96 protein-coding genes and 7 pseudogenes are annotated in these 97,476 nt (G+C 70.3%); 43 read left to right on the top strand and 60 right to left on the bottom strand.

Features of this window, described 5'->3' with window-relative positions; genetic code table 11:
• Positions 1–215 (bottom strand): annotated as a pseudogene (locus ABZ939_RS30875) (glyoxalase); the annotation flags it as partial.
• 1,177 nt (positions 216–1,392) lie between these two features.
• Between ABZ939_RS30875 and ABZ939_RS30870 the strand changes: the two are divergent.
• Together ABZ939_RS30870 and ABZ939_RS30865 are read left to right on the top strand one after the other, a co-directional pair.
• Positions 1,393–1,773, top strand: a complete 381-nt coding sequence (locus ABZ939_RS30870) for a nuclear transport factor 2 family protein (protein ID WP_361862380.1) — start codon at positions 1,393–1,395, stop codon at positions 1,771–1,773.
• Between the two features lie 135 nt (positions 1,774–1,908).
• Positions 1,909–2,658 (top strand): transposase family protein, encoded by a 750-nt coding sequence (locus ABZ939_RS30865; RefSeq protein WP_361862377.1) that lies wholly within the window; start codon positions 1,909–1,911, stop codon positions 2,656–2,658.
• A gap of 66 nt (positions 2,659–2,724) precedes the next feature.
• Here ABZ939_RS30865 and ABZ939_RS30860 read toward each other — a convergent pair whose 3' ends face one another.
• Complete coding sequence (locus ABZ939_RS30860) at positions 2,725–3,264, bottom strand: SMI1/KNR4 family protein (RefSeq protein ID WP_361862396.1); 540 nt, start codon at positions 3,262–3,264, stop codon at positions 2,725–2,727.
• Positions 3,265–3,878: 614 nt separating this feature from the next.
• Positions 3,879–4,649, bottom strand: a complete 771-nt coding sequence (locus tag ABZ939_RS30855; RefSeq protein ID WP_361862375.1) for a transposase family protein — start codon at positions 4,647–4,649, stop codon at positions 3,879–3,881.
• Positions 4,650–4,978: 329 nt separating this feature from the next.
• On the opposite strand from ABZ939_RS30855, the gene ABZ939_RS30850 reads away from it, so the two are divergent.
• From ABZ939_RS30850 to ABZ939_RS30835, 4 genes and pseudogenes are all read left to right on the top strand, one after another.
• Positions 4,979–5,716 (top strand): dienelactone hydrolase family protein, encoded by a 738-nt coding sequence (locus ABZ939_RS30850; protein ID WP_361862372.1) that lies wholly within the window; start codon positions 4,979–4,981, stop codon positions 5,714–5,716.
• A 521-nt stretch (positions 5,717–6,237) separates the two neighbouring features.
• Positions 6,238–7,236 (top strand): annotated as a pseudogene (locus ABZ939_RS30845) (IS630 family transposase).
• A 185-nt stretch (positions 7,237–7,421) separates the two neighbouring features.
• A complete protein-coding gene (locus ABZ939_RS30840; RefSeq protein ID WP_361862369.1) occupies positions 7,422–8,102 on the top strand; it encodes a hypothetical protein in 681 nt (226 codons plus the stop codon).
• A 461-nt stretch (positions 8,103–8,563) separates the two neighbouring features.
• Positions 8,564–8,659, top strand: a pseudogene (locus tag ABZ939_RS30835) (Ku protein); the annotation flags it as partial.
• Between the two features lie 114 nt (positions 8,660–8,773).
• On the opposite strand, the gene ABZ939_RS30830 reads toward ABZ939_RS30835, so the two are convergent.
• The 3 genes from ABZ939_RS30830 to ABZ939_RS30820 form a co-directional block, all read right to left on the bottom strand.
• Entirely contained in the window at positions 8,774–9,493 is a 720-nt protein-coding gene (locus tag ABZ939_RS30830) for an SMI1/KNR4 family protein (RefSeq protein WP_361862366.1), read from the bottom strand.
• Between the two features lie 25 nt (positions 9,494–9,518).
• Complete coding sequence (locus ABZ939_RS30825; RefSeq protein ID WP_361862363.1) at positions 9,519–9,968, bottom strand: STAS domain-containing protein; 450 nt, start codon at positions 9,966–9,968, stop codon at positions 9,519–9,521.
• Between the two features lie 611 nt (positions 9,969–10,579).
• Positions 10,580–10,951 (bottom strand): hypothetical protein, encoded by a 372-nt coding sequence (locus ABZ939_RS30820; protein WP_361862360.1) that lies wholly within the window; start codon positions 10,949–10,951, stop codon positions 10,580–10,582.
• A 306-nt stretch (positions 10,952–11,257) separates the two neighbouring features.
• Between ABZ939_RS30820 and ABZ939_RS30815 the strand changes: the two genes are divergently transcribed.
• Positions 11,258–12,526, top strand: coding sequence for a hypothetical protein (locus ABZ939_RS30815; RefSeq protein WP_361862357.1), 1,269 nt, complete (start codon positions 11,258–11,260; stop codon positions 12,524–12,526).
• 264 nt (positions 12,527–12,790) lie between these two features.
• Here the strand turns inward: ABZ939_RS30815 and ABZ939_RS30810 are convergent, their stop codons facing one another.
• Complete coding sequence (locus ABZ939_RS30810) at positions 12,791–13,219, bottom strand: hypothetical protein (protein ID WP_361862354.1); 429 nt, start codon at positions 13,217–13,219, stop codon at positions 12,791–12,793.
• Positions 13,220–13,581: 362 nt separating this feature from the next.
• Here ABZ939_RS30810 and ABZ939_RS30805 point away from each other — a divergent pair, with 362 nt between their 5' ends.
• The gene (locus ABZ939_RS30805) at positions 13,582–14,634 is read left to right on the top strand and encodes a serine hydrolase domain-containing protein (protein WP_361862393.1); all 1,053 of its coding nucleotides are present in this window, start codon (positions 13,582–13,584) and stop codon (positions 14,632–14,634) included.
• 179 nt (positions 14,635–14,813) lie between these two features.
• On the opposite strand, the gene ABZ939_RS30800 is transcribed toward ABZ939_RS30805, so the two are convergent.
• The 8 genes from ABZ939_RS30800 to ABZ939_RS30765 all read right to left on the bottom strand — a co-directional run bounded on the left by ABZ939_RS30800 (position 14,814) and on the right by ABZ939_RS30765 (position 22,340).
• Positions 14,814–15,713 (bottom strand): TauD/TfdA family dioxygenase, encoded by a 900-nt coding sequence (locus ABZ939_RS30800; protein ID WP_361862351.1) that lies wholly within the window; start codon positions 15,711–15,713, stop codon positions 14,814–14,816.
• Positions 15,714–15,737: 24 nt separating this feature from the next.
• Positions 15,738–16,106, bottom strand: coding sequence for a ferredoxin family protein (locus ABZ939_RS30795; RefSeq protein ID WP_361862348.1), 369 nt, complete (start codon positions 16,104–16,106; stop codon positions 15,738–15,740).
• Positions 16,103–17,707: an FAD-binding protein gene (locus ABZ939_RS30790; protein WP_361862345.1), complete on the bottom strand. Its 1,605-nt coding sequence runs from the start codon at positions 17,705–17,707 to the stop codon at positions 16,103–16,105. Before ABZ939_RS30790 ends, ABZ939_RS30795 begins: the two co-directional genes overlap by 4 nt.
• The gene (locus tag ABZ939_RS30785; protein WP_361862342.1) at positions 17,704–19,059 is read right to left on the bottom strand and encodes an LLM class flavin-dependent oxidoreductase; all 1,356 of its coding nucleotides are present in this window, start codon (positions 19,057–19,059) and stop codon (positions 17,704–17,706) included. The genes ABZ939_RS30790 and ABZ939_RS30785 overlap by 4 nt, the downstream gene beginning before the upstream one ends.
• 61 nt (positions 19,060–19,120) lie before the next feature.
• A complete protein-coding gene (locus ABZ939_RS30780) occupies positions 19,121–20,056 on the bottom strand; it encodes an ABC transporter permease (RefSeq protein ID WP_361862339.1) in 936 nt (311 codons plus the stop codon).
• Complete coding sequence (locus ABZ939_RS30775; protein WP_361862336.1) at positions 20,053–20,904, bottom strand: ABC transporter ATP-binding protein; 852 nt, start codon at positions 20,902–20,904, stop codon at positions 20,053–20,055. Before ABZ939_RS30775 ends, ABZ939_RS30780 begins: the two co-directional genes overlap by 4 nt.
• 4 nt (positions 20,905–20,908) lie before the next feature.
• Positions 20,909–21,976 (bottom strand): ABC transporter substrate-binding protein, encoded by a 1,068-nt coding sequence (locus tag ABZ939_RS30770; protein ID WP_361862333.1) that lies wholly within the window; start codon positions 21,974–21,976, stop codon positions 20,909–20,911.
• Positions 21,977–22,256: 280 nt separating this feature from the next.
• On the bottom strand, positions 22,257–22,340 hold the full coding sequence (locus ABZ939_RS30765; protein WP_361862390.1) for a putative leader peptide: 84 nt from the start codon (positions 22,338–22,340) through the stop codon (positions 22,257–22,259).
• A 441-nt stretch (positions 22,341–22,781) separates the two neighbouring features.
• Here ABZ939_RS30765 and ABZ939_RS30760 point away from each other — a divergent pair, with 441 nt between their 5' ends.
• Entirely contained in the window at positions 22,782–23,555 is a 774-nt protein-coding gene (locus tag ABZ939_RS30760) for a polysaccharide deacetylase family protein (protein ID WP_361862331.1), read from the top strand.
• Between the two features lie 210 nt (positions 23,556–23,765).
• Here the strand turns inward: ABZ939_RS30760 and ABZ939_RS30755 are convergent, their stop codons facing one another.
• Entirely contained in the window at positions 23,766–24,005 is a 240-nt protein-coding gene (locus ABZ939_RS30755) for a hypothetical protein (protein WP_361862328.1), read from the bottom strand.
• 326 nt (positions 24,006–24,331) lie between these two features.
• Between ABZ939_RS30755 and ABZ939_RS30750 the strand changes: the two genes are divergently transcribed.
• Positions 24,332–24,670: a DUF6233 domain-containing protein gene (locus tag ABZ939_RS30750; protein WP_361862326.1), complete on the top strand. Its 339-nt coding sequence runs from the start codon at positions 24,332–24,334 to the stop codon at positions 24,668–24,670.
• A gap of 46 nt (positions 24,671–24,716) precedes the next feature.
• Here ABZ939_RS30750 and ABZ939_RS30745 read toward each other — a convergent pair whose 3' ends face one another.
• The 4 genes from ABZ939_RS30745 to ABZ939_RS30730 form a co-directional block, all read right to left on the bottom strand.
• Positions 24,717–25,115, bottom strand: a complete 399-nt coding sequence (locus tag ABZ939_RS30745) for a VOC family protein (protein ID WP_361862323.1) — start codon at positions 25,113–25,115, stop codon at positions 24,717–24,719.
• A gap of 270 nt (positions 25,116–25,385) precedes the next feature.
• Entirely contained in the window at positions 25,386–25,484 is a 99-nt protein-coding gene (locus ABZ939_RS30740) for a hypothetical protein (protein ID WP_361862320.1), read from the bottom strand.
• Between the two features lie 41 nt (positions 25,485–25,525).
• On the bottom strand, positions 25,526–25,861 hold the full coding sequence (locus ABZ939_RS30735; RefSeq protein ID WP_361862318.1) for a hypothetical protein: 336 nt from the start codon (positions 25,859–25,861) through the stop codon (positions 25,526–25,528).
• A 95-nt stretch (positions 25,862–25,956) separates the two neighbouring features.
• A complete protein-coding gene (locus tag ABZ939_RS30730; protein WP_361862315.1) occupies positions 25,957–26,088 on the bottom strand; it encodes a hypothetical protein in 132 nt (43 codons plus the stop codon).
• Between the two features lie 423 nt (positions 26,089–26,511).
• Here ABZ939_RS30730 and ABZ939_RS30725 point away from each other — a divergent pair, with 423 nt between their 5' ends.
• Both ABZ939_RS30725 and ABZ939_RS30720 read left to right on the top strand, forming a co-directional pair.
• On the top strand, positions 26,512–28,422 hold the full coding sequence (locus tag ABZ939_RS30725) for a S41 family peptidase (RefSeq protein WP_361862312.1): 1,911 nt from the start codon (positions 26,512–26,514) through the stop codon (positions 28,420–28,422).
• Between the two features lie 120 nt (positions 28,423–28,542).
• Positions 28,543–30,771 (top strand): FUSC family protein, encoded by a 2,229-nt coding sequence (locus ABZ939_RS30720; protein ID WP_361862309.1) that lies wholly within the window; start codon positions 28,543–28,545, stop codon positions 30,769–30,771.
• 240 nt (positions 30,772–31,011) lie between these two features.
• On the opposite strand, the gene ABZ939_RS30715 is transcribed toward ABZ939_RS30720, so the two are convergent.
• From ABZ939_RS30715 to ABZ939_RS30690, 6 genes are all read right to left on the bottom strand, one after another.
• Positions 31,012–32,526, bottom strand: coding sequence for a DHA2 family efflux MFS transporter permease subunit (locus ABZ939_RS30715; protein ID WP_361862306.1), 1,515 nt, complete (start codon positions 32,524–32,526; stop codon positions 31,012–31,014).
• 171 nt (positions 32,527–32,697) lie between these two features.
• Positions 32,698–33,405, bottom strand: a complete 708-nt coding sequence (locus tag ABZ939_RS30710; RefSeq protein ID WP_361862303.1) for an ABC transporter ATP-binding protein — start codon at positions 33,403–33,405, stop codon at positions 32,698–32,700.
• Positions 33,402–34,163, bottom strand: coding sequence for an ABC transporter ATP-binding protein (locus ABZ939_RS30705; RefSeq protein ID WP_361862300.1), 762 nt, complete (start codon positions 34,161–34,163; stop codon positions 33,402–33,404). Before ABZ939_RS30705 ends, ABZ939_RS30710 begins: the two co-directional genes overlap by 4 nt.
• Complete coding sequence (locus ABZ939_RS30700; RefSeq protein ID WP_361862297.1) at positions 34,160–35,137, bottom strand: branched-chain amino acid ABC transporter permease; 978 nt, start codon at positions 35,135–35,137, stop codon at positions 34,160–34,162. Before ABZ939_RS30700 ends, ABZ939_RS30705 begins: the two co-directional genes overlap by 4 nt.
• Positions 35,134–36,012 carry a branched-chain amino acid ABC transporter permease gene (locus ABZ939_RS30695; protein WP_361862294.1) on the bottom strand — a complete coding sequence of 293 codons (879 nt, stop codon included), beginning with the start codon at positions 36,010–36,012 and terminating at the stop codon, positions 35,134–35,136. Before ABZ939_RS30695 ends, ABZ939_RS30700 begins: the two co-directional genes overlap by 4 nt.
• 1 nt (position 36,013) lies before the next feature.
• A complete protein-coding gene (locus tag ABZ939_RS30690; RefSeq protein WP_361862291.1) occupies positions 36,014–37,072 on the bottom strand; it encodes an ABC transporter substrate-binding protein in 1,059 nt (352 codons plus the stop codon).
• A 409-nt stretch (positions 37,073–37,481) separates the two neighbouring features.
• Here ABZ939_RS30690 and ABZ939_RS30685 point away from each other — a divergent pair, with 409 nt between their 5' ends.
• Positions 37,482–39,110, top strand: a complete 1,629-nt coding sequence (locus tag ABZ939_RS30685; protein WP_361862289.1) for a carboxylesterase family protein — start codon at positions 37,482–37,484, stop codon at positions 39,108–39,110.
• A 28-nt stretch (positions 39,111–39,138) separates the two neighbouring features.
• Here ABZ939_RS30685 and ABZ939_RS30680 read toward each other — a convergent pair whose 3' ends face one another.
• The 3 genes from ABZ939_RS30680 to ABZ939_RS30670 all read right to left on the bottom strand — a co-directional run bounded on the left by ABZ939_RS30680 (position 39,139) and on the right by ABZ939_RS30670 (position 43,200).
• Positions 39,139–40,938, bottom strand: coding sequence for a SpoIIE family protein phosphatase (locus tag ABZ939_RS30680; protein ID WP_361862286.1), 1,800 nt, complete (start codon positions 40,936–40,938; stop codon positions 39,139–39,141).
• A gap of 427 nt (positions 40,939–41,365) precedes the next feature.
• Positions 41,366–42,100 carry a translation initiation factor IF-2 gene (locus ABZ939_RS30675; RefSeq protein ID WP_361862283.1) on the bottom strand — a complete coding sequence of 245 codons (735 nt, stop codon included), beginning with the start codon at positions 42,098–42,100 and terminating at the stop codon, positions 41,366–41,368.
• Between the two features lie 401 nt (positions 42,101–42,501).
• Entirely contained in the window at positions 42,502–43,200 is a 699-nt protein-coding gene (locus ABZ939_RS30670; protein WP_361862280.1) for a CPBP family intramembrane glutamic endopeptidase, read from the bottom strand.
• Between the two features lie 185 nt (positions 43,201–43,385).
• On the opposite strand from ABZ939_RS30670, the gene ABZ939_RS30665 reads away from it, so the two are divergent.
• From ABZ939_RS30665 to ABZ939_RS30655, 3 genes are all read left to right on the top strand, one after another.
• Positions 43,386–44,033: an RDD family protein gene (locus tag ABZ939_RS30665; RefSeq protein ID WP_361862277.1), complete on the top strand. Its 648-nt coding sequence runs from the start codon at positions 43,386–43,388 to the stop codon at positions 44,031–44,033.
• 313 nt (positions 44,034–44,346) lie between these two features.
• On the top strand, positions 44,347–44,745 hold the full coding sequence (locus tag ABZ939_RS30660) for a hypothetical protein (RefSeq protein WP_361862274.1): 399 nt from the start codon (positions 44,347–44,349) through the stop codon (positions 44,743–44,745).
• Positions 44,746–44,837: 92 nt separating this feature from the next.
• Complete coding sequence (locus tag ABZ939_RS30655) at positions 44,838–45,032, top strand: hypothetical protein (RefSeq protein WP_361862271.1); 195 nt, start codon at positions 44,838–44,840, stop codon at positions 45,030–45,032.
• A 9-nt stretch (positions 45,033–45,041) separates the two neighbouring features.
• On the opposite strand, the gene ABZ939_RS30650 is transcribed toward ABZ939_RS30655, so the two are convergent.
• Positions 45,042–45,170, bottom strand: coding sequence for a hypothetical protein (locus tag ABZ939_RS30650; protein ID WP_257548903.1), 129 nt, complete (start codon positions 45,168–45,170; stop codon positions 45,042–45,044).
• Between the two features lie 5 nt (positions 45,171–45,175).
• On the opposite strand from ABZ939_RS30650, the gene ABZ939_RS30645 reads away from it, so the two are divergent.
• Both ABZ939_RS30645 and ABZ939_RS30640 read left to right on the top strand, forming a co-directional pair.
• Positions 45,176–45,760 carry a DinB family protein gene (locus ABZ939_RS30645; protein WP_361862268.1) on the top strand — a complete coding sequence of 195 codons (585 nt, stop codon included), beginning with the start codon at positions 45,176–45,178 and terminating at the stop codon, positions 45,758–45,760.
• Entirely contained in the window at positions 45,760–46,005 is a 246-nt protein-coding gene (locus tag ABZ939_RS30640; protein ID WP_361862266.1) for a transposase, read from the top strand. The genes ABZ939_RS30645 and ABZ939_RS30640 overlap by 1 nt, the downstream gene beginning before the upstream one ends.
• Positions 46,006–46,113: 108 nt before the next feature.
• On the opposite strand, the pseudogene ABZ939_RS30635 reads toward ABZ939_RS30640, so the two are convergent.
• A pseudogene (locus tag ABZ939_RS30635) lies at positions 46,114–46,251 on the bottom strand (IS701 family transposase); the annotation flags it as partial.
• A 176-nt stretch (positions 46,252–46,427) separates the two neighbouring features.
• Between ABZ939_RS30635 and ABZ939_RS30630 the strand changes: the two are divergent.
• A complete protein-coding gene (locus ABZ939_RS30630; protein WP_361862263.1) occupies positions 46,428–46,862 on the top strand; it encodes a VOC family protein in 435 nt (144 codons plus the stop codon).
• Positions 46,863–46,889: 27 nt separating this feature from the next.
• On the opposite strand, the pseudogene ABZ939_RS30625 reads toward ABZ939_RS30630, so the two are convergent.
• A pseudogene (locus tag ABZ939_RS30625) lies at positions 46,890–47,229 on the bottom strand (IS5/IS1182 family transposase); the annotation flags it as partial.
• 90 nt (positions 47,230–47,319) lie between these two features.
• A complete protein-coding gene (locus tag ABZ939_RS30620; RefSeq protein ID WP_361862260.1) occupies positions 47,320–47,949 on the bottom strand; it encodes a TetR/AcrR family transcriptional regulator in 630 nt (209 codons plus the stop codon).
• A gap of 66 nt (positions 47,950–48,015) precedes the next feature.
• Between ABZ939_RS30620 and ABZ939_RS30615 the strand changes: the two genes are divergently transcribed.
• A complete protein-coding gene (locus tag ABZ939_RS30615) occupies positions 48,016–49,626 on the top strand; it encodes an FAD-binding oxidoreductase (protein WP_361862257.1) in 1,611 nt (536 codons plus the stop codon).
• A gap of 171 nt (positions 49,627–49,797) precedes the next feature.
• On the opposite strand, the gene ABZ939_RS30610 is transcribed toward ABZ939_RS30615, so the two are convergent.
• The 3 genes from ABZ939_RS30610 to ABZ939_RS30600 all read right to left on the bottom strand — a co-directional run bounded on the left by ABZ939_RS30610 (position 49,798) and on the right by ABZ939_RS30600 (position 53,334).
• Positions 49,798–50,391: an NAD(P)H-dependent oxidoreductase gene (locus ABZ939_RS30610; protein WP_361862254.1), complete on the bottom strand. Its 594-nt coding sequence runs from the start codon at positions 50,389–50,391 to the stop codon at positions 49,798–49,800.
• A 436-nt stretch (positions 50,392–50,827) separates the two neighbouring features.
• Positions 50,828–51,709 carry a diacylglycerol kinase family protein gene (locus tag ABZ939_RS30605; RefSeq protein ID WP_361862251.1) on the bottom strand — a complete coding sequence of 294 codons (882 nt, stop codon included), beginning with the start codon at positions 51,707–51,709 and terminating at the stop codon, positions 50,828–50,830.
• A gap of 29 nt (positions 51,710–51,738) precedes the next feature.
• The gene (locus ABZ939_RS30600; RefSeq protein ID WP_361862248.1) at positions 51,739–53,334 is read right to left on the bottom strand and encodes an FAD-binding oxidoreductase; all 1,596 of its coding nucleotides are present in this window, start codon (positions 53,332–53,334) and stop codon (positions 51,739–51,741) included.
• 167 nt (positions 53,335–53,501) lie between these two features.
• Here ABZ939_RS30600 and ABZ939_RS30595 point away from each other — a divergent pair, with 167 nt between their 5' ends.
• Complete coding sequence (locus ABZ939_RS30595) at positions 53,502–54,062, top strand: helix-turn-helix domain-containing protein (RefSeq protein WP_361862387.1); 561 nt, start codon at positions 53,502–53,504, stop codon at positions 54,060–54,062.
• Positions 54,059–55,696, top strand: coding sequence for a glycerol-3-phosphate dehydrogenase/oxidase (locus ABZ939_RS30590; RefSeq protein WP_361862245.1), 1,638 nt, complete (start codon positions 54,059–54,061; stop codon positions 55,694–55,696). The genes ABZ939_RS30595 and ABZ939_RS30590 overlap by 4 nt, the downstream gene beginning before the upstream one ends.
• Before the next feature lie 189 nt (positions 55,697–55,885).
• Here ABZ939_RS30590 and ABZ939_RS30585 read toward each other — a convergent pair whose 3' ends face one another.
• On the bottom strand, positions 55,886–56,548 hold the full coding sequence (locus ABZ939_RS30585; protein ID WP_361862242.1) for a lysophospholipid acyltransferase family protein: 663 nt from the start codon (positions 56,546–56,548) through the stop codon (positions 55,886–55,888).
• 331 nt (positions 56,549–56,879) lie between these two features.
• Between ABZ939_RS30585 and ABZ939_RS30580 the strand changes: the two genes are divergently transcribed.
• Positions 56,880–57,545, top strand: a complete 666-nt coding sequence (locus tag ABZ939_RS30580; protein ID WP_361862240.1) for a hypothetical protein — start codon at positions 56,880–56,882, stop codon at positions 57,543–57,545.
• Between the two features lie 516 nt (positions 57,546–58,061).
• On the opposite strand, the gene ABZ939_RS30575 is transcribed toward ABZ939_RS30580, so the two are convergent.
• From ABZ939_RS30575 to ABZ939_RS30565, 3 genes are all read right to left on the bottom strand, one after another.
• Positions 58,062–58,325, bottom strand: a complete 264-nt coding sequence (locus ABZ939_RS30575) for a hypothetical protein (RefSeq protein WP_361862237.1) — start codon at positions 58,323–58,325, stop codon at positions 58,062–58,064.
• A 543-nt stretch (positions 58,326–58,868) separates the two neighbouring features.
• A complete protein-coding gene (locus tag ABZ939_RS30570) occupies positions 58,869–59,405 on the bottom strand; it encodes a hypothetical protein (RefSeq protein WP_361862234.1) in 537 nt (178 codons plus the stop codon).
• Between the two features lie 213 nt (positions 59,406–59,618).
• Positions 59,619–60,029, bottom strand: coding sequence for a hypothetical protein (locus ABZ939_RS30565; protein WP_361862231.1), 411 nt, complete (start codon positions 60,027–60,029; stop codon positions 59,619–59,621).
• 213 nt (positions 60,030–60,242) lie between these two features.
• On the opposite strand from ABZ939_RS30565, the gene ABZ939_RS30560 reads away from it, so the two are divergent.
• Positions 60,243–61,496 carry an MFS transporter gene (locus ABZ939_RS30560; protein ID WP_361862228.1) on the top strand — a complete coding sequence of 418 codons (1,254 nt, stop codon included), beginning with the start codon at positions 60,243–60,245 and terminating at the stop codon, positions 61,494–61,496.
• 281 nt (positions 61,497–61,777) lie between these two features.
• Positions 61,778–62,431 (top strand): ATP-dependent endonuclease, encoded by a 654-nt coding sequence (locus ABZ939_RS30555; RefSeq protein WP_361862225.1) that lies wholly within the window; start codon positions 61,778–61,780, stop codon positions 62,429–62,431.
• A gap of 323 nt (positions 62,432–62,754) precedes the next feature.
• Here the strand turns inward: ABZ939_RS30555 and ABZ939_RS30550 are convergent, their stop codons facing one another.
• Positions 62,755–63,192, bottom strand: coding sequence for a cupin domain-containing protein (locus ABZ939_RS30550; RefSeq protein WP_361862222.1), 438 nt, complete (start codon positions 63,190–63,192; stop codon positions 62,755–62,757).
• A 415-nt stretch (positions 63,193–63,607) separates the two neighbouring features.
• Between ABZ939_RS30550 and ABZ939_RS30545 the strand changes: the two genes are divergently transcribed.
• Both ABZ939_RS30545 and ABZ939_RS30540 read left to right on the top strand, forming a co-directional pair.
• Positions 63,608–64,207, top strand: coding sequence for a dihydrofolate reductase family protein (locus tag ABZ939_RS30545; RefSeq protein ID WP_361862219.1), 600 nt, complete (start codon positions 63,608–63,610; stop codon positions 64,205–64,207).
• 198 nt (positions 64,208–64,405) lie between these two features.
• Positions 64,406–65,125, top strand: a complete 720-nt coding sequence (locus ABZ939_RS30540) for a DinB family protein (protein WP_361862216.1) — start codon at positions 64,406–64,408, stop codon at positions 65,123–65,125.
• Positions 65,126–65,201: 76 nt separating this feature from the next.
• On the opposite strand, the gene ABZ939_RS30535 is transcribed toward ABZ939_RS30540, so the two are convergent.
• Positions 65,202–66,332, bottom strand: a complete 1,131-nt coding sequence (locus tag ABZ939_RS30535; protein ID WP_361862213.1) for a serine hydrolase domain-containing protein — start codon at positions 66,330–66,332, stop codon at positions 65,202–65,204.
• A gap of 281 nt (positions 66,333–66,613) precedes the next feature.
• On the opposite strand from ABZ939_RS30535, the gene ABZ939_RS30530 reads away from it, so the two are divergent.
• Positions 66,614–66,766: a hypothetical protein gene (locus ABZ939_RS30530; RefSeq protein WP_361862211.1), complete on the top strand. Its 153-nt coding sequence runs from the start codon at positions 66,614–66,616 to the stop codon at positions 66,764–66,766.
• A 4-nt stretch (positions 66,767–66,770) separates the two neighbouring features.
• The gene (locus ABZ939_RS30525) at positions 66,771–67,544 is read left to right on the top strand and encodes a MerR family transcriptional regulator (protein WP_361862209.1); all 774 of its coding nucleotides are present in this window, start codon (positions 66,771–66,773) and stop codon (positions 67,542–67,544) included.
• Between the two features lie 126 nt (positions 67,545–67,670).
• Here ABZ939_RS30525 and ABZ939_RS30520 read toward each other — a convergent pair whose 3' ends face one another.
• On the bottom strand, positions 67,671–68,783 hold the full coding sequence (locus tag ABZ939_RS30520) for an ABC transporter substrate-binding protein (protein ID WP_361862206.1): 1,113 nt from the start codon (positions 68,781–68,783) through the stop codon (positions 67,671–67,673).
• Between the two features lie 230 nt (positions 68,784–69,013).
• Here ABZ939_RS30520 and ABZ939_RS30515 point away from each other — a divergent pair, with 230 nt between their 5' ends.
• Positions 69,014–69,409 carry a hypothetical protein gene (locus ABZ939_RS30515; RefSeq protein WP_361862203.1) on the top strand — a complete coding sequence of 132 codons (396 nt, stop codon included), beginning with the start codon at positions 69,014–69,016 and terminating at the stop codon, positions 69,407–69,409.
• Between the two features lie 141 nt (positions 69,410–69,550).
• Positions 69,551–69,690 (top strand): annotated as a pseudogene (locus ABZ939_RS30510) (IS5/IS1182 family transposase); the annotation flags it as partial.
• Positions 69,691–69,703: 13 nt separating this feature from the next.
• Here ABZ939_RS30510 and ABZ939_RS30505 read toward each other — a convergent pair.
• Positions 69,704–70,180, bottom strand: a complete 477-nt coding sequence (locus tag ABZ939_RS30505) for a hypothetical protein (RefSeq protein ID WP_361862200.1) — start codon at positions 70,178–70,180, stop codon at positions 69,704–69,706.
• Between the two features lie 63 nt (positions 70,181–70,243).
• Positions 70,244–75,046 (bottom strand): hypothetical protein, encoded by a 4,803-nt coding sequence (locus tag ABZ939_RS30500; protein ID WP_361862197.1) that lies wholly within the window; start codon positions 75,044–75,046, stop codon positions 70,244–70,246.
• A 177-nt stretch (positions 75,047–75,223) separates the two neighbouring features.
• Between ABZ939_RS30500 and ABZ939_RS30495 the strand changes: the two genes are divergently transcribed.
• Positions 75,224–76,036, top strand: coding sequence for an SDR family NAD(P)-dependent oxidoreductase (locus ABZ939_RS30495; RefSeq protein ID WP_361862195.1), 813 nt, complete (start codon positions 75,224–75,226; stop codon positions 76,034–76,036).
• Positions 76,037–76,102: 66 nt separating this feature from the next.
• Here the strand turns inward: ABZ939_RS30495 and ABZ939_RS30490 are convergent, their stop codons facing one another.
• From ABZ939_RS30490 to ABZ939_RS30475, 4 genes and pseudogenes are all read right to left on the bottom strand, one after another.
• On the bottom strand, positions 76,103–76,624 hold the full coding sequence (locus ABZ939_RS30490) for an HAD domain-containing protein (RefSeq protein ID WP_361862192.1): 522 nt from the start codon (positions 76,622–76,624) through the stop codon (positions 76,103–76,105).
• A gap of 30 nt (positions 76,625–76,654) precedes the next feature.
• Positions 76,655–77,308, bottom strand: a complete 654-nt coding sequence (locus tag ABZ939_RS30485) for a hypothetical protein (protein ID WP_361862189.1) — start codon at positions 77,306–77,308, stop codon at positions 76,655–76,657.
• A 51-nt stretch (positions 77,309–77,359) separates the two neighbouring features.
• Positions 77,360–77,729, bottom strand: a pseudogene (locus ABZ939_RS30480) (VOC family protein).
• Between the two features lie 82 nt (positions 77,730–77,811).
• A complete protein-coding gene (locus tag ABZ939_RS30475; RefSeq protein WP_361862187.1) occupies positions 77,812–78,714 on the bottom strand; it encodes an MBL fold metallo-hydrolase in 903 nt (300 codons plus the stop codon).
• A 100-nt stretch (positions 78,715–78,814) separates the two neighbouring features.
• On the opposite strand from ABZ939_RS30475, the gene ABZ939_RS30470 reads away from it, so the two are divergent.
• Positions 78,815–79,753 carry an AraC family transcriptional regulator gene (locus ABZ939_RS30470; protein WP_361862184.1) on the top strand — a complete coding sequence of 313 codons (939 nt, stop codon included), beginning with the start codon at positions 78,815–78,817 and terminating at the stop codon, positions 79,751–79,753.
• A gap of 68 nt (positions 79,754–79,821) precedes the next feature.
• On the opposite strand, the gene ABZ939_RS30465 is transcribed toward ABZ939_RS30470, so the two are convergent.
• Positions 79,822–80,166, bottom strand: coding sequence for a MerR family transcriptional regulator (locus ABZ939_RS30465; RefSeq protein WP_361862181.1), 345 nt, complete (start codon positions 80,164–80,166; stop codon positions 79,822–79,824).
• A gap of 191 nt (positions 80,167–80,357) precedes the next feature.
• Between ABZ939_RS30465 and ABZ939_RS30460 the strand changes: the two genes are divergently transcribed.
• Positions 80,358–80,990: an HAD family phosphatase gene (locus tag ABZ939_RS30460; RefSeq protein ID WP_361862177.1), complete on the top strand. Its 633-nt coding sequence runs from the start codon at positions 80,358–80,360 to the stop codon at positions 80,988–80,990.
• A gap of 113 nt (positions 80,991–81,103) precedes the next feature.
• On the opposite strand, the gene ABZ939_RS30455 is transcribed toward ABZ939_RS30460, so the two are convergent.
• From ABZ939_RS30455 to ABZ939_RS30440, 4 genes are all read right to left on the bottom strand, one after another.
• The gene (locus tag ABZ939_RS30455) at positions 81,104–81,973 is read right to left on the bottom strand and encodes an endo alpha-1,4 polygalactosaminidase (RefSeq protein ID WP_361862175.1); all 870 of its coding nucleotides are present in this window, start codon (positions 81,971–81,973) and stop codon (positions 81,104–81,106) included.
• Positions 81,974–82,177: 204 nt separating this feature from the next.
• Complete coding sequence (locus tag ABZ939_RS30450) at positions 82,178–82,624, bottom strand: SRPBCC family protein (protein ID WP_361862173.1); 447 nt, start codon at positions 82,622–82,624, stop codon at positions 82,178–82,180.
• 150 nt (positions 82,625–82,774) lie between these two features.
• Positions 82,775–83,206 carry a DUF5990 family protein gene (locus ABZ939_RS30445; protein WP_361862170.1) on the bottom strand — a complete coding sequence of 144 codons (432 nt, stop codon included), beginning with the start codon at positions 83,204–83,206 and terminating at the stop codon, positions 82,775–82,777.
• A 199-nt stretch (positions 83,207–83,405) separates the two neighbouring features.
• Complete coding sequence (locus ABZ939_RS30440; RefSeq protein ID WP_361862168.1) at positions 83,406–84,212, bottom strand: aminotransferase class IV family protein; 807 nt, start codon at positions 84,210–84,212, stop codon at positions 83,406–83,408.
• 137 nt (positions 84,213–84,349) lie between these two features.
• On the opposite strand from ABZ939_RS30440, the gene ABZ939_RS30435 reads away from it, so the two are divergent.
• The gene (locus ABZ939_RS30435; protein ID WP_361862165.1) at positions 84,350–84,901 is read left to right on the top strand and encodes a GNAT family protein; all 552 of its coding nucleotides are present in this window, start codon (positions 84,350–84,352) and stop codon (positions 84,899–84,901) included.
• A 171-nt stretch (positions 84,902–85,072) separates the two neighbouring features.
• Here ABZ939_RS30435 and ABZ939_RS30430 read toward each other — a convergent pair whose 3' ends face one another.
• Positions 85,073–85,657 (bottom strand): cysteine hydrolase family protein, encoded by a 585-nt coding sequence (locus tag ABZ939_RS30430; RefSeq protein WP_361862162.1) that lies wholly within the window; start codon positions 85,655–85,657, stop codon positions 85,073–85,075.
• Positions 85,658–86,533: 876 nt separating this feature from the next.
• Between ABZ939_RS30430 and ABZ939_RS30425 the strand changes: the two genes are divergently transcribed.
• Both ABZ939_RS30425 and ABZ939_RS30420 read left to right on the top strand, forming a co-directional pair.
• A complete protein-coding gene (locus tag ABZ939_RS30425; protein WP_361862384.1) occupies positions 86,534–88,303 on the top strand; it encodes an ATP-binding cassette domain-containing protein in 1,770 nt (589 codons plus the stop codon).
• Positions 88,304–88,453: 150 nt separating this feature from the next.
• Positions 88,454–89,788, top strand: coding sequence for a cytochrome P450 (locus ABZ939_RS30420; RefSeq protein WP_361862159.1), 1,335 nt, complete (start codon positions 88,454–88,456; stop codon positions 89,786–89,788).
• A gap of 173 nt (positions 89,789–89,961) precedes the next feature.
• Here ABZ939_RS30420 and ABZ939_RS30415 read toward each other — a convergent pair whose 3' ends face one another.
• The 3 genes from ABZ939_RS30415 to ABZ939_RS30405 all read right to left on the bottom strand — a co-directional run bounded on the left by ABZ939_RS30415 (position 89,962) and on the right by ABZ939_RS30405 (position 91,758).
• The gene (locus ABZ939_RS30415) at positions 89,962–90,606 is read right to left on the bottom strand and encodes a dihydrofolate reductase family protein (protein WP_361862156.1); all 645 of its coding nucleotides are present in this window, start codon (positions 90,604–90,606) and stop codon (positions 89,962–89,964) included.
• 163 nt (positions 90,607–90,769) lie between these two features.
• The gene (locus tag ABZ939_RS30410) at positions 90,770–91,414 is read right to left on the bottom strand and encodes a permease prefix domain 1-containing protein (RefSeq protein ID WP_361862382.1); all 645 of its coding nucleotides are present in this window, start codon (positions 91,412–91,414) and stop codon (positions 90,770–90,772) included.
• Positions 91,415–91,416: 2 nt separating this feature from the next.
• Positions 91,417–91,758: a helix-turn-helix transcriptional regulator gene (locus ABZ939_RS30405; protein WP_361862153.1), complete on the bottom strand. Its 342-nt coding sequence runs from the start codon at positions 91,756–91,758 to the stop codon at positions 91,417–91,419.
• Positions 91,759–91,840: 82 nt separating this feature from the next.
• Between ABZ939_RS30405 and ABZ939_RS30400 the strand changes: the two genes are divergently transcribed.
• The 4 genes from ABZ939_RS30400 (at position 91,841) to ABZ939_RS30385 (ending at position 94,160) form a co-directional block, all read left to right on the top strand.
• On the top strand, positions 91,841–92,329 hold the full coding sequence (locus ABZ939_RS30400) for a DUF2269 family protein (RefSeq protein WP_361862151.1): 489 nt from the start codon (positions 91,841–91,843) through the stop codon (positions 92,327–92,329).
• Positions 92,326–92,586 (top strand): DUF3817 domain-containing protein, encoded by a 261-nt coding sequence (locus ABZ939_RS30395; protein ID WP_361862148.1) that lies wholly within the window; start codon positions 92,326–92,328, stop codon positions 92,584–92,586. The genes ABZ939_RS30400 and ABZ939_RS30395 overlap by 4 nt, the downstream gene beginning before the upstream one ends.
• Before the next feature lie 175 nt (positions 92,587–92,761).
• Positions 92,762–93,268 (top strand): NUDIX hydrolase, encoded by a 507-nt coding sequence (locus ABZ939_RS30390; RefSeq protein ID WP_361862146.1) that lies wholly within the window; start codon positions 92,762–92,764, stop codon positions 93,266–93,268.
• Positions 93,269–93,368: 100 nt separating this feature from the next.
• Positions 93,369–94,160 carry an SGNH/GDSL hydrolase family protein gene (locus tag ABZ939_RS30385; protein ID WP_361862143.1) on the top strand — a complete coding sequence of 264 codons (792 nt, stop codon included), beginning with the start codon at positions 93,369–93,371 and terminating at the stop codon, positions 94,158–94,160.
• Between the two features lie 84 nt (positions 94,161–94,244).
• Here the strand turns inward: ABZ939_RS30385 and ABZ939_RS30380 are convergent, their stop codons facing one another.
• Positions 94,245–94,658 (bottom strand): DUF5997 family protein, encoded by a 414-nt coding sequence (locus tag ABZ939_RS30380; protein WP_361862140.1) that lies wholly within the window; start codon positions 94,656–94,658, stop codon positions 94,245–94,247.
• A 58-nt stretch (positions 94,659–94,716) separates the two neighbouring features.
• On the opposite strand from ABZ939_RS30380, the gene ABZ939_RS30375 reads away from it, so the two are divergent.
• Together ABZ939_RS30375 and ABZ939_RS30370 are read left to right on the top strand one after the other, a co-directional pair.
• Positions 94,717–95,553: a LysR family substrate-binding domain-containing protein gene (locus tag ABZ939_RS30375; protein ID WP_361862137.1), complete on the top strand. Its 837-nt coding sequence runs from the start codon at positions 94,717–94,719 to the stop codon at positions 95,551–95,553.
• Between the two features lie 104 nt (positions 95,554–95,657).
• Complete coding sequence (locus ABZ939_RS30370) at positions 95,658–96,674, top strand: MBL fold metallo-hydrolase (protein WP_361862134.1); 1,017 nt, start codon at positions 95,658–95,660, stop codon at positions 96,672–96,674.
• A 3-nt stretch (positions 96,675–96,677) separates the two neighbouring features.
• Here ABZ939_RS30370 and ABZ939_RS30365 read toward each other — a convergent pair whose 3' ends face one another.
• Positions 96,678–97,319 (bottom strand): methyltransferase domain-containing protein, encoded by a 642-nt coding sequence (locus tag ABZ939_RS30365; RefSeq protein WP_361862131.1) that lies wholly within the window; start codon positions 97,317–97,319, stop codon positions 96,678–96,680.
• Positions 97,320–97,476 lie beyond the last annotated feature (157 nt).

The following is a 97,476-nucleotide window of genomic DNA, read 5'->3' as shown; positions in this document are numbered from 1 at the left end:
AGGAAGCTGTCTACGGTGGCCGGCTGGGACACCGTGAGAGCCAGGGTGAAGCCGCGGAATCCGGTGGTGGGTGCCTCGGACGCCCGCAGGTGAATCAGCGACTCCACTCCGAAGGCGGTGTAGAAGCGGCGGGCGGCCTCGGGGTCGGCCACCTCGAGGGTGACGGACGCGAGGGACGTGTTGGATGCGGTGGAAGCGGTGATTGCCATGACCATCACGCTAGAGGCTGCTCGGCGACCGGGGCTTCTCGATTCCTGACCGGTCTTGAGACCTGCTTCGCCACGCACGCAGGCATCCCCCTCCACCTTGATCGCCGACCCCGCATCGCGGGCCGTACCCGCAGCATCGGCATGGCTGGCCGCCGCATCCGCTGTGCACCGCCAACTCCTCGCCCGCTGCCAGCCGTTCGACGGCGGCCGGGCCCTCCCCGCGGTCCGGACTTCGCAACAGCGTGTGTCGATGTCGCACAACGGCGGGATCGTGTTCGTCGGCGAGACGGGCTGCGGCGACGAACAGGCTCTTCGGGTGGCGGAGAGCGTGCCTGGCGTTCAGGCGGCTGCGTTGGACGCCGGCTAGGCGTACCCACCAGGTGCCCCAGTACGGGCCTCCTGTCCGTACTGGGACGCCGCGCCGGCCAGGCTCCAGCCTGCTGAAAGGATGGGTCAGCTGGTGCAGCCGGTGACGGGCTTGGTGCCGTCGAGCTGGTCGGGCTGGTTGCCGGTGACGGACGACGCGGCGGCGGTCGCTGGGCCCCTGTCGTAGACGCCACCGGTGCCGCCGACGCGCCCCGAGAAATTCCTCTGCCCCCTGTACCAGCGGAACGTCCGCTCACCGGCCGTGTCACATGGCGCCTTACTGACCTCTCTGGGCCGCGGATGCCGGTCCTCGCGTCGTGGTTGGCTGGGGGCCTGGTGGAGTGGACAGCAGTTCGGTGGCGCAGGCGGGCCACCGGCATGATCTGCGACTCCCGGCTGCAGCGCAGGCCGGCTTCGAGGACGGGCGAGAGCGTGCCGCCGACCGAGACGACGGCTGCGGGATAGAGGGCGTGGCCGGAGGCGGCCACCCGGTCGGTCAGCCACCGCGCGGCCCGGGCTGCCGCGCGGATGTCCGCGGTGCTGAGGATACGGAGCGCCGCCGTGATCGCCACGCCGGTGGCAGTGGCGTCGTCGGGCGCGCGATGGCTGTGGACGTCAATGCGCCGAGTGTCCGGGGGCGCGTTACGAACGCGAGGGCAGGGGGTTGGCCCGGTAGCGCTCCAGGCGTTCGAGGACTCCGACCGGAGCCACGATCGGCAGGTCGCCCGACCGAGCGCTACCCGTCCCCGGCAGGTGCCGACCACCAGCTCGACGTACTCACCGTGCCGTACCCGGCCGCCGGACCTACGGTGGCACCATGAGCGACCCGGAGAAGAACAAGGCCGCGGCCAAGGCGTTCTACGACCTGATGTTCAACCAGTGCCGCCCCACCGAGGCCATCGACCAGTACGTCGGCGATACCTACATCCAGCACAACCCGCACGTGGGCGACGGCAAGCAGGCGTTCATCGACTACTTCGAGCGCATGGCCGCCGAGTACCCAGGCAAGCGCGTCGAGTACAAGCGCGCCTTCGCCGAGGGTGACCACGTCGTACTGCATTGCCGCCAGGTCTGGCCCGACGAGGAGTATGCCGGCATCGACATCTTCCGCTTCGACGCAGGCGGCAAGATCGTCGAACACTGGGACGTCCTCCAGGTCGTCCCACCCACCTCCAAGAACGACAACACCATGTTCTGAGCGGGGCTCGGGACTCACTGATCTCTTTCAGAGTGGCCACTGATCGGGTGACGGGCCAGCGTCCCGCAACTCACGAGGCTCCCGTGCCGTTGAGAGAGATGCTCGACGTCTCAACTCAACAGCACAGGAGCCTCGTTGGTTCCCCGTCCTGCCGCACTCGACCTGCCTCATGCTCTGGTCGAGTGGGTATCGATGCTCATCGTCACCCGTGAGGGTGACCGACGCTGCAAGCTCCCGCCCCACCAGCGCGCCCTCGTCGGCCTGGTCTACCTGCGTCGGCACGACACGCTCACGCAGATCGCCGCCGGCTTCGGCATATCCGTCGGGACCGCCCACGCCTACGTCACGGCCGTCGTCGATCACCTGTCCCGCCGGGCACCCGGTCTGCTGCGGGTCCTGCGCGAGACGGATCCTGATCACGTCCTGCTCGACGGGACGCTCGCCGAGTACGACCGGGTCGGCGACAGCCGGGCCGACTTCTCCCAGAAGCACCGCCGTCACGGCGTGAACGGGCAAGTCGTAGCCGATCCCACCGGCAAGCTGCTGTGGATCTCACCCGCGCTGCCCGGCCGCACCCACGACCTGACCGCGGCCCGCGCCCACCGCATCATCCGGATCTGCGAACGCCAGGGCGTCCCCGTGCTCGCCGACCGCGCCTACATCGGCGCCGGCCCCTGGGTGACCACGCCCATCAGACGACTTCCCGGCCAGGACCTCACCACGACCCAACAGACAATCAACCGAGCCCTGTCAGCGGCACGAGCACCGGTCGAACGAAGCATCGCGCGACTCAAGTCCTGGCAGATCCTCCGCCGGGCCCGCTGCAGCCCCAACCGGATGACCGTCATCGCCGCAGCCATCCTCTCCCTGGAACGTCAACGCTGACGACGATCATTGCCGTTCCAGGGTGAGGGCGGCTTGGCAATGGCCGTCATCCAGTTGGAAACCGTCTCACGACCAGACAAGTCGACCTTCGGTGAACCGACAGACCGGGGAGCTTCCATCGGCGATCCTCGTCAGCTTCTCCGCCACGGAGTCGAAATATTGGGCCATCGACTCGTACTCGCCCGTAACCGTGATCTCACCCACGAACCAGCTGCCGACGCGCCCGTCCCGCACATCGATGAACTTTCCCCTCCAGCCGTCCTGGTCCGACAGAAACGGGATCCACTCGTTACGCCAGAACGGGTAGTCCGGCTGGTCCGGAGGGTCGAATCCACAGGACGTGGAGCGGTTCGCGTAGAGCCTCTCCATCGCCCGGATACCCAGAAAGAAGCTTCCCTCGTCGGGGAACCCGGCGAAGCCGCAGCATGCCACTTCGTCGTCGACGTCTCCCTCTGGCAGATCCAGATTGTTCTGCAACAGCCACGTCCGCAGGTCCCCATACAGGGAGATCCCCATCCGTTCCTCGGCTGCCGCGAGCATCTGCTCCGTAGCGGGCCCTGGCAGATCTGCGTGATCGGCCGGCGCGTGCTCCCGAAGAAGACTCATCACACGCGACCAACTCTCAGCCACACTCATCGCCTTCTGCCCTCTGCCCTCTGCCCTCTCTACAGGGATGTCTCCGTCCGACTACGCCACTGCGGAGGTTGGGAAGTATCGGCCGGAGAACCTTGCAGGGATGACACTTCGAGCGTGTGTTCCATCCCTCCCCACGATCATCTTCCGCCCCGAAGCGCAGGGTCTGCCCCTCAGCGAAGTGACCGCCCACAACCTTTCACAGACAACCCACTGTGCCCGGCGGGCCCAGCCGAGGAGCTTCCAGGACTCAAGCGAGGGCCGCGGCGTCACCTGGGGTGGCGAAGCTGAAAACGCTCACCGACTCGTGACGGCACGGCGTGGTCCGCTCGATTGCGAGCGATGTGCAGCGGCGCGACCAGGAGGTGAGCCGGCCGTGTGCTTCCGACCCATGGGGCAGAACCACCAAGACCTCCGCAGCCCGTCGCGCTCACGGAAGACGCAACGCCTTCTCAGGCGGCGCGGGAGCGGGAAGTCATCCGACCTGGAGCGGGCGCATCTCGTTCGGCCTGGTCACCGTGCTTATCTAAAGCGTGTTGCAGAAGGTTGTGTTCGAGCAGGTCGGAGTGGGTTTTCGGCGGGTCTGATCACGAGGCGAGCGCGAGGTTGTGCATGTGGGCGACGGCTTGGACTGCATGGTGGAGGCCGGTGCCGCGTTGCCTGCAGTCGCGGAGGATCTTGTAGTGCTTCATGCGGGCGAAGGCATGCTCGACGCGGGCCCTCACCCGCCGGTGCTCGGCGTTGTCCTCTTCCTCGCCGGACAACAGGTCCCGGCCGGGGCGTTTGCGGTGCGGGACGACGAGGCCGGTATTGATGTAGGCGCCGTCGCCCAGCACCGTGACTCCTTCGCAGTGCTGGGCGAGGCCGGAGTTCCGCCAGGCCTGGGCATCGGCCTTGTTGCCCGGGGCCGGCCGTGCCGCGGCAACCACGAGCCTGGTGTCGGCATCGATGATGACCTGCACGTTCGCCGAGAACCGGTAGTTGCGCGAGGACGCTCCGACCGTGCGGTCGCGCACCGGGATCAGGGTGCCGTCCACGATCCACAGCCGCTCGACCGCGTCGGCGGGCCGAGAGGCCGGCTCGATCGCGAGCAGCGGCCGCAGCCGCTGGATGACCCGGCAGACCGTCGCCGGCGAGACGCCGAACAACGGCGCGAGCTGCCGCATGGTGAGGTTGGTGCGGTAGTAGACAGCCACCAGCAGCACCCGGTCCTCCAGCGGCAGGCACCACGGCCGGCCGCCGCCCGGCCCATTCCCGCCCCGTTCCCGGACCACCTTCACCAGCTTCACGAACCGGTCCATCCGCAAGCCCGTGAACGTCTCCACCCACAACGGCTCGACCCTCAACACCCCACGCATACAAGGGAAATGCCCTGATCACGGCCTTCTGCAACACGCTTTAGATCTCGTCTCCGTCTGCGCAGGTCATGAGCCATCGACCGTTTGAGGGACGTGTGGTCAGGCACGTGAATGCAGCGGTCAACCGGAAGAGCCGCACTCTGATGAGAACAGCCAGAGCAAAGGGGCATTAGGGGGTGTGACCGAGATACGCGCCAGAGGGGCAACGGGATGATCTTGAAGCCCTGAGCGCCGGGGCCCTCGCCGTACTTCAGAGGGGCACCCGCGCTGTTCTGCCAGCGGCAGAACACCGGCCGGACCGGGCTCGACGATCACTACAGTCCAGTCTCATGACGAAGATTACGACGCGTACGGTCGAGTACCCGGCCGACGGTTTGACGATGATCGGGCACCTCGCGCTCCCGGCCGGTGTCGACCGCCGGCCCGCGGTGCTGCTCGGACCAGAGGGCATGGGGCTCAGCGACGTCGAGCGCCGCCGGGCCGATGCTCTCGCCGAGCTGGGATATGTAGCGCTGGCCTTCGACCTTCACGGCGGGCGCTATTTGGGTGACCCCGAGGAGATGCTGGCCCGTTGCCTACCGCTGCTCGCCGACCCCGACCGGATGCGAGGTATCGGCCACGCGGCGCTCGACGTGCTGCGCGCCGAGCCCCGGACCGACCCCGACCGGATCGCCGCCGTCGGCTACGGCACCGGAGGCGCCGTCGGGCTGGAACTGGGGCGCGGCGGCGTCAACCTGCGCGCGATCGGGACAGTCAACGCACTGACCACGGGTCGACCGGGCGAGGCAGCGCGCATTCGCTGCCCGGTGTGGGCCGGGGTCGGGTCGGAAGACCCGATCATGCCGCCCGCGCAACGAGACGCGTTTACCGCTGAGATGCAGGCTGCGGGCGTCGACTGGCGCCTCGCGGTCTATGGCGGAGCCTTGCACGCCTTCCACCACCCGCCGGTCGACCACCCCGTGGTCCCCGGCGTCGGCTACCACCCACAGCACGCACAGCGAGCCTGGCGCGACGTCGTCGACCTGCTCACCGAGTGCCTGCCCGTGACGGAGGTTCTGGGGGCATGACCCATGCAAACATGTTGGTGCCAGGCCTCGTCGGCGTCGCGCACTGCACAGCAGACTCGCATTCGGGCAGTGTGCGATCGCGGAGACGTATGCACAACTGTCGCAGTAAATAAAGGATTTACTGCGACGGAGCCCTGGCCGTGATCGTCGCGACCTGCGGCGGACCGTTCCGGCTTCCAGGGAGAGATGTACGCATTTACTGCGGCGTCACTCTGCTGACCACGCGTAAAGCCGCATCAAGATCTACTCATTGCCCCCTTGACGCGTATCTCGGCTGAACCCCACTAGCGCCTGCGGCTATGCAGACGATTGGGATGTGCGGTTCATGACCGCAGGGTCTCTCCTTGCGGATCGAAGCAGACGAGCCCGTGCTCCCGAGCCAAGGCCGCCGCGTATTCAGAGACTTCTTCGGCCCTGCTGTATTGATCAGAAACGGTTTGGGTTCTGGCTCGTTGGGGGGGGTGAGCCATCCGGTGGGGGACGCGCGGCGTCTGTCGCCGTCGGCGCAGGAGGCCCTGCGACTGCGGGCGGTGGCCGCTTGGTGGCGGGGCGGGACCGTGAGGACGTAGCGGCGGTCTTCGGGGTGTCGCTGAAGGCGGTCGACAGCTGGTGGGCGAAGTGGCAGGCCGGCGGCCGGGAGACGCTCGTCATGCAGCCGCGGGGCAAGCCGGTCGGGGTGCACCAGGTACTCGGGGAAGCAGAGCAGGCAGCCGTGCGGCAGGCGGTCCTCGATCACCGGCCCTGCGACGTGGGCCTGAGCGGGCAGTTGTGGACGCGGCGGCTGGTGGGCGAGCTGATCGCGAAGCTGTACCGGGTGCGGCTGACCGAGCCCGGGGTGGGCAAGTACCTGAGGCGGTGGGGGCTGTCCTTCCAGCGTCCGGACAAGCGGGCCGTGGAGCAGGAACCGCAGGCCGTGCGCCGCTGGCACGAGGAGACCTGGCCGGCGATCCGAGCGAAGACGAAGAAGGACGGCGGCGAGGTCCTGTTCGCCGACCAGGTCGGCATCCGCTCCGACCAGGTCACCGGCCGCACCTGGGGCGAGAAGGGCAGGACCCCCGTGGTGCGGCGGACTGGCAACCGGTTCTCGGTGAACGCGATGTCGGCGATCAGCACCAAGGCCGGATGCACTTCATGGTCTTCGCCGAGAGCTTCACCGCCGAGGTGATGTGCCGCTTCCTGGACCGGCTCGCCGTCCACTTCGACCGCAAAGTCCATCTCGTGGTCGACGGGCACTCCGCCCACCGCTCCAAGAAGGTCCGCGACTGGCTCGCTGCCCACCCCGACGACGTCGAGCTGCACTTCCTGCCCCCGTACTCGCCCGAGCTGAACCCTGACGAGCCGGAACGCCGACCTCAAGCACAGCCTGCCCAAGCAGCACCGGGCCCAGAACCAGGCCGAACTCGCCGCCGAGACCCGTCGCTTCTTCCGCAGACGCCAGCGTCAGCCACACATCATCCGCGGCTACCTCGGCGGCCCCCCACGTCCGCTACGTCCTCGACCAGAACCACACAAGTTTCTGATCAAGAAGGAACGTATGTTTGGTGGCACGTATGGCTCCGGCTCCCTGGGCGACAGCGCCGACCGGCTACGGGAGCTGCTCTGCGACAACCAGCAACAAACTCAAGGTGACCCTGGTGGCCGACAAGTCGTACAAGCCCGGCGGCTTCTGGATCAAGACCGCCTACCCCATATCAGGAGACATGCCATGCACGACCCGGAATCCCAGCACGAGTGGCTGGCCTTCGACTTCGGGGTGACGGGACTTTGCGGTTCCTACCACAATGATTGGCCGCTGGACGCCCCGGGGCCGGTTGAGCATGCCCTGGCGTACTGGGGCCCGGACGGCGATCCCACCGGCCTGGTCCTGGTCCTTGAGGATCTCGTACGGCTGAATCGCTCCCCTCTCACCCCTGCGGAACTGGACCTGCTGTGGGAAGCTCCGGGGGACCCGCTCGGTGGCTCTCCCACGTTCGGCGGAGCCCGACGGGCCTGGCTGGACCAACTGCTGGCAGCGCTCGCACCGCTCGCCCAGTCCCGGGGTGCTTCGGAATCGCTGTGGGCCGCCCCGACTGTGTGCATGCCCGACGGAACAGGACCGGCAGCAGTCGGACATCAACGCCTGACTACCGAGGTTCCCGACCTGACGAGTCTGCTGGACGGGGCGCGTGCCGCAAGGGAAGGCGAGTCGTTCGTGGCCACACGCGCGACCATTGAACGGTGTGCAAGGGAGGTCTGCCCGGAGCTGGCCTTCCGGTTCCTGCTGCATGCCCTCGTGCGGTTCGATTGCCCGGTATCCGCTGGGGTCTACAGTCGGCTCGAACGTGTCAGCACGGCCTTCGGGCACGGGCCGTACCTGGTCGAAGCCTACCGCCACCGCGTGGAGTGACACCCGCCCCATTCGCGGCCCTGGAGGGACGCGGCGGTCCGTCCAGGGGCCCTTTCGTATCCGCGCCTTCTGGACCGGTCGCAGTCCACGAGACAGTGTTCACCCCGAATGCGAGAGGGCGTGTGCCACCGCGCACTGAGGCCCAGCCGGGTCTGGCGCCCGAGGCTTCATCGATGACCGGCGGTGATGCCCAGGGACTATCTGCGGCATGGTCGGGATACCGCTCGACGAGGGCCTCGACGTAGGCGAGGACGCGTGTCGACGGCGGTACGACCACGTCTTTCGAGTCCAGGTAGCGGTCGAAGAGCTTGTCGAAGACCGAGCCTGCTTCGTCGTTTTCGCGCGGAGGCGCACCATCCCAAACCACCAGGTCATAGCTCACCGCCGACTGATGAATCCATCAGTCACACAGACGAAGGAGCCCTGACCTCACGTCCCTCACACCCGACAACCGCCTCTAGATAGCGGTACCGATCAAGCTGAAAGCGGCCTCCGAGAGCCACTCCGTCTCGTTCCGACAGATCAACGTCGAGGACGGCAGCCGGATCCGCTACCGGGTCTCATCGCGGTGCATCGGGCTTCAGCCCGATGGTGAAGCGTGAGCTGCATGGCCAGAAGACCTGGGGCAACGTGGGTAGCTCGGTCGAGCAGGGTCTTGGGGGTCGTCGGCGCTATGCGTTGAGCCAGTTGCCCGGGATCAGTTCACGAACACGGTCCAGGTCTTTTGCTGTACGCCCGCGGGCCAGAATGGCCGCGCCGGCGTCGTCACGCAGAAGGACGTCCTGCGCCAGGAACCACCGGGTCTCCTCGCCGATGGGGTACGTCGGGAACGGCAGACGCACGGAGTTCGTCTCCAGCAGCTCGATGCTTTCGTCATCCGGGTCGAGGAAGTCGCAGAGCTCTTCATCAGCCTGGAGGGACTCGGACAGAACGATTTCGACGAAGCAGAGGGAGAGACGATCCAGCCACTCCTCCCATCGCTCGGCGCTCTTGTCGGCAAGATCAAGCCGGATGAACACCGCAGGATCGTCCTCCTCGAGGTTGTCGAGGAGGAGGCCCCAGGACGCGACTCCCTGGTTCTCGTGCCGGAAGACCAGGGCCTCCTTGGCTTCATCCACGTACAGCTCGGCCGGGCTGAGCAGCACATCGTGATTGCTGGTGAGATCTTCCCGACGCCCGAACAGCAGATACGCCTCGCGCAACGCCGCCGGCAGGCGGAGACCCAGTCGCTCCTCGGCAGCGATCAGATCGTCCGCGGTCCACCCGTCACCGTTCTCCACAACGCCGCCGACCCAGTGGGCAGCGAAGTTCTGGATGAAGGTCCATGCCGCACTGCGGTGGCCTTCTACGCCCCTGCGGAGCGACTCAACAAGATCGAACCCCTGTGTCATGCCAGGACGATAGCCGCCCTGCTCGTCAGGCCTCTCCGCGCGGCTCACGGACGCCCGACGACCTATGGTCAGGCTGCTTCAGCGCGTAGTGCGGCACGATGTCGAACATGCGCAGGGTTCCGGTGAGCTCGAACAGACGACGGAGCTCGGTCGGCAGCGGACCCGCGATGGTCAGGCGGTTCTGTTGGAAGTGCGCGCCGATGAGGACGTGGAGGAACGAGGAGTCACCGAAAGTAACACCGGAGACGTCGATCACCGTCCGGCCGGCGGGAGTCTGCGGTACGGCGTGCAAGGCGAGCTGCAGGCATCCGACGGTCTCCAGGTCGAACTCGCCGCTGGCCCGCAGGACGTACTCCCACGAGCTGCTGGTGTGATCGAGGGTGACCTGGGCGGCACCGGTCGGGTCTGAAAACGTCTTGTGATCCGTGGTCGGGGGCGAGGAGTGCCTCCGCCGGTCGTGCAACCACGTAACCATGGCGCCCGCCCTTTCGTGACCCCGAATGATGAGGCGACGCTGCCGCCCCGTGGGCCCCACAGCAGGAGCTGCGTCGCGGCCGGTATGGATCGTGCTGCATGGTGGTGCCCAGGTCCTGATGCTACGCCGACCCGCCCACGCGGAACGATCAACCCAGGTCAGCCCGGGTAGGTCTCGGGATGGGCCTGCGTCTTCAGCGTCCAGAACTCACCCGCACAGCCCGTCGGCAGCGGCGGGAACCGGTGCCCCCTTCACATCGGTGCTCCAATGATGCTCGCTGCCATCGCATTCGTAGATCCCACTGTCTGGCACGATCTCGCCGGGATGCCATGCCGTTGGCTCGTCATGCGTTCACGTCTACGACGTCAGTCGCCGACCCGAGGATCGGGCCGGCCGATCTAATCGCGCCCGCAGGACGGGATCGGAGACCTCAGTGCCGTCGGACTGGTTCGAGCACCAGGTCCCACGACGCCGAAGCACCTGGCCCTCCGGACCTCGTCCGAGAGCGGTGCGAGGGTCGTGGCGCTCACGGTGGCGGCGGCCAGAAGACCTTCAGCCAAGCGCACATGTTCCGGCGAACGTGCGCGAGGCAGCGCCGAGAGTCAACGAGTTCAGGCTGGCGATTCGGCTCCGCTGACGACTGCGGCGGCGGTCAGCGCCACCAGGTTCTGGGTCCAGCAGTCTGACTGTTTGGTGGCGACATCGGCGCCGCAGGCTGCGCAGACGAGATTGGGCCCATCCTGGCCGTCGAGTCCGCAGCAGCCGTTGCGGCGCTCATGGTCCGGGTGCGGAGCCGTTCCCGGTACGTCGTCGGGATGCAGGATGAAGAGACTGGCGTCCTGGCTGATCGCGTAGGCGCCCTGGACCATCCGCGGAGGGGCGATCCGATGGCGGGACCGCTGGTCGGTGTTCCGCGAGGGGCGTGCTTCCTTGAGATCTCCGGTGAGTGGCTTCCGACAGTTCCCGCAGCTGAAGAGGGTCATCGGGACATTGTGCCGGTCAGCGGCGTTCGCCCAGGAGGGTGTCCCTGAGCCGGGTGGGGTCGATCAGACGACAAACCCGCCACCCACTACCGAGCCATGGTCACCCTCGCCTGCCTCCGACTCCGGGTCCCATGACGTTGCCGGTGCCGCCGAGCCGGTGCGGGCCACGGGGACGGACATCGTGGTGAGATCCCTTCTGTCGGGGCCCAGTTGAGTCGCACCGGAATCTCGTCGACGAGGCTGGGACATGTCCGGGACAGGCTGGGACGGGGTTGAACGAAGCGGACCGCCCTACGATCCCTCGCCATGGACACCACACGGAGAACGATCCTGCGCGGAATGGCAGCGGCCCCGGTCGCAGCGGCGGCGGGCGGGCTGGCCCTCCCCGGCGAGGCCGCGGCGGCGGAGCGGTACAGGCTCAAGAAGCGCGCCGCTCCCACGTGGGCGTCGGCCTACAGCTACCGGAGGGCCATCAACGGGCTGAGTTCCTTACTCGGGGGGCCGGTCTCCCTGGGCGAGGTCCTGACGAGGACGCCGGCCCTGAAGGCGGACCGGGTCACCCGGTGGCCGGAGGACCAGGACGACGGGACGAAGCCCCGCCCTGACAAGGAGCCGGAAGAGCTGCTGTACGCGTTCCGCTGGGCGAATGCCGACTTCGTCGACAAGAACTGGCGGCCGCAGGGCATCACCACCAACTACGACGCGAACGGCTCGGCCCCCGTCACGCTGCTGGTGTCCTGGTACGGCAGGCTCGCGGCCGAGAAGCAGGGCGCGCGGATCAGCGTCGTCAGCTGGAACGCCGCAGGCGACCCGACGTACCAGCACGTGCTGCTCGTGGAGCCGTACGGGCTCCGCTACGACGGCGGAGATCAGTACGACTTCCGCGAGTCGGACCTGCACGCGGGCGGCATCGCCTGGTACGGCAACAAGCTCTATGTCGCGGACAGCATGGTGGGGACGACCGGCTTACGGGTGTACGACCTGGACCGGATCTTCAAGGTCACCAAGGGGCCCGGGCTCGGCCGCCAGGCAGACGGTACGTTTCACGCGCACGAGTACGACTACGTCCTGCCCCAGTGCTACGCCTACGACGCCAGCGGCAGCGCGACACAAGAGTTCACGTTCTCGCAGGTCTCGCTGGACCGCACGAGGCGCCGGCCCGCGCTGCTGGTGAGCGAGTACCGGCCGCGCGGGAGCTGCCGGCTGGCGCGATGGGAACTCGGGAGCCAGAGCAGTGGCTACCTGAGCAGCGCGCGATCCTCCTGGCAAGCCGCCGCGAACGGAGAAGTCCGTGTGCAGGGCGCGGTCAGGGCGGCCGACGGAAGGTACTACTTCGCATCGAGCCACGGTACGAAGAAGCCGGGCCAACTGAGGTCGTGGCGGGAGGGGGCGGCCACGGGAAGGCGCGAGTCGTACCTCAACATCGGCTGTGAAGACCTCAGCTACAGCCGGATCAATGGCCGGGCGGCGCTGTGGACTCTTGGCGAATACGCGAACGATCACGAAAGCGACGACCCGAGCGACCTCGACCGCAGGGCGCCGTTCAGCCGCTATGTGTACGCCGTCAGGCCGTAGGCGATGCCGGCTCGTCCTGTCGCCCAGCCGAAGCCGCCGGTCTCAGGCTCGACAAGGGAACAGAAGTAGTCGGGACCTGACCCTCGAGGAGAGCGCACGCGAGTGGCGGACGAGTCCCGTGAGAGACGCCCCCTCCTTCGTCGGGGAGGAGGAGGCGCCGATCTTCGTCTTCCCGGGATCGGCGCATGCATTCCTGGCCGAGAGGCGGAAGACATGCTGGGGCGTCACAACAGACCGCCCCAACATTCATGGCGCCAGGGGAAATCAGGCGAGCGGATTGGCGCTTGAGTTCGGCCCCACGATGCAGTCGTTGAAGGTGCCGTCGTTGCATACGTACAGGGCGATGTACTTGATGTTGTAACCGTCGGACAGCGTGAGGTCGTTGTGGTTCGTGCCGGAGCCGCTGCACCCGTTGTAGTCGTACCGGTGGGTGCTCGTGTACCAGACCCCACCGTTCGACCGGGTCACCCTGAGCTGGGCGTAGACCGGGTTGCTGTTGCAGTTGTCGTCCTCGACGTGGAGGTCGATGTTGGTCAGCCTGCCGGGCCCCGACCACGTCCACGTGGCGCTGGCGTGACCCGCCCACATGTAGTTGCTGGCACTGCCGGTCGCGGCCCAGGCGCTGCTCGGAAGGGCGAGCGTCAGTCCGATGGCAGCGGGAACGGCGAGCAGGGCTCTGCGAAGTCTGCGCATGTCTCCCCTTGGTCCGTTGGACTCCGTGACTACGTGTCAGGAGTCGCGAGGAGCGCAAGGCTGTCAGATGACGCCTTGATCTGTACATGCCTAAATTGCTTGTATCGCCCTTCCTTCGGGGAGGGAGGGCGGAGCCGTGGTGGGATGCCCTGCGGACGGGCATGATCGGCCGGCGCGGTGACCTCGGCGGCATCTGGCCCGAAGGACCATTGATGGAACAGCTCCTGCTGGTCGACCCGCGGACTTCGTCGGCCGTAATTCGGTTGACCGGTGTGGCGACGACGCCTGAGGCTTCGCCCGTGACAGATATCTACGGATTGTGTGAACCGCGGTTCGCGGCGGTTCGTGAGGCCCTTGCAGCCTTGCTCGGCAAGGACGACGTGGGCGCCTCGGCGGCCGTCTACATCGACGGCGAGCCGGTGGTCGATATCTGGGGCGGGTACGCCGATGCGGACCGTTCCGTCGGCTGGGAGCGCGACACCCTCACCGCCGTGAACTCGACGACCAAGAACATGACCGCTCTGTGCGCGCTGATCTTGGCCGACCGGGGCGAGCTCGACCTGTCCGCGCCGGTCGCCGCCTACTGGCCCGAGTTCGCCACGGCCGGCAAGGAGAGCGTGCTGGTACGGCACGTGCTGTCGCACACCGCAGGGCTGCCGGACCTGTCCGGGCTGACGGCGGTCGAGCAGCTCTACGACTGGGAGAGCGTGACGTCAGGGCTGGCCGCGCAGGCGCCCGAATGGGAACCCGGAACGGCCGCCGGCTATCACGCGCTCACCTTCGGGTTCCTTGTCGGTGAGATCGTCCGCCGCATCACCGGCCGCAGCCTCGGCGAGTTCTTCGCCGAGGAAGTGGCCGAACCGCTGGGCGCGGACTTCCACATCGGGCTCTCTGCCGAGCATGACCACCGCGTCGCACCGCTCATCCCGCCGCCGTCACTGACCGACGAGTACGCCGCCAGCGCACCGCCCGGACCGGATGGCGCATCCCGGGAGAACACCGGTGCCGCGATCCGGGTCAAGGACGTCAACTCCGTGGCCTGGCGCCGTGCGCAGATCCCCGCGGTGAACGGCTTCGGCAACGCTCGATCGGTCGCCCTCGTCCAGTCGGTACTGGCGAACCGGGGCTCGGCCGGCGGCGTGCGGCTGCTGTCCCCCCAGGGTTGCGAGCCCGCGTGGCAGGAGGTGTTCCGGGGCGAGGATCGCGTCCTGCGGACGCCGATGTCATGGACGGTGGGCTTCGGTAAGTTCGGCAACACCTTCGGCTGGGGCGGCTGGGGCGGCTCGCTGGTCGCGAGCGATCCCGACTCACGTATGACGGTGGCCTATGTCATGAACCAGATGATCGACCGGGACCAGCAGGAGGACAACCGCGGCATGGAGATCGTGATGGCCGCCTACAGCGGACTGCTCTGACGGCGGCGGCAGGCAGTCGGAGCCCGCACGGGCTGCCCGCTCCCGCTCCCAGTTCCCCGAGCGAGCAGGATCTGCTGCCGTCCGCGGTTCGTCCGTGCGCCGGTCGGGGAGCGCTGCGGCCGGACGGGGGTGGCCCTGGGCCGCCGGGCAGGGGCACCCGCCCGGCGGCCGAGGGGAGTTCAGCCCGCCGACGGTGTGTAGTGGGCGGCGTCGTCGCCCTCGATGACGTAGCTGAGTATGCCGTCGACACCGGCCGGGACATCCCCCGCGACGGTCACCCGGTGCAGCAGTCGGGGCAGGTCGCCGTAGTCGTCGGGGGCGTAGTGCTGGGTGATGCGGTTGTCGAACAGGACGAGGTCGCCCGGCTGCCAAGCCACGCGCACGATGTTCTCGGGGCGGGTGACGTACGACTGGAAGATGCGCAGCAGGTCGCGGGATTCGGCGGGGGCGAGGCCGATGATGCTCTGGGCGAAGCCGCCGATGAACAGCCCGCGCTCCCCCGTCTCGGGGTGGACTCGGACGACCGGGTGGGCGGTGCGGTACTTCCTGGAGACGAACTGCTTGCGGTGCTCGGCGGCTTTCTCGCTCCTCGGGGCGGCGTAGTCGTAATCGTTGGTGTGCACCGCCCACAGCTTGTCGGCCAGCTCGCGCAGCGGCTCGGGCAGATCCCGGTAGGCGGCGCCCGCGTTGGCGATGAGGGTGTTGCCGCCGTAGGGCGGGACCACGATGCTGCGCAGCGTGGACGCCTTCGGGGGCGTACGGACGAAGGTGACGTCCGTGTGCCAGTGGTTGGCGCGGATGCCCTCGTCGCCGTCGACGGGCAGGATCTGGGGCCGGCCGTCGACGGAGGGGACGGTGGGGTGCGCGGTGGTGAGCTCGCCGAAGAGGGAGGCGAAGCGGAGCTGGCCTGCGTCGTCGAGCTGCTGGTCGCGGAAGACGAGCGCCTTGTGTTCCAGGAGCGCGGAGTTGATCTCGGTGACGACGGCGGGGTCGAGTTCGGCGCCGAGGTCCACGCCGAGGATCTCCGCGCCGATACGGCCGCCGATCCTGCGGATGTCGAAGCCTGTGCTGGTGGTCATGTGCGGGGTCCCTTCGGGAGGTGATCAGGAGGTGATGGGCAGTGAGGCGCCCTTGGCCCCTGGTGGGCCGAGGGAAGGACCGACGGCTCGTAGCGCGCCGGGTGTGCGGCCGCGTCCCCAGCCGATGTGCCGGCGGTAGCTGCCGAGCAGGCCGGTACGGGCCAGGTGCTCCTCGTCGCGGGCGGCGAGGCCGTCGGGCAGCGGGCGGGTCTGGGGGGCGACGTACAGCGCGTCGGCCGGGCAGTTCGCCTCGCACTGGAAGCAGGTCTGGCAGTCTTCGCGGCGGGCGAGCACCGGGATGCCGTCCTCGCCCCGGTCGAAGACGTCGGTGGGGCAGACCTTGATGCACTTGTCGCAGGTGATACAGCGTTCCGCCGAGACCAGTTCGATCACGAAGCCACCTCCAGGGGTACGTCCGGTGTGGTTGTCAGGGGCTCGGGCCGGGTCCAGACCCGGTCGAGGCCGCCTGTGACGATGCGGTGGTGCTGCCGGGGATCCTGCGTCGGGAAGTCGAGTCGCTTGGCCATGCCGCGGGTCTCGGTGCGGGCGAGCGCCGCGGCGTACATCCAGCGGGCGTGCGCCGCCATCGCCGACGCCTGCCGGGCCCGCACGACATTCCCGCCCTCGGCGTGCAGCGTGGCGCGCAGCTCTTGCCAGACGCTGTCGAGCACCAGCAGAGAGGCGGCGAGCTGGTCGCCGTGGCGGAGGTAGTTCTTCTCGTACGGCAGCACTTCGGCCTGGACCGCGGTGATGACGTCCTGGAATCCGTCGGCGGGGCCTGGTGTGCCGGCCGGCCGGAGCCCGGCTCCGCCTGCCGCCGCGAGGCGCCTCGTGCCGGCGCGGACGCCGAGGGAGAAGGCGTGGCGGGCCGCACCTACACCTGCCCACGTGCCGGAGGAGATGGCCCACGCGGCGTTGTGGCTGCCACCACCGGTGAAGCCGCCGCAGATCAGCTCGCGGGTGGCGGCGTCCCCGGCCGCGTACAGCCCGGGGACGGTGGTGGAGCAGTCGTCGCCGGTGATGCGGATGCCGCCGGTGCCGCGCACGGTGCCCTCGGCGAGCAGTGTGACGCCGAAGCGCTGCGTGAAGGGGTCGATGCCGAGCCGGTCGAAGGTGAGGAAGAAGTTCGGCTGGGCCAGCCGCATCGCCTGCCGGGCTGCCGCGTCCGCCTGGTCCAGGCGGCAGTACACCTTCTCGCTGAGCAGCGTCCTCGCGATCACGGACCGGCCGCCCTGGCTGGCCGCGCCCTCCAGGACCGTGCCGTCCTCGCGGTAGAAGGTCGCGAAGGAGTAGAACGCGGTCTTGGTGACGGAGGTGCCCTCGGGCGCGATGCCGTAGGCGTTGGAGAACTCCATGCCGGACAGTTCCGCGCCCGCTTCGGCGGCGAACAGCGCACCGTCGCCGGTGTTGACGTTGCAGCCCAGCGCACCGCTGAGGAACGCACAGCCGCCGGTGGCAAGGACGACCGCCCCGGCGCGCACCTCGTACGGCTGCCCGGCCTGGCGCTGGTGGCCCCTGGCCCCGGCGACGGCCCCGGAGGAGTCGGTGAGGAGTTCGGTGACCGGGCTGTGGTCGAGGATGCGCACCCCGGCCCGCTGGACGCGGATCCGCATCCTGCGCATGTACTCCGGCCCCTGCAGGCCGTTCCTGAACTCCTTTCCGTCCGGCCCTGTCGGGAAGGGATAGCGTCCGGCCGCCGCCAGCTCGTTCATGCCCGCGTAGGTCTGGTCGAGCACCCGCGCCATCCAGCGCCGGTCGGCCAGAAACCCGCCCAGTGCCTCCCGGCTCGCCATGGCGGCTTCGCGCGCGGCGTGTTCCGGCGGGACGTACCAGACTCCGGTACCACTGGAGGCGGTGGCGCCGCTCGTGCCGCAGTAGCCCTTGTCGGCCAGAATCACGTCCGCGCCGGCCTGGGCCGCCTTGAGCGCGGCCCACGTCGCCGCGGGCCCTCCGCCGACCACCAGGACGTCCGAGACGAGGTCGAGCCCGGTCATACGGGCCGTCCGTCGGCTGCGACCGCCGCGGCCAGCCGGTTGGCGGGGCGTGCCAGGCCGTAGTGTTCGCGCAGGGTACGGCCGGTGTACTCGGTGCGGTACAGGCCGCGGCGCTGCAGGATCGGTACGACGTGGTCGACGAAGTCCTCCAGGCCGCCCGGCAGATGGGGCGGCATGATGTTGAAGCCGTCGGCGGCGCCCTGGGTGAACCACTCCTGGATCTGGTCGGCTATCTGCTCGGGGGTGCCGGCGAACACCCGGTGGCCGCGGCCGGCACCGAGGCGGGCGATGAGCTCGCGCAGGGTGAGGCCGTCGCGACGGGCCAGGTCGGCGACGAGCGTGAAGCGGCTCTTGTTGCCGTTGATGTCCCGCTCCTCCGGCAGCTCGGGCAGCGGCCCGTCCAGCGGCAGCCCCGTCAGGTCGGTGCCGAGCATCCCGGACAGCTGGGCGAGCCCGTACTCGGGGATCTGCAGCTCCGTGAGTTCCTGCTCCAGCGCGCGTGCCTCGGCCTCGGTCGAGCCGATGACAGGGGCGATACCGGGAAGTACGAGCAACTGGTCCTCGGCGCGGCCGTGGTGCGCGAGCCGGGACTTGAGGTCCTTGTAGAAGGCCTGGCCGTCGGCGAGGGTCTGCTGGGCGGTGAAGACGGCCTCGGCGTACTGCGCGGCGAACTCCTTGCCATCCTCCGACGAACCGGCCTGCACCAGCAGCGGGTGGCCCTGCGGACTGCGCGGAACGTTCAGCGGACCCTGCACCCCGAAGTAGTCCCCGCGGTGGTTGATCTCCCGCACCCGGTCGGTGTCCGCGTAGACACCGCGGTCTCGGTCGAGCAGGATCGCGTCGTCCTCCCAGCTGTCCCACAGCTTGGTGGCGACGTCGACGAACTCCCGAGCCCGCTCGTAGCGAAGCCGGTGCTCCAGGTGCTCGTCCTGCCCGAAGTTGCGGGCCTCGTTCACGGTGCCGGAGGTGACGATGTTCCAGCCGGCCCGGCCGCCGCTGATGTGATCCAGGGAGGCGAACTTGCGGGCCGTGTGGAAGGGCTCGTTGAAGGTGGTGGAGACGGTGGCGATCAGTCCGACGTGCTCGGTGACCGCCGCCAGCGCGGACAGCAGGGTGAGCGGTTCGAAGCCGCCGAGCGCGTTGTACCGGGCGTTCCCCCACAGGGCGAGACCGTCGGCAAGGAAGACCGAGTCGAGCAGGCCGCGCTCGGCGGTCTGGGCGAGCTCCTGGAAGTAGCGCAGATCGGTGACCCGCTCGGGCTGGGTGCGGGGGTGGCGCCAGGCGGCGTCATGGTGACCGGCGTTCATCAGAAAGGCGTTGAGATGCAGTTGGCGGGGGTTGGTCGCGGTCATGGGTTCCTCGGATCCGGGGGGGGGAGACGATCGGGGGCGGCGAGGCGAGAGGGTGGCGGGTTCAGTCGTCGCCGGATACGCGCCAGGAGCTGAGCCGGCGTTCCAGGGCCACCAGAAGCTGGTTGAAGGCCACGCCGATGGCGGAGATCGTGATGATGCCCGCGTACATCTGCGGTATCGCGAAGTTGTACTGCGAGGAGTTGATCAGATAGCCGAGCCCTGCCTTCGCCCCGATCATCTCGGCGGCGACCAGCACCAGGATCGACACCGCTCCGGCCAGCCGGATGCCGGTGAACATCACCGGCACGGCGGACGGCAGGATGACCTTCTGGAACAGACGGGGCGTGGACAGGTCCATCGACTTCGCGAGCTTCAGCAGCGTGGGGTCGGCATGGCGTACCGCGCTGATCGTGTTGAGCAGGATCGGCCAGGTGCACGCGTACACCACGATGGAGATCTTCGAGGTCTCGCCGATGCCCAGCAGCAGGACGAAGACCGGCAGCAGGGCCAGCGCGGCGGTGTTGCGGAACACCTCCAGCAGCGGACCGAGCAGAGCGGCGACAGGCCGGTACCAGCCGATCAGCAGACCGAGAGGTACGGCGACGGCCACGGCCAGACCGAATCCGCTGAACGATCGGACCAGGCTGGCGTAGGTGTTGTCGGCGAGCTGACCGTCGGCCGCCAGCTCCCACCAGGCGGCGGCGACCTCGCTGAACGGTGGCAGGAAGGTCTGGTCGACCAGCCCGAGCCGTGGCGCGGTCTCCCACAGCAGCAGCAGAGCCACGATCGCCGCGGACTTGGTGGCCCCGGCCGCCAGGAGGGACAGCAGTCGGTGGGCCGCCCGGTGGACGAATGTCTCCCGGGCGGGGGCTCGGCGCTGCGACGGCGCCGGAGGTGACACCGGCGAGGAGAGGGAGGGGGCATGGATGGCTTCGGCGAGGCTCACCGGTCCCGCTGGGGGCGTCGTTTCGGTGGACGTGCCAGTCGTGAGGCTCATACGGAAGCCTCCTCCTTCTCCAACTGCTGAGCTCTGGCCACCTCGTCGTGGAGCAGCGACCAGATCTCGTGGCGGTGGTGTGCGAACTCGGGACTGGAACGGAGGTCGTCCGTGGTGGTGCGGGAGTCGAGGGCGACCGGCACGATCTGCTTGATCCGGCCCGGCCTGGACGTCATGACGGCGACGCGCTGACCCAGATAGACGGCTTCGTCGATGCTGTGCGTGATGAAGACGATGGTCTTTCCGGTGCGCTGCCAGATGCGGAGCAGTTCGTCCTGCAACGACTCACGGGTCTGTGCGTCCAGCGCGGCGAACGGCTCGTCCATGAGCAGCACGTCCGGGTCGTAGGCGAGGCTGCGGGCGATCGCCACCCGCTGCCGCATCCCACCCGACAGCTCGTGCGGATGGCGACTCTCGAACCCGGACAGGCCGACCAGGTCCAGGAACTCCCTTGCCCGTGCTCCCCGTTCGCGGCGCGGTACACCGGTGGCCTCCAGGCCGAACTCGACGTTTCCCTGAGCCGTACGCCAGGGCAGCAGCGCGTACTGCTGGAAGACGATGCCCCGGTTCAGGCCGGGACCGGTGACGGGTTCGCCATCGAGCAGGATCCGTCCCCCGGTGGGCCGGGCGAGGCCGCCGAGGAGATCCAGCAGCGTCGACTTGCCGCAGCCGCTGGGGCCGACCAGGACGACGAACTCGCCTGCCGCTATCTCCAGGTCGATGCCGTCGACGGCCGTGAACTCCCTGGACTTTCGTGTCCCCGAACCTCCCTTCGTTGTCGAGTCCTTGACCTTGAAGACCTTCCGTACGGCCTCGAACACGATCTTGGGTGTGGTGGATGCCGGCATGGGATCAGCTCCCGCTCTTCGAGGCGGAGGAGGACGGCGAGGCAGGCGCAGTGCCGCCCCCACCGGCTCTGTTGAACTCATTGGTGAAGAGGTCGCCCAACGTGACCTGGCCCTTCCGGATGTCGCCCCGCTCGGCCAACCAGTCGATCCAGAGCTGGAGTTCCTTGCCGGTGATCCGGCCCGCCGTCTCGGCGACGCCGAAGGACCGCCAGTACTTCAGGGGCGCGGTGTCCTCGTTCCGTCCGCGCTTCTTCACGATGTCCGTCATCCGGGCGATGACCTCTGCGTGAGGAGTGCTGCGCGACCACTCGATGGCCCGTCCCACCGCGGTGACGAAGGTCCGGGCCGTGTCGGGGTTCTGCTTGAGGAAGCGGTCCGTCATCACGTAACTTCCGGCGCTGAAGGCGCCGAGCAGTTCGAAGTCCGTGAAGAGCGGCCGAATTCCCCCGGCTGCCAGGGCCTTGTCGCGCAGAATGCCGCCGAGAACGGCCACGTCGATCTGCTTCTGGCGCAGCGACTGCTCGGTGTTCACCGGAGGAACCACCAGTGGCTCGACCTTGTCGATCTCTTCCTCGGACAGACCACCTCGCTGGAGATAGATGTCGAGCATGGCCTCCGCGTGGGCTCCGAGGGTGTTCATCCCGACTTTCTTGCCGGTCAGATCGCGGGCGGAGCGGATCGGACTGTCCTCGAGGACGTAGTAGCCGTTGTAGGCATGCTTGTCGGAGCCGTAATAGCTGATGACAGCCTTGATGGGCGACTTGTTCGCGGCCAGTTTGACGACCGCGCCGTTGAAAGCTCCGCCGAAGTCCGTCTGCCCGGTGGCCGCGGACTGGATGTCCTGCGGCCCGCTGATCGTGTTGCCGACCCACTCCAGCTTCACGTCCTCCAGGTAGCCGAGGTCCTCGGCCAACTCCGGCAACGTGACCTGTCCTGCCCAACCCTGATACCGCAGTGTCCGGGTCTGGCCCTTGCCGGAGACGCCTGCTGCCGTCGTGCCGCAGCCAACCGCGACCGCGGAGAGACCGAGCAGAGTGAGGAACTGTCGTCGGGTCGACGCCGTCGTAGTCATGGAAAGTCCTGTTCACGTTCGATGGAACGGCTGGAGTGTGTTTTTGCCGAGTTTTCCGCATGCCGTGCGAGAACTGACAACGAGATGGGCTGCCCGGCCTGGGGCAAGGTCGGCCAGAAAAGGTGCGCCGGGATTCGGGGCAAGGCATGACAGACCCGAGCGGCGGAAAGGAAACCTCGCCTGAGAATTCAGTGAGGAATCGGATCAGTTACCGCAGTGGCACGGCACGGCACAGTAGTCCACGGCGGAGAGAGCAGGAGCGAGGCGCCTGTCGGCGGACCTACCAACCGACGGAACAGATGGCGCCGGCTTGACGTCGCAGGTCGACGTGGAGCCGCGCGGCGAGGTTCTCGGACGTGCTCATGGCCAAGAGGTTTGCAGCGAAAACCGGACACGTCAATGTCTCTTCCGGCAGCGTCTCGCATATTGAATCGCGTGACATACGCGCGAAGTGCCGCGTTCACAAATCGCCCGATGCGAGGCACGGAAAACGCTTCATGTGCCGGCGAGCGTCGAGAATTTGATCATGCGTCGAATCTCATGATCGAGTAACTCGGCGGCGGCCGAGTGGTCACGCCGGGCAGCCTGTTGAGCACGGGTTCCGAACCGGCCGGGCTGTGGTCAGCCGGCCTTCCTCGGATGCGCTGCGCAGGGTTCCGGCCGCTCGCGGAGATTGTCCGCGAACTCCCCCGGAATTGTCCGTGATCGGTAACGGACGCATCCCTTGGCCGCCGCGCCTCGTCCTGACAGGTGGTCGCAAGTCGACCAGGGCACCGGTGAGGGACTGCAGGAACAGGGGGCGGACATGGCGCGACACGGTGGTGGGCGGGGCTGGCACGGCAAGATGGTCGGGGCGGCGCTCGGGGTGACGTTGCTGGCCACCGGCGCCTCGGTGTGGACCGCGCAGGCTGGTACGGGGGGTGACTCGCCGCCAAAGGCGAACGCACCGGCCACGCCGCGCAGTGACGTCAAGCCGGTCGCAGCGACCATCGCCCACGCCTCGGAGGCGGGAGCGCGCGGCGTCAACGTCACCATCGATGACGGCCCCCACCCTGTGTGGACCCCTCAAGTGCTGGACCTGCTGCGCGAGTACGGGGTGAAGGCCACGTTCTGCATGGTGGGGACACAGGCGCAGGCCCACCCGGACCTCGTGAAGAAGGTGGTCGCGGCCGGGCACCGGCTGTGCAACCACTCCGTGTCGCACGACACCGCCATGGACAAGGCCTCCCAGAGCTACCAGTCCCAGCAGATACTCGACGCCGAGCGCATGATCACCGAGGCATCCGGGGGTGTGCAGCCGATGTACTACCGGGCACCCGGCGGGGCTTTCACCCCTTACAGCCGCCAGCTGGCCGCTTCCCGGGGCATGCGCCCGCTGGGCTGGAACGTGGACAGCAAGGATTTCGAGCGTCCGGGCACGAACGCCATCGTGGCCACCGTCGAGCGGGAACTGCCGGGCGGACCGACTCTTCTCTTCCACGACGCGGGCGGTGACCGTACCCAGACCGTCGAGGCCCTGCGCCTGCTCCTTCCCCGACTCAAGGAGCAGGGCTACTCCTTCGGCTTCCCGGTGCGCTGAGCCCCGGCCGTGGCCGTTTGCGCGCAGGGTTGCCCCCGAGGATCCGGCAGACGACGGTCTCCTCCTCCCTGGCCGCGGGCGCGGCGAGGGAGTGGAGTCCGTAGACCTCCAGCTGGGTGGCCTGGGCGGGGCCGATGCCGTAGCGGGGCGCGGCCGGGGAGCGACCCCAGGAACTGCTCGACGGCGCGGGGGTCGGAGGCGAGGGCCCGGTCATGACGCGTTCCCTGCGCGGTCGCGCTCGGTACGAACCAGGTCTGCCAGGTCCGCCCGCCCGGCCGCCGGGCGGGGGTGGTCCCAGTACGGATGGAAGTACACGGCGGCCGACAAATGCAGGAGGCGGCGGCGCAGCACGGTCGTGCGGGCCGTGCCGGGGCGGGCGAGCTCGGCGTAGACCGCGGCCCAGGATCGCTGGGCGGTGACGAGGTCTTCGGGGAAGGGGTGGCGCCTCATAGAATGATTAGAGCATCTGTTCGAATTATCGTGCACGTCCTGCCACACCCGACTCGAGGGAAACGCGAGTTCCACCCTCATCGGGAACGGCACCAGCCCCCTCCTCCCCCCGACCCCGAGGAAGCGCGCCATGGCCACACCCACCCCCGCCCCGCGGAACCTCCCCGCGAACATGTGCCCGCCCCACTTCCTTGGCAGGTGCGCGAAGTGCCAGGCCCCCTGTCACAGGTACGGGATCGGCGGCTCGCCCTTGTGTCAGACACACCAGCCCGAGGTCGCCGAGCTGCAGAGGCGCGTGCGCGTCCTCGCCGCCTCCGCGTGACGTGATGTCCGAGCTCCCGCCAGACCTGCCACGGCTCCGGACTCTGGAGCACTGGCTCGTGCTGTCCCTGGACCGGGTCCGCGCCCGGATCGCCGAGATCGAGACCCGCGAGGCCGCGATGCGCCCGCTCCGCCTGCTGCCCGAAGGCCCCGGGTGGGTTCTCTCCTACCTCCGCGAGCGCGGCCGCCCCGTCGCGGACAGCATTCACATCGGGGACTGCCGCCTGGCCGGGAAGAACACCCGGCCGCTCGGCCGTGACGAAGCCCGCCAAGCTCTCACCGCGGGCGGGATACGGGCCTGCGAAATCTGCAGGCCCGACTCCGACCTCGGCATCCTCGACTGAACCCTTCCACCGGCTGAAAACGGCTGGCACAGCGATCAGCTCTGGATCAGCCCGGCTGGGCCGCGCAGAAGATCTCCAGGGCGATTCCGTCCGGGTCCTTGAAATTCAGGTGCAGGCCACCGGGGTCCTCGACGATTCCGGAGTGGGAGATCCCCTCTTCGTCGAGACACGACTCCCAGGCCTCCAGCTCGCCCCGGTCGCCCACGTGGAAGGCGACGTGGTCCAGGCCGACCCGTGCGGCGTCGAAGGAACCCGCCGCACTCGTGGCCGGGTGGGTCCGGAAGCCGACGACGAAGGCGGGACCGGCGCAGGCCACGAAGGGCCCGAACTCGTCCTTGACGTCCATCATGGTCTGCGTCCCGAACAACCGGTTGTAAAACTCCGCACTCCGCTTGACGTCGCTGACGGTCAGCGTGAGGTGTCCGATCCCCTGTGCGTCGGGCATGGCAGCCACCTCTTCCTACGGTGGTGGGACCCCTATATCCACGCTACGCCGCCCAAGATCGACCCGCGACGCCGCCTCGGTGTCGGGACTGAGCTGCTTGCGCATCTCAGCGACATCGCGGGTCTCGCCTGGCGGTGCTCCTCGACGAGGTCGGTGAAGGGGACGGGGCAGCTGGCGCTGGACGCGCAGACGGTCAGGTCGACGCACTCGGCATGGACGGCGGCTGCCGGGGGGCACTGCGGCGGGTGGTCAGGCCGGCGATCTACGTGTCTACCTCGGCGAGCTTGGCCGCAGCCCGGTCCTGGAGCCCGGCGACGGGACGGCCCGCAGGCCGCGCCGCTCGTAGTAGCGCAGCGTCTGGATGTTCACCCCGGCCGCCTCGGCGACCTGCCCGCTGTGCAGGCCCGTGCTCAGCGCCGCTCCCCGGCGGCAGAGGCGCGTGCAGCGAGGGCGTCCAGGACCGCCTCGTGCGCCTGGTCCACCGAGATGTCCAGCCGGATCAGGCTCTCGGCAGGGGTGGTGGTGAACGTGAAGAACGAGCAGCAGCCGCTCTCGCGCTCCACCAGGTCGCGGACCCGGTCCTCGACACCCTCTCCGCCCTCCAGGTCAAGGCGCAGGTGGAGCGGCTGGGGCCGCGACAGCGAGGTCAGTCGCTCGGAGATCAGCGCATCCCATTCGGCGACCCGCAGGGGCCGCTCGTCGGTGGGCAGGGTGCAGGCCTGCGGCTCCCAGGCAAGATCGCTCATCGCGCTCACTCCCGTCATCACGTCCCTGCTGGAGGGACACCTCCGACGGTAAACCCGTATCGAGGTACTGGTTGCAAGGGCGGTGCCGTGCCGGTTCACAGCCCGAAGGCGCCGTCTTCGATCAGGATGACCAGACCGACGCTGACCAGCATCAGCGGTAGCAGGATGTGGCCCCAGCGGGCCAGGGCATTGGCGATGACCGGACGGGTGGCGAAATACCAGCTCACCGCGGTCGCGGTCCTTCCACGCCTGCCACACGGCCTTGAGGCCCAGCGCGAGCGGCAGCAGGCCGAGGTAGGGGATGGCGGACTCAGGCAGGAATGTGGCCGGCAACCGCCTTGTGAGCACCGGGTCGACCGAGCGGGCCCCATGCTGCGTGACACCGACTGTGTATAGGTCACCGCCCTCTTGCCGGAGCTGCCGTCACCTCGGCGGTCAGGACAAGGAGGTCATGCGCAGGCACGGTGCCACTCCTGGATGAGGGGCGCTGCCACGTACTCAATAGAGGCATCAACGCCGTTCGGCGTGGCGAGAGGCGCCCCGGGACCCCGGCCCAGGGGCTGGACGGGTGAACTGATTTGTGGGCTCTATCGATCGGGGCACAGCCGGCCGATGACTGGGAACAGTTGACACCGACCAACGGAGGCATCATGGGCCGAGTCACCACCGACGCCACTGCCGAGTACCTCACGCGAACGGCCGCGCCGGTCCGTGAGCGTCTGGCGGCCGCCACGCAACTCGAAACCTTCCTGGCGGGCGCCGGAACGCTCACGCTGGAGCAGAGGATGCTCCTCGTCGATCAGGCCCTGGTGCTGATGGAGCAGAACTACGTACACCTGCCCCTGAAGATCGCGATGCACGCGGTCAACCCCGTACAACGGCTCCGTCTCATCCGCCGGCAGCTGGAGCAGCAGACGGACGAGACCATGCCGCCCGAGTGGATCTTCCACTCGGAGATGTCCAAGGTGTTCCACTCGGTCCGGGACCTGCACACCAACTACCAGCTGCCCGCGCCGTTCGCCAAGAAGATCGCCTTCCTTCCCTTCCGGGTCGAAGAGTGCACCGATGGACCGAAGCCCCGATTCCTGGTCACCCGCATCACCCAGGGGTTCTCCGCACCGGGCTTCGAACCGGGCGTCGAGATCACCCACTGGAGTGGCATCCCCATCGAGCAGGCCGTCGAACTCAACGCCGCGCGGTTCGCCGGAAGCAACACGGCGGCGCGCCGCAGCCGAGGCATCCAGTCACTGACGGTGCGCTCCCTCTCAGCCCATCTGCCCCCGTTCGAGGAGTGGGTGACCGTCAGCTACACAGGCACCGACGGCGTCGCGCACGAGCTGCGTGAGAACTGGCAGATCGTGGAGAACCTCCCACCGATGACCGGCCCGCTCGGTGAGGCCGCGCTCCTCATGGGCATGGACTACGAGGGCGACGAGATCTCCCGGGCCAACGTCATGCTCTTCGCCCCGCACGTGATCGAGCAGCAGCGGGCCGTGGAGGCGGGAGAATCCCCCGACTCCGCGGCGGGCGAGATCGTCAGCATGATGCCGAACGTCTTCACCGCCCGCACCGTCCAGACCCCCTCAGGCACCTTCGGTCACATCCGTATCCACACCTTCTTCGTCCTGGACTCCGGTGCCTTCGTCGAGGAGTTCATCCGGCTCATCGGGCTGCTGCCCCAGAACGGTCTGATCGTCGACGTGCGTGACAACGGCGGCGGCTCGATCTTGGCATCGGAGTTCATCCTCCAGACCCTGACACCACGTCGGATCACGCCGGAACCGTTCCAATTCATCAACACCCCCCTCAATCTGCGGATCTGCCGCAGCAGCCCCAGCCTCCGCCCCTGGGTGAAGTCCATGGAGCAGGCCGTCGAGATCGGCGCCGCCTTCTCCGACGCCCTGCCCATCACCCCGGAGGCCTCCGCCAACGCCATCGGACAGCAGTACTTCGGCCCGGTCGTTCTCATCACCAACGCCCGCTGCTACTCCGCCACCGACATGTTCGCCGCGGGCTTCCAGGACCACAAGATCGGCACCGTGCTCGGCACCGACGACAACACGGGGGCCGGCGGCGCCAATGTGTGGGCGCAGGCCGACATCATCACCTTCCCGGTCACCCCCTCGCCGTACCGCCCGCTGCCGAACGGAGCGGGCATGCGCGTTTCGATCCGCCGGTCTCTGCGGGTCGGCGACCGGGCCGGTACGCCCCTGGAGGACCTCGGCGTCGTGCCGGACGCGCGTCACCGGATGACTCGCCGGGACCTCCTGGAGGGCAACGCCGATCTCATGGCACGTGCCGGCGAACTCCTCAAGGCGCAGCCGGTACGGGAGTTGACCATCACGGACGCCACACGCGCCGACGGCTCGCTCCGTCTCATGCTCAAGACGGCCAACGTCGATCGCGTGGACGTGTACCTCGACCAGCGGCCCCGCACGTCCGTGGACATCCCCGACGGCCAGGCCGAGGTCGTGGTGCCGGGGGCGACGGCCGCCGAGTCGGTGCGAGTGGACGGATTCGCCGGGGGCAAGCTCGTCGCCGCCCGCAGCCGGCGCCTGTAGAACAGGGTGATCGGACCGGGCCGGGGAGCGGCGGCAGGTGACGCCGTCGGCTGATCGATCGTGCCACCCCGCAACAAGGCGTGGGGTGCCGGGGCGCGGCGGGTGTCCGATCCTGGTGGCATGGGTGCCGACGGTGCCGGCGGCCGCCCGGGCGCCAAAGGGGCGGGCCGGGTGAGCGGTGTGCTCCGGCTGCCCGACGCCTACGTGGGCGCGGGCCGCCGCTCGCTGCGTGTCACGCTGGCCGCGGGGGCCGGGTTCTATCTGTTCCTGTACGGGTTCGATCAGCCCGTCGCGGCCACGTACGCGCTCTTCGCCGCTGTGTCGCTGGCCGGCCTCTCGCGCATCCCGGGGACCGGGCGGCAGCGGGCCGTCGTCCTGCTGAAGCTGCTTCCGGCCGCCTGGGTGGTGGTCGCGGTGGGCACGTTCCTGGCCGTACGCACCTGGAGCGCGGTGGCCGGGATGCTCGTCATCGGCTTCGCGCTGGCCTTCGTCGCCGTGGGCGGGCCACGCCCGGCGGGCGCCGCGCCAGGGCTCCAGCTGCTGTTCATCCTGCCGTCCTTCCCGCCGTACGCCCCCGAAACCCTGGACGAGAGGCTGGCCGGGACCACGGTCGGAATCCTCCTGCTGGTCCTCGCCGAGACCTTCGTGTTCCCCGAACCCCCAACCGTGCCGTACCGGGAAATCGCCGCACGCGCCGCCGTCACCGCCGAACGCGTCGCCGGGGAGCTGTCCCGCGCCCCGTTCGGACTGTCACCGGCGACCGCGGAGGCGGCCAGAGCCGCTGCCGAGGCGCTGCGGCCCTCGCAGGTTCCGGAGGCCGAGCGGCCCGCCGGGGCCGGGGTCCGTTCCCGGGGCCTGGCCCACACCGGCCTTTCGGCACGAACGCTCCTCAACCGACTGGCACGGCTACCCGCCGTCCAGCCGGGCCGGACTCCGGAGGACCCCGGCCTGGACCTGTTGCGCGCCGTCGGGCGGTCCGCGGCGGACACCGCCGCGCTGCTGCGCGGCGGCCCCGGAGCGGGGGCGGCGCACTCCGGACCTGCCCAGGAGCGGGCGCTGCTGGCCGCCCTACCGACCCGGTCGGCCGCCCCCGAGACGCTGCGCCGCCGCGCGGCCCTGTTCGAAGTGGCCGACGCCGCGCTGGCGCTGTCCACGGCCGCCGGACTGGCCGTGGGGGGACGGCTCGTCGACGGGGCCGAACTGCCCGTCGGCCAATTCTGGTACGCGAGGATGCGGGCGCCGCAGCTGTGGTGGCGACGGCTGGTGGGCAACGCGGGAAGCCGGTCGGTCTTCTTCCAGAACGCGGTGCGGATCAGTCTGGCGCTGGCAGCCGCCCGGGCCGTCGCCGGACTGGCCACCCTGCCGCACGGCTTCTGGGCACTCCTCGCGACGCTGACGCTGACCCGCACGACCCTGGGCGCGACCTGGGGCAGCATCCGCCAGGCACTCGCCGGGACCCTGATCGGGGCCCTGTGCACAGCGGGGCTGCTCGCCCTGATCGGGACGGACACCACGGTGTACGCGGCCATGGTGCCCCCGCTGCTGCTGATCACCTTCACGGTGGGGCCGGTGAAGGGTGTCGGCTGGGCGCAGGCGTTCTTCGCGCTGGTGGTCTCCATGGTGTTCGCCCAGCTGACGGTGGCCACCTGGCGGCTTGCCGAGGTCCGGCTCCTCGACGTGCTGATCGGGAGCGCGGTCGGCGCCGCCTTCGGCCTGCTCGCCTGGCCGCGCGGCGCGCAGACCGAGGTACGGCGCTCGAGCGCCGTGCTGCTGCGCGCCGCCGCCGAAGCCGTCGTCGCCACGGCGTCGACCATCGCGGCCGGAGGGCTACGGGATCCGGGCAGGCCGCCCGTGAGCGGCGTACTCCGGCACTCGCTCGTCCTCTCCGAGACGGCCTACGCGCAGTTCCAGAGCGAACCGCGGGGCCCGACGGCAGGGGTGCCCGGATCCGGCCGCCCGCCCGGAAAGCGGCCGGTCGACTGGCAGGCGGTACTGCTGACCGGGCACCACACGCTATGGGGCTCCGAGCGGCTGCTGGCGCCGCCGCCGACCCTGCCGGCGGAGGGCGCGGCGGAGCCCATCGTCGTGGCGCCGCTGGAGCCCGCGGTGGCGGAGGTCGTGACCAGGCTCGGGGACCGGGTGGCGGGCCGGATGCTGCTGCTGTCCGCCGTCCTGGACCCGATGTGGGACGCCCCACCCCCCTCGGCGCTCGACGCGTCTCCCACGGCAGCCGACGCGTCGGAAACGGCACCGGACGAGGCGCCGGGCAGCTTCTACGCGGTGGAGGCCTGGCTGGCGGCGATGCTCCAGGACCTGGAACGGATCGACCGGTCCTCGCACCCTCCATGACGTAGCGTCAGGTCGATCCGGGACCGTTCGGGGTGTCCGGCAAGCGTCGGACGCGCGGTGTCCGTGGCTCGACGCGGAAGTCGAACGCGAGCGTGCCGGGGTCGCGCGAGGCACCGACCGCGACGACCAGGGCGGCCCCCGCCGCGCCGGCTCCGCCCATTCCGGGTACAGCAGCCCTAGCCGGTGCGCCGTCTCCATCGCCCGCTCGCCGCGGCGAGTACGGGCCGATCGTCCAGGGCGTCAGGTGGGTGTGTGGGCGGTTTTGTTCGTCGCGGTGCCGTCTTCGTCCTGGGCCTCCGACTCAGCGGGCTGTTGCGGAGTGGGCGGGGTGCGGACCAGCAGCGCGACCAGCACCGCCAGGGCGCCGAGGACGGCCCCGATGCCGAACCCCCACCGGATGCCCGTGGCCAGGGCGGCGGTGGTGTCGGCGCCATGGGCCGCTGCCGTGGCGGCGCGTCCCGACATGACGCTGATGACCAGGGCGGTGCCGGCGGCGGCCGCGACCTGTTGGAGCGAGCCCAGGATGGCGGAGCCGTGGGGGTAGAGGTGCGGCGGCAGTACGGACAGGCCGGAGGTGAAGACGGGGGTGAAGACGAACGCCATGCCGACACTCAGGGCGACGTGAAGGGCGAGCACCAGCCACGGCGAGGTCTGTTCGCCGGTGAGGGCGAACAGCGCGAGGCACAGCGCTGTGAGTGCGGCTCCGGGTACGACCAGGCGTGGTGCGCCGAGTCGGTCGTAGAGCTTGCCGACCTGTGGTCCGAGCAGGCCCATGGTCAGGCCGCCGGGGATGAGGAGCAGCCCGGTCTGCAGTGAGGTCAGGCCGCACACCTCCTGCAGGTAGATCGGCAGCAGGATGAACGCGCCCATGAGGGCCATGAACGACAGGCACATCAGGCCGAGTGCCACGGAGAAGTGACGGAAGGTCAGGGCGCGCAGATCCAGCAGCGGTGTGGACGAGCGCTGCAGTGCCAGCTGTCGCCATGCGAACAGGCCTACCAGCACGGCGCCGGCCAGGGTCGTGGCCTCAGGGGGCATGGGGGCCTGGGCCGCGTCCCCGGCACCGAGCCCGCTCAGGCCGTAGACCAGGGCGCCGAAGCCCGCTGCCGCCAGGGGGACGGACAACCAGTCGATCGGGCCCGCCTGCGGCTCACCGATGTTCACCAGCTTGCGCCGACCGAATATGGCCATGGCTCCGGCGATGGGCAGTACGGCCAAGAACAGCAGGCGCCATGTCCCCAGCTGCAGCAGCACACCGGAGACCGCAGGGCCGAGGGCGGGCGCGACGGAGATGACGAGGGTGATGTTGCCCATGACACGGCCGCGCTCGTGCGGGGGCACGAGGGTCATCAGCGTCGTCATGAGCAGCGGCATCATGACGGCGGTGCCGCCGGCCTGGATGACGCGTGCGGCCAGCAGAACGGGGAAGGCGGGCGCGGCCGCGGCCAGAGCCGTGCCGGCGAGGAAGAGTGCCATCGCCAGGCCGAAGGCGGTCCGAGTCGTCACGCGCTGGAGGAACCACCCCGTCACCGGGATGACGACGGCCATGGTGAGCATGAAGGCCGTGGACAGCCACCCTGCGGCTGCCGCGGTGACGTCGAACTCGCGCATGAGCCGCGGGATCGCGTTGACCATGATCGTCTCGTTGAGGAGGACGACGAACGTGGACAGCACGAGGATCCGCAGCACGCCGGTGACGCGGTCGGGCGAGAGCGTGGGCGTTGCGTGTGGTGCGAGCATGGCGCCTTCCGTCATGTGAGTGTCCTCCGTATGTGGCAGGTCACACTGACAGACCGCGGCGCCGGGAAGAACTCATCGTTGTTCCCCGATCCTGTCGGAGCCGCCGCCGATGCTCAAACCATTTTGCTCACGACGAAGACATGGTCGAAACCTCCGGGTAAGGGAGGTTCTGGTTGAGTCGTCAGATCAGTCGACGCCCAGCAGACGTCGCCGGTCATCGGGACGGGACTCGAATTCCGCACAGGGTGCCTGGTGGACGATGCGGCCCTTCTGCATGACTGCCACGTTCTGGGCGACGGAGAAGGCGAGCCCCAGGTTCTGCTCGACGAGGAGGACCGACATGCCCTGCACACTCACCTCGCGGATCACCTCGCCCACTTGGGCGACTATCGCGGGAGCGAGGCCGTCGGACGGCTCGTCGAGCAGTAGCAGGCGAGGATTGCCCAGCAGGGCCCGGGCGATCGCGAGCATCTGCTGTTCCCCTCCGGAGAGCTGGTCACCGCGATGCCCGAGCCGCTCCCCCAAGCGCGGCAGCAGGTCGAGGACGCGGGCCCTCGTCCACGGGCCCTGCGTCGGACGCCGCGCGGCGATGGCGAGGTGCTCCGCCACGGTCAGCGGCGCGAAGACACGACGCCCCTGCGGAACGACACCCACCCCCGCCCGGGCTATCACGTCGACGCGGGCCCCGGCGATCTCCCGGCCGTCCAGGGTGACGCTGCCTCCGTACGGGCGGACGAGTCCCATGACGGTCGAGATGAGGGTGGTCTTCCCGACTCCGTTGCGCCCGAGGACGGCGACGATCCCGCCTGCGTCGAGGTCGAGATCCACACCGCCCAGGACGATGCCCCCGGCGTAGCCGGAGCGCAGTTCTCGTACGCTGAAGAACGGCTTCACGAGGCCACCTCCATGGTGCCGAGGTAGGCGCTCTGGACCTCGGCGGAGGCCCGCACCTCCTCCGGGGAGCCTGTCTTCAGGTGTCTGCCGAGGTGCATGACGGTCACCGTGTCGGCGAGTTCGAAGACCATGTCGAGATCGTGTTCGATCAGGAGTACGGTCACCTCGCCGGGCAGGGCGCCGAGCAGTTCGGTGAGTCGCGCCGTCTCCGCCGGCGACATTCCGGCGGCCGGCTCGTCCAGCAGCAGCAGCCGGGGTTCGGTGGCCAGGGCGACGGCGACTTCCAGCTGTCGTCGTTCGCCGTGCGAGAGCTCTGCCGCCTGGGCGTCATGCCGGGTGGGCAGGCCCACTCGTTCGAGCAGTGTGCGCGCCTGCGCGAGCGCCGCGGCCCGGGTACTCACCTTTCGCCAGCCGCCGAGTCCCGTACCGGGCCGGCGCAACACGGCGAGCAGGACGTTCTCCAGCACGGTCTCGCGCATGAAGAGACTGGAGTGCTGGAAGGTCGCGGCGAAACCGAGCGCGACCCGGCGGTCCACCGGCAGCCGGGTCACGTCCTGCCCGTCGACAAGGATGCATCCGGCGCTGGCCGCCGACGTTCCGGAGATCAGGCCGAACAGGGTTGACTTTCCTGCCCCGTTCGGGCCGATGATCGCGTGCCTCGCGCCCGCGCGCACCGTGAGGCAGACATCGTCAACGGCTTTGAAGGACCCGAAGTGCTTTGACACCTGTCGCAGTTCCAGGAGATCGAGATCTGTCACGCCGTCCTCTTCCGGGTCAGCTTGGGCGGGAGCCGTACGCCGGCCAGCCCGCGGGGCAGTGTGTAGACGGCGACGACGAAGAACAGGCCGAGCAGCAGCGGCCCCCGTCCGGCGATGGCTTCGAGGTTTCCGAGGTAGTCGCGCGTGAGCCAGATGAGCGCGGCGCCGACGCAGGCCCCCCACATCGAGCCGGATCCGCCGATGACGACGGCCAGCAGCGCCAGGGCGGCGATCTCGAATCCCGCGTCGCCGGGCGAGACGAACCGCTGCACCGAGACCCACAGGGCTCCGGCGACACCGGCCAGTGCCCCGGCGCCGCAGTAGACGGTCAGGGCGTAGCGCCGGGTGGGATATCCGATCGCCCTCATCCGGGACTCGTTGTCGCGGATTCCGCGCAGGGCAAGGGCGAACGGCGTCGAGCCCAGGCGGGAAACGGCCGCGAAGAGCAGCAGGAATACGGCCAGGACATAGAAATAGACCAGCCCGTCGAGCTCCAGCGCGGGCATGCCGGGCAACGGTACGACGGGCGGGATGCCGGATACACCGTCGGTGCCGTTCGTCAGCGACTTCCAGTTGACGGCGGCGCTGTGGGCGATCTCGCCGATGGCCAGCGTCAGCATCAGGAACACCACGCCTCGGGCCCTCACAGCCAGCCACCCTGTCGGTACGGCCACGAGTGCGGAGACGCCGGCGGCGATGAGGAGTTGAAGAACCCCGATGTCGGTGAGCCGGGTCGCCGCGATCGCCGCCGTGTAGGCGCCGACGCCGAAGTAGGCCGACTGGCCGAGGGTCGGCAGTCCGGTCAGGCCGGTGAGCAGGTTCACGCTCAGGGCGAGAAGGGCGAACACCAGGATTCGCGACAGTGTGCCGATGGCATACGAGCCCAGGACGAACGGGGCCGCCGCGAGCGCGGCGGCAACGGCGGTCACCGCGAGCCGCCGTGCGGTGGATCGGGCAGGTGCGGAAGGACTCATGCGCGCACCGCCGACGAGACCAGGCCGTGCGGGCGGATGACGAGCACGGCCAGCATGGTGCCGAAGAGCAGGAAGGGGGCGTACTCCGGGAGCAGCGCCACTCCGAGTGTCTGCACCTGGCCGATGAGAAGCGCGCCGACGAGCGCACCGCGCACGGATCCGAGGCCGCCGACCACCACGACGACGAGTGAGAGGACGAGGACGGATTCGTCGACGCCCGGCCCAGGTCCCAGAATCGGCGCCCCGAGGACGCCACCGACCGCGGCCAGGGCCGCGCCGAACGCGAAGACCCCGTAGAGCACCTTGCGGACGTCGACGCCCAGCGCGCGGACCATGTCCCGGTCCGCGACGGTGGCCCGTACCAGTGCTCCGAGTGAGCTGCGTTCGAACACGAGGTGCACCACGATGGCGAGGCCGGCCGCGACGCCGATGAACACCAGCCGGTAGACCGGGTAGGCGTGGCCGAGGAGACTCACTGTCCCGCGCAGTGACGTCGGCGGGTCGGTGGGCAGCACCTCGCTGCCGAAGGCCGCGGCAAGGAGGTCGGCGACGATGAAGGTGATGCCGAGCGTGAGTACGGCCTGGTCCAGGTGTCCGCGCCGGGCCAGCGGCTGGGTGAGGAATGTGAGTGTCGCTCCGCCCAGGGCGCCCACCAGAACACCGGCCGTCAGCGCGAGGAGCAGACCCCCCAGGCTCCCGTCGGACAGTGCGTAGGCGACGTAGGCACCGGCCAGGTAGAGCGTGCCGTGAGCCAGGTTGAGTACGTCCATCATGCCGAAGACCAGGGAGAGGCCGACCGCGATCGTGAACAGCAGCAGACCGAAGGCGACCCCGTCGATGACGCTGACGAAGTTGCCGTCCAACCATCCGGTCATGTCAGCCGCCCAGCCGGCCGAGCTCGGAGCTGACGGTGTTGGCGCCCTGCTTGACCTCACGCAGGTACCAGGGCTGGATGGGCGTGCCGCCGCTGTTGAACCGCCAGATGCCGCGGGGGCTGTCGATGTCCCCTACGTTGGCGATGGCGGCGTTGACCGTTTCCGAGGTCACCGTGGAACCGGCCGTCTTGATCGCCTTGTCGAGCACCTGCGCCGCGTCCCATGACGCCATCGCGTAGGTGGTCGGGGCCGACCCGTGGGCGGACATGTACGCCGGAGCGAACTGCTTGTTGGCGACGTTGTCCAGGTCCGCGCTGTAGTTGAGTGCGGTGAGGATGCCGTTGGCCGCCTCTCCCTGCCCCTTGAGCACACCGCCCTCGGTGAGGAAGCCGGGCGCGTAGAGCGGGATCTTGCCGGCCAGTCCGAAGTCCCGGTACTGCTTGACGAAGTCGACGGCCGCGCCGCCTGCGTAGAAGCAGAAGACGGCCTTCGCACCGGATGTCTCGATCTGCGCGAGGTACGGCTGGAAGTTCTTGGTCCCGGGGAACGGTGTGTAGACCTCCTCCCCCGCGATCTTGCCGCCCGCCGGGAGGAAGGTGGACTTGAAGCCCTCCACCTCGTCCTTGCCCGCCTGGTAGCCCGCGGCGATCAGGAACACCGGGCCGCCGGCCTTCTCCGCCACGTGCTTGCCCAGTGCCTTGCCGGGTTCGTCGTTGACGTACGAGGTGCGCCAGATGTACTTGGTCCCGGTCAGCGTCGTGGGCGAGGCGTTCGAGCCGACGAGCGGGACCTTGCTGGTCTCGAACAGGTCCTTGACCCCGTTGATGGTGGCCGAGCTCACGACACCGCTCACCGCCAGCACCCGGTCCTGCTTGACCAGTTTCTCCGCCGCAGCCTTGCCCGAGTCGGCCGTTTCTCCTTCGTCCGCGACCACGATCTCCACCTCGCGCCCGCCGAGTCTGCCGCCGTGCTGTTCGACGTAGAGCTCGAAGCCCTGCTTCATGTCGTCGCCCAGCGCCTTGTAGATCCCCGACTGCGGGACGAGGAGCCCGATCTTCACGGGCCCGTCTTGTTTGTCGCCGCCGGTCCCGAGGCTGGAACCCCCACATGCCGTAACCAGCGAGAGGGTCACCGTCACGGCGATCAGACCAACGGGACGAAACCGACTTGTCATGGAAACTCCGTACGTTGTCAACCAGCCTGGGAGGGCTGGATGTTGCTGATGGGGCTGCCTTGAGGGGTCCCTGGCGAGGGAGGTCCAGCTCTCAGGAGCGACCTGGCCGCCGGTTGAGGAGCGCCGAAGGTGACACGTGTCTATCGCGCTTTCAAGACGGCCGTCAAGGGATCGCGAGATAGTGGCCCACACCCCTTGACCTCGTCCACACGCATGGCGCAACACTAGCCATCGTCAATTTCACGCAATGCCGATTGCGCGACCGGGCTCTTGATCAGTCAGGGAGTGAAGCACCATGACCGACGATCCATCGCGGCGCAAAGTCCTCAAGAACAGCGGGGTGTTGGCCGGCGCCGCACTGCTCTCGGGCCTGTCGGGCGGGCGCGCGGCGCAGGCCGCCCCGCGTACGCACGCATCCTCGCCCGTCGTGGAGCTGCCCACGGGCGGACTGCGCGGAAGCACGGAAGGCGGCCTCACCGTATTCAAGGGCGTGCCCTACGCGGCGCCGCCGATCGGCGCTCTTCGATGGCGCCCGGCTCAGCCTCACCCCGGATGGCAGGGAACCCGCGATGCGACCACCTTCGGTCCGAGCGCCCCGCAGCCCTACCGGGAAGGAGGCGACCAGGTGCTCGGAACGCACGGCTCGCCCCCCTTCGACGAGGACTGCCTCACGCTCAACGTCTGGACCCCCGGGGCCGACGACGCCAAGCGACCGGTGATGGTGTGGATCCACGGCGGCGGCTTCATCTCCGGATCCGGCTCCCTGCCCATCTACTCCGGCGAGACCTTCGCGCGCAGCGGCGACCTTGTCGTCGTGACCGTCAACTACCGGCTCGGACCGCTGGGTTACCTCTACTTCGGCGAGGAGGGAGCCGGGGGGAACTTCTGGCTCACCGACCAACTCGCCGCCCTGCGCTGGGTACGGGACAACATCGCCGCGTTCGGCGGCGACCCGGACAGCATCACCCTCGCCGGCCAGTCCGGTGGCGCACTGTCGGTCGCGGCGCTGGCCGGGGCTCGGCTCAAGGGCCGCCCGCTGTTCCGGCGCGCCATCCTGCAGAGCCCTCCGCTCGGGCTGAAGATCCCCACGCGCGCCGAGTCGCTTCAGCGGACCGCCGCCTTCCTCGACATCCTGGGCGCGAAGAACGTGGCGGAACTACGGGCCGTGCCCTGGCCCCGCCTGATCGCCGCCACCTTCGAGATGTTCGAGCGCACCGGCCGGTGGGGATACTGGTCGACCCCGTTCCTGCCGGTTCTCGACGAGGTCACGCTGGACCGCGACCCCGCCGACCTGCTGCTCAGCGGCGCCGGGGCGGACATCGACGTTCTGATCGGCTGGACCAGGGAAGAGGCCAACTTCGCCTTCGCGCTCAGCGAGCCGTACGCCGCGGCGACCAAGGAGCAGGTGCTCGCAAGAGCACGCGACACCTTCGGGAACCGGGCGGCCCAGGCGTACACCGCGTACGAGGAGGCCCGTCCGGGCGCCCGCCCGGTGGACGTGCTCATGGATCTCATCACCGACGACCTGTTCCGCATGCCCGCTCTGGCGCTGGCCGAACGCCGCGCCGCTCGCGGGCGTCCGGTCTGGGCGTACCAGTTCGATCTTCCGACGCCCGCGCACAACGGTCAGCTCGCGGCCGCACACTGCCTGGAACTGCCGTTCGTGTTCAACAACTTCGACAAGTGGTCGCAGGCCCCGTTCCTGACAGGGCTCAACCCTCGTGTCCGTGACGGTCTCGCCGCGACCATGCACGCGTCCTGGATCTCGTTCATCCGCACCGGCGACCCCAACGACGACCCCATGCCGCGCTGGGACCGCTACGACCGGGATTCCCGCACGACGATGGCCCTCGACTCGGTCACCACCGCCGTCGGCGACCTCGCGGGCTACTGGCGGCGCCTGCACCATCCGACAGCGCCTTAGGTCGTGTCCGCAGAGGGACGGGGCGCCGCTACACCGGGGCCTCGACGACCTGTTCCGACCAGATCGTCTTGCCGCCGGGTGTGAAGCGGCTCCCCCAGCGGTCCGCGAGCTGCGACACGAGGAACAGTCCACGGCCTCCTTCGTCGGTCTCGCGGGCCCGTCGTACGCGGGGCTGGGTGGTGCCGGTGTCGGACACCTCGCACACGAGTCCTTCAGGGCCGCGGATGAGTCGGAGACCGACCGGGCCACCGACGTAGCGGATCGCGTTCGTCACCAGCTCGCTGACGATGAGCTCGGTGACGAACGCCGCTTCGTCCAGGCCCCATGCGGCGAGCTGCGACGTGACGAGCTCTCGGGCGCGGGCGACGTTCGCCAGATCCGGCTCGAGCTCCCAGGCGGAGACGTCCCGCGCGGGCAGCATGCGGGTACGGGCGAGGAGGAGTGCCACGTCATCGGCCGGGTCCCGGGGCGTGAGTCGGGCGAGGAGCTCCCGGCTCGCCTCGTCCAGCGGCGTGTCGCCCACCCGCCCGAGGGCCTCCGTCAGCCGGTTCATGCCCTCCTCGACGCCGCTGGTCCTGCTCGTGACGAGGCCGTCCGTGAACAGGGCGAGGAGGGAGCCGGAAGGGGTCTCGAAGTGCGTCGTGGCGAACGACATCCCGCCGACCCCGAGCGGCGGGCCGGGCACCAGATCGGGAAAGGCAGGCGCGTCGCCCGACGGCGGCAGGACGGCAGGGGGCGGATGTCCGGCACTGGATACGGAGCAGGTGCCGGAGGCCGGGTCGTACACGGCGTACAGGCAGGTCGCGCCGAGGACCGCGGGGTCCGGTCCGTGGCTGTCGGTGGCATCGGAGAAGCCGAGGACCAGGTCGTCGAGGTGGGTGAGCAGCTCGTCGGGGTCGAGATCGAGGTCGGCGAGGACGCGAACGGCGGTTCGCAGACGCGCCATCGCGGCGGTGGCCTGCAGACCGTGGCCGACGACGTCCCCCACGACCATGCCGACGCGGAGGGACGGCAGGGGTATCACGTCGAACCAGTCGCCACCGGCTCCTGGGCCGCCGGCCCTCGGCCGGTACACCCCTGCGGTCTCGGCTCCTGGAAGATGCTTGGCCGCGCCGGGCAGCAAGCTGCGCTGCAAGGTCACCGCGGAACGGTGCTCGCGCGCGTAGCGGCGGGCGTTGTCGACGCCGAGGGCGGCGTGCGAGGCGATGTCCTCCAGCGCCGAGCCGTCCGCGTCGGTGAAGGGTTCGGAGGGCGGGCCCCGCCACAGGGTGAGACAGCCGAGTACGAGTCCTCTGGCGTACAGCGGAACGGCTACGGACGAGTGTGCGCCGTCAGGGATGAGCAGGCTCAGGGTTCCAGGGTTCGCTCCGAGCCCGGAACTGAGCACCCCGATGTCGGAGACGACGACCGCTCGCCCCTCCATCAACGGGCGCATCACAGCGCTCTCGGGAAGGGGCGGCACGGCTTCGCCGACCTGCAGGAGATGCTCTGCGGACACGCCAGGGCTCTGTGCCGCTGCGACGCGTCGCAGTCGCACCTGGCTGCTGACGTCGAGCAGAGCGGGTTCGTCGCCGACCAGGACGGCCTCGACCAGATCGACGGTCGCGAGGTCGGCGAAGCCGGGTACGAGGAGATTCGCCAGCGTCCGGGCGACCTCCGTCACGTCGAGGGACTCGCCGAGGGCCAGGGCGGCGACATGAGCCAGCTCGGTACGGCGGCGTGCGGCGGCGGCCGCCTCCCTGTCACCGTCCTCCAGGAGGACCAGCCACGGCCCCGCATCGGCGACAGAGCCGCCCGTCGACTCCAGCGGGACGACGACGTACCTCAAAGTGGCGGGAGGACCCGGCGACTCTCCCTCCGCCGGCACGGACCGTGCCACGGCGTGGCCGGCTTTCCGCAGGGCTGCCACGAGGGCCGGACAGGGCGATCCAGGCGGACACATGAGCAGGGTCGTGGCCTTCGGTGTGCTGAACAGCACCACACCCGCTCGGTCGACCACAACCGCCGCCGCATCGGCCCCCACAGCTGCGCGCGCCTGCGGCCGGTCACCAGTGCTGGATATGTGCATGTCGCGCCTCGCCTGCCGAGCGATACGCCTCCATTGTCGCCCGGTCGCCCGTACGACGGCGAGGCGACGGCGAAGGTGTGCAGCCCGTTCTTGCAGCCCGATGCCAGCGACACCACGGCGACGCGGCGACATCACGGAGACGGCGGGGAAGGTGCAGGCGGCTCTTCGCCGGAGCCGGCCACCCCGTTCAGTGCGGTGGCGGTGCCGGGTCCAGGGCGTTGCCGACGGTGCAGCCGCCCTCTCCGGGCATCCGCTGGATCCGGGACGGCACCCACACCTCGGTGGTGCCGGGGCCCACGCGGGCAAGAAGGCAGTCCTGCGCGTCGAAGCCGTTGCCCTTCACCGACAGGAGGACGCCGACCCGGCCGCCGTCCGCCTTCACCTCGGAACGGATCGCCGGATCCAGGTCCAGGGCGGCGAGCGTACGGCGCACTTCGGCTTCGTCCACCCGGCCGCCCTTCGGCACCCGGGGAAGCTTCGCGCGGAGCTGCTCGTACGGCAGCCGGGGCGGTTCGGGTGGCGGGGCGAACTTCAGCGGAGGGCCATCCGGGCAGTCCACGTCACGGGGATCCTCACCCCATTCCGACTTGGGCGACACCCGCACCGCGAAACAGCGCCGCATGACGACCACGTCGGGGTCGAACCATGCGTCGTACGCAGAGCCGGACGTGCGGACGACCACGTCGACGCCGTCCCCGTCGTGTGTAGAGGTACCAGTCACCCTCAGTACCTCCACCCCGTCGATGCCGGAAGCGGAGCGCCCGACCTCCTCCGCCGTGCGCGGACGCTGGCCGTAGAGCCGCTCGCCGGCCTTCCTCGCCACCTCACGTGCGGCGTATGTCGCCTCGTCCTCGGAGGACTGCACCACCCCGCAGCCGACGGTGAACAGCAACAGCGGGGCGAGCAGCAGCAGTCGGCGCATGTGTCCACCCTTCCGGCACCCGCGCGCGGCGGACAACCGCTCACGTACTCAGACCGGCGTAGGTGATCGTACTCAGCCGGTCGGGGCGATCGATGTGGCGCCCCCCGTGAGGTTTCGGCGGCGGGCGTGCACCTCGATCGGACCCCGGCACCTGCGCGGCAATTACCACGACAAGTACCCGCTCAGGGTGCCCAACCCCAAGGCGGACGCCGAGCCCACGGGTGGCCCACGCGGAGATCTGGTCGGCGCTGCAGGCTCTCACCGGCCGCCGTGTGGACCTGGGCGGCCCGCTCGGCGGGACCGCAGCGACACCCGAGCCGATCAACCGGACCGTCTTCACCGCGCCGGTCCGTTACGCGGGCATGCATGCCCCTGCCGCGATGGAGGCCGGGGCGTGGAAGTCAAGAGGAACCCCACCAGCGTCCAGCCGTCCAGGCCAGCACGTATCCCGTGCTGTTCACCGCGCAGTGCAGTGCGATGGGCGGAATCAGGCTCCCCGATCGGCGACGGAGTTCGCAGAGCAGGACCCCGGCAATGGCCGTGCCGGCGACAGCCGTCACCACCGACAGGGCCACGCCGGCCGGGCCGGTGCCGAAGACGGCCTCGGCCGCCGCGTTGGCGCGAGTCAACCCGCGTGCCGGCAGGACGTGCCAGAGGCCGAAGAGGAAGGAGGAGATGGTCGTCGCCCAGAGGTGGCCCCACCGTCGTTCCACCATGGCCCACAGCACACCACGGAAGGCGATCTCCTCGAGCACCACCGTGCCGAGCGGCACGCGGACCAGGGCGTGGTACATCAGCTCGCCGGAGGTCAGACCTGCGGCACGCCGATCCTCGAAGACATCCCGGGTGAACGGCACGGCGAGCCCAGCCAGGTACACCGTGACGACGGCCGCGACCAGGATCAGCCCCCAGCGCAGTCCGCGGCGGACAGAGTCCCTCCCCAGCCCCAGATCGCGCGCTGTCAGTCCGGCGAGCCGCGCGATCAGCAGGAGCAGGGCCGCCGTGGCGACGCAGACCGGCACGTAGAGGCCGGGGGCCAACCGGTTGTTGACCACGTTTACGGCCGCGAGCACCAAGACGACCAGGAGCAGCATCCACATGGTTCCCCCAGGATCGCCGACAGGTCCCGGCGAAGGCCCCGCAACGCGCCCCGCTCCCCTGTTGCGAAAAGGATCCGCTCTCCCAATGTGATCGTTTGGTTCGGATTGAGCAGCAACCCTGTTCGAGTGATCGAGTCGTCGATCGATACGCGGAAGCCTTCTCGCAGAGGCAGCATGATGTGGGCATGAGCACGCCACCGCAGTACCAACCGAACCAGCCGAACCGGCAGTACGCGCCCAACCAGCAGTCCCCGTTCCCGCAGCAGCCGTCGGCCTACTCCCAGCCCCCGTACGGTCAGGCGTACGCCCCGCCACAGCCCGCGGCACCGTTCGCCCCGCAGGCCCCGTACGGACAGCAGCCATCGCCCTACGGACATGTACCGCGGCGTGTGCCGGGGCCCGCCGGGGAGGGGCGGCGGTGGCTCGCTGTGACGTTGGACCTCGTCGTCGCGGTGGGCGGCCCGTACCTGCTGGCGCGCGGCGAGGAGGGCCGCCCACTGATCGCCCTGGCCGTGCTGCTGGGCGCCTCCTTCGTCAACCAGGTACTCCTGACGGTCCTGTTCCGGGCGAGCGTCGGCAAGTTGATCGCCGGGGTACGGGTGATCCGTGCCGCCGACGGTGGGCGTCCAGGATTCTGGCGCGCCGTGTACCGCTGGCTGTGCGGGCTGTGCTGGCTGCCCCTCCAGCCGTACTACTGGCTGCGGGCGTTCTTCCGCGGTCTGGGTGGCGGCGGATCCGCGCGCGGAACCGTCGCGGACAACGACGACGGCGAGCTCTACCACGCCGACCTCGCCGGACTGCGGTACGCCCGCCGCACGGACCTCGCGGCCTGACCGGTCGCCCTCCGCCCCGCACGGAGCGGAGCTGGACACGGACGCCGGTGAGACTCGGCCTTGGGCATTCATCAAGGGAGTTCAGCCCAGCACGTCCTAGCGTGCGTACAGAGCCGACCGCCCGACTCGGAGTCAAAGGGCAGGCGATCGGCCCGGGGCTCCAGGCGCCGTAATCGTTTCGATTCGCTGGACCGGATCGGCGCCCACGGATGGTGCGAACGTCGGTCGCGGTCGGCGTCGGGCCCGACGTCCGGGTCCGCTATCGGCTGGGATACCTTGAACGCGTTCAAGGAATCGGATCCTGGGGGCGGCCATGCGGGCCACCGCGCGCGACAGTGTTCATCCCTGGCAGTTCGGCCTGGCCGTGTGCGCCGCCGTAACCCCGCTGCCGCCGATCGTCGCCTCCGGGGACGGCTTTTTCGTACTTCCGCTCGTGGTCGCGACCACCGTGGTACTCGCCATACCGCTGTTCCTCCACGCCCGGCCCTCGGCCTTCAAGCGGGCCACCGGGACCATCTCGGCGGTGCTGCTGCCGTGGTCGCTGATCGGCGCCTGGTTCGGGATGTTCCTCTTCTTCCCGTCGATCCCCCTCCTGCTCCTCGCGGCCTTCGCGGACCCACGTCGGCGCCCGACGGCCGCCAAGGTCCTGGCAGGTGCCGGTCTCCTGCTGGCTGCGGCAGTGGCACTGCTCTGGTGGGGCCGCGGGTACTAGCTCCGGGCGAAGACCTCGTCGGCGTCTACGAGACCAGCCGTCGGATTCTGGGCGCGAGTCGCCGAGTTGCAGGGTCAAGTCAAGGGGTGATCATGGCCGAACGCGGCTGGAACGACAGCAGCGACTACGACGACGCAGTCCAGCGGGCCGAGCAGGCAACACGGCTTGCCTGGACGGCAATCGCTGGTACCACGGGGGCGCTCGCCTGCGTGCTCGTCGTCATGGCCCTTGTCTGCGTAGTCGCAGTCATGGCCTGCGTATACGTCGTGGTAGCCATGGACTACTAAGAGGTTGTCTCACGTCGCAAGTTTCGCGAGCTTCTTGTAGCAGGTCAGGGCGGCGGCCATGGCCAGGCCTCGGCTCTGCCAGTCGTTGCGGACCACGTACGGGATCTTGAGACCACGAGCAGCCCATGGCAGGCTCATCCCTCATGATCGATGAATTCGCGAAAGACAACCTGCACGGGAGACTGCGGCGGGACCGCAAGGCGCTGCTCTGGAAACTCGACGGCTTGTCCGAGTACGACGCCCGCCGGCCTTTGACAGCGACCGGGACCAACCTCCTCGGCCTGGTCAAACACGTGGCCACCGTCGAGGCCAGGTACTTCGGCGAGGTCTTCGACCGCCCTTCCCCGGAACCGCTGCCCCGGTGGCAGGACTCCAACGGCGGCGATCTGTGGGCGACCGAGGACGAGACCCGCGATCAGATCATCGGGTTCTACCGGCGCACGTGGGAACACTCGGACGCGACGATCAACGAGCTTCCCCTCGACGCCCCCGGCCACGTGCCGTGGTGGCCGGAGCCTCATGCCGAGACGAACCTGTTCGCCATCATGGTCCATGTCCTCGGCGAGTCCATCCGGCATGCCGGGCACGCCGATATCCTGCGCGAGGGCCTCGACGGCCGGACCGGGTTGCGCGCCGAACACGAGAAGCAGATCGACGAGGAAGCCCGTGCAGCCTACTGCGCGAAGATCGAGCAGGCCGCCAGGTCGTCCGCACCAAGCAAGGCGTAGTGGTTGTCTCTTTCGCTGCTCCTCCGCGAGGTGGTGGAACCGCTCCGTGTGACGAGCGGGCCGCGTTCACGGCAGTGGTGTACGCGCTGACCAGCAGCTGTGCCTGGCGGCATCTGCCGCAGACGTTCGGCACGTCGCCCGCCATCGTGCATCGCCGCTTCACGGTATGGACGGAGGCCGGCCTGTGGCGTCGGCTGCACCGGGCGGTGCTGGACGAACTCGGGGCCCGCGGCGAGGTGGACTGACATCGACCCGCCTGCCGGCCACTGGCGGCGATCATGCGGGCGGCCAGTTCGGGCTTGGTGGCGAACTCGGTGTACGGGGCAGGCTCGGCCGCCCGGCACCACGAGCGCGCAATTGCGCGGCAGGTCCGCGAGCAGCCCAAGTATCAACCGCCTTACCCGGCGATGGGGTTCGACCCGCATGAACCGGCCCGCGATGCGGTCCATCAGGCCCTCAAAGGCCGGCTGCCGCCGTGCTGCGGCCACCATGTGATCGTCTGCCTTCACACGCTGGTGATCAGCGGTGGCCGTACGCGAGTCCGCACTCTCCCGTGCCGGCAAGGTCACGATGCACTGCTGGAGTACCAGCAGGGGGCCGTTCTGCCGACAACATGCGGATTCACACCGGGAAATGAGCAACAGAGGCCCCCTGCTATGGTGCGCCGATGTCATCGATCAAGCAGTTCCAAGTCACCTTCGACTGCGCAGAACCTGAGCGCGTCGCTCGTTTCTGGTGCGAGGTGTTGGGGTACGTCGTACCGCCGCCACCGGAGGGGTTCACCACTTGGGGCGATTTCGATCGCTCGCTGCCGCCTGAGCGTCAGGGTTCCGAGTTCGTCTGCATGGATCCCTCAGGCGTGGGTCCGCGCATGTACTTCCAGCGCGTCCCCGAAGGCAAGGTCGGGAAGAATCGGCTGCATCTTGACGTGCGGGTCGGCACCGGGCTCGTGGGGGAAGAGCGCCTCGCCACACTCGAGGCCGAATGCGCACGACTGGTGGCGCTCGGCGCTGTGCGCGTGCGACTGCTGCGTGCCGACGGCTTCGATGAGTCCTGCATCGTGATGCAGGACATTGAGGGCAACGAGTTCTGTCTCGACTGAGCATCCTCCGAGACGACGAGGTTCCGTGAGGGCGAGGTTGCGAAGTCGGGCGATGCCGAGCATCAGGGTGTGAATGCCATCGCCCTTCAGACGGCGCTCGCGAAGGATCTTCCAGGTCTTCAGCCGCGCGAGGACGTGCTCGACGCGGGCCAGGGCCTTGCGGTGGGAGGTGTTGTGTTCCTCCTTCCAAGCAGGCCGGTGCTCGGCGGCCGTCGCCCGCGATGACCGTGGTCCGGGCGACGGCGGCCTCCGTATCGGACAGATTCCACGCCTTGCAGTCGTTGCAATTGCCGGTGATCGGCCGGCCGCTGGCGACGACGAGCAGAGGGTGGTTGTCGATGACGACCCGGTGGTTGGTCGAGCACCGGCTCACAGGCTGCAGACGGTGATGTCCCCGCCGCGAACCACCGAGAGCGGCTCCGTCCCGAGCTGGGCGCCGGGCTGCGGGCGCCCGGATTCAGGCCGCCTGGTCGGGCCCGAGCGCGGCGGCGGCCGCGAAGAGGCGGGCGCAGCGCTGGGTCATGGCCTCCGGGGACTGGTCGGGGTGCTTGACCCACCAGCGTACGAGAGTGGCGACCAGGTCCCGCCAGACGTACTTGAGCGCGTCGGCGTCCAAAGGGTCGGTGGACCCCGTCGCGCGCAGCAGGTCAGCTGTGCCGTCGGCCGCTAGCCGGTCGATCGCCGACCAGTACTCCGCCGCCCGGCGGGCGGCCTCGCCGTCGGGCGGCAGTGAGGTGTCGTACAGCACGAACCACGCCTCCCGCTGCCCCTCCAAGGCGGTGAAGATGCTCTGGAGCACCCGCAGGGACGTGCGCGCGGTGGTCCCGTCCTGCCCCATCGCGGTGCGGATGGTGTCCAGGAGCCGGTCCCCTACGGGGGTCAGGCAGGCGAGATACAGGTCCTGTTTGGTGCCGAAGTACTGGTGCAGCAGCGTCTTCGTGACGCCGACGCGCTCGGCGATCGCGGCGAGGGAGGCGGCCGCGTAGCCGCGGGTGCCGAACTCCTCCGTGGCAGCGTCCAGGATCTGCTGTTCGCGGTGATGCCGCGGGACTCCTTTGGTACCGGCCTTCGAGCGGGGGGTTGCCATACGCCGATATTATCAGTAGGTAATTTACCTCGAAGTAAATTCCCGCTCGACACCCCTGGAGCGCACATGTCCGGCACGACGCCGCAGCCGACCTCCCGCACGCGCACACGCTCCTGGTGGGGGTGGGGGTGGCAGGACGCGCATCCCGACGACGCGGAATGCACCGCGATGGGGGCCCTGATCCCCGGTACCCTCGCGCGACCGCTCCCCGTCCCCCGCATCTGTGACCTGCACATCGGGGCGCCCGCCGTCGAACCCCCGGCAAGCCTCGCGCATGTGGTCGACGCCGACCCGGAGCAGCGCGCCGCCCACGCCATGGGCAAGGCCTATCGCGACGTCGTACGCGCCCTGCGCGGGCGCCCAGGCCGTATCCCGGACCTCATCGGACGCCCGACGGACGATCACGAGGTGGCCGACCTGCTGCACTGGGCCGGTGAGCGGCAGATCGCGGTCGTCCCGTACGGCGGCGGGTCCTCGGTCTCGGGTGGCGTGGAGTACCGCGGTGACGCACACCGCGCCGTGATGTCCCTCGACCTGACCGCCATGGGCCGTGTCCTCGAGGTCGACACGCTCGGCCTGGCCGCACGCATCCAGGCCGGAACCCTCGGCCCGAGCCTGGAGGACCAACTCCGGCCCCACGGCCTGACGTTGCGGCACTTCCCGCAGAGCTTCGAGTTCTCCACCCTGGGCGGCTGGCTCGCCACCCGGGCCGGCGGCCACTACGCCACCGGCCGCACGCACATCGACGACTTCGTCCAGTCCTTGCACGTGGTCACCCCAGCAGGCTCCGGCGCCTCGTGGCGGTTGCCGGCGTCGGGCGCGGGCCCCTCCCCCGACCGGCTGTTCCTCGGCTCCGAAGGAGCGCTCGGCGTCATCACCGAGGCATGGGTGCGTGTCCAGCGACGCCCCGTCCACAAGGAGTCCGCCTCCCTCGCCTTCACCGACTTCCACGCGGCACTGCAAGCGGTGCGCGCCATCGCGCAGTCGGACCTCTCCCCTGCCAACTGCCGGCTCCTCGACACAGGCGAGGCCGCACTGTCCGGCGCCGCGCACGACGGCTCCGCCGTACTCGTCCTGGGATTCGAATCGGCGGACGAACCGGTCGCCGCTCGGCTCGCACAGGCCGTTGACCTGGCTCGCTCCCACGGCGGCCGGGCCAAGGCCGCCACGCCCGCCGCAGATGGCGCACGTGCCGACGCGGCCGTCAGCGCCTGGCGTTCGGCCTTCCTCCGGATGCCCTACCTCCGCGACGGTCTGGCCAGGATGGGCGCCGTGGCGGAAACCTTCGAGACGGCGGCCACGTGGGACCGGATCCCGGCCCTGATCGACATGGTCCGCAAGGAAGTCGGTGAGGCGGCGCTCAAGGCGACCGGACACCCGGCGACCGTCAACTGCCGACTCACCCACGTCTATCCCGACGGCGCGGCACCGTACTTCACCGTCCTCGCCGCCGGCCGCTCCGGCGACGAGGACGCTCTCTGGGACGAGCTCAAGGCTGTGGCGAGTGACGTCCTGCACCGCCACCGAGCCACGATCACCCACCACCACGCCGTGGGCCGGGACCACCGCCCGGGCTACGACCGCCAGCGCCCCGAGCCCTTCGCCCTCGCGCTGCGCGCCGCGAAGGGCGCGCTCGACCCGCGGGGCATCCTCAACCCCGGTGTGCTCATCGACTGAGCAGTGGAACTCGCGGCTGCAACCGTTCCGCTCCTGTCGCCGCCGTTCGCGGACCCTCGGCGGTACGCCTGTCAACGAAGCCTGTTCCGGGTGAAACGTGAGGGGTCCGTCGACGTCGCCGGCTCGTCGCCCAGGCGCATGGCATCGGCGCGGTCGCCGCCAGTGGCGCTGTCAGGCCAGCAGCGCGGCGGCTTGCTCTCGGGCCTGGCGCAGCCAGGATGCGCGTGTCTCGTCGGTCGAGTCGGTGACCGTGCGGAAGACGGTCCGGCGAACGTCGGTAACCCCCACGTACGGCAGCACGCAGGCCGACCAGATCCTGTCCAGCGGGTCCCCGAACTCGCTCTGTTCGCGGTCGTCGGGCGTGTCCGAGGTGTTCAGGACGAGGGCCCGACCGGCTTTCAGCAGCCCGGCGGGCTCGCCTTCCGCGGTGTTGAGTTTGTAGGCGACGCCGGGCGCGAGTACGCGCTGTATCCAGCCCGTGAGAACCGCGGGCGGCATACCCCACCAGTTCGGGTGCACGAACACCATGATGTCGAGTGTGGCCACTTCCGCGCGATGCAGGGCCACTTGCGAGTCGGTGGCGCTGGAGGCCGGTTGGACCGTCCGCGTCTCGTCGGCCGCCAGCACGGGTGCGAACCCTTCGGCGCAGAGGTCGTGCGCGAGTACGTGGCATCCTCGGTCGCCCAGTTCGTCCACGACAGCATCGAACACGGCGTGGTTGAAGCTTCCCGGCCGTGGATGTGCGAGATAGACCCCTGCGCGCATTACTCATCCCCGTAGATATCAGCAGGCGTTGGCCAATGATCCACGAGCAGCTTATGCATCCGGGAGGACCGACCGCTACGTGAGCGATCACCGTCACGGCCCCGAGCCTGTACGTCAGGAGAGCGGGCCACCGTGGTCCGCCGGCGTGAACGCGCGCGAGAGCCTGGCACGCCGAGGTTCGGTGGCCGCGCCCGGCCAGGCCCTCCCCGCTGGTGACGGGGTGCGCCCGGGTCCCGTGTCGGCCGTACCGAAGCACCGCGCGTAACGGCTGGTGACCCGACGGCCCGTCAGAATGAGGGCGCTCGTGGGCGTCTGCTCCGTGACGTCGCGATGGGCCGTCCCCACCGGGGGCGGGCCCATCGCCGTCACCGGGAACCGGGTCGACGCGGCGCGGCCTTCGCGTCGGCTGCCGCGCCCGCATCGGTTCCCGTCGTGGTCAGGCCAGTACGTTGAGCGCGGCCGGTTGGACCCGCACCGTGACCGGCAGAGTCGCGTCGACCTCGCCGTCGGCGCCGTACGGGAGCGGGCGGTCCGCCTCGATGCGGATCTCCTTTCCGCGCAGGATCTCCACCTGGGGGCGGTTCACGTGCGCCCCGGTCTTCAACTCGTTCATCGTGGCGAAGAAGTGACGCTTGGGAGCGTCCCCGATCACGACGACGTCCAGCAGCCCGTCGTCCACGCGCGCGCCAGGTGCGACGTTCCTGCCGAAGCCGTAGAAGCCGGAGTTCGCCGCGACCACGGTGTAGCCGGCACGCTCGTGCAGCACCCCGTCGACCGTGATCCGGTACGCGGCCGTTCTCCACGCGAGGACGGCCCGCAGGCCGCCCGCGTAGTACGACGCCGCGCCCCGCAGGAGACGCGAGGCGTTGGCATGACGGTTGGCCACCGCGTCGACGCCCGCGTACACACTTCCCAGGACGGAGATCCGCGCATGCGCCGCGGACTCCACCTCGATCGTGTCGACCGGGCGCGGCACGCCGTCGAGCAGCACCCGCGCGAGCCCCGGTGCATCAGTGGGCAGCTCCAGCGCGCGGGCGAAGTCGTTTCCGCGGCCCGCCGGCACGAGGCCGAACACCGTGTCCGTGCCGCTGAGCGCGCCACCGACGCAGCCGGCCATCCCGTCCCCGCCGACCGCGAGCACGACGTGCCCCTGGGCTCCCGCCCGGCGGGCGAGTTCTTGCGCGTGCTCCAGGCTGCGGCTGTACACGGTGTCGAGCCGGGCGCCCGATTCCCGCAGCAGCCGGGCCAGTGGGAGCAGGGCCGCAGTTCCGCTGGATCCCCCTGCGGTGGGGTTGACGACGGCGGTGAACTGTCGCATGGATCGAGCCTCCGGGCGGCGGGAAGGGATCAGCGGACGGGGATGAGGACGCCGGGGCTGAGCACACCGGAGGGGTCGATCTCGGCCTTGACGGCCTGCAGCATGCGGACCCCCAGGGGGCCGATCTCCCGGGCGTACCAGTCGCGGTGGTCGGTGCCGACGCCGTGGTGGTGGCTGATGGTGCCGCCCGCCGCCAGGATCGCGTCGTTGGCGGCGCGCTTCACCGGGTCCCAGTGGGCGACCGCGTCCTGGCCCTGCGCCGAGACGACGGTGAAGTACAGCGAGGCGCCGTTCTCGTAGGTGTGCGAGATGTGGCACATGACCAGCGGCGGGGTACCGGCCTCGGTGAGGGTGCTCGTCAGTGCGTCGCGCACGGCCGTGTACAGCCGCGGCAGAGTGGACCAGAACCCGGCGGTCTCCAGCGTCTCGGCGAAGGCGCCGGCGTCGAGCAGGGCGTCGCGCAGGTAGGGCGCGTTGTAGCGGCCGTGCTCCCACCGGTCGCCCGGTTCCTCTCCGACGTACTCGCCGCCGCAGGCGAGCAGGACTTCGCGGGCGGCCGCGCGCCGCGCCGCGGTCTCCTCCTCGGTGCCCTCGTAGCCGGTGATCGCCATGCAGCCGGAGCTCGGCGGGGTGTCGGCAGCGCCGATGGCGTCCGGCTGCGCGAGTCCGATGAAGGTCTCGGTCTCGTCCGAGAGCCGCAGCACGGTGGGGCGCGGGCCGTCCTGTGCGAGCCGGCGCAGGGCCGTGGTCCCGGCCTCGAAGGAGGCGAAGCGCCAGCCCTCGTAGACGCGCTTCTGCGGCAGGGGACGGATGCGTACGGTCACCGCGGTGATGACTCCGAGGGCGCCCTCGGAGCCGAGGATCAGCTGACGGAGGTCGGGGCCGGCGGCCGAGCGGGGTGCACGTCCAGTCTCCAGCGTGCCTTCGGGTGTGGCGACGGTGAGGGCGAGCACCATCTCGTCGAAGCGGCCGTATCCGGCGGAAGCCTGGCCGCTGGAACGGGCCGCGGCGAAGCCGCCGACGGATGCCCATTCGAAGGACTGCGGGAAGTGGCCGAGCGTCCAGCCCTTCTCGTTCAGAAGCGCCTCGACCTGCGGCCCGCGCAGGCCGGGCTGCAGCGTGGCGGTGCGGGACACTTCGTCGACGGCCAGCAGGCGGTCGAGGCGGCGCAGGTCGAGGGCGACGATCGGCCGCTTCGTCTCGGGCTCGAGGCCACCGACGACGGACGTACCGCCGCCGAACGGGACGGCGGCCAGGCCGTGGGCGGCGCAGACGCGGAGCACGGCCACCACCTCGTCGTGGCTGCCCGGGAGCACGACGGCGGCCGGGATGTCGTCGACCTCGCCGGCCCGGATCCGCAGGAGGTCGGGGGTGGACTTGCCACGGGTATGCCGGATACGGCTCTCGGCGTCGTCGCGCAGTGCGTCCGCTGCCGCGAGCGCCGCACTCAGCGCGGCGCGGGCGTCGTCGGTCAGTGCCGGGGCGGGGGGCTCGATGTCGCCGAGGGTCGACGGGCCGCTTGCGCGGGGGGTGACGCCGAGCAGGTCACGCAGCAGGCCGGTCACCGCGTCGGGCAGGGGGGCCGCCTTGGCCGGGTCGCCCCAGCCGCTCCACAACATGTCCACTTCGAGAAGTTCCTCTCGGTCTGATTGACGGACAGTGCTGCCGCTCGGCCCGTACTGGCATTACACTGTGACAGATGACGCCCATTCGTCACAACCACTCGGACCACTCCGACCATCACCGGGGGGAGCGCAACGACTCGGAGCGCAACCGCTCGGACGCCGATCCCGTGCTGGACGCGGCTCGGGACTGCGTGCTCGCCGTCGGCGTGCGCCGTACGACCCTGACCGACGTCGCCCGGCGCGCGGGCGTGTCCCGGATGACGCTGTACCGGCGATGGCCCGACGTCCGCAGCCTCGTAGGCGACCTGATGACCCGTGAGTGGATCGCCGTGGCCGCCGACGCCATGCCCGCCGACGTCGATGCCCGGCCCGTCCGGTCGCGGATCGTGGACGGACTCGTCACGGGCGCCGCCGCGTTCCGGGCCCACCCGCTCTTCCACAAGATCCTCGACGTGGACCCCGAGCTGCTGTTGCCCTACATCCTCGACCGCCGGGGCGCCAGCCAGGAGGCCTTCCTCGGGCTGCTCGTCACGGCACTCGGCGCAGGCCACGAGGACGGGTCCGTGCGCCGCGCGCCCGCGGACCTGCAGGCCCGGTCCCTGCTGCTCGTCGTGCAGTCCTTCACGCTCTCGCTGCGCACCATGACCGACGAGACCGATCCCGAACTGAGCGAAGCAGCCTTCCTCGACGAGCTGCGCACCCTGCTGGAGAGGACCCTCACCCCATGACCCCCCTGAGCAGCAGCCCCTCCCTGCCCGGCTCCCCGCTGCCCGGCTCCCCGCTGCCCGGCTCCCCGCTGCCTGGCCCCTCCGTGCCCGGCCCCTCTCTGCCCGGCTCCTCGCTCAACGCCGAGCGACGGAGCCGCGAACTCGCCGAACTCGCCGACGGCGCCGAGGTCGACGTCCTGGTCGTCGGGCTCGGCGCCACCGGAGCCGGGGTCGCGCTGGACGCGGCCACCCGCGGGCTCACCGTCGCCGCGATCGACGCCCACGACCTCGCCTTCGGCACGTCCCGCTGGAGTTCCAAGCTGATCCACGGCGGACTGCGCTACCTCGCCGGCGGACAGCTCGATGTAGCCCACGAGAGCGCCGTCGAACGCGGCATCCTGATGGAACGGACCGCTCCTCACCTGGTCCGCGCCCAGCCCTTCGTCCTGCCCCTCACCCCTCTCGTCAGCCGTGGCCAGGCCGCCCTCGCCCGGGCCGGCTTCCTCGCCGGGGACCTACTGCGCGCCTCCGCCCGCACGGCACGCACCACTCTGCCCGCGCCGCGCACCCTGTCCGCGGTCGAGACCCGCCACCTCGCACCGCCCCTGCGCCCCACCGGCCTGCGCGGCGGACTCCTCTCCTGGGACGGCCAACTCACCGACGACGCCCGCCTGGTCACCGCGATCGCCCGTACCGCGGCCGCGCACGGCGCCCGCATCCTCACCCGTACCCGCGCCCTCGAACTCACCGGCGACGGCGCCCGGGTCCGCGACGAGACGACCGGCGAGGAGCTGCGCATCCGCGCCCGCGTCGTCGTCAACGCGGCCGGGGTGTGGGCGGGCGGCCTCGTCGACGACGTACGGCTGCGGCCCTCCCGCGGGACCCATCTGGTGCTGCGCGACGAGGACCTCGGCCGGCTCTCCGCCGGCCTGCACATCCCGATCCCGGGCGAGACCAACCGCTTCGTCCTCGTCCTCCCCCAGGGCGACGGCCGCGTCTACGTCGGGCTCACCGACGAACCCGTCGACGGCGACGTCCCCGACGTGCCGGAGGTCCCCGAGACCGACATCGGCTTCCTCCTCGACGTCCTCGGCTCCGCTCTCGACGTCACCGTCCAACGCGCGGACGTGGTCGGGGCCTTCGCGGGCCTGCGCCCTCTCCTCGACACCCGCGGGGAGGAAGGCCGTACAGCCGACATCTCGCGCAAGCACGCCGTCCTCACCTCGCCCGACGGCATCGTCACCGTCGTCGGCGGAAAGCTCACCACCTATCGGCGCATGGCGCAGGACGCCGTCGACGCCGCGGTGGCCGCCCGTGCCCTGGCCGCCGCCCCCTGCCGTACCGCATCCGTGCCCCTCGTGGGTGCCGCCCGGCCCCAGACCCTCGCCCACCTCGACGTCCCCGCCCGCCTCGTACGGCGCTACGGCACCGAAGCACCAGCCGTGCACGCGCTCGGCATCACGAACCCGGACCTCGCCCGGCCCGTCGTCCCCGGCCACCCCGTGACCTGCGCCGAACTGCTGTGGGCCGTGCGCCATGAAGGCGCACTCGACACGTCCGATCTCCTGGACCGTCGCACCCGCATCGGCCTCGTCGCGGAGGACCGCGAGACGGCCGAACAGGCGGCCCTCGGAGCCCTCACCAACACGGTCTGACCCCATGGGCCGCCCCGCAGGGCCGGCCTGGACAGCAAGCACCGGTGGCCGCCGGGCGCTACAGCGGATCCAACAAGCCCACATCCATGCGAACCCGACGGTGGGCGGCACGGACTTCGCCGAGTCCGCGAACCTCGCGACGATCCACCATGTCGCGGGTATGTGTCGGCGAAGGCGCGAGCGACCTCGTCACACCGGGATCGAGGCACTCGGCATGCGTCGGGCGGCGGCGGTGCGCCAGGCAGAAGTGACGGACCGTCGAGCCAGGTCGGTCGCTGAGGCGGTGTCCGTCGGCAGCCGCAGCGGGGTTCCGAGGTGGACATGCAGCCGCGGTCGCCGCAGTGGGGCGGTCAACAGCCCGGCGAGCTGCTTGGAGACGCTGCCGGACGTGATGCGGCGGGCACCGGCCTGGCCGAGCGGGATCAGCGGCACGTCGGCTGCGGTTGCCAGCCGGGCCGGTCCGCTACGGAAGGCCTGCGGCGGGGCGTCCGCCGAGTCCGGGCGGTACGGGATGCAGCCCTCGCCGTACACGAGGACGTAACGCCCGGCACGCAGCGCGGCCTCCGCCTCGATGAGGGCCTCCGCAGCCCTCGCAGTACCTCGGCGCACGGGCACGTACCCCTCACGCGTCAGGGCGCGACCGAGCAGCGGGACGCGCCAGAGGCCGGCGGCGCACAGCACGACAGGCTCGATGCCCATCCGGCGCAGCGCCGCGAGGACCACGGCGGGGTCGGCCAGGCTGGTGTGGTTGGCAACGATCACGGCGCCACCCTCGGGAAGCCGGGGGTTGTCGGTCGTGACGGTGAGCCGTCCCAGGACGGGGACGAGAGCGGCGGCGAGGCGGCTGAGCATGCGGGCCCTCCCTGGGCGGGTGCGGAATGTGCCCCCATCGTCTGGCTGCCGGCCGGTGCACCGCGTGAGCGTGGCTACTCAACCGCCCATGCGCACCCCCGCCCCGGGACTGAGTACGACAGTCCGGCGAGGGCGACGTCGTGCGCGTGACGCCGATGCCGCATGGGCTGGTCAGGCCCTGGCGAAGAGGCGGGCGCGGGAGCCCCAAGGCCACGTCATAGGGGCTCCAGGAGGGCGGGTCAGGTATCCGCAACCGTGGCGCAATATGGCGCGTCTTCCGCCATGTTGGCCATGCATGTGGCATGGCGACGCGGACAAAGGGGGGCCTTCGATGAAGGGGACCAGGAGCTGGACGAGACGGGGAGCGGCCCTGATCGCCGTCCTCGTTGTGGCATCGGCCGCAGTGGGGTGCAAGGGCGAGGACAGCGGTGCGGAAAGCTCGGGAGCGAAGCCTCCCAAGCCGACCAAGCCGGCCAAGCCGTCGCCGGATGCGACGAAGGAGCCGGGCGGGGGCTCGGGGCGTGCGCTGACCTGCGATCAGTTGCGGAATGCGGATCTGCAGAGTTCGACGCTGCGCCTGCCCGACGGTCCTGAGGGGACGATCGCTCTCAGGGACGGCCGCTGGGAGGGGGACGGTGTGGTGATCGAGCTGCAGCCGCAGTGTGGCATCGGAGACATGACCGGCGACCCGGCGGCGGATGCCGTGGCTCCCATCAAGGTCACGACGGGGGGCACGGGCAAGTTCTACGGTCTCGTCACCTGGCGCAACGACTCCGGGACGCCGGTGCCGGCCGCCGCGACCTCGCTCGGCGACCGTACCCCGGTGGTGTCGATCACCATCCCGACGACGCCCCGCAGGCAGGCGACCGTCGTGTACCTCACTCGCGGTGATTCGGATCCGGCGGCCGTGGTGACACTCAGGCGAACCGCCGTGTACCGGGTGACGGAGCCCGCCATGGTCGAACTGCGCCACAGCGACGCCCCGTACACCCCCTGAGGCACCGCGCCACCCGACCGCGAGACAAGTGCGGCGGCGTGGCGCCGGCTCTCACTCTGCGTACGACTGCCAACGGCTGCCCCTGGGCGGAACCCGTACGGCCGGGGGCTCCTGGGGGCTCCAACCCGGGCCTTCGCGCTCCTCGAAGGGCAACGTCGGCAACCGCGCACTCCACAAGGTGCGGAAGCGGCGTCGGCCGGCCAGCTGGTCGGCCGGATGGCCGCGCTCGCGACGACCGCAGCCAAGGCCAAGGAGACCCGAGGCGAGACCGGCGAGCGCGCCACCGTCCCCAAGGCGCCGAAGCCGAAGCAGGCGCGGCCAAGGAGGCTCCCGCGCAGACCACGGCCGCCAAAAGGGCCACGGCGAAAAGGCCGCGCCTTCCCAGCGTCGGAAGTCTGCCTCCCAACTCCAGCAGGGACGCCTCCTGAACCACAGTGCCCTCCTCGCCTGCAAGCGAGGAGGGCACGTTGTCGCTTCTGGTGTGGCCCGAGACGCCAGTGCGTACGCGGCCTCGGTTCAGCCGTTACGGCCGTTGCCGGCTGCGTTCAGGACGTCGCCGGCATCGCCGGGACCACCGACCGTGTCGGCGACTCCGCCGACGAGACCGAGGCCGTCGACGCTGGCGCCCGAGAGGCCGCCGATCGGGAGGCCGCCGATCGGATCAGCCGCAGCCGGAGTGGCACCGACCGCAGCAGCAGCGCCGACCAGGGCCGTGGCAACGAGAGCACGCTTGATGATGTTGTTCATGGCCTGTAAACGAAGCAGATCCGCCTCGGTCACCGCGCCGCCGCGCCTGGCCGTTCCACTGCGACGGGCCGCACGGTTGTCACATTTTCGATGTTTGTAATCTGCTGAGCGGTGCATACGGAATTACAGAGGGGCCACGGATAATGGTCCTGAACAATGCTGATCGGCATTGCTATTCATCTTCTGGGTGAACGGCTGTGGAAGTCTCTAGTGTCGGCTTCGCTGTTCTCCTGGTCCTCTACCGCCTTGCGGTCGGTCGGAGGGTTTTATGAAGAATCGGCGTCGTGGCCGACCGCGCGGTCACTGGGAGCCTCGCGCGGTGATCCGCCGGGTCCACGGACGGCTCGCGATATGGGGCATACGGCTGGTGGCGCGGGGCGCGCGACGGGCACTTCGGCATCGGGTGCGTGCCCGTATTCGGGCCCTGCTGCCCCGCGGCCTTCAACTGATGCAGTTGACGCCTACGAGCGAGTGATCCTCATCAAGCTCCGGACTTTCCGCACTATCGCGGAAATGCGCGTTTGCGGAGCAGTGCGCCGGACGCAGGGCGTCGACCAGGCTGTGCTGCCAGGAGGATCACCCATCCTGTAGATCGTTACGGCAGGCTTCCAGGAATCGATCGCCGGCCGTCCCGAGGGCCACTGTGATCGTCCCAATCTGATCGGAGAGGGCTTCGTTGTCAGCGCCGAGGCCGCTCAGGAAGTCGTTGCCTCCGTTACGCGCGGTCCGCCACATATGCAGGCCGGCTGTCCGCGCCGGCTCGGCGCCGAAGAGCGCTACCTGGTTGTACGCCTTCCGGAGTTCGGTGCGAAGTTCGTGCCAGCGAGCTTCCGCATCGGTACGCCGACCAGCACCGTCCGGGCCTATGAGCAGGGGCAACTCCGAGCGTATGAACTGCAGCACCTCCTCGCCTGCAAGCGAGAGGCCGGCGTAAGCCTTCGTACGCTCCTCCCGCAGCCACTTCGAATGCTCTGATTCGGAGCGCATCGACTCAAGCTCGCGTGAGTCTCGCGCCCTGCGGCGCTCGAGGTAGGCGTTGGCCAGAAGGGTCAGTACTACGCCCCCGAGAGTGGCTCCAACGGTGATCAACTGCGTTGCCGTTCCCGGCTCCATGTACCTCTCCGTATCGATGAATCCGGCAGTTCGGCCTCGGCCCAGCTCGCCACAGCGACTGGGCCCGGCACGGCTCTCATCCCATCAGGTACACCCCGGCCTTGGCAGGCATACCCGGTCACCTGACGGGCTCCGAACGGAAGCGGGCTCTCGTCCGTGGATGCACCGAGGCGTGAGGGGCTGTCCGGCTGATCCTGTCGCAAGGCCCAGGCCCTAGCTCGCCTCGGGCCCCCTGGGGTCGCAAGGGCCGACGACCTCGGCGAAGTGGGGCCAGCCGTCCACTTCGACGTCCTGTTGCGATGGCCGGCTGGTGAGGACGGGCGCTGCTGATCCGAGCAGGCGGCGGACCGTCCCTGGCTCGTAGAGGTTGAGCCAGCTCCGGTCCGGGAGTCGTATCACCGAGCCCGACTCGAAGTAGCAGTTCGAGATGACGCCAGTCGGGCTCGGGGCGAAGACGAGTGACAATCTGCGCCTCGCGCCTCTCATGGCCCCGTTGGTTCCGTCCGTGAAGAAGGAGAGCGTCACGCGGCAGTCGTCGTAGGCAGGTCTCACCCGCTGCCGGACGGTCCAGTACCAGGTCGTCCCGTTCACGACGAGGCGGCGGACGCGTCGGTCGTTCTTCATCAGGCCACCGTAGAGCGCGAATCCGGTGCCGGCACAAGGATTTTCACGCGGCGGCCAGGACCTGCGGGGGGGGCGATCAGGCCGCGCGCCGCCGGACCTGTGTGCCCACACACCTTACGGTTGTGGCTCGCCGATGGCTGGTTGTTGGTTCACTGGCTGGTCGGCCTGGTCGAATGCTCGCTGTCAAAGGTGGGGTGCGGCGGAGGGTTCTTCATGGCACGGCAGCAGCTTGGACGCTCGTTCGGATGGTTGTGGGCGGCCTTCACCGCCTCCACCGTCGGCACCTGGTTGGGATTCGGTGCGTTCCCCCTGATCGCGATCCAGGTGCTTCACGTCGGCCCCGCCGCGGTTTCGATGCTGGCGGCTGCCGGCTTGGCGGTCGGCGCGCTCCTCGCGCTCCCGCTCGGCCCGTGGGTCGAGGCTCACCGAAAGAAGCCGGTCATGATCGTCACCGATCTGGTGCGGTTCGGAGCGCTGCTGACGATCCCGGTCGCCCACTTCGCCGGCCGGCTGACGTACACCCAGCTGCTGATCGTCTCCGTGATCAGCGCGGCAGCGAACATCGCGTTCACCGCCGCCAGCGGCGCCTACCTCAAGCAACTCGTGCGCCCGGAGCACCTGCTGGTGGCCAACGGCCGCTACGAGTCGACCATCTGGACCGCCACGGCAGTCGGCCCGACCGTGGGTGGGGCGGCGATCAGCCTGCTGGGACCCGCGGTCACCGTGATCGCCAACGCCGTCGGATTCCTGCTGTCCGCGCTCGGGATCAGCGCGATCCGAGAGAAGGAGGCCGATTCCCAGCGGGTCAAGGCCAGGAAGGTCCGGGCTTCGGACCTGGTCAAGGGCTGGACATTCATCCACGACGACCGGCAGCTGCGCCGGCTGTTCTGGAACACCGTGGCCGTCAACGCACTGATCATGGCCACCCAACCGCTGCTGGCGGTCCTGCTGCTGGATGATCTGGGCTGGGCGGCGTGGCAGTACGGGCTCGCGTTCGGCCTGCCCTGCATCGGTGGATTCGTCGGCGCTCAGGTCGCCCCGCGCCTGGAAGCCCGCTACGGACGCCACCGCGTCCTGATCACCTCCGGGGTCCTGCGTGCGCTGTGGCCCGTCGGGCTGTTCTTCGTCATGCCCGGGAACGCCGGTGTGGTCCTGATCATCGCCGTCGAACTGGTCCTGATCACCTGCATGGGGGTGTTCAACCCGCTGTTCGCGACCGAGCGTCTCCAGCGGGTGCCGGCAGAGCGGGTGGGGCGGGTCCTGGTGGCCTGGAGAGTGACGGGCAACGGCGCGATCGCCGTGCTGACCGCCCTGTGGGGTGCTTTGGCCGCCGCCACCGACGCGCGCATCGCGATCGGCATCGCCGGCGTACTGCTCCTGGCCACGCCGTTCCTGCTGGTACGCAAGGACAAGCACCGGCCTCGGGCCACCGAGCCGGAGGGCCCTGCCCTGACAACTACGGCCTGACGGGCAGGGTGCGGGTTCGCTCGAGCCTTCGTGGTTGCGTGCCGGTCTTGTCTCCCAACCGCTCCTGGTCCGCGGCGAATTACGTCAACGCGGTCCAGTCGTCCGCTCGATACCACGCAGGCATATGCGTTCGCCGCATCCAGAACGATGTCAGATCTCGCGGGCATGACGGTTCAGCCGAAGCCGCACCTCCTCGGAACTTCTTGCGTCGTCGCCCGCGGAAAAACGTGCGTGCGTGCGGGAGTTCGGCCGTGCCAGGATGACGGCGGAAGCGAGGTCTTGTGGACGAGTTGAATCGATTCCGTCAGGCGTTGGTCGCGTGGGCGGCCGGCGGAGCGGGGGCGGATGCGGCGGCCGCGGTGGCGCGGGAGCTGGCCGGTGGTGTGCGGACGATCGTGCTCGTCGAGGGGAGCAGTGATCAGGCCGCGCTCGAAGCGCTGGCCACGCGCCACGGTCGCGACCTCGGTGCGGAGGGCGTCGCGGTAGTACCGCTCGGAGGTGCGACGAACATCGGGCGCTTTCTCGACGTGTGCGGTCCTCCGGGGCTCGGCCTCCCGCTGGCCGGTCTCTGCGACATCGGCGAGGAGCGGCATTTCCGGCGTCATCTGGAGCGGGTCGGGCTCGGGTCCGGGCTCACGTACGACGGACTGGAGGCGCTCGGGTTCCACGTGTGCGTGGCCGACCTGGAGGACGAGCTGATCCGCTCTCTCGGGGCCGAGGGCGTGCAGCAGGTCATCGAGGCGCAGGGCGAGATGCGCCCCTTCCACACCTTCCAGGGCCAGCCGGCACAGCGGACGCGGCCCGTGGAGCACCAGCTGCGACGCTTCATGGGCACGCACAGCGGTCGCAAGGCCCTCTACGCGCAGGCGCTGGTCGCGCACCTGGACTTCGAGCGCGTTCCCCGGCCGCTGGAGCGCCTCCTCGCGCGGGTCTGAACCAGCCTGCGGCCCGGCGTCGCCGTGCGGCTCGCTCCCGGTCGGAGCAGATGAAGTGCCGCGACCATGGGCGGCCTCGACCCCCTCCAGGTCGGGGCCTGGTGACGGTACGGCAGCTGCGTGGCCGAACCCTGCCGAACGGAATGTGCCCGTAGCTGGGAAGGCCGGCGCCATCGGAGGTCGGACCGATGCACCGGCCCTGCACCACCCTCGCCCACACCCCGAGCGCGGGTGGCCCGAGCGCGGACGGCGTGAGCGCGGGTGGCCTGAGCGCGGTGGCCCGCAGGGCCGTGGGTCGCCCGGCCGTCAGTTGCGGCCGTTGCTCAGGCGCATGAGCAGCAGTAGCAGTAACACATCAGTGCGCCGTAGCGACCGACCTCGAAGGAGTACTCCATGCCCTTGGGGATGTACATCCAGTCGCCGGCCGTGAGCTCGTAGCCGTTGAAGACGATCGATCCGCTCGCGATGAACCGGATGCCGGCACCGCCGTTGTGCGCGTGCGGGGTCGCGTGTGCACCCGGCTCGGCAACCGTGATGTAGAGCTGGGACTCGCAGGCCATGTACACCGGCAGCTGCCACTTGCGGAACCCTGGCGGAACATTGTCGACCTCGAGAATCTTGAGCGCCTTCTCGACCCCCGCGTCCCTCGACGTGATGATGCTGCCCTCGACGTCGAGTCCGCTCTGGCGTACCGCGTCCTTGATGCGCTCCACCCCCTGCTCGAACGTGAGCCTGTTGGGGTCGAAAGTCTGCTTTGCCATGGACTTCTCCTTCTGTGCGACGGTCACGGACCGTTCCCTGCGTCTGGTCGAAGGAGTGCGTTCCCCGTCTGCTCCGGGGCCCGCGGCAGCTCGGCAGGTTTCACTGCGACAGCCCCATCGGGGTAACCGTGTGGCGCAGGCGGTGCGGTGTCAGGGAGTGGGGGGAGATGGCTCGTGAGCGCAGATCCTGGCCCCCGCCGCTGTCGGCCGGGTGTGCCGGCCTCGATCACCCTCGTGGACGAGGTCGACCCGCCCGAGGCTGGCATCTGCCCGGGAGCGACATGTGCGGGTGTTTGACTGTCGTCGGTCCGATGCCGAGGGCCGAGGGCCGATGAATCGTGGCGCGGGATGTCGACAGGCCGGCTTGCCTTCGACGTATCGACGGCGTCTGCACACAACGTAAGGAGACAAGTCGATGGGGAAGATCATCACCGGCGCCACCATGTCCCTCGACGGCTATATCGCCGGACCGGACGAGAGCGGCTTCGACCTGCTGTTCCAGTGGTACGGCAACGGTGACGTCGAGCTTCCGTCGGCCAGTCCCGACGTGCCGCCGTTCCACATCTCCGCCGCGAGCGCCGAGCTGATCAAGCCGGAGTGGGAGAGCATCGGCGCGCTGGTCGTCGGCCGCCATCTGTACGACCTGACGAACACCTGGGGCGGGCGCCACCCGCTGGACGTGACCACGGTCGTGCTCACCCACCGGCGCCCGGACGACCGTCCGGAGGACGACGAGAACTTCGTCTTCGTGACCGATGGCATCGAGGCGGCGGTGGCCAGGGCTAGGCAGTTGGCCGGAGACAAGAATGTCGTCGTCAACGGTGGGCAGATGGCTCGGCAGTGTCTGGAGGCCGGCCTGCTCGACGAGGTCGGCGTCGAGCTGGTACCGGTTCTCCTGGGCGGTGGGAAGACGCTCTTCGGTGAACTCGGCGCCGTACCGGTGCAGTTCGAGGGGCCCACGGCTGTGGTGGAAGGCACTGGCGTCACCCACTTGCGTTACCAGGTCAAGAAGTAGATCGACGATCTCGGCGCTGTGGCTCTCGCACGGCGGGGTCACGGCGTTCACGGCAGTCACGGCGGCGCGGCTGTGATGATGCGGGCGGAGCTGCACCGCTTTGCGGGCAAGGAAACCGGTCGCGCCCTGTGAGCTGGGACGTTAACCTCCGCCGGAGCGCAATGAGTTGCGACACGCGACCGCGAAGGGGAATCGTTCATGGAGACCGACGGCGTACGGACCGACCGCCTGGGCCTGCTGCTCGACCAGTTCGACAAGGCCAGGGAGATGGCCGGGGTGCGGCTGGCGGGGCTGGGCGACGAGGAGTACCTGTGGGAGCCGGCGCCCGGCTGCTGGTCGCTCCGGCGCCGCGCCGAGGCGACGACGCCGCGGGCGTTCGGGCCGGGCGAGTGGGTGCTGGACCTGGGCGCCGCCGACATCCCGGCGAGCGAGTACGCGGAGGTCGCCCGCCAGGCGGCCGGCGGCATGTCGGTGGAGAAGATAGCCGAGGACTGGAGCGTGACCGTCGAGCGGGTCGAGCAGATCCTGGCCCACACCGGCGAGCCGGAGCCGGACGAGACGGCGATCACCACCATCGCTTGGCGGCTCGCCCACCTGCACTACGAGTTCGCGGGCAACTGGGAGTGGACCTTCGGCGAACGGCGGCAGGATCCGAAGCAGATGATCGACTTCTCCCCCTCGGCTGCCACGACCCTGGAGCGCTTCTGGCCGGTGATCGACCGCTGGCGTGCCGACGTCGGCGCCCTCACCGAGGACCAGCTCGACACGGTCGGCCTCTCGCAGTACCCGTACGGCTCCCACCCCGAGGAGCCGTTCATCGCCGTCCTGTGGGGGGCCAACCTCGAATTCATCCACCACATGGCCGAGATCGCGTTGCTCCGCGACCTTTGGCGGGCGCGCTCCAACACTCCCCGGTAGGCCTCGGGGCGCCGTGTCCACAAAGAGCTCCTTCCAAGGAGCTCAGCCCGTCGGCTGAGTCGGCTCGGCCTCCTCGTCAGCCGGCTCGGCCTGCCCCGCCGCAGAACACCTCCTCGACCAGCCTCTGCTGCGCCTTCTGGAACGCCTCGGCCAGGGACAGCGCGGCGTCGTCCACATAGTTCAGCGCGGCGGTCAGGGTCCTGCCGCCGTCGGGCGTGCTGTACATCAACGCCGCGTGGCCGCCGTGGCCGCCGTTGTGGAAGAGGACGGTGCCGCCGTCGGTGCCCACGTCCTGCACGCGCAACCCCAGGCCGAAACCGCTTGCGGGATGCGGATTGCGCATCTCGGCCAGCAGCGGGGCCGGCAGGAGCTTGCCGCTCACCAGGGCGGAGATGAACGTGTGGAGGTCCCGGGTGGTGGAGATCATGTCACCGCCGGCGGAGACCCAGGAGGGGTTGTGACGGGTCACGTCGACCGTCTTCTCCCGGCCGGCGTCTTCGTACCGGTAGTAGGCGTGGGCGTGCGGCTCGGGGATCTCCGGCGAGGTGTACGGCACCACGGTGCCCGACAGGCCGAGCGGCCCCAGGATCCGCTCCTGCGTCTCCTCGGCGCACGAGCGGCCGGTGGTCTTCTCGATGAGCAGCCTGGCCAGCACGTAGTTGGTGTTGGAGTAGCTCCACCCCGTGCCCGGCTCGAACCGCGCCGGCTTGGACAGCGCCAGCCGTACCAGCTCCTCGGGCCGGTAGGTGTGGAACCGGTTGTCCACCCACTCCTTGCCCGCGATGGTGGAGGGGATGCCCGGCACCACCGTCCCGTCCTCGAAGAGCTCGCCGGTGAAGTTGAACACCCCGCTGGTGTGCTGCAGCAGCATCCGCACCGTGATCCGCCGGTCAAGACCGAACTCGGGCAGGTAGTCGGCCGCCGGGATGTCCAGTCCGATCCTGCCTTCGGCCACCATCTGCAGCACCAGGGTCGCGGTGAAGGTCTTGGTGTTGCTGCCCATACGGAAGTGCCCGTCGATCGGCGGCTTGGCGGCCCCGCCGAGCTCGCTCACCCCGGCGCTGCCGACCCACTCGCCGCGCTCGTCGTGCACGCGCAGCGACACCCCGGTGATTCCGGAATCGACGATTTCCTGGATGGCCTTCTGCAGCTCCGGGCGATCCTGCCCGGCAGCGGAGTTCTTCGTGGTGTGGAGGGACTCGCCCATGGTCATTCCTCATCTCGCGACAGTGGATGTTCGACACCGGGCGAATGGACGACGTCCTGGCCCTGGTGGCTACCGGCCCCTTCGAGGCGGCGATGCGATGAGCGTGCACCCTGACCCAAGGTCAAGGTCAACCTCCATCACGACCGTGGGCAGACCGGTACGGATCGCAAGTCCCCGGCTTGGAACCGGCGTTGGCAGCGGTCCGCGCCAGTCGTCGTTCGGGTGCCGGCCTCCGCGACGAGGGTGATGAGCTGGAACAGAGGCGCGCTACCCTCGCCCCTGTGATCGTCCGCAACCCGTACCTCATGGTGAGTGCGAAGGTCGCCGGCGACCGCGGCTCGATCCTGCGGGAGGACTTCCGTGCCGTCGCCGACGCGGTTCGCGGGACGGCAGCGGCCCACGATCCGGCCGCCCACGACCTGGAGGTGTGCTGAACCGATGGCAGACGGGCTCACGATCGGTCAGGCGGCGGCGTTCGTCGGCGTCACGATCAAGACCGTGCGGCACTATCACCGGCTCGGCCTGGTCGCCGAGCCGGAACGTGACGGTTCCGGCTACCGGCGTTACGGGTCGGCCGACCTGCTCCGGCTGATCCAGGTCCGGACCCTGGCCGGGGCCGGCGTCCCGCTGGCCGAGATCGGTGACCTGCTCGACGCCGATCCCGAGCGGTTCGCCGCCGCCCTGGACGACGTCCATCGTCGGCTCACCGAGCAGATCGAGGGCCTGATCGCGCGCCGCGACACGCTGCACCGGCTCACCGGCGACCGGGCCCTGCTGCCCGACCGCGCCTGCGCGATCCTGGACCGGATGCCCGGCCTCGGCTTCAGTCCCGACTACGTCGCCGGGCAACGCGAGGCCCTGGTGCTGGCCCGGGCGCTGGTGCCGGAGGGCTTCGACGGCTTCCTGACCCAGCTCGAGCATCTGCTCGACGACCCCGGGTACACCGACCTGATCAAGCGCGGCTGGGAGGCCGAGACCTGGGAGCCGGACGACCCGAGGATCGAAGAACTCGCGACCGCCATGGCCGACCACTATCTCGCCAATCCCGCACTGCTGGGGAATTCCACCAGCCTGCGGGCCTGGGTCAGCGCTTCCACCCGTTACAGGCTGATCAACAATCACCGCCAGGACCAGGCGCCGATCTCAGCCCGGCTGACCGCGCTCACCGAGGCCAAACTCCGCTCCGCAGGCGTACCCATCCCACGCCACTGATGGGAGCCTCGCGGCAACATTCGGCGTCGGGGGTCGATGGAGCCGTGGTCGACGCTGAGATTGGTCTTGAGGGGTGGACAGGCTCGAGTTCGGGCAGATTCAGGGTCGTCGGGCCTCCGTGCTCTCTCAGCCGGCGTGGAGGACCCGAAAGCGGTCGGGCTCCGCCGGATCTCGGTCGACGACTTGGATCGGCGGCGAAGCCCATTGCCACACGCTGATGCCTGGCGTGCGGGAGAACTGGATCTGCCCCCGGGTGCCTTCGACTGCGACGCGCGGCCAGGATTCGGCTGTACGTGCCCGGTCCGCGCCGTGGGAGCGCAACACATCGGCGAGGACGGTGATCGTGTCGTAGCCCTCGAAGGCGACGAAGGAGGGCGCTTCGGCCAGCCGCTCGCGGAGGGCCGTCTCGACCCGTGCGCCGAGTGGGCCGAGGCGTTCGGGAAGGTAGCGCAAGAACGGGATCGCGGCGCCGTCATCGCCCAGCGACGTCGCCCATTCGGCGAACTCCGGTTGCCCGGCGGGAGCACCGATCGTGATCTCGGCGAGGCGCTGGTCGCTGCGGACGGACTTGACGATCGGCACGGCCGGCTCCGGGTGGCCGACCAGAAGAAGGAGGGCTGTCGCGCGATTGTCGACGAGTTCGTCGCACACGGCCGTGGGGGTGAGCACGGTCATGTCGAGTTCGATGACGGTGCCGCCGCGTGGAGCGAGGTAGTCCCGCAGGATGCGGGTCCCAGTTGCCCAGTAGACACTCGGCTGGGCTGCCACGGCGATGCGACGGTGGCCCGCGCCGAGGAGGAAGTCCGCGTAGACCTGCCAGCCGCGGGACTGCGGCGGGGAGAGACGCGCGACCCATTCCGTCGGCTGTTCCGTGAGCGCGTCGAGAACCGCCGACGAGCAGAGGAACGGCATACCGAGGGCGTCGGCCCTGGCGGCCGCAGCGCGAGCGACGACGCTGTGGTACTCCCCCACCACGGCAGCCACACCCAGGTGAGCCAGTTCATCCACGGCCGCAGCGGCCCGCTGGGGATCCGCCGCGGTGTCCCGGACCACCAGCTCGAGTGGTCTTCCGAGGATCCCGCCAACGTTGTTGACTTCGTGAACGGCCAGTTCGAGTCCGGCGAGCAGGTGTTGACCTGCCTGGACCCAGCCAGGCCGAGTCAGCGGAACGAGGGCGCCGATCTGGACGGATGATCCGTCAGTCCGTCCCGCTCCAGGCGGCGATGGTGGCGTGTTCATGTGTTGGCGTCTCCCGAGGGACGATTCGGTTGCGGTTTGCCCGGATCGCAGAGTGAACGTCAGTGGCGCCGAGAGTAGCCGAGCGGAGATTGACCGGCTCCCGCGCCCTGTCCCGTATCCGTCAGCCGGCCCGTGACCGCCGGCCGGCACATCCCTACGCGTTCCACGCAGGGCGATCCTCTCGGCAGAGTGCCTGACGGGACGTACCAGCGGCTGCGACGATCAGTGGCGTGATCGCTTGGATGCGCCGGACCCCGCTCTGGGTGGTGACAGTGGTGTGCGCCATTGCCGCCGGCCTGCTCCTCGTTGGCGCCGTCGTGCATGTCACCGACCTTCTCCATCACGGCCTTCAGGCTTACGACTGGGCTCCTGAGTGGCTCAACCTCTACTGGTCCTCGCTGGCGTTCCTCGACCCGCTCGCAGCTGCGCTTCTGATCAGCGGCAAGCGCCGAGGGACAGACCTCGCTTGCGTCATCGTGGCGACCGACCTCGCCGCCAACTGGTATGCGACCTATGGCATCCAGAGCAGCAGCCTCGCTGCTCAGCCCGGCCTCCAACGATTGCTCGCCTTCACCGCGCTCGTCCTGGGCACGGCGCCTTTCGTCCGACGGCACCTTGCCGCATGAGCTGCTCGAAAGACCCACTTCCCATCCACGCCTAGGCAGTGTCCGATGGGTCGCGTGACTCGCCCGCTGATGGATCGTTTCGGTCGACGTGGGGCGGGGTGATCTCTCGGATCAGGAATGGGCTCGGCTGGAACTTAGATCTACCGACGCCGCAGGGAAGTGGAGCGGACGATCAGCCGGCTGAAGGTCTTCCGTGCGGTGGCGACCCGTTACGACAAGCGGGCCTACGTCTTTCACGGGACGGTCACCGTCGCCTCGATCGGCTCTGGCTGCGCACGTGAGGCTCGCTCGTCGCTACTCCAGCATGCGTTCCGCGTCATCCGGAACCCAGGGAAAGGGGACGTCAGGCCACCGTGCGGACGCCCATGCGTCGAGATCGACAGCGAGAACAGCATCCCTGAAGGCCTGCGGCGGTCGGTAGCCGTGAGTGGTGATGTAGTGCGTGATCATGAACGGTGCGGCATAAGCGATGCCGGGCCCGCCCGGGATCCGTACCTCCCCGTTCCCTTCCGGAGCCTCATCCGCAGGACACAGGTCGCACTCGTGCACCCCGAGGCAGACGTTCATCCACTGGACCTCCTGAACAGCCTTCAGCTTCTCCACGAACAACCTGGGGACCGTCCCTGTCGCGTACGGCTTACCGGCTTCCAGCCACCCGATGTTCAGGCGGGTGTAGGCCGGGCGGTACCAGAGCGCGTAGACGCCCGACTCCCTGTCCGTGAACTCATCCTCGTCCTGATAGTCGTACTCGCTGAGATCTTCGTAGAACACGCGCACATCATTGCCGCACTGCTTCGTTGACGCCCACATGATTCACGACCCATCGAACACGACCTAGTGGCCGTCTCCGCGCCCGCCGGACAGCCGCTCCCAGGTCGCCGTGAACATCTCGTGCAGGGGTGCTGTCGGGAGGATCCGGCCGAAGGGGGCGTGGATCTCGTTGTCCCACAGCGGGCGCACCTCGTGCGTGGCCAGCTTTGCCGTCTCCAGCGGCAGGTGCGGGGCCTTCAGCTCGGTCCAATCGCCGGGCAGGAACACGGTCCGGCCCGCCCGTGCCCGCTTGGCCTCCAGTACCGCGCCGGTGGCGAGGAGTTCCGCCCGGACCTCCGCGTGCCGCTTGGTCGACCAGCCGTTCCACCGCCGCACGTTGCGGTCGGTGGGCGTGGCCAGCGTCGCCACCTGGAGGTAGAGCGCAGCCGCGTCCAGGCCGACGCCGAGCTCACCGGCCACCCGCGTGACCAGTTCCGGGCAGGACTGCCTCGGATCCGCCTCGTACGCGCCGGCCGGTACGGCTCCCGAGCGGGCCCGGCGCATCATCCGGTCCAGCCCGCCGCCGACCAGCAGCGGCGCCACGCGGTTGAGTTCCTCGGTCAGGTCGGTGTTCTCCTTCACCTTCTGCCATGCCTCGGGGTCGGCGACCGCTGCGGGCCGTAGGAAGGAGGCGCCGCCGGGCGCGCAGACCACCAGGGGTCCGGAGTCGTACGCCGTCACCGGAACCGGTCCCTCTTCCTTACGGCGGTCCATCGCCACCGGCAGCCGCCCGGGTCCGAACCGCTCCGCGATTCGCGCCGAGGTGTCCTGGATCCGGCCGCCGGGCAGCGCCAGCAGGAGTTCGGGGCGTTCCAGCTCTGCTCGCAGCCGCTCGAACAGGGCCATCGCGCCGGCCACTGCCGGATCGCCGACGGGCCGGTCGGTCCACGCCCACACCAGCGCGCTCGCGATCCGGCCGAGCGGGAGGCCCACCGGGGTGCCGTAGGGCAGCTCGGGGCCGGCCGGTGGTACGGCCCTGACTTCCACCCCGATGCCGTACGGGGTAGCTGCCAGCTCCCAGTCGGCCGCCTCCACGGTCGCGTCCTCGGCGGCCTCGTACCCGCTCGCCAGCCGTCGGGCCCACACCTCGCCGAGCCCCAGGTCGGCCTCCAGGGCGTCGGCCGCCTCGTCGTGCACGGCGGGCAGGGCCCCGAGCAGCTCCCGCCACACCGCGGCCATCCGTTCCGCGGCCGCCTCGACGCCGCCCGGCTGCCACAGCTCGGTCGGGTCCTCGGGCAGAGCTGCGGCCAGGACGGCCCGTATGCCGGTGCTGCCGAGTCGCGTGCGCAGTCGCTCGTACGACTCGGCCGTCATCGGAGTCGCCTTGTAGGGGGCCTTGCGGGCGAGCGCGCGGTCCTCGTCCTGGGCGGCCCGGCCGACCAGTCCGGCCACCACGAGCCGGGCCACGGCCCGTCGCACGCCCGTCAGTTCGGCGAAGCGAGCGGCCGCCGACTCCGGCATCGGGATCGGCCCGTGCGTGTCGACCGCCGCCACCAGGGCCCGGAGCCGGGTGGCGTCGTCCCGCTCCACGAGGACGAGTCGTGCTTCCTCGATCTTCGCCGGTACCGGATCGCCCTCCACGTCGTCGGCCGCGGGTGCGACGAACCAGCATTCCGCCGCTCCGGGCCGCACCACGGCGGACGCCACCGGGACGCCGGCGCCGCGCAGCCCGTCCAGGATCCCGGCGTCGGAGGCGCGGCCCACCCACCACCGGCTGCCCGCGTGGGCGAACGGCTGGTCGGCCCAGGTGTCCAGGAGCGCCAGCAGAGCGGCCCGCGCCCCGTCCGGGGTGGGTGCCACCGCCGCGCGCCACGCCACGGCGTCTATCGAGCCGAGCAGTTGTGACCAGTCGTGCGGCGCCGCCGGCGGCGAGAGCCGCCGCACCTCCTCCACGATCGTCCCCGCCAGGCAGGCGCCGTCGGCGGCCAGCGCGCTCAGCGTCGCCGGAAGGGCCACGTCCGCAGTCCGCCGCCACGGATCGCGCTCCGGGTGCGAGACCATGCCGAGCAGGGCGGGCATCAGCTCGGTGTCCGGCGCGGACCGGCGTGGGAGGGCTGGCGGCGCCTCGGCAAGCAGGGTGACGCGGCGGTGCAGGGCAAGCCGCCGCTCCTCCACCCGGGCTGCCCGTTCGGCCACCGCCACGACGGCGTCGGCCAGTACGGAGTCGGTGATGCCCGGCAACTCCCGGGCCACGGCCGCGCGAAGCGCCTCCGCGCCGTCCATGGCCGCCGTCAGCAATGCGTCCGCCGTGTCCTGTCCCACGGTCCTCAGCACCCGGGACCCGGCCGCGTCCCGGGTCCGCAGCAGGTACCAGAAGGCCGGTGGCAGGGCCACGCCCCTCGACACGGTGACGCGCCTGGCCGGATTCACCCGCGGGTGCCGGGGTGAGCGGTGCCCGTCCTGCTCCCACAGCAGGGCGCCGTCGGCGGTGTAGGCGCGCACTCCCGTCCGGGTCTCCGCCTCGGCGAGGACCACGTCCTCCACTGCGCCCTCCGGCGGCGCCCAGAGGCCCCAGGGCTCCTGCCCCGGCCGGTCGATGTCGAACCGGGCCGTGCGCCCGTCGATGCTCTCCACGAGGAAGTGGTCGGGCGCGTGGTCACGGTGCCGGGTGCGGAACAGCACCCTGGTCCCGACGAGCCCGTCCCGGCTGCCCAGCGGGGAGGCGGTCAGACCGGCGGGCAGCGGCGCCAGCTGCAGCGCCTCCACGGCGAGGGTCATACCCGTCTCGGACGGCTCAGCGGCCGGATCGGCGTCAGCGGCGCGGCCCGAGAAGTCCGGCAGCGCCGCCGCGCCCCGCCGCTCCCCGGTGACCGGGTCCACCACCTCCCACGGCTGCCTCCCGTAGATGGCGTTGGTCCAGATCCGGGAGCCGTCACCGAGCTGCAGCTCGTCCCGGTCGATGCCCTCCGTGCCACCGGGACGCAACACCCGGCAGCCGCCGTGTCGCCCGCCCCCGTCGGCGGTCTCGAACTGGAAGCCGTACGCCCCGTCCAGGCTGCCCCCGAAGGGCACGAGCCCACCCACTTCCTCGGGCGTGAACGGCTCCTCGGGACGGTCCGCCCACACAGCGGTGTCGCAGTGGTACGGGTTCGGGGCGAGGGTCCAGCTCACCAGGAAGGAGCCCCCCACGTAGTGGACGGCGAACATGGTCGCGTCCTGCGGCACCGTGAACCGGCAGGAGCCCCGCACTCCGTCCGGGGCGACGGCGACCGCCCGGTCCCGCCCGAACACCGTCAGCACGGGCCAGGTGGAGGTCACCCCTGCCACCCCCGGCAGGGCCCCGTCCACCGCCTCCTCGGCGACGGCCCCCACGCCGACGCCCGCACCCGCACCGGTGCCTGCGTCTGGCTCTGCCGCGAACTCGGCGTACACCGACTCCAGGGCCGGCCAGGCCAGTTCCTCCGGCAGTCCGGCCGCCAGCGAGCGCCGCAGAGCGCCCGCCGTGCCCGCACCGGCGAGGGCGTCGGCGATCCCGCCGAGCGCCGACACCGTCGGTCGGTCCAGCAGGGTCTCCAGCTCGGCCACGGCCTCTTCGGCGCCCGCCATGCCGCCGCCCGCGACCGTGTCGACGAGCTTGCCGACGCGCCTGGCGACCTCGTCGGCGATGCCCTGGTTGCCCGGCAGCAACGTCACCGCCGAACCGGGCTGCCGCCGGCGCGCCATGGACCAGTTCGGCAGCAGGTTCGCGTGTACGGTCCCCTCCAGCCTGGGGCCGAACACCGGATCGGCGGCCAGCGCGGCGAGGTCCCGCCGGGACCGCTCGCCCCAGAACCGCATCGTCACCTCCGGGCCCGGGTCGACGACCGCCACCCCAGCCGCCAGACAGGCGTCCAGCACGTCCGCGTCGAAGCCCTGGTAGTGGTGCCGGGTGGTGTGCAGGGTCACCGGGTCGCCCGCAGCCCGCAGGCGCGGCCCCAACCGGCCCACCAGGTCGAGGAATTCCGGCGGCAGCGGCTGCCGCCCGACCCCGCCGCCGGACTGGGCCGCGTACTGGTACATGCGCACGAAGTTTCCGACCCAGTGGGGCAGCCCGCCCTCCGGCACCACCCGCCCGGACTCCATCGCCTCCGTGGCGCCGCAGGCGATCAGCATCCGCAGCCACGCCCCGCCGTCGGTGACCCCGTCCGGAAAGACCGCCACCAGACCGGCCGCGATCGTGTCCGTCGGCGGATGAGCCTCCAGGACCACGCTCGCGGCGGTGAGCAGGGCGTCCGGCACCGACTTCTTCCGGGAGACGGACAGGATCGCGCCCACGACGCGTGCGACCTCCTCGTCCCCGTGCCCGGCCGCCTTGGCGGAGGCCCGCACCCGGCGCACCAGATCCGTCGGCAGGTCCGCCGGCGAGCCCGCCCACGCAGTCAGGAACGCGTCCAGGGCCGCGTGCGCCGCGGCCGGCTCCAACGTCTCGGCGAGGAAGCGCTGATGGGCCCCGAACTCCTTGGCGGGCATGGCGCCGCCCCTGGCGAACAGCAGCGCGTTGGCCCGGCGGTAGCCGGGATCCACCGGCAGCCCGTGCTGGGCCTCGGCCGCCCGCGCCGCCGCGTAGGCCCGTCCGCCCGGCCTGCTCCCGTAACCGATCAGCCGGTGCCCGACCGTGTCCCAGAACCACGGCAGGTGTGCCGGCGGCAGCCGCCGCGCCCGCGCCGCCATCGTGTCGACGAACCGACCGGGCTTCGTCCAGGACCGGTTGAGTTCGGATCCCATGTCGTCGATGAGATCACGCGCGATCCCGGCCGCGTCCGGATCGTGGGCGGCGGCCCAGTCTGCGTAGGTGGTCGAGACGTGCGTACCGGCGGCGGGCAACAGGGAATCGAGCGAGACGATCATGCCTCGGATGGTCGCATACGCGACCGACAACGCTCTGTGGATCGAAGGCGGAGTGGGTGCGCCCGAGCCCGCCGCGGACTTCGGGATGCCAAGAGGGAGGCCGAGCCAGGTGGTGGTGACAACACCAGCATCGACTCACCCTCCCAGCCTCCGCCACGCATTGCCAGAGTGGCCGCCATGACTCAGCGCACCACTTTGATCACCGGCGCAACCCAGGGCATGGGCCGCGCTCTCGCACTCGACCTGGTCTCGCGCGGCGGCACCGTCCTGCTGCACGGCCGGGATCGCACTCGTCTGGAGGCCGTGGCAGCCGAGGCGCGGGCCGCCGCCCGCGGCACCACCATCCGTACGTACCTCGCCGACCTGTCCGACCTGGACCAGGTGCATGCGATGGCCGACCGGATCCGTGCGGTGGAACCGCACCTCGACGGCCTCATCCACAACGCGGTGGCGGGCGGCGGAGCCGAACCCCTCACACGCGAGCTGAGCCGCCAGGGCCATGAACTCCGCTTCGCCGTGAACCACCTCGCCCCCTATGCCCTCACCCGCGATCTGCTGCCGCTGCTCACCGCCTCGGCTCCCGCCCGAGTGATCAACGTCGCCTCGATCGGTCAGGAGACCATCGACTTCGACAACGTCATGCTGGAGCGGGACTACGAGGGCCTGCGCGCCTACTGCAGAAGCAAGTTGGCCATGATCATGGCGACGTTTGAGCTGGCCGCGGAACTGGACGGCACCGGAGTCACGGTGAACACCCTCCACCCGGCCCACCTGATGGACACGAACGGCGTCCGCGCGTACGGCCTCACCCCCGTCACCGGCACGGACGAGGGCGTCCGGCCGACCGTGCGCCTCCTTCTCGACCCGGAACTCGCCACCACCACGGGCCGTTACTTCGACCAGTTCACGGATGCGCGCGCGCATGAGCAGGCGTACGACGCCGAGGCCCGTGAGCGCCTGATCAAGCTGACACACAGCCTGATCGGATAAGGCCCCCGCCCTCACGTACCGCGGTCGAGCCTTCTCGCGGCCAGGCATCGCCTGGTCCGTCACGTGTCAGAACGGTCGTCGCAGCCAAGAGTCGAGAGCCGCGTAGTCGGCATCCGTGAGACCGAGGCGGGGATCGACTCGATGAAGCAGCGCGGGCCCCTGGTGGTGGGCGGCGACCCAGGCCCGATCGGTGTCGGTGATCTCGTCGTCGACCCAGGCGAACGGGCGCCCTGCCGCCCATGTGACGAGCGGCCGGGTCTTCCAGTGCAGTCCGGCGCGTTCGTCCTGGTCGTCGATGTCCGACGGCTCCGGCCAGGTCACCACGGCCAGCTGCGGCAGGCCGATGCGAGGGGAGATGAGCTCGTTCGCGTCAGCCATCCATGTCGTTGCCCACACCACCTCGCACGGGAGCGCCGCCAGCCGGAGTCCGTGCTCGGGATTGATCCTGGTCAGGAGCGGATGCGCGCCGGCTCCATGCGTCCCACTGCCTGTCGCATACGTCGGATACCGCGGCGGCTCCGCGCCGAAGGGGATGAGTGGTCCGTCGACATCGAGAAAGAGCAGCGGACGCTGCGCGGTGCCAGTCACGGAAGGACGATAGCGACCTGGCCGGTGGGCTCAGCCAGTCGTGGCCGTACGCGGCATCAGTTCCGCACGCCGCAAGGCCCTGCTCATGGCCTGGAGGTCCGGGGGGCTTCCGTCGCAAGGGGCGACGTGGGACTCCAGCAGCTCCGGAGTCAGCCGGTATCCCTCGGCGTGATCCATGAGGATGTCCGCGGCCGGGCCGTCGTCCGGGACGTTGTCGGCCAGCAGCCACAAGGCCTTCTCCCGGTCGGCGAAGCGGCTCATCCCGCAGTCGAGGCCGTCGTCGCCGAGGTCGTCCGGGTTCGGGGCGCGGGCCCAGGAACCGTTCTCGTACCAGTAGACGCAGCCCAGTTCGTTCCCCGCGAGCCTGTCGCGCAGTTCTTCGTACGGGAGCCAGTCGGGGCCGCCGGCCAGCATGTCGACCGGCGGTTCATGCCACTTGACGTCACTCGACTCGTCCTCGCCGAAGAGCACGTACCGGCCGGCACCGATCCGGGAGAACGTCCACCAGGTGCAGCCGCTGTCGTCGAGATGGAGCCCCTCGTCGTCGATCCAGCAGCCGGTCCGGTAGCTCGTGCTCTCCTCTGCTTCGGTGGTCGCCTCCACGACGGCGACCAGCGCCCACCGCGCCCACAGCACCTCCGGGGACGGCAGGTCTCCCGGCAGTCCCGGCCTTTGAATCGACATCTGCGCTCCGGTTCGTCCGTCGGTCACGAGCAAGCGGTTGGTCGGCGGCCGTCAGCCTACGACGAGACAGAAGGGATGCCCGACCGGGTCGGTGAGGACCCGCCACTTCTCCTCACGCGGCTGCTGATCCGGTTTTCCCGCGCCCAGTTCCAGGAGCGTGGCCCTCAGCCGCGTCCAGGTCCTCGACTTCGAAGCAGATGTGGAGCTGCTGGGGGACGACTTGGTCGGGCCAGGTCGGGGGCCGGTAGTCGTCGACCCGTTGGAAGCCGAGGAGGAATCCGTCCTCACGGTTGAGGCCGGCGAAGTCGGCGTTCGACTTCGGGTTGGGCTCGAGACCCGTGGCCTGCCGATAGAACGCCGCCAGCGCGAGCGGATCGGGGCAGTCGAGTGTGATCGCGCTCAACTTCATCTGTAGGGGCATGGTGCCCACCCTAATCGGGTCCGTACGCCTGTGACCTGCCGTATTCCATCCGGGTGGGCGGCCGGTGCAGCGGGCCGGACCGTCACCACCGTGACGGGGTCAGCGCGAAGCCCTCGCCCTCCCGGCGGACTTCCACCGCGCCGCTGCCGCCGAAGTGGGCGGGCACGACCAGTTCCCTTTCGGCGGCGGCCCGTTCGAGGATCCGGCGTCGGCTGGCCGCCGCTCCTCGGGCGTCCAGGCAGAAGCAGCTGTTGCACGAGGGGTCGAGGACCTGGACGGGGCTGTGCAGAAGGTCGCCGACGAAGACCGCCCGGTCCGTTCCGGACGCCAGACGCAGCACGCAGGAGCCCGGTGTATGGCCCGGCGCCGGTTCCAGGGTGAGGCGGGCGTCGATGCGGTGGGCGCCCTCCCAGACCACGGACTGGCCGGCACGGTGCACGGGCGCGACGCTGTCCTCATAGACCAGCCGGTCGTCCTCCTGACGTCCCTTCGCGTACGCGTTGTCCGAGCCGAAGTGGAAGTCGTCGGCGGCCGGGATGAGGTACTGGGCGTTGGGGAACGCGGGAACCCACTCCCCCTCGACGCCGATGGTGTTCCAGCCGACGTGATCGGCGTGGAGATGGGTGTTGACCACGATGTCGACGTCCTCCGGCTGGATGCCGGCCCGGGCCAGGAGGCCGAGGAAATCGCCCTGCCGGTGGTGGAACTGCGGTGAGCCGGGGCGCTCGCGCCCGTTGCCCACCCCGGTGTCGACGAGCACGGTCCGTCCACCGCTGCGCAGCACCCAGGTCTGCAGCGCCATCACCGCCTGGTCGCTCTCCGGCTCCCAGTGGTCCGGCGCCAGCCACTCCTCGTTCGCCTTCCACACGTCCGCTCCGGACTCAGGGACGAGGGCGCGGGCGGGCGCGAACGCGCCCTGCCACTCCACGATCCGGATGACTTCGACGTCTCCCAGCAGCATGCCCTGAGGGCTCTCACTCTTCATGCCTCCGACCCTAGGAAGAGTCGATGAGCCTCTCAATGCTCGTGCTGCTCCACCGAATACGCAGGCGTCTCATGTCCGAGGAGGTCGATACGCTGCGGCGGTGGATGTAGTGAGCGACGCGATCGCGGCCGTACGCATCGGGCAGCCCTCCTCCGAACGGATACGGGTGGGCGGGACGTGGTGCACACGACTCGCCCCCTATGAGGGTGCGGGCTTCCACGTGGTCCTGGAGGGGGCCTGCTGGCTGCTGCCCGACGGCGGCGCGCCCGTCCAACTCGGCGTAGGGGACGCGGTACTGCTGCCGCACGGCACGGGACATGTGATCGCCGATTCCCCCGCCGACGCGGCGACGGTGGCCCGGGCGGTGTCCTTCGAACGGTGGGTCGACGCGGGCATGCCCCGCCACTCGTGCGCATCTTCGGACCCGGGCCCGGGGACGGGCGGTCAGGTGGAGATGCTGTGCGGCAAGTACCGCCTCGACCGCAGCCGGGCGCACCCCCTCATGGCGGAGCTGCCCCATGTCGTCCACCTGCCGAACCGCGTCGGCAGCAACGCCGAGTTGCGTGCCGCGATCGACCTGCTCGGCAGCGAGGTGGGGGCGCACCGGCCCGGCTCCGGTGTCGCCGTCCCGAGCCTGGTCGACCTTCTGCTCGTCTACATGATCCGGTCATGGGTCGCCCAGGACACCACGGGCGCGTGGCCGGCCGTGCTCGGCGACCCGGTCACCGCAGCCGCGGTGCGCGCGTTGCACTCGGATCCGGCCGCCCCGTGGACGAACGATCGCCTGGCAGCCGAGGCCGGGGTCTCCAGGCCAACTCTGGCCCGCCGCTTCACCGCCCTCGTCGGCCGCCCGCCGATGGCCTACCTCACCTGGTGGCGACTGACCTTGGCCGCCACCATGCTCCGCGACACCCAGGCGTCACTGGCCGTCATCGCGCGCCGCGTCGGGTACGGAACGCCGTACGCCCTCTCCCACGCCTTCAGCCGCGAGTTCGGTACCACCCCAGGACGCTTTCGAGCGCAGACGACGACCGACTAGAACACACGGTCCCAGCCCTGATCTCGCGATACCTGATCTCCCGATGTCTGGTCTCGCCGAGCACTGCGTCAGGGCCTGGCCAGGAATCCGGCGAGGGCGTCACGGCTGCGCCGGAGGTCGTCGATCCGATCGTCCGTCGCCGCCAGTTCTCGGTCCAGGATCGCCCGTACGTCCACGCACCAGTCGAACTCGGGGAGTTCGCCCCGGGCGCACGGCAGCACCGCCCGGATGACGTCCGTGGACAGGCCCGCGTGCAGCAGCGCACGAACCTGCCGCACGACGACGACGGAGTCCTCGTCGTACTCGCGGTACCCGTTCGGCCCGCGGCGGGCTTCGAGGAGCCCTTGCTCCCCGTAGTACCGCAGCAGCCGCGCGCTGACCCCGGTCCGCCGGGACAACTCCCCGATCAGCATGTGCCCTGCCCCATACCCGCCCGACCTCGCCATCGACACACTTCTTCGACTCTCCGCCCAACGCCCAGCCAGGGGGCGGGCATTCCCTTCGACGTATGAGGCCCGTGCTTGGATGACCTCCAGCGTGGTCGCGGATCGGCTGCTCGCGTGTTCCGGCCGCGGCGTCGCGGCTACGACGAGGGGAGGTCGTCATGGAGAGGCGCTGCGTCGTTCTCGACATCGGTGGCGTGCTGGAGTTCACCCCGGACACGGGCTGGGTGGGCCGGTGGGAACAGCTGCTCGGGCTGTCGGCGGGCACAGTGAACCAGCGGTTGGGGGCGGTCTGGCAGGCGGGGAGCGTGGGGACGGTGAGCGAGGGCGACGTACGGGAGCGGGTCGCGGTCGCGCTTCGACTCGACACGTCGCAGGTCGACGCGTTCATGGCCGATCTGTGGGATGAATACCTGGGGACGCCCAACGAGGAACTGATCACCTATGTGCGTGGTCTGCGCCGGCACTGCGCCCTCGGCATCCTGAGCAACAGCTTCGTAGGTGCTCGGGAGCGCGAGACCGCGCTGTACGGCTTCGACGCGTTGGTGGACGAGATCGTCTACTCCCACGAGATCGGGATCTGCAAGCCGGACCCGCGGGCGTTCGAGGTGACGTGCGAGCGGCTTGAAGTACGCCCGGAGGACTGTCTCTTCATCGACGACGTCTCCGTCAACGTCGAGGCCGCCCGTGCCGCTGGTATGCAGGGCCATCTCTTCGAGGACAACGCGCGCACCGTCGCCCGGATCGCGAGCCATCTGGGTACGGAACCTTCGTACGCTCCCTCGCGCCGCTGAGCGTGGGGCGTCCCGGCGGCTGACGGCGAGGCCGCGTGTCTTCGCGGCAGGGCAGACAGGGTCCGTTGTCGGCGCCTGGCCGGGGTGCCGGGCGGGACCGGCCCGGTGGAGATTCAGCAGGTGCGGCGGACGTGGCCCGGTTTGCCGGCCGGGCGTACGTCCGGGTCCCGCAGGACGATGGAGAGCGTGTCGCCCCAGGTCGCGCAGGCCGCGTCGAGGCCCGACGGCTCGTACTCGATGACGAGCACGCGGTTGTCGAAGGCGGTGGCGTACGGGCCGCACTCCTCGTACTGGCCGCACTCCTCGGCGACCGCGAAGTCGAAGCCGAGGCTTCGACCCCGCTGGGCGAGATCCGCGGCGTTCTTCTGGCCGATGGCGAGGCCGGCCTTGTGGGCGCGGGCCACGAGGAGGCGGGCGAAGGCGAGGTCGTGCTCGGCCGTGAGGCGGCCCTCGGACCGTTCGTACGAATCGAGGTTGTCCGCCTCGACCGCCTGGTAGCCGTCGGTGGCGCAGCCGTCGATCCACTCGCCGACGATCGCGGCGAGCCGCTCGCGCTTGTCCGCCGTGGAGACGTCCAGGAGGGCCTCGCCCCAGTCCTTGTCCATGACGAGGCCACCGGTGGGGTTGCGGAGGAGGAGGTCGGGGTGGTTGGCCTGCCACCAGTCGGTGGCGTCCGGCTGGGTCTGGAAGGCGTTGACGTAGCAGATGCTGTAGAGGCCGGTCGCTGGCTTCACCGTACGGTCGCGGGAGACCGCGCCCACGCCGGCAGGAGGTGGGTAGGGCCCGCCGATCTGGTAATCGAAGCCGATGTGGGGTTCGGGCGGCACCACCTTTCCCGACGGCGGCCGGGAAGAGGGGGCGGAGTCGCCGGTGTCCTGCCGGCCACCCGACGAGGTGCATCCGATCGCCGTCGCCGCGAGGACGCCGGCCAGGATCAGGGCGGACAGGGCGCGGCGGACGGGGCGCGGGATGCGGGCGATCACGGTGCGGGGCTCCTGGTCGACGGGAGGCTTGGGGCGCGGCCGCCCGGCAGGGGACGGTTGACGGCTGTGGTGCCGTGCCAGGCATACCGTACGGCCGCGCACGCCGTCGTCAGTGCCGGCCCCTGCCGAGGCAGGGGCCGCCTCTCATCGACACGCTCGCCGCCGTCCGCCCGTACGGGACTCCGCGCGGCACCGGACGACTGTCTACGACGCTTCGACGGCCGCCTTGATGCGGCCGCCGAACGCGTCGGCGTCCTTGCGGGCGGCGGCGAGCGCGAAGCCGACCAGGAGCTTGCCGAGGCCGTGGCCCTCCAGCACGTTGAAGATCCGGACCCGGGTGCCGCCGCCCGGCAGGGGTTCGAGGTCGTAACCCCCCTCGGACGCGGTCACGATGTTCTTGGACACCTCCGCCCAGCGGATCCGGCGCGGTGCGTCGAACTCGGTGATGCGGAACTCGCGCGCCGTCTTCATGCCGGCGTCCTTCACCGTGCTCCGGAACACCGTTCCCACGCCGGTCGGAGCGTCCGGGACGCGCTCGATCCGCTGCACCCGGGGGCTGAACTTGGGGTCGTTGCGCCCGTCGGCGAGGAACGCGAAGACCTCGTCAATGGGACGGTCGACATCCGTCGTCGCCTCGAACTGTCCGGACATCGGCCCGCTCCTTGATCTTGTGCCGTCGTGAGGGCGAGCGTACGGGGCGGGGCCGTGGCCCGCGCGCCGGCTCGCGCCGTACGGATGACAGGCCGACGGCTGGATGACGGGCCGGCGGTCTCGGCCGTGCCGGTGGGGCGTTCCGTAGCTTCAGCTCCAGCGGATCCGCGGTGGGCGGACCGCGGCGCACAGCGGGAGCCCGCAGGAGTCCGTCAGCCCGAGCCGTCCTTCGGCGGCGCCGCGTGCGACGGCCTGTGCCGGGAGGTCGTCGAGGAAGAGTTTCGCCCGGCGGAACATGGTGAACGCCGCGCCCGAGGGCTGCTCGCCCCACGTCAGGTAGAGGAACCGCGCCCCGCGCCGTCCGTGGACGTGCGGGCCGCGGAAGTCGAGGACGTCGTTCGGGGCGCCCTCGTGGGTGCCGACGGTCTCGACGGTGAACTCCCACACCACCTCGGGCGCGTCGCCCGGCACGGCCCCCTCCGGCTCGCGCCCGCGCTGCACCGCGACGTGGACGTCCCGGTATCCGCCGCATTCGCGCCCCGGCAGGTCGTGGCCGATGATCCGCAGGAAGAGCTCCGCCATGCCCGATCCGCTCCTTGGCCACCGTCGCGCGTCGACGTCCGGGGCCCCATCGTAGGGCGCTCCACGGCGTCGGCGAACGGTGAAGGCTCGCTGCCGCATACGGGGGAGAAGCGGCAGCGAGCCTCCACCGACAACAATAGCGGTTGATCATTCAACTGGAAAATTGGGCCTGTGGAGCAGGGGCAGCAGCCCGCCCCTGTCAGAGCGAGGCGAGCGGTTCCGCCTCGTAGGCGCGGTGGAGGAGGTCCACGAAGGTCGGTGCCTCCGGGAGCGGCACCGAGCCGATGCGGTGCACCGCGACGCCGGGCGTCCAGGAGTTCATGACCACTCCCCCGGCCAGGCCCGGCAGGTCGGCCATCGTGATCTCCCGGCGTCGCTGAGGCACCCCGAGGCGCTCCAGCTGCCGTGCGACGACGGCCATCGTGGTCCCGCCCAGCATCTCGGCCACGGGCCACACCACCGAGGCCCCGTCCCAGAAGGCCAGGTTCCAGATCGACCCCTCACTGATCCGGCCCCGGCGGTCGACGAACGCGGCGTCGTCGAAGCCGTCGCCGACGGCGCGGCGGAGCGCGTACGTCTTGGCCACCTCACCGACGTGCTTCACACCCGGGAGGAACCGCTCGTACGGGACCGCCGCCAGCGCCAGCGGACCCGCGGGGCCGGCCGCGGCCGGTCCGGTACGTACGAGCAGTTCGGGCTCCTCGTCCGCGTCGGCCACGGTGAACTCGCCCGCCGGTGAGTACACCGTGGCCACCAGCGAGAGATCGGCCGGACCGGCCTCCCGCGCCGCCGTCCGGAGCCAGGCACGCACGCGGTCGTCGGGCAGTGCCCGGCCGAAGAGCTCCACCGAGGCGTGCCGCAGCCGCTCCAGATGGAGGTCGAGGCCGCGGACCCCGCCGCCGCGGACCTGCATGGCGGTGAAGTGGGCGTAGCCCGCGAAGGCGAGCGACGCGAGCTCCTCGGCGGTCGCCGTCCGGCCGTTTCGTTGGACAACGAAGGTGGTCATGCTGTCGCTCCTGCGGTGTGGAATCGGGTGGCGCGAAGGACGCGCTTGGGTCGTGAGAGGTCGTTCGGGGAGCGACGCTAGGGCTTCACATCGATGAGAAGGTCAAGCCCGCCCGACGCGGCTGGCAGGATCAGCTTGTGGATCGACCTTCGATCACTTTGAGCAGAATCGAGCCCGCGGACTGGCGAGCCGTCCATTCCTGGGCTTCCCTCCCCCAGGTCTGCCGCTTCCAGACCTGGGGGCCGAACACCGAGGAGCAGACGCGCGCGTTCGTGGCGACTGCGGTGGAGGCCTGGGCGCACTCACCTCAGCAGCGGTTCGCCTATGCGGCGCGTGTCGCGTGCGACGTTGTCGGCATGGGTGAGCTTCACGTCCGGAGCCGACGGCAACGGCAGGGCGAGATCACCTACGCCGTGCATCCGCGAGTGTGGGGGCAGGGCGTCGGAACGGCGATCGGCGAGGAGTTGCTGACGCGAGGTTTCGAGGATCTCGGGCTCCACCGCATGTACGCCACCTGTGACCCGCGGAATCTGGGGTCGGCACGGGTCCTCGGCAAGCTCGGCATGACACGGGAAGGACGGCAACGTCACACCGCGCTGATCCGGGACGGTTGGCGAGACTCCGACTTGTTCAGCATTCTCGAAGACGAGTGGCGCGAGGTCGTCCCGGCATCTGGACCACCCAGGTGACGGGTTCGACGGCGGCCGCGCATGCGCTCGCCGCCGGGCTGCTGCCGGAGTGACCTGCGCGGCCTGCGGTCTCCCGGCGGGTTGCCGCCGCGTTGGGTTTCGAGGAACTCGGTGCCCAACTCTCCATCCAGATCGGCTAGGACGTGGGTGAGTGCCGGTCTCGGCACGTGCTCAGGAGTGTCGCGACGGTGGAGCCGTGAACGTGACGTCCGAGGCGGGAGACGTGACGTCGGCCTGCCTGCTCAGCGCCCACGACGCGACCCTCGAGACCGTGGCGGCCGGGATCTCGGCGCTGATGCCCGGTGCCGCCGGGATGTCGTGGGTCGCATGGGCGTCGTACGGAAGGACGACCCGATAGCCCAGGGCCAGGGCCGTGCGGGCCGTCGCCTGGACGCACATCTCCGACATCAGGCCGCACACGGCCAGCGCCCGCACGCCCGATCCGGTCAACAGGCCTCCCAGCGGCGTCCCTTCGAAGCTGTCGTCCCTGAGCTTGCGGATCACGACCTCCGTGGGGCCGGGGTCGACGGGGTGGTGGAGTTCCCAGCCGGGTGTGTGGGGCTCGTCGTCCGCCCCGGCCGACCCGTCGTTCTGCACATGGACGACGAGCGCTCCACTCCGTCGGGCCCGTGCGATCAGGTCCGCCGTCCGCTCCAGGAGGCGGTCGGCCCGCGGTACGGCCGTTTCGCCGGAGACGGAGGCCGCCTGTATGTCCACAACGAGCAGTGCTTCTACGGGATTCACACGCTGGATCATGCCGTCATCATGGCCGTCGAAGCGGGTCCCCTCCACAGGAAATTCCCTGGCGATCCCTGCCCGCTGCGGCATGATGGCGGTCATGAGCGAAGCCGTGAACGACTGGGTGACCCTGTTCAGCTTCGAGAACGTCCCCGGCTGCCCGCGGCCGGAGCGGCTGATGGCGGTTTGACTGCGTGACCGCGGGATCGACTGGTGTCCGTTCGACGGCGCCGACATCAGGATCGACGTCATGTGCGGCGTGCGTGCGGACGGGCGGTGGCACGGCACGATCGCGGTGAACGTCCGCGCCGAGGTGCTGCGACGGTTCGGGCTCCATCCTGATCAGCCGACGTCGGCCGCGGCCGACCCGTTGCCACCGAGCTGGTGGGGGCCATGGGCACGCTGAACAGCGGTGGCACCGCCCCGCGCGCGCCGTGTCGAGGAGCCGCGGGACCGGCTGAAGAGCTGATCCACCCGTCCCGTCGACGTCTCCCTGGGGCCTGATCCGCGAGCGCAGGTGGCCAGTCGACATTCCCATCCGTCACATGCGTATCGACTCCGGCGTTTTGGCCATCGCGCCGCCGGACGTCGGTCCGCTCGCCGCAAGGGTGGATGCACTCCACATCCGACGCCGGGCTTGCCCCTGCGCGGAATCCGCTCCGGCTCAAACACACGTGTTCGATATCTGTGCGTTCGTCGTTGACCCGGTGACCCACGCCGAAGAGGCACCGACGACCGTGCAGGAGACATCAGTTGACCTCATCCGAGACCACGGACACGCAGGCGGCGACGGACCGGGCGACACCCGCGCCGCCGCCACCGCCGCCGCCCGCCGAGATCACCTACTCCGGGGAATACTCCGTGAACCCCCTCGGCAACGTCACCTTCCGGGCGATGTGCGCCCGGCTCCCCGCCGTGCTGCGGCGCATCGCCGCGATGTCCTGGGCCGTGGACCGCCGGGCCGTTCTGCTGCTCCTGGCCTGCCAGCTCGTCACGGGCGTGGCGGCCGCCGTGCTGCTGAGTGCCACGGCCGGCGCCATGGGCCCGATCCTGGCTGGCGGGGCTGTCGTCGAACGGCTTCGGGACGCTCTGCCCGCGCTGCTCGTCGTGGCCGGTGCCTCGGCCGTCGCCCGCGGCGCGGGGGCCCTCGCCACGTACGCGGAGCGACGGATCACGCCCAGGCTGACGACGGTGACGGATTCCGCTCTGGTGGAGGCGGTCTGCCGTGTCGAGGCGTCGGCCTACGCGGTGGACGGGTTCGCCGACCGGCAGGAGGCGGCGGAGATGGGGGTGATCCGTACGCATGTGATGGTCACCGACGCCCAGCGCTTCATGTCCGCCCTGATCAGGATGGTCACCGCGGCCGGGGTGCTGTCGGTGCTCAACGTGCTGATGCTGCCTCTGCTCCTGCTCGCGGTGCTGCCGGCCGGCGCGGGCGCGGTGCTCACCGCGCGCGTCGACTACGAGGTCCACTACGCCAACATCGCCGACCGCAACGTGCGGGGCATGATGCGCTGGTGGTCGACGACCCCCAAGTACGCCGACGAGGTCCGCGCCAACGGCATGACCGGCTACCTGCTGTTCTGGTACCGGTCGCTCTCCGAGCGGGTCGACCGGCGCACTCTCGGTGCCGCTCCTCGGACGCTGCGCATCGCGCTCCTGTCCTCGCTCGCCGGCGGGGTGTTCCTCGTCGCCACCTGGGCGGCCCTCGCCTGGCTCGCCGTCACGGGCCGGATCGCGCTCGCCGTCGCCGCCACGGCCGTCGTCGCCGTCCAGACGACGCTGGCCGCGCTGTCGCAGGTGGTCGTCAACGGGGCAGCGGTCTTCCACACCAGCCTCTATCTGAGCGACATGCAGGCGTTTCTCGACGACGCCGCGCGTCGGGCGCCCCGGCGCGGGGAACTCGCCCTCGCCGCGCCGGTGGAGGAGATCCGGCTGGAGGAGGTGACCTACCGGTACCCGGGGAAGGAGAAGCCGGCCGTGGACGGCCTCTCGCTGACGCTTCGGCGAGGGGAGATCCTCGCGATCGTCGGGGTGAACGGCTCCGGCAAGAGCACCCTGACCCGCCTGATCACCGGGATCTACCTGGCCGACAAGGGCCGGGTGACCTGGAACGGCTCGGACCTCGCCACCGTCGACCCGGCGAGCGTCTGGGACCGCACCGGCCTCGTCCCGCAGATCTTCGCGCAGTGGCCCCTGCGCGTACGCGAGAACGTGACGCTGGGCCGGCCCCGTACGACCGACGACGGGCCGGTGTGGGAGGCGGTCGACGCGGTCGGCATGAGAGAGGCCGTGGAGGGCCTGCCGAAGGGCCTCGACACCCTGCTCGCCCGGGAGGTGTTCGGAGGCGTGGAGCTGTCCGGCGGCCAGTGGCAGCGTCTCGCCTGTTCCCGTGCGCTGTACCGGCGCCCGGACCTGCTGATCCTCGACGAGCCCACTTCGCAGATGGACCCGCGCGGGGAGCACGGCATCTTCGAGGGCATCAAGGCCATCGCCGCGGACCGCATCACGATCGTGGTGACCCACCGGCTGGAGAACACCCGGATCGCCGATCGCATCATCTGCATGGAGGGCGGCCGGATCACCGAGCAGGGCGGCTACGACGACCTCGTGCACGCCGGTGGACTCTTCGCCGAGCTGCTCGCCCTCTCCCAGGACCGCTGAGAGCTTCACCTCGTGCGGGAGGGCGCCGGCCGGCGGATCGCGGGCCGGCGTCCTCCCGCGCGAAACCTCCTCTGGCCTGCGAGGACTCCTAGGTGATCCCCCGCACACACCGGCCGGTACGTGCCCTGCCGCGTGCTAGCGTCCGCGAGCGTGACCTCCGCCCTCGGCGGGCCGCCCGGGCCCGCGTTCCCTACGGGCCCGGCCGGGCCCTGCCCGTACGGTCGGGCAATCGACGCCTCTCCCGTTCCGTCGATCGAGGCGCTCGGGGCTCTCGATCTGTTCGGCGAGGGTTTCGTCCGCGACCCGTACCCCTGGCTCGACGTTCTTCGGGCGGATGCCCCGGTCCATCACGATCCCGCCACCGGGCTGTGGCTGGTCAGCCGATACGACGACATCCGGCGGGTGCTGCTGGATCCAGCGGTGTTCCGGCCTGACAACGCGCAGCACGCGATCACGCCGCTGGGCGTGCCCGCCCTTCGGGTGCTCGCCAGGGCCGGTTTCCGCGTCCGTCCCGCGCTTGCCAACAACGGGAGCCCGAGCCACCCGGGACTCCGCCGGGTGGTCACCCGGTTCTTCAACGCCCAGCGGGTCGCGGCGGCGGTGCCGGTGATCGAACGGGTCGCCGGCGAGCTGCTCGACACCGTGGGGAGCGAGATCGACGCCGTCGGCGGCAGCGACCTCTTCGGCGCGTTCGCCCACACCCTGCCCTGCCGGGTCATGATGGAGCTGCTCGGCATCGACGGTCTGGACACCACGACGCTGGTCCGGTGGAGCGATGCCTCGCTGGAGCTGTTCTGGGGGCGTCCGACGGCCGAGCGGCAGCTAGAACTCGCCGCTCTCGTGGCCGAGTTCCACCAGTGGTTGACGACGGTCGTGAGCGACCGGACGGCGCCGGCGGACAGTTTCGTCGGAGCGCTGGTCCGGCACCGTCTGCCCGACGGAGAACTGCTGGACCTGCAGACCGCGGTCGGCGCGTGCTTCTTCGTCTTCGTCGCCGGGCAGTCGACGACCGGCCAGCTCATCGCCACCGTCCTGCGCGGCGCGCTCGCCGAGCCGGGCGTCTGGCCGCGGGTGGCGCAGGAGGAGGGACTGGCGCGCGCGTGGGTGGAGGAGGTGCTCCGCCGTGAGCCGCCGGTCACCACCTGGCGCCGTGTCACCGAGCGGCCGGTGGAGCTGGGCGGGGTACGGCTCCCCGCCGGCGCCGAGCTGCTGCTGATGCTCATGGGCAGCGGCTCCGACCCCGAGGTCTTCACCGCCCCGGAGGGGATGCGCCCCCACCGTGCCAACTCACGTCACCATCTGGCGTTCGGCGTGGGCCGCCACCGCTGCCCGGGGGCGTCGTTGGCTCGTACGGAGGCGGCTGTCGCCCTCCGCGCGGCGGCCGGCCGCTTCCCCACGCTTCACCTCACCCCCGAAGCCCCTCCCCCGCCCGTCCTCGACCTGCTCTCGTTCCGGGCCCCGCTCGAGGTCCGCGTCTCGCCTTGAGAGGCGTTCCGCCGTGAGAGGCCATCCCGCCGTGAGAGGCGTTCCCGCCGTGAGAGGCGTTCCCGCCGTGCGGGGCGTTCCCGCCGCGCTGTGAGTGCGTGCCCAGCCGTGCCCGCCTCCACGGCACGGGTGTCCCGTGGGGGCGGGTCGGTGGCTACCGAGAGCCGCGGTGGTCACTTTCGCCAGAACAGGTGGTGCGTCACGCCGCTCGGGCTGGGCACGACGTCGAGGTGGAAGCGGTCGAGCAGCTCATCGGGTGACTCCCAGAGCCGTACACCGGATCCGAGCTTCACCTTCGAGACCGCCACATGCATGGTGTCGACGAGGTCGGCGTCGAGGAACTCCCTGATGGTGGTGGCCCCGCCGCCGAGTCGGACGTCCTTCCCCTGCGCCGCTTCACGCGCCTGTTCGAGGACGTCGGCCGGGTCTCCGTCGACGAAATGGAACGTGGTGTCGGAGAGCGTGAACGACGGACGCTTGTGGTGGGTCATCACGAACACGGGGGTGTGGAACGGAGGCTCGTCGCCCCACCAGCCGCGCCAGTCGTGGTCGAGCCACGGCCCGCGCTGGGGACCGAATTTGTTGCGGCCCATGATCTCGGCGCCGATGTTGCGTGCGAAGTCACGCGTGAAGTAGTCGTCGAGACCGCGGCTCCCCCCGGGGTCGGTGCGCATCGGCCAGCTCGCCGTGGCGCCGGCCCAGGCGAACAGCTCCCCGGGATCGGCGTGACCGAAAGGTCTTTCCAGGCTCTGGTGCTCGCCGGCACCGAATCCGTCACTCGAGACGCTGAAGTTCTGGACTCTCAGCAGCTGACCCATGTGCTTCCTCCTGCACTGTCGATGACGGTGAGACTGCCGGCGCCGGGAAAACTCATCGCCGCGGCCGTGCACCCGACCGACTCTGCCCACTCCCACCCCGCGAAGGCGACAACCAACACGGCGGACCTCCCGGCCGGCAGGGCCCGGGAGTGTCCGGTGGATGTCAGGCGGGCAGCCGGGCGCACCGGCGGCACGCGCGGGCGGAGGGCGCCGTCAGGGCGTGCGACGCCGCCGTGAGCGCGCAGGCCAAGGCGATCAGGGGCCAGTTCGCGGCCATGAGCGCGGCCACGGCGAGCGTCAGCGTGGCCAGGGCCATGGCGATGCTCGCGGTGGTACCGGTCCACGCGACGACCAGGGGCAGCCGGCGCGGGGTGGGCAGTCGGCGGGCGAGGGTGCCGGAGGCTGCCAGCGTGGCCGCGGCGAGGAGTGCGGCGGCCCCCGCGACCCCGGCCAGATGGACCGCGAGGAGCTGCCCGGTTCCGGTGCCGCTGCTGAAGAGCGTGTACCAGCAGGCGATGAGGAAGGGGGCGGTGAGGACGACGGACCGGGCGGTGTGCCGGGCCTGCGCGACGGTCAGTTCGCGCTGGCAGCCGGCCGCGAGTTCGTCGGGGGTCCCGAACTCCCGCACCGCCTGCCGGACGGCCTCGTCGTAGGGCGTTCCCTCGCGGGTGTACGCCTCCGCGGTGTCGGCGAGCCCGTCACGCATCTCCTCGACCAGGCGCGCCTTGGCCCGGGCCGGGCCGTGCAGGGCGCCTGCCAGGTCCTCGGCGTACGCCTCCACGGGGTCGTCCGGGCGGCCGGCGGCGATGCTCACGTGGCGGGCCGGGGCGAGGCGGCGGGATTCAGGACCGAGCCGATAGCCGTCGTGAACTCGCGCCAGGCCGTTCGCTCGCTCGCCAGTGAGCTCCGGCCGGCGTCGGTGAGCTCGTAGCAGCGCCGGCGGCGCTCGCCGACCGACTCCCAGCTGCTGCTCAGCAGTCCGATCCGCTCCAGCCGGTTGAGCGCCGGATAGATCGTGCCCGTCCGCAGGTCGAGCACGCCTCCGCTGCGCTGCTGGACCGCGGTGATGATCGCGTAACCGTGCAGCGGCCCTTGCTCCAGCACGGCCAGCAGGAGTCCGTCCAGGTGCCCTCGCACCGCATCCGCCCTCATAGGTAGGCAGCCTACTCAATGAAGACGTAGGCATGCTATCTATTGGCAGCCAACATATTGAGACCGGCCGGAAGGGCCCTCAGTGACCAAGCTGCTGCTGTCCATACACGTACTCGCGGCGATCCTGGTGGTCGGACCGATCGCCGTGGCCGCCTCGCTCTTCCCGCGCTACGCGCGGCAGGCCGCGTCCGGCGGCGGGGACGCCGCCGATCGGACCCGTGACGCCTCCGTCGCCGCGGTCCTGCACCGGATCTGCCGCGGATACGCCGTCGCCGGGGTCGCCGTTCCGGTCTTCGGAATCGCGACCGCCCTCCAGCTCGGCGTCCTCACCGACGCATGGCTGATCACGTCGCTGGCGCTCACGGCGGTGGCCGCGGCCGTTCTCGTACTGGCGATCCTGCCCCGCCAGCGGCGGATGCTCGCGGGAGGACCGGACACGGACACGACCGACGACGGCGCGCCGCAGGCGCTCGCGGCGCGGCTGGCCATGCTCACCGGGGTCTTCAATCTCCTCTGGGCGATCGTCGTCGTCCTCATGATCGTCCGGCCCGGCTCGACGACGGGGGCGTGACGACCGTGCGTATCCTGCGGATCGCCGCCGGCGCCGAAGCGGCCTCCCTCGTGGTCCTGCTGGCCAACCTGCTCACCACGCACACGCCTGCCGTCTCGAGCCTGGTCGGCCCGCTCCATGGCACCGCCTACCTCGTCGTCATCGCGGCCACCTGGCAGGTCTCCGACGCCTCCATGTCAGGAGCCCGTTGGGCCGCCGCCGTTCCGGGGGTGGGCGGGCTGCTCGCTGTCCGGCGGCTGGGGCGCGGGGGTACGTGAAGCGGGTGGTCGCCCGTTCCCTTCGCCTACGGCCTCCAGGAGCCGGGCGACCAGGGGGTTGTCGTCGTCGCGACGCCAGGCGGCAGCGACCCGGGTGCGCCCGGGCCGGAAGGTGGTGGTCCCGCATGGTGTTGGCTGAGGGGCGACACGTGTCCAGCCCGTACGAGGAGTCGTCATGCCCGCCGCCGAACAGCCGCCCACGCCGCACCGCCCCCACCGCAACGTCCAGCCGCCGACCGCGCAGGCCTCGCTCGGTGCGGGCGTGGTGGTGACCGACGAGGCCGGTCGGGTCCTTCTCGGTCTGCATCCCACGGGCGCGTGGGAGCTGCCGGGCGGCAAGGTGGACCCCGGCGAGTCCATCGAGGAGGCGGCGGTCCGTGAACTCGCCGAGGAAACCACGCTCGTGGCCGCCGCCGACGACGTCGAGGTCGTCGGGATCCTGCTCGACGCGCTCACGTCGAAGGACCTCACCCGGATGACCGCGGTGGCGGTCGTACGTACCTTCCGCGGCACCCCGGCCGTGGCGGAGCCGGACAAGATCCGGCGCTGGGAGTGGACCTCGCTCGACCGTCTCCCCCAGCCGCTGTTCGCGCCGTCCGCCCAGGCGCTGAAGACCTGGCGTCCGGAACTGCCCATCGAGAACGGTCCGTTCCACCGCTACCCCGTCGTGCGGTCACGTTGAGCAGCTCGCCCCGATGCCGAGCCGCCGCCTCACACCAGCGCTATAGTCAACGAGTTGAATAGACGAGGTGTTGGGTGCATCGCGGAGGAGCAAGGCGCTTATGTACAACGGCCCGTACACGCGTTACGTCGCCCTGGGCGACAGTCAGACCGAAGGTCTCGGGGACGGCGACGACGTCACCGGACTGCGCGGCTGCGCCGACCGGCTCGCGGAGCTGATCGCCGACAGCAGCCCCGGGCTGACCTACGCCAACCTGGCCGTGCGGGGGCGGCTGGCCGGGCAGGTGCGGGCCGAGCAGCTCGGGCCGGCTCTGGCGCTGCGCCCGGATGTGGCGACCGTCGTCGCGGGGATGAACGATCTGCTCCGGCCCCGCTTCGACGCCGACGAGGTGGCGGGTCATCTGGAGGCGATGTTCGCCGAACTCACCGCCCAGGGCGCGAAGGTGGCCACCGTCACCTTCCCGGACGCCGCGCGGATCATTCCGCTCGCCCGGCCCGTCTCCGGCCGCGTCATCGCTCTCAACGCCCGCATCCGGGAGGCGGCCGGCCGGCACGGCGTGGCCGTGGCCGAGACGTATCCCCATCCCGTCGTCACCGATGCCCGCCTGTGGAGTCCGGACCGCCTGCACGCCAGTCCGCTGGGGCACGAGCGCATCGCCGCGGCGGTCGCCGACGCCCTGGAGCTGCCCGGCAGCAGCGACGCATGGACCCGTCCGCTCCCGGACCGGCCGAGCACTCCGGCGGCGGGAATGCGGGCGGTCCTCGGCGAACTCGGATGGGCCGCGGCCTTTCTGGGCCCGTGGGTCGGCCGGCGCCTGCGCGGCCGATCCTCCGGGGACGGCCGTACGGCCAAGCGCCCCGAGCCGGCGCCGGTCCGGTCCTGGGTGGCGTGATCTCCCCGCCGTCGAGGCCGGCCGTACGGCTCCCCGGTCCATGGCGGAGCCGTACGGCGAATCCGGCCGATCCTGGATCGTGGGTCAGGAGCCCTGGCGGTCGCCCTGGTCGGCCTTCGCGGCCTTCTCGGCCTGCTTCTCCTTGATCCGCACCGCTTCCTTGCGGACCTCGGCCTGGGTGGCGCGCTCCTTCTGGAGCCACTCCGGGGCGTCCTGCTTCAGCGCCTCGATCTGCTCGGTCGTGAGGGCGTCGGTGATGCCGCCCCGCGCGAGGCCGGAGATGGAGATGCCGAGCTTCGCGGCGATCACGGGGCGGGGGTGCGGCCCGTTGCGCCGCAGCTCGCGGAGCCACTCGGGGGGATCGGTCTGCAGGGCGTTCAGCTCGGTGCGCGAGACGACACCCTCCCGGAACTCGGCGGGGGTGGCCTCGAGGTACACACCCAGCTTCTTCGCCGCGGTCGCGGGCTTCATCGTCTGGGTGGTCTGGTGCGACGTCATGGTGTCAAGGGTATCGAGCGTGTGAGCTACCTCTGACCACGACCGGTAACCTGGCGGGGTGACTGGCCAGGAAGTACCCCCCTCGTTCCGGCTCGCCTACGTCCCGGGAGTGACGCCCACGAAGTGGGTGCGGATCTGGAACGAGCGGCTGCCCGATGTTCCGCTGACCCTCGTCCAGGTGCCGGCCGACGAAGCCTGCGCCCTGCTGCGGGGCGGTGACGCGGACGCGGGTCTGGTGCGGCTGCCGGTCGACGACACGGACCTCAGCGCCATCCCCCTCTACACCGAGACGACCGTCGTCGTGATCCCCAAGGACCACGTCGTGGCGGCGGTCGAGGAGGTGTCCCCCGAGGATCTGGCCGAGGAGATCGTGCTGCATCCGCTCGACGACACCCTCGACTGGGAGCGCCCGCCGGGCCTGCCGGCGCTCGAGCGCCCGGCCACGACGGCTGACGCGATCGAGCTGGTGGCGGCCGGGGTGGGGCTGCTCGTCGTCCCCCAGTCGCTGGCGCGTCTGCACCACCGCAAGGACCTCACGTACCGCCCGGTGACGGACACCCCCGAATCGCGTGTCGCCCTGTCGTGGCCGCAGGACGAGACGACGGATCTGGTGGAGCAGTTCATCGGGATCGTCCGTGGGCGGACCGTCAACAGCACCCGTGGCCGGCCCGCGACCCCGCCGCAGCCGAAGGGCAAGCGTCCGGAGAAGACCGGCAGGCCGGCGGGCAAGAGCCCGCGGAGCGGTTCGAGCGGCTCCGGCGGTTCTGGGCGATCGGGCGGTTCTGGGCGTTCCGGCGGCTCCGGCGCTTCCGGCCGTTCCGGCGGCGCGAAGGGCACGAAGGGTGCCAAGGGCGCGAAGAACGTCAAGCGCGGCAAGCCCCGCGGCAGGGCGTAGCGGCCGTCTCCGCCGCTACGACCAGGGCTCATAGGCGTATGCCTATCGGTCTCATGGTGATCAGGTCTTGGACAGTGGCGCGGGCCTGCTGATCTTCTGGCGGCATGAGCGACGACACGAACAAAAACCAGCGGACCGGTCACGGCTACGCGCGGCGATCGATGCTGCGCGGCGCCGCGCTCGGCGCGGCCTTACCGCTGCTGCCGGCCGCGGCCCATGCCCGTGACCTCACCCCCGACCACGCACCGGCCCCGGCCCCCGACCCGGGTTCCGCGTCGCTGCGCTGGCTCGGCACGGCCGGCTGGCGGATCGACGTGGGCAGCCGGACGGTGCTCTTCGACCCCTATCTGACCCGCTTCAGGACGGGCCTCTTCGAGAAGGCCTTCGATCCGGCCACGAAGATCGCGGAGACCGACGCCGGGTTGGTACGGGAGTTCGCCGGGAGCCCCGAGCTCATCCTGGTCAGCCACTCCCACTGGGACCACATCGCCGACGTGCCGTACATCGCCAAGGCCACCGGCGCCCGCGTCGTAGGCACCGAGACCACGTTCCATCTGCTGGTCGCCTTCGGCGTCGATCCGCTGCAGATCTCCGTGGTCAAGGGCGGAGAGGTGCTGGACTTCGGCGATGGCCTCACGGTGGAGGTGGTGGCGAGCCTCCACAGCCGCAACAAGAAGCACTCCTACTTCGCCCCGGGCACCCTCACGGCGCCGCCCGCGACCGCCCCTGCCACCATCTCCGACCTGCCCGAGGGAGACACCCTCGCCTTCCAGGTCACGACCGGCGCCCGCGGTCCCGCCCTGTTCCTCATGGGTGCCAGCGACGTCGCCGAACGGCAGGCCGAGGGGCTGCGCCCCGACGTGGCGATGGTCGCGGTCCCCTCCAGCTCCTCGACCCACCGCTACGTGCCCCGGTTGCTGCGGGCCCTGGGCAGTCCCGGCGTGGTCGTCCCCGTCCACTGGGACCACTTCGAGACGCCGCTGCGCGGTCCCGTACGCCCCGACCCCACGATGGACCTGGCAGGGGTGATCGCCCAGGTCCGCCGGGACTCACCCGGCAGTCGCATCGTCGTCCCGGACTACCGGACGGTCTACGGCGCGGACATGCGGCCCCGCGCCTGACCGTCAGGTGCGGCGGACCAGGAGGTAGGCGCGGCGGGTGTCGGCCTCGTGGGCGTAGTGGGTGCGTTCCATCCGCATCTCCACGGCGAAGCCCACCTCCTCGAGGAGAGCGGCGATCTGGGCGGGATCGTGGAAGTGGAAGTCGACGTCAACGTCGTGTCCCCACCATTCGTCCAGGTGTCGTGTCTCCTGGCCCACGTGGAAGGCCAGCAGGAGCAGGCCGGAGGGGCGCAGCGAGCGCCGCGTCTCCTCGAAGGCCGCGCGCAGTTCCCCCGGGGCCAGGTGGATGATCGAGTAGAACGCGACCGCAGCCCCGAACTCGCCGTCATCGGCGGGGAGTTCGAGCAGGTCGCCCTCCCTGAACTCCACCTCGGGAAAGCGTCGGCGGCCGGCCGCGATCATGCCGGCGGACAGGTCGATGCCGACGCTCTTCGCGCCGTGCCCGGCGAGCCACGCGGCGACGTGCCCGGGTCCGCAGCCCAGATCGGCGACGGCCGTTCCCGACCCCGACTGTTCCAGGAGCGAGGTGAGCAGGGCGCGGTCCAGCGGCTTGCCCGCCAGCTCCTCGTGCAGCCGGCGCGCGTACTCCTCGGCCACGGTGTCGTAGCTGTGCCGGACGGAGACGTGGATGTGTGATTCCCCCATGGGGAACAGCATCCCACGCCTGATCCCACGCCTGTTGGGAACGTCGTCGCCCCCGGCCGGGGAGGCCGGCACGGCCCTCACGGCCGACAACAAGCTCGGTGGCTACGTGATGTGGGCGATGCAGAACACCCACATGGTCGCGATGATCCGCAACTCC

The sequence above is a fragment of the Streptomyces sp. NPDC046712 genome, from assembly GCF_040645695.1.
GTDB lineage: Bacteria > Actinomycetota > Actinomycetes > Streptomycetales > Streptomycetaceae > Streptomyces.
This window is presented reverse-complemented; position numbering and strand designations above follow the sequence as displayed.

Excerpts from the sequence above, each read along its gene's own strand:
- ABZ939_RS30820 (WP_361862360.1), bottom strand. The coding sequence starts at position 10,951 with ATGACCCTCTTCAGCTGCGGGAACTGTCGGAAGCCACTCACCGGAGAT.
- ABZ939_RS30615 (WP_361862257.1), top strand. The coding sequence starts at position 48,016 with ATGTCCGGCACGACGCCGCAGCCGACCTCCCGCACGCGCACACGCTCC.
- ABZ939_RS30870 (WP_361862380.1), top strand. The coding sequence starts at position 1,393 with ATGAGCGACCCGGAGAAGAACAAGGCCGCGGCCAAGGCGTTCTACGAC.
- ABZ939_RS30405 (WP_361862153.1), bottom strand. The coding sequence starts at position 91,758 with ATGAGGGCGGATGCGGTGCGAGGGCACCTGGACGGACTCCTGCTGGCC.
- ABZ939_RS30445 (WP_361862170.1), bottom strand. The coding sequence starts at position 83,206 with ATGGCGGAGCTCTTCCTGCGGATCATCGGCCACGACCTGCCGGGGCGC.
- ABZ939_RS30465 (WP_361862181.1), bottom strand. The coding sequence starts at position 80,166 with ATGCTGATCGGGGAGTTGTCCCGGCGGACCGGGGTCAGCGCGCGGCTG.
- ABZ939_RS30390 (WP_361862146.1), top strand. The coding sequence starts at position 92,762 with ATGCCCGCCGCCGAACAGCCGCCCACGCCGCACCGCCCCCACCGCAAC.
- ABZ939_RS30580 (WP_361862240.1), top strand. The coding sequence starts at position 56,880 with ATGAAGGGGACCAGGAGCTGGACGAGACGGGGAGCGGCCCTGATCGCC.
- ABZ939_RS30385 (WP_361862143.1), top strand. The coding sequence starts at position 93,369 with ATGTACAACGGCCCGTACACGCGTTACGTCGCCCTGGGCGACAGTCAG.
- ABZ939_RS30755 (WP_361862328.1), bottom strand. The coding sequence starts at position 24,005 with ATGAGGCGCCACCCCTTCCCCGAAGACCTCGTCACCGCCCAGCGATCC.
- ABZ939_RS30500 (WP_361862197.1), bottom strand. The coding sequence starts at position 75,046 with ATGATCGTCTCGCTCGATTCCCTGTTGCCCGCCGCCGGTACGCACGTC.
- ABZ939_RS30840 (WP_361862369.1), top strand. The coding sequence starts at position 7,422 with ATGCACGACCCGGAATCCCAGCACGAGTGGCTGGCCTTCGACTTCGGG.
- ABZ939_RS30415 (WP_361862156.1), bottom strand. The coding sequence starts at position 90,606 with ATGGGTCAGCTGCTGAGAGTCCAGAACTTCAGCGTCTCGAGTGACGGA.
- ABZ939_RS30365 (WP_361862131.1), bottom strand. The coding sequence starts at position 97,319 with ATGGGGGAATCACACATCCACGTCTCCGTCCGGCACAGCTACGACACC.
- ABZ939_RS30425 (WP_361862384.1), top strand. The coding sequence starts at position 86,534 with ATGTGCGCCCGGCTCCCCGCCGTGCTGCGGCGCATCGCCGCGATGTCC.
- ABZ939_RS30760 (WP_361862331.1), top strand. The coding sequence starts at position 22,782 with ATGGCGCGACACGGTGGTGGGCGGGGCTGGCACGGCAAGATGGTCGGG.
- ABZ939_RS30485 (WP_361862189.1), bottom strand. The coding sequence starts at position 77,308 with ATGTCGATTCAAAGGCCGGGACTGCCGGGAGACCTGCCGTCCCCGGAG.
- ABZ939_RS30745 (WP_361862323.1), bottom strand. The coding sequence starts at position 25,115 with ATGCCCGACGCACAGGGGATCGGACACCTCACGCTGACCGTCAGCGAC.
- ABZ939_RS30735 (WP_361862318.1), bottom strand. The coding sequence starts at position 25,861 with ATGAGCGATCTTGCCTGGGAGCCGCAGGCCTGCACCCTGCCCACCGAC.
- ABZ939_RS30430 (WP_361862162.1), bottom strand. The coding sequence starts at position 85,657 with ATGATCCAGCGTGTGAATCCCGTAGAAGCACTGCTCGTTGTGGACATA.
- ABZ939_RS30850 (WP_361862372.1), top strand. The coding sequence starts at position 4,979 with ATGACGAAGATTACGACGCGTACGGTCGAGTACCCGGCCGACGGTTTG.
- ABZ939_RS30830 (WP_361862366.1), bottom strand. The coding sequence starts at position 9,493 with ATGACACAGGGGTTCGATCTTGTTGAGTCGCTCCGCAGGGGCGTAGAA.
- ABZ939_RS30750 (WP_361862326.1), top strand. The coding sequence starts at position 24,332 with ATGTCCGAGCTCCCGCCAGACCTGCCACGGCTCCGGACTCTGGAGCAC.
- ABZ939_RS30535 (WP_361862213.1), bottom strand. The coding sequence starts at position 66,332 with ATGGGCGAGTCCCTCCACACCACGAAGAACTCCGCTGCCGGGCAGGAT.
- ABZ939_RS30525 (WP_361862209.1), top strand. The coding sequence starts at position 66,771 with ATGGCAGACGGGCTCACGATCGGTCAGGCGGCGGCGTTCGTCGGCGTC.
- ABZ939_RS30655 (WP_361862271.1), top strand. The coding sequence starts at position 44,838 with ATGGCCGAACGCGGCTGGAACGACAGCAGCGACTACGACGACGCAGTC.
- ABZ939_RS30780 (WP_361862339.1), bottom strand. The coding sequence starts at position 20,056 with ATGAGCCTCACGACTGGCACGTCCACCGAAACGACGCCCCCAGCGGGA.
- ABZ939_RS30800 (WP_361862351.1), bottom strand. The coding sequence starts at position 15,713 with ATGACCACCAGCACAGGCTTCGACATCCGCAGGATCGGCGGCCGTATC.
- ABZ939_RS30610 (WP_361862254.1), bottom strand. The coding sequence starts at position 50,391 with ATGCGCGCAGGGGTCTATCTCGCACATCCACGGCCGGGAAGCTTCAAC.
- ABZ939_RS30670 (WP_361862280.1), bottom strand. The coding sequence starts at position 43,200 with ATGTGGATGCTGCTCCTGGTCGTCTTGGTGCTCGCGGCCGTAAACGTG.
- ABZ939_RS30815 (WP_361862357.1), top strand. The coding sequence starts at position 11,258 with ATGGACACCACACGGAGAACGATCCTGCGCGGAATGGCAGCGGCCCCG.
- ABZ939_RS30660 (WP_361862274.1), top strand. The coding sequence starts at position 44,347 with ATGCGGGCCACCGCGCGCGACAGTGTTCATCCCTGGCAGTTCGGCCTG.
- ABZ939_RS30520 (WP_361862206.1), bottom strand. The coding sequence starts at position 68,783 with ATGAACACGCCACCATCGCCGCCTGGAGCGGGACGGACTGACGGATCA.
- ABZ939_RS30380 (WP_361862140.1), bottom strand. The coding sequence starts at position 94,658 with ATGACGTCGCACCAGACCACCCAGACGATGAAGCCCGCGACCGCGGCG.
- ABZ939_RS30495 (WP_361862195.1), top strand. The coding sequence starts at position 75,224 with ATGACTCAGCGCACCACTTTGATCACCGGCGCAACCCAGGGCATGGGC.
- ABZ939_RS30700 (WP_361862297.1), bottom strand. The coding sequence starts at position 35,137 with ATGAGTCCTTCCGCACCTGCCCGATCCACCGCACGGCGGCTCGCGGTG.
- ABZ939_RS30620 (WP_361862260.1), bottom strand. The coding sequence starts at position 47,949 with ATGGCAACCCCCCGCTCGAAGGCCGGTACCAAAGGAGTCCCGCGGCAT.
- ABZ939_RS30475 (WP_361862187.1), bottom strand. The coding sequence starts at position 78,714 with ATGAAGAGTGAGAGCCCTCAGGGCATGCTGCTGGGAGACGTCGAAGTC.
- ABZ939_RS30855 (WP_361862375.1), bottom strand. The coding sequence starts at position 4,649 with ATGCGTGGGGTGTTGAGGGTCGAGCCGTTGTGGGTGGAGACGTTCACG.
- ABZ939_RS30695 (WP_361862294.1), bottom strand. The coding sequence starts at position 36,012 with ATGACCGGATGGTTGGACGGCAACTTCGTCAGCGTCATCGACGGGGTC.
- ABZ939_RS30790 (WP_361862345.1), bottom strand. The coding sequence starts at position 17,707 with ATGACCGGGCTCGACCTCGTCTCGGACGTCCTGGTGGTCGGCGGAGGG.
- ABZ939_RS30825 (WP_361862363.1), bottom strand. The coding sequence starts at position 9,968 with ATGGTTACGTGGTTGCACGACCGGCGGAGGCACTCCTCGCCCCCGACC.
- ABZ939_RS30785 (WP_361862342.1), bottom strand. The coding sequence starts at position 19,059 with ATGACCGCGACCAACCCCCGCCAACTGCATCTCAACGCCTTTCTGATG.
- ABZ939_RS30775 (WP_361862336.1), bottom strand. The coding sequence starts at position 20,904 with ATGCCGGCATCCACCACACCCAAGATCGTGTTCGAGGCCGTACGGAAG.
- ABZ939_RS30645 (WP_361862268.1), top strand. The coding sequence starts at position 45,176 with ATGATCGATGAATTCGCGAAAGACAACCTGCACGGGAGACTGCGGCGG.
- ABZ939_RS30545 (WP_361862219.1), top strand. The coding sequence starts at position 63,608 with ATGGGGAAGATCATCACCGGCGCCACCATGTCCCTCGACGGCTATATC.
- ABZ939_RS30715 (WP_361862306.1), bottom strand. The coding sequence starts at position 32,526 with ATGACGGAAGGCGCCATGCTCGCACCACACGCAACGCCCACGCTCTCG.
- ABZ939_RS30605 (WP_361862251.1), bottom strand. The coding sequence starts at position 51,709 with ATGCGACAGTTCACCGCCGTCGTCAACCCCACCGCAGGGGGATCCAGC.
- ABZ939_RS30560 (WP_361862228.1), top strand. The coding sequence starts at position 60,243 with ATGGCACGGCAGCAGCTTGGACGCTCGTTCGGATGGTTGTGGGCGGCC.
- ABZ939_RS30685 (WP_361862289.1), top strand. The coding sequence starts at position 37,482 with ATGACCGACGATCCATCGCGGCGCAAAGTCCTCAAGAACAGCGGGGTG.
- ABZ939_RS30440 (WP_361862168.1), bottom strand. The coding sequence starts at position 84,212 with ATGACCACCTTCGTTGTCCAACGAAACGGCCGGACGGCGACCGCCGAG.
- ABZ939_RS30765 (WP_361862390.1), bottom strand. The coding sequence starts at position 22,340 with ATGAGCACGTCCGAGAACCTCGCCGCGCGGCTCCACGTCGACCTGCGA.
- ABZ939_RS30590 (WP_361862245.1), top strand. The coding sequence starts at position 54,059 with ATGACCCCCCTGAGCAGCAGCCCCTCCCTGCCCGGCTCCCCGCTGCCC.
- ABZ939_RS30650 (WP_257548903.1), bottom strand. The coding sequence starts at position 45,170 with ATGAGCCTGCCATGGGCTGCTCGTGGTCTCAAGATCCCGTACGTGGTC.
- ABZ939_RS30720 (WP_361862309.1), top strand. The coding sequence starts at position 28,543 with ATGGGTGCCGACGGTGCCGGCGGCCGCCCGGGCGCCAAAGGGGCGGGC.
- ABZ939_RS30585 (WP_361862242.1), bottom strand. The coding sequence starts at position 56,548 with ATGCTCAGCCGCCTCGCCGCCGCTCTCGTCCCCGTCCTGGGACGGCTC.
- ABZ939_RS30725 (WP_361862312.1), top strand. The coding sequence starts at position 26,512 with ATGGGCCGAGTCACCACCGACGCCACTGCCGAGTACCTCACGCGAACG.
- ABZ939_RS30860 (WP_361862396.1), bottom strand. The coding sequence starts at position 3,264 with ATGAGTCTTCTTCGGGAGCACGCGCCGGCCGATCACGCAGATCTGCCA.
- ABZ939_RS30570 (WP_361862234.1), bottom strand. The coding sequence starts at position 59,405 with ATGGAGCCGGGAACGGCAACGCAGTTGATCACCGTTGGAGCCACTCTC.
- ABZ939_RS30370 (WP_361862134.1), top strand. The coding sequence starts at position 95,658 with ATGAGCGACGACACGAACAAAAACCAGCGGACCGGTCACGGCTACGCG.
- ABZ939_RS30665 (WP_361862277.1), top strand. The coding sequence starts at position 43,386 with ATGAGCACGCCACCGCAGTACCAACCGAACCAGCCGAACCGGCAGTAC.
- ABZ939_RS30565 (WP_361862231.1), bottom strand. The coding sequence starts at position 60,029 with ATGAAGAACGACCGACGCGTCCGCCGCCTCGTCGTGAACGGGACGACC.
- ABZ939_RS30630 (WP_361862263.1), top strand. The coding sequence starts at position 46,428 with ATGTCATCGATCAAGCAGTTCCAAGTCACCTTCGACTGCGCAGAACCT.
- ABZ939_RS30770 (WP_361862333.1), bottom strand. The coding sequence starts at position 21,976 with ATGACTACGACGGCGTCGACCCGACGACAGTTCCTCACTCTGCTCGGT.
- ABZ939_RS30540 (WP_361862216.1), top strand. The coding sequence starts at position 64,406 with ATGGAGACCGACGGCGTACGGACCGACCGCCTGGGCCTGCTGCTCGAC.
- ABZ939_RS30550 (WP_361862222.1), bottom strand. The coding sequence starts at position 63,192 with ATGGCAAAGCAGACTTTCGACCCCAACAGGCTCACGTTCGAGCAGGGG.
- ABZ939_RS30810 (WP_361862354.1), bottom strand. The coding sequence starts at position 13,219 with ATGCGCAGACTTCGCAGAGCCCTGCTCGCCGTTCCCGCTGCCATCGGA.
- ABZ939_RS30675 (WP_361862283.1), bottom strand. The coding sequence starts at position 42,100 with ATGCGCCGACTGCTGCTGCTCGCCCCGCTGTTGCTGTTCACCGTCGGC.
- ABZ939_RS30450 (WP_361862173.1), bottom strand. The coding sequence starts at position 82,624 with ATGTCCGGACAGTTCGAGGCGACGACGGATGTCGACCGTCCCATTGAC.
- ABZ939_RS30460 (WP_361862177.1), top strand. The coding sequence starts at position 80,358 with ATGGAGAGGCGCTGCGTCGTTCTCGACATCGGTGGCGTGCTGGAGTTC.